We start from the raw sequence: 115,343 nt of genomic DNA on the forward strand, positions 1-115,343 counted from the left end.
AGACACTTCATATCGAAATTCCAAATGAGTATAGATAACTGCAAATAACAGTTTGTAGGGGAGTTCTGATACTCCCCTATAAAAATGGCTATTTATCAACTGTTTGTTGTGACATAGCCAAATATATAAATACCATTTCGATTCAATTACACGATACGATAGTACACCAAGTCGTGCGACATTAAATCCTGCAATCAACCATACAATTCCTGCTATTAACAAAAGAGTTCTTTTCTTTACATGAAACATAAGTATGCCCTCCTAAATCGTTTAATTTAGAACGATTATATAAATTTTCATTCTTTCGGTCAACACTTATATTGAATCATATATAAGACTTAAAAGCTCTTTACATACTTTAATGAATCAAATATTTTTCAAATGCCTTTTCGGCATCCAAATTAAAATTATGAAAGAATATTATTAACCAAACAAGAAGAGCTGTCAATGCGATATATGCACTTAGAAAATAAGATAGGATAGCCCCAATACTTAGAATCACAAAATAGATGAAGCATTGATTACGCATATCTCTAGAAATATTAGCTTTATCATATTTTTCCGGATGATTTAGTATACGAAATCCAGAAACAAATTGTGCCCCTTTTTCTTTCAGCAACGCAAACATTATTCCTAAAATAAGAAAGAATACTGCCAAAATAATACATGCCGCAAATCCAACATTCATAATAACCACCACTTTTATTATACACTTTGAAACAACTTTCTGATTTTTTACATTTATTTTCATTTTAGGGTTGCCACTTACAAAAAAATGGTGTATCCTATGCATATGAACACTTCAAGACATTATTACTTTTACTTTAAATAGCCCTGAGAAAAGCCATATGTATACGATGGTTATTTTTAAGTTTCAGGGCATTCAAAAAGCATTTCTTCTTCGAAATGCTTTTTTTAACATTTAAAGAGCTGTTCTAGAAAAGAGGAAATGATATGAAATACGGATTGATAGGTGAGCACTTGGGGCATAGTTTCTCCAAACAAATTCAGACAAGAATTGCAGAGATTGAGAACGTAAAAGATTATGACTACCAATTGGTGGAATTAGATAAAGAAGAATTCAAAGAATTTATGGAAAAGAAAGATTTCACAGGAATCAATGTGACTATTCCATATAAAAAGGATGTCATTCCTTATTTAGATGAAATGGATGAGAGTGCTAAAGCCATTGGTGCTGTCAATACAATCATCAATGTAGATGGCAAATTAAAAGGGTACAATACAGACTTTGGTGGATTCTTATATATGGTTAAAGCCCACAACGTACATATGGAAGGCAAAAAAGTCTTGATTATTGGTAACGGTGGTGCATGTGCTGCTGTTAAAGCCGTTTGCGAACATGAAAACGCAAAAGCCATTGTGATTGTTTCGAGAAGCTCAGATCGTGGTGCCATTGGATATGATGAAATGTACACATCACATTTAGATGCAGATATTGTCGTCAATACAAGTCCAGTGGGAATGTTTCCAAATATTACGAATGCACCAATTGATGTAAGCTGGTTCCATAAATTAGAATGTGTATTAGATGTTGTATACAATCCAATTCTTACGCGTTTATGTTTTGAAGCTCAAGAAGCCGACATCAAACGTGTAATTGGTTTGGAAATGTTGATTGCACAAGCCAAATATACATTTGAAATTTTCGAGAACATGTCTTTTGATGATTCAATCATTGATGAAATCAAAAAAGAAATGTTGAAAGATCGTTGTAACATCGTATTAATTGGTATGCCAAGTGCAGGGAAAACAACAATTGGTAAAATGCTTGAAGAAAAGCTTGGAAAAGAATTCTTCGACTTAGATGATATGATCATCGCCAAAGCTGGAAAAAGCATTCCAGAAATCTTCCAGGAATCTGGTGAAGCAGGATTTAGAGCCATTGAAACAGAAGTTGCGATTGAAGCAAGCAAGATGAACAATAAAATCATTGCGACTGGTGGTGGTACCATTAAACATAAAGTCAATATGGACTTCTTGCGTTTAAATGGAATCACAATTTTCATTGATCGTGATGTTGATAAATTAATCAGCTCCGATCCAAATAGACCACTATCAAGTTCTAAACTAGCCCTTCAACAAATGCATAAAGAAAGATACCCATTGTATCAAAAATATGCTGCTTATGTAGCTGTCAACAATACGAATATTGAAGAAACGGTTGATGATATTGTGAATGCCTATCACAGCATTTTGATTGATGCAGTTGCAGATTAACTTCTCATTTTCTTTTATAAAGGAGAAATCATATGGAAAATCAAGTTACTCAATTATTAAAAGCTATGGTAAAACCAGACTATACAGCTTGTAGCTATGCCTTTATGCAGGATGGAAAAATTGTCTGTGCCGATGCGATTGGTGTCATCGACAAAATCAACAATCAATCCATCACGACGGATTGTACATTTAATGTATGTTCGATATCTAAAATCTATTGTACCGTATGTGTTATGCAGTTAGTGGATGAAGGATTGCTTCAACTTGAAGATAAAGTTGCAGATATTCTTCCTCAATTTACAATGAAAGATGAAAGATACAAAGATATTACAGTACGCATGTGCCTAGATCATTCGAGTGGACTTCCAGGGACACAATGGAAACATTTTAGTGTGAGTACCACTTCTAAGTTTAACTACTATAGCGAAGTATTAAACTATTTATCAAACAGCACCCTAAAAGCGATCCAGGAACTTACAGTACCTATTGTAATGATGGATTCACATTAGCTGAAATGGTCGTTTCAAAAGTTCGTAATATGCCTTATGAAGATGTCTTAAGAAAATATATTACAGAAAAGATTGGCGCAAATAGTACCAATACGACATATACAATCAATTCAGATTATCCTTTAGTTTCTGAAGGTAAGAAACCAAAAGAATACTTCCCAATTCAAGGAGCTGGTGGCATCACCACTTCTATGATTGATTTATGTAAATTTGGACAAATATTTCTAGAGCCTAATTCTATTATTAGTGAAAAGTCAAAAGCTTTAATGGCTAAATCTTGGGGCACTACATTTCTAGAATCGGATCTAGGCGCCATTGATTTTGGCTTAGGTTGGGACTTAGTCAGACACCATGATCCAGACTATGATTTTGGTGACGGCGTTTTAGCCAAAGGTGGAAACAGTATGTTCTTTAGTTCAAGACTGATCATTGTTCCTAAATACAATGCCGTATTAGCATTAAGTGAAACACATGATTGCGGACTCGATGTTCCTACAACTTTAATGCGCTTATTCAATACCTATTTAGAACCAAATACATATCCAGATTATTCAGGAATTTATGCCCATGCCTTTGGCTTACAAAAAATCACAACCATAAAATCAAGTATGGTTGTGCAAGATAAAACGGAAAAAGGCTGGGTCATGAGTGATTTGTTGGATTATGCAGATGGTAAATGGACAAATGAAAAAGGAAATCAAATCTTCTTTGAAGAAGACTATCTTTTAAAGACAACAAGAAATCGTACGGTTGCGTTTGCACAAAAAGCAAAAAAACAAGAACTAAACTCAGTCTGGAAATCCAGATTAAACAAAAAATATATTGTGTGTGATACAACTTACTATGATATTGTCACAAACCAAATGTTATGCAGTGTTGAATTTAACAGAACAGAAGATACAATGTCATTGATTGTACATGGCAATAAATCCGAATCCGTCGTATCTGAATTTCCAATTGAAGTAATCGATGATACGCATGCACAAAGTTATTTACATACGCCTTGTAACGGTTCTAGAGATCGTATTGAGCCTTACTTTGAAGATGGTAAATTATATTGTGCAAGCTACACCTATATTTGTGAAGATGATATCGAACCATATAATTCTCAATTGTTTGAAAAAGAAAATAAAGTCTACAAAATCAACAACACTTTAGAAGTCTTACCAACTATTTGTGAAAATCATCGAATTCTAGTATTAGACTCAAATGGAGATCTATACTATGATTCAATGGATGTCGAAGAATATAAATCTATTGAATCTGGATTTATCATCTTGGTTTAACCTTAATGTGGATGGAGGTAATATACTCCTCCACTTTTTTTGTTTCATGAATATCAATCAATAAAAATTCTAAGAATGGACCATCAACTGTATAATTGTGTTCTTTAATCCAATCTTGCATTTTATTAAACAATTGATTCGTTCGATCATATTCCCCTGAATAAGTATATGTACAATACATACCTTCATCTAGAATAAAGTCATGTTTTTCTTCTTGAGTTAAAATAAATACACTTGTATACACATACTCATTATTTTTATATTCAACAACACTGCCTGAATCCATATTTCCTAATACAGAAATATCTTCTTCCATCGATTCACTTAGTTTCGTCAATAAAAAGTCAATTTTTTCATCTTGATCAATTTTTTCTTTTAAATACCGACAATATCTTTTTGGATATACTTCAATCTTACATGTATCAAATTCAATATACTGGGTACGATTCAAATCTTCAATTCGCGTTTGAATGGAACTTAGGGTTGTATTCAATTCTTGAATCTGTCTTTGAATCAATCTTTCTTCTTCTTTTAAAAACACAATTGTATTATTCACACTACGATTATCTAAGTATTCTTTGATTTGATGCGTATCATACCCTAATTTTAAACAATCTCGAATAATATTTAAAATATAGATATCATTCAGTGTGTATAATCGATAATTTGATTTTGATCGCATTGGACAAATTAAACCTACTTCTTCATAATATCTTAAAGAGTCTGTTTTAATATTGTATAATTTTGCGATTTCATTGATTTTATAATATTTTTTCATGTAGCCACCCTTGACCTTAGTATTATACTAAGGTTTACACTTAACTTGGTGATTTTATGTTGAAACAATATCTTAAATTTGTCATACCATCCATATGTTCGATGGTTATCTTTAATCTATATACCTTAGTTGACGGTATATTCGTTGCCCACTATGAAGGCGATACGGCATTAGCCTCCATAAACGTGGCAAGTCCATATGTCACAACCATTTTCTCCATTGGAGTCTTATTTGCGATTGGATCAAGTACAGTGATGTCCATTTATCGAGGTGCGAATGAAGAAAGAAAAATGCATGAAGTATTCACAATGAATACCATCACAATTTCATGTATAGCTTTATGTATTGCAATTTTATCTTTTATAAACTCACATCACATTACAGAATTTTTAGGTGCAAACGAAGATGTGTTTTTTTATGCAGATACATACATCAAAGTATTATCCTGCTTCTCCTTCTTTTACATTGTATCCTATTGTTTCGAAGTCCTTTTAAAGGCCGATGGCTTCCCCCAAAAATCCATAATGGGTATTTGTCTAGGAGCTGGCACAAACTTAATTCTTGACCCTTTATTTATGGGAACTTTTAACATGGGGATTGGTGGTGCTGCCTTAGCTACAGGTTTATCTCAACTTGTGACTTTCTGCTTCTTCTTTTATCATTTTGCGTTTAGTCATAAATCACATTTCCATTTTGTGAAGGCAAACTATCCTTGGCATGAATATTCTAGAATTTTATCTTTAGGCCTTCCCGATTGTATTTCTGAAATTTCTCCAGGCATAATGATTACAGTATTTAATTATCGCATCAACCAATTACTTGGTACGGATGGATTAGTTACTTTTACTGTCTTGATGTATATTTATAATCTTGTATTGATGGTGATGGTTGGAACCAGTCAAGGAACACAGCCTTTAGTTAGTTATTACTATGGTCGAAACGATAAAAAATCCGTTTCAACTTTTCATAAATATGCACGTATTTTAGTCTCTTGTGCTGGAGTTTTATTATTCTTAATTGTAGAAGTGTTTGCACCAAATATCTCGGCTGCTTTTATTCCAGTAAATACAGAAAACTACTTTAATACCATTTTAGCATTACGTCAATTTAGCTATGTCTTCTTGATTATGGGACATGTCGTGATCACAAGCGGCTACATGGTCGCTTTAGAAGAGCCAAGAAAAGCCTTTGTGCTTTCGATTTCTCGTGGCATTCTCTTTGTCTTATTATCCCTATTTATTTGTACAACATTATTTAAGGAAAATGGAATTTGGATCAGTTGTACAGTCTCTGAAATCTTCTGTTTAGGTATTGCCCTATATGATTTAAAATCACAAAGAAAAATATAAAAGAAGACAGATATTCATTTTGATTTTGAATATCTGTCTTTTCTAATATTAGATACCTAAAAACAAATGGCAGAACAAAGCAGCAAGTAATGCACCTACAAAAGGAGCAATTCCTGGAACTAATAGTCCATATTGCCAATCATTATTGGCTTTATTTTTAATTGGTAATAATTGGAATGCCAAACGAGGTCCTAAATCACGAGCTTGATTCATCGCAAATCCAGTTGTTCCTCCAAGACCCATACCTACTGCCCATACAATAAGGCCTACGCCAATTGGTAGTTGTGTTTCATATTTGGTAGCAACAGCTAAAATGGCACTCAAGAAAATAGTTGTAGCGATTGTTTCGACAAAGAAGTTTCGAGGTAGATTTCTGCAGTTTGGATTGGTAGAGAAAATATTACGAATGGCGATTGGGTTCACATTTCCTTCGCTTTCTGTAAAATGATCTTTATACATCACAAAACAAATTAAAGCTCCAACAAGAGCACCTAAAAATTCGGCAACAACGTATGGAATAAAACTAGTCCATGGAAGCATACCTAAAGCACATTGTGCAAGTACCATGGCAGGATTCATACAAACGCCACCAAAAATATATAGACAAACACTGATGCCAAAGGCCCATGTTGTGATCGCAAAGATGTGTCCACTTCCGTGATATTTTGTGTTTGTCAAAACTTCATCGCAGTGTACTCCGACACCAAATAAAATCATAAGTCCTGTTGATAAAAATTCCGCAATTAAATTATGTAACATAAATTCAAATTTCCTTCCTTAAATATTTACAACGACACCCAAGCCATCAGGAATGACGGCAACCTTGGCATCTTTTCCTTTTATTTCAAACGCTTTTTGTAGCGCTTCATCTACGCTTGTAGCTAAATCCATATGCATATCTTTCACAAGTTGTGGATCTACTAAATCGGAAACCAAGATCACTTTGTGATGTGCTAAAATACGCGCACAGATTTGTGATGTCCATTGATCTGGAACGGTTTCTAAACGTGGAGTATGAATGGCTTTTTGTTCAAATTCTTCTGGATCTTTCACATCTGCAATATTATGATAGAATCCAATACCTCCATGTCCATCACGACATCCTGCAATCATGATGATAATGCCATCTGGATTTAATGTAGCTTCAGCAGCTGTCATTCCTTTGATTGCCTGATAAATATTTTGATCCAAAGGATATCCACCATTCGTACTGATTGCGATATCACAATCTACTTTATTTACACTTGCCAAAGAACGAACAAAATCACAACCTTTTTCATGAGCTTTTTCCATATCTCCCGCAAAAGAACCAATAATTTCATGATTTCCATTTAATACAACATTGACAATAAAGGCTAGTTTGGCCGTTCTTGCCGCATACACCATATCTTCATGAATCAAATTGTGCTGCAAATTACCTGGACGTGACATTTTATCATTGATAAATTCACCACTGTGATTTGCCATGATTGTTTTATAAGATGCAATGCCTGGCAACACAGATTTTCTTCCTCCAGAGAATCCTGCAAAGAAGTGTGCTTCAATAAAGCCTTCAGAAATCAATAAATCAGCTTCCGCTGCAACCTTGTTGATAATGCAGTCTCCTCCACTTGGTAACTGTCCAATTTTTACCATCGAAGAATCATCTGTAGATACGTGCATAACAATTTCTTCATTTTTTACAATGTCTTCTCCATATTTAGCCACAAGCTCTTCATGCGTACTTTCTCTATGGAATCCTGTCGCAACTAAAATACGAATACGTGCATCGGGTGACACACTACGAATTCTTCTTAAAAGAATAGGGGTAATAATTCTTGAAGGCACTGGACGCGTGTGATCTGAACTAATAATGACCACATTTTTCTTGCCTTTCGCAAGTTCTTCTAAGCTTTTTGAACCAATGGGATGATTCAAAGATTGCTCTACAATTTCATTTTCTGAAAGTGTAGTTTTATAATCACTTTGTCTTCCCTCTAAAACACCAGCTAAATTCTTATCTTCTAATTTGATTTTCATTTGACCTTTATCATAAGGCACATTCATTTCAAACATTTTTATCTCTCCTTTTTTTTCAGGGATTAATATAATCCGAAACATTCAATCGCGAAACACCATCCGTTGTTAACGTTTGTTGTTTCGCGAAATTTAGAGTATTGTTATAATTCAAAACCGGTAAAGGAGTGCGAATATGGACAATGAGTACTTATTAAACTTTTTAAAAGAAAAAAATGTAGCAACCATCAAGAAAAAGAAACATACCTATTTAACGTATTATGGACTTGAACAACAAGATACTTATGTATTAAAAGATGGTGTCGTCAAGACAAGTGTCATTTTACCAGATGGTCGTGAATTCAACATTTCTTACATCAATACCCCAGACATACTATCTTTATTAAGAGATCAAGTAAGTCAATATACATCCGCACCATTCAATGTTCGTATTGAAAGTAATGTGGCAACATTTTATCGTATTCCTAGAGTTTTATTTTGGGATTATGTGAGTCAAGATAAAGAGCTACAGGATTATGTCAATTCTTATTATAGAGAAAAATTGTCTGAAGCTATTTTTCGCCAACAAATCATGATGATGAATGGAAAAACAGGTGCAATATGCTCCTTCTTATATCAATTGATTGATTTATTTGGTCGAAAAGTAGAGGCAGGTACTCTTATTGATTTTCAAATCACAAATGATGATATTGCAGGATTTTGTGGAATCTCCACTCGTAATAGCGTGAGTCGAATTATCTGTAAATTAAAAGAGGAAGGCATCATTAAAATTGTGAATCAAAAAATATTAATTTTAGATGTAGATTTCTTAAAACAATATGTACAATGTTAAGTATTGATATGTCCATACATCCTTACCAAGTATTTTTAGAAGAAGAGGTATTTAACGATGAATAGTATCACAAGAAAACTAGTATCATGCGCTTTATGCATCGCTTTAGGTGTATTGCTTCCTATGGCATTTCATGTTATCCCAAATGCTGGAAGCATATTCTTACCAATGCACATTCCAGTATTGGTTTGCGGACTATTTTGTGGATGTCCATATGGTTTGGCATGTGGAATTTTAACACCTTTCATTTCAAGCGTAACAACAGGTATGCCACCTGCAATGATTTTGCCACAAATGATGGTTGAATTAGCTGTATATGGTTTAGTTACTGGTTTGTGTGCAAGTTATATTCCTGTTAAAAATGAAATGACAAAATTATATATGAGTTTGATTATTGCGATGCTTGCAGGAAGAATCATGAACGGTTTAGTCAATACATGTATTCTTAGTACACAAGGCTATACATTATCTGTATTTATGAGTGCTAGTTTTATTACTTGTCTTCCAGGTATCGTCATTCAACTGATTGTCATTCCTGTTTTGGTTCGTATTTTAAATAAAAGAATTCCTGCATAAAATCATATAAAAGGACCGAATTTTCAGATTATAGATCTGATATTCGGTCCTTTCTTATTGTCGATCAAAATATTTCTTACCAGAATCTGGATTAAAATTATTTCGAATATACCTATCCGTGGATACAATCACAAATTCGTTGGTATCCTCTTTATAGTACACATCATCCCCATCTTCCTTTTCGGTTTTATGTAAGGACTCTGGATTATTGACTGCATCACTTGCAGCCATTTCATATTCTTCACTGGATACAAATCCCATTTCTTTACCATGTTTTTCATAGTGAGACTCTAACAAATCTTCATTACGAAAATGGTATTCTTGATAATCAACGACAACTTGTTTTTGTTCCTTAACTTCACATCCTATTGGAAGTACAAGTGAGAATATACAAAGAAATAAGAGTAAATATTTGGCTTAACAGATATATTGGTGACTTGTTAATATAACTGACATTAATGATCTCTATTTAAGACTTATTGTATAGGTGTAAACGAAAGAGAGACTACACTTATGACAAGAACTTCAAAATATTTAAACCAAGATACTATCGCTGCTTTACATTCTTTTCAAATAGAAAAGATTGATCGTGAAATCACTGATTTCCTAGATACAAACAATAAAATGAATACGTATCATTTTGAATACTGTCCTAAATGCGGATGTTATCATCCTCGTTTAATTAAAAGCGGTTTTGCTAACTCTGGTAAACAAATGCTTCGTTGTAAAGAATGCGGAAAACGTTTTGTTGTGGACCGCGGTCAGCTTACTTTTTATTCTCATCAAGACCAATCCAAATGGAATGAACTTATCCTGGATACATTAAATGGTGTATCTCTTAAAGAAACAGCTGCTAAAATCAACGTGAATGAACGTAATGTTTTTAATATGCGCCATAAACTATTGGTTAGTCTAGGAACTGAGGAACGTCCCATACACTGAGTATTCCACTCACTGAGAACCATCCATTCCATCATTTAGAGCCACCTAATCCATTAATCAGAGCCATTTATACACCTAATTGCAAGACTAGATAAATATACTTACTTATCTGTTAATATCTTGCAACTGGAGGATAATATTTTATATCTACAATGTAGCGTGGACTTATACAACGGATTCAATGGACTTCGTCACCGTATCGACTGGACTTTTTTCCCTATTAGATGGGCTTGCCCATACGTAGTATTCAGCCAGGCTCGTTTCAAGAAATTGAAGAAGCAAAGATTCAAGGGCATTACAAAAATATATGAAGAAACTTTCCAAAGTTGATTTATTAATTCTAGGTGAATTCTTATTAACAAACATCAGTGAAGGTGAACGAAACGATTTATTTGAAGTGATACAATCAAGAACTGATAATAAATCAACAATCTACTGCAGTCAATGGGCTCCTGAAGGATGGCTAGGCAAATTAGGTAATGGTCCACTCGCTGACGCCATTCTAGATCGTATTAGAAACTCATCATATACAATTCTTTTAAAAGGCAGATCTCTTCGAGAGGATTATTCAAAAATCAAATAATATAAAAGAGAGTCATTTCATGATTTGAAGTGGCTCTCTTCGTGGATTTAGTGGCTCTGAGCAATGGATTGCATGGCTCTGTACAAATGGATAGGGTGGCTCTATTTTCATGGATTGGGTGGCTCCGCCACCATGGAATACTCACATACACGGTAGGTAATGAAGTTGAGATGGATGAAAAATATACTCCTTACAATCATAAAGGAACTAAAATTGATGGAGTAGAACCTAAACATCGTGGAACACCTGCTACAAAAAGAGGCTTGTCTAATCAGCAGATATGTATCATCACTGCAATACAGAGATTCACTCATACAATTGCCATAAAAAAAGCCCATCAAATCATATAAAATGATTTGTATGGGCGCTTTTCATTTGCTAAGTCTTGTTTACATCTCTATTTAATTCCATACTTCAATTATGGACACCACTTATCATTCAAACATTCCAATTGAAACTCTATCATTATTAGATTGTGATGTTAAAAACTTCAATTTTATTCATCCCATCAAGAATATCTTCTTCAGAAGGCCTTCGTGAACTTAAGGAAGAATATATTCAATTCAATCATACAGAATACGATAACGAATTCGATGTTCTTCTTGATTTAAACGCATTGATTGATAAATATGACAAATCTGATCAGTCTATCTTTCGTGATTTTGCAGGTTTCTTAAGAAGGAATCTTAGACCTATAGTTAATTCCTTCACCCGTATAAAAGTGTATAGAAAAAGCGCACGTACAGAAAAAGAATATTACGCGCGCCTTTCCAATGGACCAATGGAATCCTTTAATCGAAAGCCAAAAGATTTAAAAAGAGATTCCAGAGGTTTCTCCGATTTCAATTATACACACAATCGCATCCTATGGGCTACAAGGAAAAATCCAAGCATAAAAGGAGTTCCTAAATCTATGGATCAGATTCTTTCAAAAAAAGGAAAGAAACGTGGATCATACAAAAAGAAAAATCAAAAGTAATAAATAGAAAATTATAATAATGTTGAACAATGAACATAACAAAAAAGGATCTCAATTTTATAACCATAACTGAAATCCTTTTAATCATTAAAAACAAATCTAGGGGTCTATAGGTTCATGACGATATGACATCAGTCCCCTAAATTGACCCCTAGATTATTTGGTTACCCAAGCTATCATTGAGGCCGTACCTGATGAAAATGATAGCATGATGATTGGGTTAGGTGATTTCAATTTTCCGCAAGAAGAGATTGAGGAAATAAAAAATGAAATAACAATCATTTGAGTGTTTATTATTATCTTTCTAAAGAATCCATTGCTAGAGAAACTTCATTTAAAATTGTTTTAATTAAACTTTTTTCATATTGACTTAACGCTTTGTTGCTAATCATATCTATTCCTATAACACCATATATTTTATCCTTTCGCCGAATAGATAAATACAAAGCCTTTGCTTCTTGCAATGTGCTAGTGGTTGGACCCGCATTTTTATTGTTTATATAAACCCATTTTGCCACTGTTCTTTCTTTTTCTGTCAAAAATATATTGCTATCATCCAAAAGATTATTCGGATTATAAATATATGGTTTATCTAACATTTTTCTATTTACAGGATAAAAAATAATAATTCGTTTTAACCATTTATTTAATTGAACACATGTTTCTTTCATAACATCATTGTAAGTTTTTGCTTGTTGTAGTTTTTGGCTTGTTTCTAACAAAACCTCCATGCTATAAGCACGTAAAGATGCGCTATTTTTTTCCTTCTTTAATTTAAAATTTAAAACATTTATAATAAAGGAAACGACAATCATTACAATTAATACCATAACATATTCTGATGAAATCATTTCCAAAGAATATTTTGGATTAATAAATAAATAATTTATTAAACATACATTTATAAACGGTATTATAAAACTATAAATAGGAAGTAATGTTAAACTACCTATAATACATGATGATAATACATATAATAATATAATCGTAGTAATATCAAATCCCGCAATTTGTGCGAAATATGCTAAGATGGTTATAATCAATAATGTACTTATTGAAATAGAGCTATCCCGAGTAGAAAAGCGAAAAAAATTTTGATATTGATATTTTACACTGTTTAGATTTTGATTGCTCGAATTGTTATCTGGAATAATATATATATCTAAATTAGGAGATAATTTTGTTAATTTATCTACTATCGTTGGTTTATTAAAAATTGATTTTTTTTGATATGAACGTCCTAAAACTAATTTAGATACTCCTGCTGTTTTAGCATACTGACTAATTTGATAGGCTATATCATCACCAGATGTAGATACAATGTTTGCTTGTAACTCCTTTGCAAGAGAAATGTTTTTTTTGAGTTGTTGGAAAGCTTTTAAATCTAATTCTTGTGAATCAGAATTTTCAACGTACAAAGCTGTAAACTCTCCATGAAATGCTTGAGCCATTTTAGAAGCGGTTCGAATTACTTTTTGATTCGTTGGTGATGTTCCTAAACAAACCAATATTTTTTCTTTAAGAAATTGCTTATTTTCATCTTTTGCATATAAATTTATACGATCAGCGCATTTCCTTAATGAAATTTCTCGTAATGCTATTAAATTATCTTTTATAAAAAAATTCTCTAACGCCCTTTTTGCTTGTGTCTTACTATAAATTTTACCCTGTTTTAACCTTTCTATTAAATCATTTATATCAACATCTATTAGCTTAACATCATCTGCATCATTAAATATATAATCAGGAATCCTCTCATTTACCTTTACTTTTGTAATACTTTCTACAACATCGTGTAAACTTTCTATGTGTTGTACATTTACCGTAGTATAAACATCTATACCTGCTCGCAATAATTCTTCAATATCACTATATCTTTTTTTATGTCTAGAAGTAGGCGCATTTGTATGAGCTAATTCATCAACTAGTATTAGTTGAGGGTGTCTATCTAATGCTTTATCTAAATCGAACTCAGAAAAATGATGCCCCTTATAAAGTACCTCTTTAGTCGGTATTTTTTCTAATCCATATGTTAGGTTCTGTGTATCTGGTCTATCATGACTTTCTATATATCCAATTACTACATCTACACCTTCAACAGATTTTTGCTGAGCTGTATTTAACATAGAAAAGGTTTTTCCAACTCCTGCACAATATCCAAAAAAAATTGTTAATTTTCCATTTTTCGCCTCTTCCAATACTAACATCTCCTTATATTATTTAACAATTAACCATGTTCTTATTTATAGTTATCTTTGTAGCCGGTAAACTAAATGTAAAAATAGCCCCTGTTGGTTGATTATCTTTTACAGATATAACACCTCCGTGTGCTTCAACAATTGATTTACATAATGACAAACCTAGTCCCATACTCTTCTTACTATCGACAACAGAATGATTTACAGTATAGAATTTTTCAAAAATTTTATTTTTATCAATATCTTTTATTCCACTTCCATTGTCACACACTTCAATATACACATTATTTTTTATTTGATAAGCGTTTATAGAAATTGTTGATTCATCTTCTGTATATTTTATCGCATTATTAATTAAATTTATTAAGACCTGTACAATTAATCTCGCATCCATATCCGCCATTAAAAAATCATCAGAAATATTCACTTTAATTTTACGATTATCTTTGATTCTACTAACATGACTTAATGATTCATCAATTACATCTTCTATAACTTCTGGTTCTATTCTTAATTTCACGCTACTATCTTCTATACGAGTTATTGATAATAGATTTTCTACTAAATTGATCAACCACAAAGAATCGTCATATATATTTTTGTATAAAGCATTTTTTTTATCATTCTTCAAATTACCATTATCATTTAACAACACATCAGCATTACCATATATCGAAGTCAACGGCGTTCTGAGATCATGAGATATAGACCTAAGTAAATCAGATCTAAATTGCTCTTTTTTTACTTTTATAATAGCCTCATTCTTTTCTTCATTACTTTTTATATTTTCCAAGCACATAGCCATTTCACTTAATATAGCCAATAAAATACGTTTATCAAATGATTCTAAAACATCGTTACCTAAATAAATACCAATAACTCCATATATTTTATCATCCGTTAATACAGCATAATAGATACTCTTTGATCCTGATAAATAACGAGTTGTCGCTCCTGCATGCTTTCCATTGATTGCTACCCATTTTGCAACGCCTATCTCATTAGCATTCAAAAACTCTTTACAACAAGAATTTTCCTTTTTGGGAAACAGAATAGGATTTTGTATAGAAGACTTCTCAATTGGAAAATACGCAATATCTCTATTAAATAAATTTGATAATTGTTTGCATCCACAATTAAATATATCTTCCACAGATTGTTGTTTTTGCAAAAGCTGGTTTTTTTCTAATAAAATACGAGAAACATTAGCCATATTAGCATAACTTGTAGCTGTTAATTGAATTTTATTCATTAGTGTACTTATTAAAAAAGCAACTATAATCATAATTACAAATGTCATTAAATAAGCTGAATCATAAAAAGATAAACTTAATATAGGCAGTGTAAAATAAAAGTTAAATAAAATAACACTAGCAATCGATGAAACGACACTGCATATGATATTTGATGTAGTTAAGGCAATCAATAAAACACCAATTAAGTAAATCATAATAATATTAGAATCATGAAATCCCATATCAAAAAACACAAAACCAACTACTGTACAGATAAACAATATAAGAATACTAGTAACAATCGATTTTAGTGTCAATTTACTTTTATTGTTTAATCTCTTGAATATTCTATTTTCTTTTACTGGCACGATAATTAAATTAATGTCTTCAATATTCTCTAATAAATATTGATAAATTGGTTTTTGAAAGAGATGAAATCTCATATTCATGTTTTTTCCGATGACAAGTTTATTTACTTTATATATATTAGCAAATTTAAAAATTTCACCCGCTATATCCTCAGAAGAAACAATTTCCACCTCTGCTCCTAATTGTTTTGCACAAGCAATATTTTTATCTAGCTGTTCCTGATTTGAATCACTTAATGTCCTTTTTGTATCAGATATATACAATGCATAAAAATGGTCTTTTTTATTTCGCAGCATACTACTAGCAACACGAATTACATGAATATTGGATGGTGAAGGAGAAAGACATACCATGATAGAATCAGTATTTTGGTTACTCATTATTTTTATCCTCAACATCAGAATTATCTATTTTTATCATTTTATAACCTACCCCAACATGTGTTTGTATGTATTTTTCATTTGATATTTTCTCTATTTTTTTTCTTAAAGAAGTTACATAAACTCTTAATGAAGATAAATCAGATTCAATAGAGTTAACCCATACTTTATCTAATATATACTGATGTGTTAATACTCTTCCTATATTTTTAGATAATAAGCACAATAGATTGTATTCAATAGGCATTAAATGAATTTCTTTATCATCTACATATACAGATTGAGCAATATAATCTATTTTTAAATGTCCATTCACAAAATAATTATCATTATTTAATGTATTTTCTTTGTACTGAATTCTTCTCAAAGTTGAGCGAATTCGAGCTAACAATTCTTCTACACTAAATGGTTTAGTTATATAGTCATCCGCTCCAATATCTAAGGCTGTAATTTTGTCATCATCGTTGCTTCTGGCACTAATTACAATAATTGGAGTAAATGAAAATGTACGTAATTTTTTTATGATATCTATTCCATCTAAATCTGGCAAACCTAAATCAAGCAAAATAATATCAAATTGATGTTTAACTAGTAATGACAACGCCATACTACCATTCGTAGCCATTTCGAAATTATAACCATTTGTTTCTAATGCAGTTGATATTAAATTTCGTATAGCGGACTCATCTTCAACTATTAATACATTCATTAAATTATTCACAGTGTTCATCTCCGTTCGTGTAAATTTCTATATATTATAACATTTCCAAAAAATCAAATAAAGAATTATTTAGACTATCATTTGTATAGCAATAAGATACTATTTTTGCTTTATTAGTAATTATAGAAAAATCGATTTTAACTTTGTTTGATTTCTCTTATTAAAGATAGATTTAATTGCAACACATTAACTTTTTCTTCGCCAAAGATACCAAGTAATTTATTTTCAGTATTATCCTTTATTAATTTTTTCAATACCTCCTTAGAAATATGCGTATTTTTTGACACTCTATCAATTTGAACATTAGCAGCATCAACAGAAATATGTGGATCTAATCCTGATCCAGATGCAGTTATTATATCTGCAGGAATATCTTCTCTTTTTATCGTAGGATTTTCTTGTAGAAATTTTTCAATATCATCATTAATTCTTTTTTCTAATTTAGGATTACTTGATGCTAAATTTTCACTTCCAGATGATGGTAAAACTTGTCCTTTGCTTTCTTTTTCGTTTTGTGTGAAAGTATTATAATTTACAGCAGAAGGTCTACAATGAAACAATCTCTCATCCGTAAAATCTTGTCCAACCAGTTCAGAACCTATAACTTTTCCGTCAATTTCAATTAGACTTCCATTTGCTTGATGTGGGAAGATAGCTTGAGATAACCCTGTCATTAACATAGGATAAATCAATCCACAAATTACGAACATTACTAATGATAATTTAAATGGTGTTTTTAATTTATTAAATAAACATTTCATAAACATCCTCCTATAATCCTAAAAAAACCAGTAATGGTGAAATGAGAATATCAATTAATTTAATACCAATAAATGGACAAATTACGCCTCCTAAACCATAAATCATCATGTTTCTTCCCAATAGTTTAGATGCACTCATAGGTTTATATTTGACACCTTTCATAGCTAACGGTATTAGGAAGGGAATAATAATCGCATTAAAGATTAATGCCGATAAAATTGCACTTGATGGAGAGCTAAGTCCCATAATATTTAAGACGTTCATTTGTGGAATTGCAATTGTAAAAATTGCTGGAATAATTGCAAAATATTTTGCAATATCATTTGCTATAGAAAATGTTGTTAACGATCCTCTTGTAATCAATAATTGCTTACCAATTTCTACTACCTCTAATATTTTCGTTGGATCCGAATCTAAATCTACCATGTTAGCTGCTTCTTTGGCAGCAGTAGTTCCGCTATTCATTGCTATTCCTACATTAGCTTGGGCTAAGGCTGGTGCATCATTTGTTCCATCACCAGTCATAGCTACAATTTTTCCTAATGATTGTTCTTTTTTTATTGCTTCTATTTTATCTTCGGGTTTACATTCAGCAATATAGCCATCAACACCAGCTTCAGCAGCAATAGTTGCAGCTGTTAAAGGATTATCCCCTGTGCACATAATCGTTTTAATACCAATCTTACGTAAACGATCAAATCTTTCTGTCAATCCTGGTTTTACTGTATCTTTTAAATAAATAACACCTAAAATCTTGTCATTAGCACAAACTACCAACGGAGTCCCTCCTAATTTTGAAATATTTTCCACTTTTTCATTTAAATCAGAAGGAATTAATCCATTTAAATTTTTTACATAATTAATAATGGCTTCACCAGAGCCTTTTCTTATTTTAGTACCATCTTCAAGATCAATCCCACTCATTTTGCTACTAGCTGTAAATTCAATGAATGTTGCATTCTTGTAATCATCAATATTTAATGTAACTCCCATCTTTTCAGCTAATTCTACTGTTGATTTCCCTTCAGGTGTCGTATCTTTTAACGATGCAATACATGCATATTTCACAAGATCCGTTTCATCTACACCGTCAACATTAATAAAATCACTCGCCAATCTATTTCCGAATGTAATAGTACCTGTTTTATCTAAAATCATTGTATCAACATCACCACATGCTTCTACTGCCTTTCCAGATAGTGCAATAACATTAAATCTAGTAACACGATCCATACCTGCAATACCAATTGCACTAAGTAATGCCCCAATTGTGGTTGGGATTAAGCATACTGTTAATGCTACTAACGTTGAAATTGGAATTTTAACATTTAGGTATGTAGCGAGAGGATATAATGTGACGATTACTATTAAAAATATAATAGTTAAAGATACTAACAAAGTATTCAAGGCAATTTCATTTGGAGTTTTCTTTCTAGAAGCGCCTTCGACCATAGAAATCATTTTATCCAAGAACGAATGACCTGGATCTGTTGATATTTCAATTTTAATCCAATCAGAAACAACAGTAGTACCCCCGGTAACTGAAGCAAAATCTCCTCCTGCTTCTTTTGTGACAGGAGCCGATTCACCAGTTATCGCTGATTCATCAACACTAGCAATACCATCTATAATTTCACCATCACTAGGAATTAATTCACCAGTTTTAACAAGTACAATATCACCTTTTTTTAGTTCACTACTAGATACTTCCTTTTCAGATCCATCATCTAAAATCAAACGTGCTTTCGTATCTTTTTTTGTCTTTTTTAAAGTATCTGCTTGTGCTTTGCCACGTCCTTCAGCAACGGACTCAGCAAAATTTGCAAACAATAATGTGACAAACAAAATAATCGCAACTATTGCATTATATAGGCTTAAATTACTTCCTTCATCATGAAACAAATGAGGAAAAAAAACTAATATTGTACATAAAATAAATCCAACTTCTACAACAAACATAACCGGATTTTTTATCATATATTTTGGAGATAACTTTGTAAAAGCACCTTTAATTGAAGAATAGAAGATATCTTTCGTAATAAATTGCTTCTTTTCTTTTTTACTCATTTTTATTCCTCCTATAATGTCAACATCTCTGCAACTGGTCCTAATGCAATTGCAGGTAAAAATGTTAGTGCTGCAAAAATATAAACAACAATTACTAATATAATTGCAAATGTTAGAGTATTAGTTTTTAAAGTTCCTGTAGATTCGTTAATATCTATTTTATTCATCAAACTACCAGCAATACCTAGTTGAATGATTATTGGCAAATATCGAGCTAAAAACATGACTATACCACAACTCATATTCCAAAATAATGAATTATCTAATAAACCTTCAAAACCTGAACCATTATTAGCTGCTGATGAAGCAAACTCATATAAAACTTGCGATAAACCATGAAAACTAGGATTCGTAATACCGTTAACACCTTCTGGAATAGATACAGCTAAAGCACTAAAACCTAAAATCAATAATGGATGAATAATAATACATAAAGCTGCAAGTTTCATTTCTTTTCCTTCAATTTTTTTACCAAGATATTCGGGTGTTCTACCAATCATCAAGCCACAAATAAACACGGCAATAATGGCATAGATTAACATATTCATAAGCCCAACACCAGCTCCACCAAAAACAACATTCAACATCATATGCATTAATGGAACTAATCCACCTAATGGCGTTAATGTATCATGCATGTTATTGACGGATCCAGTTGTAAAAGATGTTGTCGCAGTAGTAAATAATGCGGATTGTGCAACACCAAATCTTACTTCTTTTCCTTCCATATTACCAAAAGTTTCTGTGATACCTGCTTGTGCTACTGCATGGTTTCCTAGCGATTCACTCCAAAAACAAACTCCTAAACCAATAACAAATAATATTGACATAGCAACGAAAATTGTTCTTCCTTCCTTGCCCATCCACACTTTGTTTGCTCTATTGCAATTTTTAGTTGACAAAGTATAAACTCTGTTATTTGCTTTTGATTCTTCATGCTTATCATATGCCATTCTACCAAAAACAAAAATACAAGAAACCGGCAAAATCATCATTGAAAATAATTCGATAATATTTGTAATAATTGTTGGATTTTCTAAAGGTGTAGCTGAATTGGCACCTAAAAATCCCCCACCATTTGTTCCTAAATGTTTAATAGATTCTAATGCTGCTATAGGACCAGATGCAATTTCTTGAATTTTTCCTTCTATTGTTGTTAATTCAATATTTGAATTCAAATTTTGTGGAACACCTTGCCATACAAGAAATAATCCAATAATCATTGATAAAGGTAATAAAAATCGGTTAATGATTCGGATAAAATCAACATAGAAATTACCCATTTTTTTACCTAACAAACCTCTAATCATAGCAATACATGCAGAAAAACCCGTTGCAGCAGAAGTAAACATCATCATAATAATCACAAGCATTTGAGATAAATATGATAATCCAGATTCTCCAGCATAATGTTGTAAATTCGTATTTGTCATAAAAGATATAATGGTATTAAAAGACAATGATTCTTCCATACCACTAATACCATTTGGATTTAAAAATCCAATTGATTGAATTCTTAAAATCAAATACCCAATGAAAACTAGGCATAAATTGACCATCAACAATGACATAGCATATTTTTTCCAAGTCATCGTTGATGTATCTATTTTTAGTATCCTAAACACAAAATTATCCATTTTATCAAATACTGGATCTGCAAATGTTCTCTTACCAACAGACACATGGTAAACATAATTTCCAATCGGAAAGATGATAACCATAAACAATAATAATGTACAAACTATCTGTACCATAAATGACCCTCCATTTACATAAATTTATTTTTTTCAACGACATGTGCGATATGTCTACTATCATATTTAATCTCATATTTTTGCTCGCTTTTAGAACAGTCTGACTCTTCATAAAAAAATCTATGCATCGTTTCAAAACTACTAAAATTAGACATATTTTCTCGAGCAGGTAAATAAGTTGGATCTAAACACCACGCCGCTCTAAAATGTTTCATTGCTAGAATATGATTGCGTTTTTTTTCATATATAATCCCTAATAAATTATGAGGTATAGCAGAATTTGGATGTTTTGACATAAAATTGCAAATAATTTGAATAGCTTCTTGTAATTTACCAGAACAAATAAGCTTTTTCATTTCTAAACAAAAGTATTTTTCATTTTCCTCATCGCCGTTGAGTATAGTATTCATATTACCTTCCTCTTTCTATAATATAAGTTAAAATTTATCTGGGTTTACCAAAGCATACAAAAGATAACAAGAAAGTAATATAATAATTACTATCATAATAAACATTTATCATCACCTCTATCTTTTTAATTCTTTATCAATCCAATTTACAAACCCTGTCATAAGAAAAAACGAAATAACTAAAATAGATAACATGATTACATCAATCATAAATTTCCTCCTCACCATTAAATTCACAATCTCTTTATCCTTAGGACAGAAGTATTTTAATACTTTCAGAATTAAAATAGGTTTAAAAAAAAGAACTTAAAATTAAAATTAAATTAAAATTAAATACTAGCTTAACGCTATACTATACAAACTATACTTTTGTAGCAAGCACAGTAAGTGTGTACCCACTTACCGAAAATTGATGAAGCAGCCCCTTATGGAACTGCTTCTTTTTTTAGCAATTTTAACTTGTTAGGGAGAACTCTAAGGCCCCATTTTTTAGGCAAAGGAAGTGATTGTCGTGACACATAGAACTAGAAATGTTCAGCTCAAAATTAATTTAACTGAAGAAGAAAAAGCATTATTTCAAAAGAAAATGAAGATGGCTAATTGTAAGACCATGAACCATTTTATAATACCATTCGCTTAATTTTCTGTAGTTTTTATGAAAACAATGCCTTTTATAATACCAATCAAACGAATTTAGAGCAATTTATAAAGAATATAGCAACTTTTTTAATGTCAACCGTCTATTTTTCGACGTCTTTTTTTGAAAACAGCGACTTTTATAATAACAATATGTAATATTTTACTGCGTTTAACCTCAATAACACATAATTCCTATATTCAAAACACATGTATAGCGTATTTTTCACTTATATTTTGAAAGACACATTAAAAAAGGTGTCATTTAAAATCAAACGTTAAAAGTTCAATGATATCAGTAACCCATCAACATTAAAAAGGGCGTCATATTAACTATGTGGTATTAAATTAGTTGCTATATTTTCTTCATGAATTTAATAACAAAAATGAGCAACCCCCGTTAATCAGAGAGTTGCTCTTTTATTAAATCTATATACTACGCTTTACTATTTGTAGTTATCTTGCCATTTTGAATTGGCGTAAGTGTGGCGTAAATGTGTAAATTTACAACCAAAAATTACTAATTTGTTTAATCCTAGTAAAGCTTAGCTCCTGCAGGAATCTTGTCATCAACCATCAATAAGTTTAGTCCTTCATGACCATTTTCTTCATGAACAGCTGAGATCAACATACCTTCAGAATTAATACCCATCATTTTTCTTGGTGGTAAGTTTACAATCGCAATTGCAGTCTTTCCAACCAATTCTTCTGGTTCATAATATTCGTGAATTCCGCTTAAAATAACGCGATCTTTACGTTGGCCATCATCCAAAGTGAACTTTAATAGCTTCTTAGATTTTTCTACAGCTTCACAAGCTAAGATCTTAACAGCACGGAAATCCGACTTACTGAATGTTTCAAAATCTACCATATCTGTGAAGATTGGTTCGATTTTTACATTCGAGAAATCAACCTTTACAGGTGCAGCTTCCACTAGTTTTTTAGCTTTTGCTTTCTTGTTTGAATCCCCCAAGTTCTTCATGTGAGGGAATAACCAACAAGTGTAGCAAGTGTTATTTTCACTTTATTTAAAGCAATTTTAATTCAACTCATATATCTTTTATCCAGAATTGGGTCTTTTTCGCGTCTCACCAAAGTATTTTTACTGTTAAATGTGTCCTGAATAGCATCAATTTTATTTTGTTCAGATACCTGAGTATAGATCTGTAATGTCGTTCTTATATCTGAATGTCTAGCTAATTCGGCTGTTGTTTTAACATCTACACCATTATGAATTAAATTCGTTACAAACGAATGTCTTAACATATGACATCTAAACTTAATTCCTAAATTCTTTGAATGATTATGAAATACAATATCTAGATCACCAGGACTTAAAAAGTTACCATCTTCTTTACAACATATCAAATCGTATGGATTATATTGAAACCACTGCAATAGAATTTCTTTCAATGGTAAACATAAGGGGATTTTTGATTTACTTCCTTTAGTTTTCATTCGTTCAGTTAAATGATATTCTGATCGTTTTAATCCATGATATTCCAATCGCTTCGATATATAGATATAGTTGTTTTCAAAATCTACATCATCTTTGGTAAGTGCCAACGTTTCGCTTTTCCTGGTTCCTAAAAAGTAGCCCAGGTACAAAAAGACACACATTGAATAAGTTGAAAATGTTGCTTTTCTTCCCTGCTTCGTCTCTAACATAGAATCTATGATTTGTTCTATTTGTTCAAGTGTAACAACTTCATATTCTTGTTTGTTTTCAATTCCACGTATTTCAATCATTGGCATTGGATTTTCTCGAATATATCCTACTTTTTGAGCATATTTGAAAGTTACACAAAATACTTTCTTAATATTCTTATTTGTTGCTTTACCAAACTGATCTAAACTGTTAAAATATTTCTGTATTGATAAGTAATGTAGGTCAGCGATTTTCGCTTGGCCTATCTTTTTTTTAACATGATTATTATAAGTGTTCCTATAATACATTTCTGTAGACTTCGCATATTTATACTTTCCTTCAACTTCCATATATTCTTCAAACACTTCATCAAATGTTAGGTTAATGGCATCCATCTTCCCATCATTTTCTAATAATTCTTGTTGTTTTTTTATACCAAATTTTTCAGCATCAGCTTTTGAAGCAAACCCACTCTTCGCAAAACGTTTTTTTATACCATATTCATCTTTGTAATAAAACTTTACAGTCCAGGTATATCCTTTTTTATTCTTCTTTGATTCTCTTTTTTGAAAATACATAATTCCTCCATTATCTTTTTCATCTTAAGATTCTCAAAAAAGACCAATAGTATTATAGTTCATGAGAACTATAATACTAAAGCATTTTTATCTAAATCATGTACTTTTTTAAAAGATTCAATGGCTTTTGTTCGATTTGAAACATCTAAACCTTCATAATCATGTTGAAATTGTTTGATGGCTTCATACGAAAACATATAACGTCTTCCAATTCGAATTGCTTTTAAACAACCAACTTCACTAAGCATAACAACATTATCTTTATGACATCCAATCATATCTGCAACTTCTTCGCGAGTGTACATGCGAATATCAGCCGGCACCAAACTATTTTCTTTTCCCATCTTCTATACCTCCTTATCACTTATGTACATCCATTTTTAGAATTGATAAACTAGAATATTTTCTCAAACGTAAATCTAGTGTCATATCACACTGAACTCCACGTTTATAACATTCTTTATTTTCTACATCACGATCCAATAATTCATACGCTTTACCGGTTTCATCTTCAACACGCACAATTAAATATTCATTATTCGTTTTTGAAGATGTTTTTATTTCAACCCCTCTAATCTCTAAATTATTCGCCACAACTTTCATCGTCTTCTTCCTCCTGGTTTTTATTTACTGTTCCTGCAACTTGCTCTTTAATCATTTTCATTCTTTTTTCGACAGCCTCTTTATTATGATGTAACGATTTGATCAATGAATTAAAATAATATGTGCTATTCGTAGCTACTTCATAATAATCATCTTGATACATCATACGGACTATCAAATCAAATTCTGTAATTTCACTAATATTCTCTTTTAAAATCAAATTTGCCAATTCTTTCTTTATTCTCAAAAATTCTTTACTAGAAAGTTCCATTGTAAAACCATTAAATTCTTTTATATCTAATGGATTGTATTGGTACTTATCCGGATCATTCTTATGTGTAAAATATTCATAAGCACCACGAACATTTCCACACGCTGTTGGATATGGTCCTTTAGTAACTTCACAATATGTTGATGCTGTATTAAATGTTGTTGGACCATCAAAACTAACAATAATATGCCAATGTGGCTTTTTTTTGTTTCCAGCAACATCTAAATCCTGATCATGTAATGGTGAAACTGCAAACTGCAATCCAGATTGTTTTAACATCTCCATCCAATCACTTGGAGCTGATTCTGGGTACACAATATATAGCCAATGTCTTTTCTTCAATTTTTTCAATTCATTTGAATCGAATGTATCTAAACTATAAAATGTGAATGGATCAATTGTAGTTAATGACTTTGTAGCATTCACTTTGTCTTTTAAATCTTTATTTTTCATGTTAAAATTTCCTCGGTTAATTAATGGCATACAGCTACGTCTGTATGTTTTTTTATTTATGAGCAAAATGTTATTTTATTCGTTTTCACATTTCACTCATAGGGGGATGTCGTAGACATGGAATTAAAAGGACGTATCAGAGAAGCACTTATCAAAATGATTTTGGACTTTGATATTCCTTTAGAAACCGAAGAATAACAAGCAGTAACCGCAGAGCATGATTTGTTCAATCCCCTCTTTCCTGCTCTGCACCTGCTTTTACATGAAAGCAACACGCTTTCGCCACAGCTCTTTGACAACTGAATAAAGCAGACAGATACGTTTGTGAGATAGCGAGCCACGGGGACTGTACGCCACGACCTTTTCAAAAGAAAGCGAGCGACCCACGCAGTGATCCGAGAGCGACTGTTGGAAAAGTCGTTTTGCCACGACCTATCCTCACAGAATAATGATACGTCCGCATGGTGCGGTTCTGCCCACAAGAATGGGAATAGTTGAGATACTAACGGAGCTTTCCAAAGCCGTCTGCCTGCTTGTAAAAAATGACACACAGTAAAGGGGGGTGCATAGATTATGAACAATACTGATGTACCTATCTGGGAAAAATATACGCTGACGATTGAAGAAGCGTCTAAATACTTCCGCATTGGCGAAAAGAAATTGCGTAAATTAGCCGAAGAAAATATTGACGCTGGCTGGGTTATCGTGAACGGTAATCGTATTCAGATTAAGCGAAAACAATTTGAAAAAATCATAGATACATTGGACGAAATCTAATGTCATTGAGCCGTAGATATGGTATAATAAGGTATAGCGTATCACGGCTCATTCCATAACGGAAAGGAGCTTTACACTATGTCTAATGTAAAACGAAAAGACAGTAAAAATCGCAATTTGCGTAATGGAGAGAGCCAGCGAAAAGACGGAAGATACGTTTATAAATATACCGATATATACGGAAAGCCACAATTTATCTATTCTTGGAAACTTGTACCGACAGACAAGACACCTGCTGGAAAGCGTGATGATATATCGTTGAGGGAAAAAGAAGCACAGATTAAAAAAGACCTTAACGACGGTATCGACACAGCAGGCGGTAAAATGACAGTCTGCCAGCTCTACGACAAGAAAAACAGCCAAAGAAAGAACATCAAAAGGGCTACTGAAAAGGGACGACAGTATCTTATGAACGCTCTAAAAAATGACCCGTTGGGTATGATGGCGATTGATACCGTCAAACAGTCGGACGCTAAAGAATGGGCTATCAGAATGAGTGAAAAAGGATATGCCTATAAAACGATTGATAACTATAAGCGTTCCTTGAAAGCGTCATTTTACATGGCAATACAAGACGACTGTATCAGAAAGAACCCGTTTGAATTTAAGCTAAGTGATGTTCTGGAAGATGATACGGAGCAGAAAGTTATCCTTACACCAGAGCAGGAAGAACGCCTGCTTGCCTTTATGGAAACAGATAAAATTTACAGTAAGTATTATGATGAGGTTGTGCTTCTGCTGGAAACGGGACTTCGTATTTCTGAATTTTGCGGACTGACGACACATATTGATATGCAGAACAGAATACTCAATATAGACCACCAGCTATTGAAAGACAGCGAAATAGGCTACTATATTGAAACACCAAAGACCAAAAACGGAAAACGGGAACTTCCATTGACAGAACGGGCTTATCAAGCAATCCAAAGGATACTAAAGAACAGAGGAAAAGCACAACCGTTGATTGTAGGTGGTTACAGCAATTTCCTATTCTTAAACCGTGAGGGCTTGCCTAAAGTTGCAGGAAACTATGAGGGCATGGTGCGAGGACTGATTAAGAAGTATAACAAGTATCACACAGATAAGTTACCAAACATTACGCCACATTCATTCCGACATACTTATTGTACGAATATGGCAAACAAAGGAATGAACCCAAACACTCTGCAATATCTCATGGGACACGCTAACATAACCATGACACTTGGTTATTACGCACACGGTACATTTCAATCTGCAAAAGCGGAACTGGAAAGACTGGCTTGTTAATATCGGAGCTTATATTTACTACTCATTTACTACTTTTGGTTGCATTTTCATGCTGGTAAATGCCAGCTTATGCAAGGTATCTTCCAAAAAGAAAATACCGATAAAGCCCTAAAATACGGGATATATCGGCATTTACCAACTTATGAAAAGATAATCAGAAATTTATTAAGTTTTTATAGAAAAAAACTTTAAAAATATTACAAAAAACAGTTGACAAGTAAGCCAATCCGGAGTGATATCCATAAAATCAGATATTTCTTTTGCCATTTTTACAACACATTCATGAAAAGATCAACATCATGCTCTGTTTCGTAAGAAAGAACTCTTGCTCTAAACCTGCTGAGGGTTCTGTCACTAATTGGCTGCTCTTCAAAACTGGTTGTGTGCAGTGCATACTGATAGCGGATATCAAATGCCATAGCTTCAACGATCTCATCGTCAGTAACATTAAGAGCTTCTTTAAGAATCAGTGCCCCAACAATCACATTGACCGGAGTATTAGGTCTGGATGCTTTTTTACTGTAAAGAACAGAAAAAATATTTTCATTAATAGCAGGAAAAACTTTGTCTGCAAAAATTTTTGCCCATGATTTTTCTAACATTCGTTTTTCACGTTCTGTAAGATTAAAAGTACTGTCTAAAACAGTAAGCTGTTGATTATCATTTTTAACAAAAGACATATAGATCACCTCATAAAATGCTACCTACATTTTACCAAAGAATCCAATGTTTTTACATATCGTGTTAAGTTTTCAAGGTACAAATTTATATCAAAGGCTATAAACCTTTTGACACCCTAATCTTTTATTTTATCTTCTCCGGAGCAGTTTTTTACACTGGCTTACAGGTGCATCCGATTCCCAGTCCATCCGGACCGATATGACAGGACAAACCGAAGGAAAGTTTATCACACATGACTTCCATTCCCGGGAAACTTTCTTTAATCTGGTTTACCCATTCTTCTGTCACTTCATCGGTACTGCTGGACGCCGCCATCAGGTACACTTTACCAGCAGCATATTCTTCTCGGAAATTCGTTTCCAGCTCATGCTTCATTGCATCGATCATAACTTTACGTGATTTCTTCATACCACGGCATTTCTGGTAGATATCAAGCTTTCCTGTGCTGAAATGCATAACAGGTTTGATATTCAGGACATCTGCTGCCAAAGCTGTCACAGAGCTGACTCTTCCTCCTTTTTTGAGATATTTCAGTGTGCTGAGCCCGATATAAATTGTCATTTTTTCTCTGGTTTCTTCAAGAATTTTCTTGATTTCGACTACACTGTATCCTTCTTTTGCCATTTCTACTGCATCAAGAACAGAACGATGCATCGGGGTTGCCACACGACCGTTATCTACGACAAACACCTTACCGGCAAATTCATCTTCATTTGCCATGGCTTCTGCTGTCATACAGGACCCGCTTAAAGCACTGCTAAGAGGAATATAAACAATCTCCTCATATTCTTTCAGCATCTCTTTCCACATATCCATAACTTCTGTTGGTGACGGCTGAGATGTAGAGACATCTACGCCCTTTCGAAGCATATCATAAAATTCATCTCTGGAAAGATCTACTCCTTCACGATACACTTTCTCTCCGATATAAAAAGGCATCGGTAGTACCTTAATTCCGAGTCTCTGCGCTTCTTCACTCAAAATTCCACTGTGGCTGTCTGTCATGATTCCTATTTTCTTCATAATATCTTCTTCCTTCGTAATCTATTTTTATAACGTCTTAATAATCGGCATTACACTTCATTTATATTTGTATCATATCATTATTTTTCATTCGGCAAAATAAAGGATGACGCAATTTCCTCCTCCGCATACTCTTCCACATCCGTTCTCGTTACTCGTTTTATATGTTGTTTTTTTAGGCGCAGATATACGAACTCCCGGAATATAGTATAAAATACCGATACAAATGGAATGAAAATCAGCATACCTATAATTCCCATAAGATTTCCGCCGATTGTAACTGCCGCCAGTACCCAAATTGATGGAAGTCCTACTGATCCGCCAACCACATGAGGATAGATCAGATTACCTTCTATCTGCTGCAAAAGCAGAAAAACTATAATAAATAAAACTGCCTGTTTTGGATTTACCATAAAGATCAGAAAACTTCCCACGGCACAGCCAATAAAGGCTCCAAAGATAGGAACCAATGCGGTAAACGCGATCAAAATTCCAATTAAAAGTGCATATGGCATTTTTAAAATACTTAGCGTGATAACAAACATCATTCCGAGAATTACTGCTTCCAGACACTGCCCTGCAAGAAAATTTGCAAATGTCCGATATGTCAGCGAACATATGTTAAGAATTGCATCTGCTTTTTGTTTTGGAATAAAAGCGAAAATCACTTTTCTTACCTGTAAATGTAATTTTTCCTTCTGAAAAAGAATATAGCATGCAAAGGAAAACGAAATAAAAAAGGTCGCTAATCCACTGGCAATGGAACCTACTGCTGACATCGTCGTATTCATCATATTTCCGACTCCGTTTCCAAGAAGACTTATTCCCCATTTAATTGCCTGATCAGGCTGAAACTGCAGCTGATCTACCAATTTCATAATATCCTGATTATCATGTGAAAATTCTCGAATCCAGTTTTGCATCTGTGGAATAAAATCTGAAATACTCGTCATCAGATTTCCCATGGTCTGTGTAAGCTGTGGAATCACACCAAACATTACCAATATAATGACACCTGCTACCAATATAATTGTAAGAAGCAGGCTTATCGGTCTCGCAGCTTTTTTTCCTATTTTATTATTTTCTTTTATCTTTCCGAGCATTTTCTTTTCTAGGAAACTCATTGGTACATTAATCACAAAGGCAATTGCACCACCAAGCGCAAAAGGAAACACAATTTTCCATATTGACTTCAGCACTTCAATCACCACATCGAATTTCCACAAAGCAACTACAAGAAATGCCGTAAACACAATCAGTTCTCGAATTTTTTTCATAGAACATCTACTTAAATCCACTATCTTTCCCCCCTTTTTCTTAGTTTCATACGTATACACTTAAGTAATTGAATAATCAGAAGGCTTGCAAAAGCATATAAATATACACATCCAAGCTGCATCAGATTCAACGTTTCCACTTTGAATAAGTTATGGAAACCAGGAACCGTCAGTACTGTTGTAATGAGTACTGCACCTAACACAAATGCTCCCTGAAGCCACTTGTTATGAAAGAGACCTTTTGTAAAAATGACCGGATGATCTGATTTGCAATTATATCCATGAAACAAACGTGCCAGACAAAGAGTTCCAAAAGCATACGTGCTTCCAAGCAATGTACCATTCTGGTTGTATCCTGTCAAAAAACTGATCATTGTCATTGCTCCAATTACCAAACCTTCCAGACCGATTTTGCTAAGAAAATCTTTTGTCAATATCGACTCATCTGCCAATCTCGGTTTTTCACTCATCACTTCACTTCTATCCGGCTCTAAGCCTAACGCAATTGCCGGAAGACTATCCGTCAAAAGATTAATGAAGAGTAAATGTACTGGTGCAAATGGCACCGGAAGTCCTGCAACCGATGAACAAAGAACGGTTAAAATTGCTCCGAAATTTCCTGACAAAAGAAACTGTATCGCATATAAAATTGCTTATACAGTCTCTTCCTTAAGAGTCCTGGTATTCTGGATAATATACAGAGCGACCGATATGACCATCATTATAGCACACAAACCAATCAACAGATCTGATACCATCGGTGTAATGTGGAACCATATAATATGCACCGCTGTAGTTCCATATAATAAAAAGGTTACTATCTTTCCATGCCAGTCTGCACCATGTACTTTTCCTGTCTTTTGTATCACAAGACATCCACTGACTACCATATACAGCTCCTTACCTGCCATTATTACGATTAAAAGAAGCACATGCGGAAAACGAGTAAACAGACAGATTAACATCGCTGCCTGTGTCAGCTTATCAGCCACCGGATCAAGTATTTTTCCTAAATTACTAATCCTATGGAATCTTCTTGCGATATATCCATCAGCAAGATCCGTAAGACCAGACAGCAATAAGATTTCACCAGCTAACAGAGGATTTTTCTTTACACAATAACTCCATATAATTACCGGAATCAGACAAAGCCGAAAAAAGAAAGAAGATTAGGAACCGTAATAATTCTATTCAAATTTTCTTCCTTATTCACTTCACTCTGCATGTACGGTCACCTCACTTTCCTTTTTTTTAGGCATAAACCAATAAAATATAACACAAAATGCTAAAGCAAACACAACACCAAAAACATTTTGACTCACTCTAAGACTAACCGCTCCTTGTAGTCCATATGTCTCTGCAGCAATGGCTAAAGCACCAAATGTGTTAAATACTGCCTGCCAGCCATATTGTGCTGAAAATCCTACACCGATTCCACCAAGAATTCCTATATATGCATAGATTGACGAAGGAAGCAGAAAATATAATACTGTAAAACATATAACACCTGCAATATTTCCGACAATCCTTTTACGGACTCTGTAGTGCATATCTTCCATGGACGGCAAAATCACGGACATGGCCGCAATACCAGCCCACATTGCACGTGGCATATTACAAAGTTCTGCAATGCAAAGGACAATCGGTACGCATAAAATCTGACATATCTGCCATTTTGTTCTGGAAGAAGTGATATCAAATTCTTGTATCAGATCTTTCAGATTTCTTTTATAAGTTCTGTTTTTATGATTTCGATAAAATACGAAGCAGGTAAGTGCTGCACCTAAAGCCATACCGACTAATCGCATCTGATAGCTTTTTCCCGTAACATCATAACCATATAGCAGCAGATACCCAAGAACCAATGTAGATTGATTAAACATGGATGGATTATGGCATCCGAACAGAATCAACACAGCCAGTGCCGCAATATTTAACAGCATTCCCAATACCGGTGAAAACTGATTTGCTAAATGCGGACATACAGTCATAATTACAAAGAACAAAGCCAAAAGCATCGTAGATTGTCCGGTGTGGATCCCCAGATCCGCATTCCTAAACACCATGAGACATAATAAGACTACTACACCTACAATGCTGTTCTCATTTCCAAATAGGATGCTGAAAATACTAACAAAGAAAAAACAAAATGCCATTGTAGCAGCTATCTTCACCAGATATACCCACATATGATATAGTTTTTCTTTTAGTGTTTCACTCTTTTTCAACAGGTTTTTAGAACCTGCCTGATTTAACTGCAACTCCTGATAAAATGTCATATAAATCCTCTCATCTTCTAATTTATCTTAAAACTAGATAATCTCATCTTTCTGCTTTGGCAGCTCTATAACAAATCTGCATCCACCATATTCACGGTTTTCTGCTTTGATTGTTCCTCCGGCACTATCTACAATCCGTTTTACAAGTGCAAGACCTAGGCCATTTCCTTCTGCTTTATGAGATCCATCTACCTGATAGAACTTGTCAAATATTCTGGATTTTACATCATCCTCTATTCCTGGTCCTTCATCTTCCAGAATGAACTTAACAGAATCCTGTTCTTGTTTCAGAAACATCGTAATTGTCCCCTTTGAAGGGCTGAACTTAATCGCATTATCTAAAAGATTTATCCAGATATGCATAAAAAGTCCTTCATTCGCAGTATATTTAACTTCCTCCAATTCTACCTGAAAACCAATTTCTTTTTCTGTCCATTTTGTTTCCAATGAAAGAACTGCCTGGCGGATCTGTTCATCCAGACGATATTCTGTTTTTTTCATTGGTATATTCTGATTCTCTAACTTGGATAACAGCAAAATATTACCAACCAATCCGGAAAGTCTTTGGGTGTTAAATAAGATTTTTTCTACATATTCCTCTTGATCCGGAGACAGTTCTTCTCCCTGAAGCAGCATTGTATATCCTTCAATGGCATTAATCGGGGTCTTAAACTCATGAGAAACATCAGATACAAAATCCATCTGCAGCACCTCTGTTGCACGAAGTTCTTTTGTCATAACGTTAAAACTTTGATAAGATTCTCCAACTTCTGCTATACGGCTATTCGTTTCCAAATGCTGTTCAAAATCTCCCCGAGAAACTTCCTTCATTGCTTTACTAAGTCTTGTAATTGGTTCCAGTAACTTTGCATTAATAAAGGAAGTGATCAGCCCTGCAATCAATGTATTGAAAATCAAAAGCCAGCCAAGCACAGGTATGCTGCCCGGCAGATTAAAAAAATGATTCAAAAAAGCAAATAATAACGCAGATATGACTGTTGAAAATACAAGTGCCAGCCAGATTGCACCAGTCAGACAGGATCGGATCCGCAATCCTTTTTCTTTCTTTTGTTCCATTATTTTTTCACCACCTTGTATCCAATTCCACGCATTGTTACGATTTCAAAATCAGGGTTATCTTTCAAACGCTCCCTGATTCTTCCTATATGTACCTCTATCGTATGTGAGTCTGCCTCCGTCTCGTATCCCCATACTTCATCCATCAACTGTTGTTTTGTAAATATTCTGCCTGGCGAAGCTGCAAGCTTATATAAAAGCAGGAATTCTTTTTTAGGCAAAACAAGACTTTCCTTATCAGTTGTAACCGTCATTGCATCATAATCAAACTCTGTTGAACCGATCACAATTTTGTGTTCATTCAGTATCTGTGCACGGCGAAGCAGTGCTCCGACTCTTAAAACCATTTCATTCACATTTACCGGTTTTACCATATAATCGTCACTTCCCGAAAGAAATCCCTGGCGCATATCATCAAAGGAACCTTTCGCAGTGATCATAAGCACTGGTATCTGATATCCTGCTGAGCGAAGTTCTGACACCAGTTCATAGCCATCCATAACCGGCATCATAATATCAGAAATGATCAGATCAATATATTCCTTAACCAATACTTCTAATGCCTGTGCTCCATCCGATGCACTTTTGACTTGATATCCATTCTTCTCAAGCACTTTTTGGAATAGCTGGCTTAATTCTTTATCATCTTCTACAATCAATATTTGAAACACGTTTTCCTTCCTCCTTATTAAAACAGATACCTTGCCCATCCAAGCAGATGCTGTACCAAAAATATTTTTCTCTGACGTTTCTTTGTTAATTCGATTGGCTCTACATGATATGGATCACGATAGGTTCCATCTTCCAATACCTGTCGGGACACTCTTTCATATTCCATCATGCCCTCTTCCAACTGTTTATTAATATCTTTACTGCGAATTACGAGCATCAGTTCCGTATCCAGATATGCACTTCTCATGTCCATATTAAAGGAACCGATTACAGACAGATCGTCGTCAATCAGAATACTTTTTCCGTGGTATGAATAACCGCCTTCATATTCCCAGATATTAATTCCTGTACTTAAGATTCTATTTCTGTTTTTCGCATAATCGGCAGCCCCAAATGGATTCCCATTATTCGCAACTGAATTTGTCATGATAGAAAAATCTGAAACGTTCTCTGCAATCTCCTCCCATGTATTAGACATCATATCATTGCAGATAATATATGGTGTATGAATTTTCACACGCTCTTTTGCATTTTTCATTAGTTCTCCCAGTTGATACCAGACTACTGGTTCCTTGGGACCTGTGTGGATAGGATTTGACACTAATGCAATCTTTTCTGTCTCAAAAGTTTCGTCCGTGTAATCGGTATCGCAGATTCTTTCCTTATTCTCTTCAAAATATTTCTGATAGCCGTTCTGCAGCTCTAAAACTGCGTTCTTTACAGATTTTCTATTTGCCAGTTTTTTATTGTCATGAAAATAATCACTGTCTTCTTGTTCCCATATCGTTTCAAAATACTCTAACAACTGGTTAACTGAATTTTCTTTCTCAGGTTCATCGCAAACCACTAACACGTCTCTGTCATAGTTCTTATGTCCCGGAAAATCACCCAGGAAATAATTGTATGTATTTCTTCCCCCAAGAATATATCTCTTTCCATCTGCAATCAAATATTTATCATGCATTCTACCCATCATTTTCCACGGTTTCAACGGATTGGCCTTATTATACAGTTTAATTTCAACATTCTCATGGGAAGATAATCCATAGAAATACGGATTTCCTTCCATATCAATCCAGCTCTCCATTCCATCTACTAACAGACGAATATGTACACCTCTGTCTGCCGCATCATGCAGTGCTCCTAAGATCAATTTTCCACTTTCATCGGATTTAAATGCAAAAGTAGAAAGAATAATTTCCTTTTTTGCATTCTTGATCAAACGCACTCTTTGTAAAAGCGCTTCTGGATTCTTTTCTATGATTACTGCCCGTTCTGTATTTTCACTGCATTCGTTCCATGACCCATTTTTTGTTTCTTTTTTGGTTGTATTGGACACTTCCGGCTGCTTTTTATATGCAACGCAGATTCCGAGCAATTCATAAAAAGCCACACATAAAAAAATTGCCAGTATAACAAGAAGGATTTTACATATTTTATGCTTTTTCATTGTACATCACCTGATTCCTTTTTATTTCTTATTCTTATTCATTAGCAATACAATACAATGGAAAACTCAATTTAACCTCAACAAGGTTTGTTTTTTCATCCATGCAAAATCTTCTTTGTACAACAGACTGTTAGATATAGCAAAAACGGCCTTTCAAAAACAGTTAACTTCTAAATCAACTGTTTTTTGAAAGGTCGTTTCATCAGATTCTTATAGCAATCCAGCAAATAATCTCATAAATAATTGTCCCAGTCGCAAATATGCACTTCGTCCGGTTTGATATTGGTCTGTCACATCACGACATTCTCCCATCGTTCTTATCAGATCATTTTTTATTTCCACAACTGCCTGACAATCTGCCATAAAACAGCCGTTTTCAAAATGGTGATATAAACTTCGATAATCCAAATTAATTGTTCCACAAGTTGCCATACAGTCATCTGCCACACTCATTTTTGCATGACAGAAACCAGGAGTCCACTCATAAACACGAACACCATGTTTAACTAATCCATGATAAAAAGAACGAGTTACATTATAAATGAATTTTTTATCAGGGATACCAGGTGTGATAATTCTTACGTCTACCCCTCGCTTAGCAGCCAGACATAACGCATGCGTCATTTCATCTGTTATGATTAGATATGGAGTCATAAACCAACAATATTTTTCAGCTTTATTTATCATACTGATATAAACTTCTTCTCCGACCTGCTCATTATCCATAGGACTGTCTGCATAAGGCTTAAAAAAAACTGTTATAAAATAACAGTTTTTTGATCTTTTTCGGGTCCTTTTTGAGTCCTAAAATGAATTTTCCGGGTCCTGATTCGGGTCTTTTTTAGACATGTCTATAACAATCTGTATCAACCTATATCAGTCATTTTCCTTTTATTTAAAGCTTTATCTTGAGTTAACAAGATTGATAAAAGCCTTATATTAATTCATTACTTTATTCTATTTTAGTAAAGCTTAGCTCCTGCAGGAATCTTGTCATCAACCATCAATAAGTTCAAGCATTCATGACCATCTTCTTCATGAACAGCTGAGATCAACATACCTTCAGAATTAATACCCATCATTTTTCTTGGTGGTAAGTTTACAATCGCAATTGCAGTCTTTCCAACCAATTCTTCTGGTTCATAATATTCGTGAATTCCGCTTAAAATAACGCGATCTTTACGTTGGCCATCATCCAAAGTGAACTTTAATAGCTTCTTAGATTTTTCTACAGCTTCACAAGCTAAGATCTTAACAGCACGGAAATCCGACTTACTGAATGTTTCAAAATCTACCATATCTGTGAAGATTGGTTCGATTTTTACATTCGAGAAATCAACCTTTACAGGTGCAGCTTCCACTAGTTTTTTAGCTTTTGCTTTCTTGTTTGAATCCCCCAAGTTCTTCATGTGAGGGAATAATAATACTTCACGAATTGTTCTTTGATCTGTCAATAACATTACGAAACGATCAATTCCAAGTCCTACACCACCAGTTGGAGGAAGACCATATTCCAATGCTTCTACATAATCTGTATCCACTTCGTTGGCTTCATCATCACCTAATTCACGAAGTTCTAATTGTTTTTCGAAACGTTCTCTTTGATCAATTGGATCATTTAATTCAGAGAATGCGTTCGCATATTCATGTCCACAAATGAACAATTCATAACGATCCGCAAATCTAGGATCCTTCGTATTCTTCTTAGCTAATGGAGAAATGGATGTTGGGTGACCATATACAAATGTTGGTTGTACAATAGTTTCTTCAACATATTTTTCGAAGAATAAGTTGATAATGTGTCCAACTGTATTTTGAATCTTTTCAACTTCGATATCATGTTCCTCAGCTAATTTCAAAGCTTCTTCATAACTCATATCTTGCCAGAAGTCTACACCACAAGCTTCTTTGATCGCATCCACCATGTGAATACGTTTAAAAGGAGCCTTTAATGATAATTTTGTTCCTTGATATGTAATATCTGTAGTACCCAATACTTCATTTGCAACAGAATCAAATAAACCTTCAATCAAGTCCATCATTCCGTGTAAATCACTATAGGCAACATACGCTTCTACTGTAGTAAATTCAGGGTTATGCATCGCATCCATACCTTCATTACGGAATAAACGTCCAATTTCATAAACACCTTCTAAACCACCAACGATCAAGCGCTTTAATGGTAATTCAGTCGCAATACGCAAATAGAAGTCCATATTTAATGTGTTGTGGTGCGTTACGAAAGGTCTAGCACTTGCACCACCTAAGATTGGTTGCATAACTGGAGTTTCAACTTCCACTAAACCTTGACCATCCAAATAATGTTGGATTGCACGAATAATTTTTGGTCGAGTTAAGGCAATTCTTTTTGCCTCTGGATTCATGATCAAGTCTACATAACGACGACGGAAACGCTCTTCAACATCTGTCAAACCATGGAATTTTTCTGGTAAAGGACGAAGTGATTTTGAAAGGTGTGTATAGTTTTTAGCACGAACAGACAATTGTCCATGATCTGTCTTCATGACAGTACCTTCAATACCTACGATATCTCCAATGTCATTTTTCTTGAAGATTTCATATTGATCATCACCAATTTCATCTTTACGAACATAAATCTGAATTTGACCTTCACGATCCTGGATGTTCATAAAACCAGCCTTACCCTGACGACGCTTCGTCATGATACGACCTGCAATCTTAACTGTTACTTGTAATTCATCTAATTCTTCTTTTGTCTTGTCTCCATAAGATGAAGTAATAATACCCGAATTTGAAGTACGATCATAGCGAGATCCAAATGGATCAATACCCATGTCAATCAAATCTTGCATCTTTTGACGACGAACTTGTTCTTGTTGCGTTAACTTTTCCATTGTTTTCTCCTTTTTCTTTTATCCATAAAAAAAGGCACTTGCCACAAAGGGACGAAGTGCTCGTGTTACCACCCTAATTTACCAAACAAATCACTTTGCCCAGCCTTAGTCACTGTCTATAAACAGCTCTTCCTTTAATGCAGGAAATACAAATAGCTCCAAGTCTTTATTCCCAATTAGTCCTACACTTTTTTTCACCAACCAAAAGCTCTCTAAAGTATTTCTAAAAGGTACTCGCCCTCTTCATTGCCTTTTTATACGCTCTTATCCTACTAGACAATACACAATTTGTCAATTTAAGATTTATCCATATATCGAATATTTAATTCTTTAATACAGTTTTTAAATAAAACATCGATCTTGGCATAATATGTTTCTACATCCGGTTCGAAATCATGAGAAATCCAATACTTTAAAAAGTATAATAAATCATTCGCATAATAATCCACTAAAAAATCTACTGTGAACCTTGAATCCATACCAGTCACATCTAAATAAGAAAATACATTTCTAAATATTTCTTTAAACACATTACTCATTAAATCTTCAAAACCATTCTGTCCTGTGATTCTGTAACAAGACTTAAAAAAATCACGATTATCACTTACAGTCTGAAAGATGTGTTTTATAATTTGAGGATTTGATTCATGCTCCATTCCTTTATAAAACATACGATGAATCAAGTATTCTAAAGCCTCATACTTATCCATAAAATGATTATAGAAAGTTCCACGAATAACACCTGTTTTATCGCAAATCTGTTTGATTGTGATCTTTTCGAAAGGCTTTTGTTGCATCAAAATATACAATCCCTCACTCAGAAGATCTTTCATCGTCACCTTTTCATTAAATGTCATGAAATCACCTCTACAATCGAATTAATCTAAAAATTAACGATAAACTCATAAATAAGTATACGATTCCGCAAAGAAAATAATAAGCCTTTTGATATCCGGCCCCATTATAATATCCAATATAAAAATGAATCATATAGCCAGCAAGTACAATTAAAAATAAGACTAAAGACTCCATCAAATAAGGAAGATTCATATAATAACAGCCAACTCCAACAAAGAAACAGTCCAGTCCTCCAATAAGAGCCAATTTAATAATTTTTTTTGTATCAAACTCTTGTAGTCTTTCCACAAACTTTCCACGCTTAAAACTATAGATGACCATTCCATTTCCAAGAATCAAAAAGACAAATATCGCAACATATTTATTCAATATTGCCCAAGGACGTCCAAAAATATATGTGGACATTCCATGTCCTAATAAAAATATACCCGAACTGCATAGCGCAAAAATCAATCCATAAACTAATACTTTTGAGAAGCGAATATTACGAATTGAAGCCCCCTGTTCTAGTGCACATACAAATACGTCTAAACTCAGACAAATACTCAAAATTCCAAATATCAACATAACAATCCACCTTCACTAACCTTATTGTATACGAACTTGGATTATTTTAAAAATCACGATGAACATATTTCATTAAATGTATTTATGCACTACAATAAACTTATGAAAAACATCATTGACCACATCAAAGAATACGGAAATTTAACCCTTGAAGAATACCCATTTAATAATGTGGACTCTTTGATTCTCTCACAAATCTCCTATATTAAATTTGAAAACTCCACTATTGATGTTGAATCCGAAGTCCATTTATTAAATGAATTTGAAAATGAGATTGATACTTTATGCATTGATACCCGAGTACCCGAATTAAATGAAGAATTATTTGTTCAATGCATACACTCCCTTCGTTATGAATCCATTACCATTTCTCATCTACAAACCAATTTTGACAAAGACAACGAAAAACAATTCTGTGCTATGACTTTTCATTTGCCCAACCAAACAGACTACATTGCCTTTCGCGGTACAGACGCAAGTTTTGTGGGATGGAAAGAAGATTTTAATCTATGTTTTCAAGAAAATATTCCCAGTCAAATTTCTGCATTAAACTATGTAAACAACTATAAGACAAAACACAAACTCATCTTAGGAGGACACTCCAAAGGAGCTAACTTAGCACTTTATGCCACTATCCATACACACAATCCAATTTATTGTACATACAACCATGATGGGCCTGGATTTCTTACACCTTATCAAACTGATAAGAAAGTATTCAAGACCATACCACAATCGAGTGTTATTGGACTCTTACTTGAAGAAACAAATAATTATCAAATCATCCAAAGTGATGCCATATCCATCCTTCAACATGATCCATTTACGTGGTGCGTTGAAAATGGTGACTTTATTTATCTAGAACAAAATGATCAACTATCCAAACATACACAATCCACACTATCAAAATGGCTTAAATCCATTGATATCAATACTCGCAAACAAGTTATTGATACCATTTACTCTATCTTTTCAGATTATGAAAACCCAAAAGATTTAAGGAAGAATATCGATATGGTTGAGATGGTCAAATCCATTCAAAATATGGATAGTCAAACGAAGAAAATGATTAGTGGAACCATTCAAGTCTTATTCAAATGCATTCAAAACGAAGTCAAGCGAGGAAACTAAATTCCTCGCTTAAATAATATATAACTATAGATACACGGAATAATAGTCGCTACAAGAATCACAACAATGCCCATTGTCACATAACCAAGTAATCCAAGTACTATATATAAGATTCCAGCAATGACCATACAATAGCCACCTACACGATTTGACAACACCCAGTTTTCATCGCTATTCAAAGACCACGAAGTTTTAATTCCAACCGCATAATTTCGCTTTACCTTTGGCAAATAATTACCGAGTATAATCAATAAAATGCCAACTAAAATATTCATCACAAAACTAACATCAAAAGAATACCCCAAGCCAAAATAAATAATTGTCATACTTGTCACAATACAAACAACTGGACAAATCATAAATAGAATATTCATCATAAAATCTGGAATATTATTTCGCTTTGGATCTTTTACCGTCACAAAACAAGAAAATACATGAATTGCCAAGCACAAAAACAACATACCAAATAAACCCATAAACTTAGGCATTGTACCATCAACTTGTCCATTTACATCAAAATGGGTTGGCACAACATCTGGTAATTGATTATAGAAAACTAGATTCAATACGAATGGAACCACAAACAAAGCTAAACTAAATTGAAACCATTTATTTTTCAACATCTTCATTCCCTCCTAAAAAAGACTTAAAATAACACAACATCTCCTCAAAAACAGATGCGTTGATTTGATAAAAGATAAAATTTTTATCCTTCTCTTCACAAATCAAACCTGCATCCTTTAATAAGGATAAATGATAAGAAACAGTTGCCTGAGACATATCAAAATGACTTGCGATATCTCCAGCTGACATCTTGCCTTTTTTTAATAAACTCAAAATGTCTCTTCTGACTGGAGCACCTAAAGCTTTAAACGTTTTTTCAAACAAAACACCACCTCCTATTTAGAAATATTTCTAAATAGATTATACATCGTTTCTTGATAATTTCAACTATATTTAGAAAATTTTCTAAATAGATAATAAAAAGAATCAGGAAGATTATTCTCCCTGATACGTTGTATATTTTTGATATTCCTTTGTCGTTTCTTCATCAAAACAATACAAACTGATTTTCATTGTATAATCACTATTTGCATCCAACCAATCCGCAATTGTCTTTAATGCTAATGGCACTGCCTTTTCTACAGGATAGCCATAGACTCCACATGAAATACATGGAAATGCGATTGTATGAATATCATACTTACGAGCTAAACTCAAACTATTCCAATAACAATCCCTCAACATATGCTCATCTTCATGTTTTGCCGAATACATCGGACCCACAGTATGAATCACATACTTTACCTTTAAATCATACCCTTTAGTAATCTTGGCCTGTCCTGTATGACAACCATTTAATAGCTTACACTCTTCAAGTAACATGGGGCCGGCCGCTCTATGAATAGCGCCATCTACACCGCCGCCACCTAAAAGCGATTCATTGGCTGCATTGACAATACAATCTCCATCAAAAGTAGTGATATCTCCTTTTACTACTTTGATTTCACTCTCTAGATTCTTATTGTCTAAAATCATTTCAATTAAAACTTTTGGTAAAAAATACGAATCTTTCCAAGGATTTAATACAACTCCACTTACACCTTGTGTATCATGCACCATATTTAAAACAACCATCACACTTTGATTTAATGTTTCTGTATCCTGCCCCAAATCCACTTGAGCCTGTGTAGTAAAAGCTACAAATACATCTTGACCATCATCTAAAGATAATCTTCGATAGACTTTTTCACCCTCGACATCGCCGACAGGAATAATAAATTGTTTTTGTTCTTTTGCCAGTTTACGAATATGCGAAAGAACCTCCATATTTTTTTCACGAGTCCCCTCTTGATATAATTCTTGAATCAATGTTTCTAATCTTTCCATACCTATTTCCTTACTACAAATGTCAAACTAAAAGGAAAAGCCCCAATCACATCTTGATAAATAGAGTCATCAATAAAGAATCCCTCTTTCATTGCACTTTCCTTTAATAGCGAATCTAACGAAATAAATTCTTCTTCGCTAATTTTAAAATCATTAAAACAATACCCATCATTAAAGCGTTGATAGTTAAATACTTCATCCATTAAATCCCAAGTACTTACTTCACTACCATCTTCTAATGTATCCATATAGTTTAATAATTCATTTACGATTTCTTGTTGTCTTTCTTGTACCATAAAAATCACCTACACTTATTCTAACACAAAATGAAAAAGAGGCATGGCCTCTTAATCAATTTCTAAATATTCTTTGATTCTTTGAATCTGATTTAAACCATCCAAATATCCCATGTAGTAAAGATCAGCGAGTTTATCCACATCCCTCTCTACACGCGATACATTCACTGGCTTGCTTGGGGCAACCGTAAAGATTCTTCCCTCATTTTCAAGTCTTGATAATTCATCACACTGGCTATTGTATTCACTATTCATCGATTCCAACTTCTGTTCTAAAACTGGATATTCAGCATACAATCTTTTTGTCATTTTTTGAACGAAAGGATTCGCTTCACTCTTTCGATACTCTCTTTGACGTGTACGAACCACAATGATTTTCTCATAATCATGATCCAACGCCCATTGATACGCTATCTTATCGCTGCAGCCACCATCTAAATATAAACCATCTTCAATTTCAACCATCTTTGAAACATAAGGCATGGTTGCACTGGCTTGTACAGCTTTAAAAATATCCTGCGTTTTATTCTTACTAAAATATTCGGGCCTTCCCGTTTTACAATTTGTACATACCGCAATAAAATCACGCGTTGGATTCATAAAACGAGGTGTATTTAATGGATCAAAATATTGAGTTCCTTTCATCAAAAAATCAAATCCAATAATTCCTTTGTTGTTTTTAAAAGCTTCTAAACCAACATATCGAGAATCATGACGATACCCTAAATTAATTCTAGCACTACGACCAATTTGACCAGCCACATAGTTAAATCCATTCAAAGCCCCTGCACTTGTACCAACTGTACACTGCATATTGATTTCAAACTGCATTAAAGCATCTAATACCCCTGATGTATATAATCCTCGAAAAGCTCCGCCTTCAAGGACGATACATCCAGGTACAATTTTATTTGAAGTATTTCCATTTGGAAGTTTGGATATTCCCGAAAAACGCTTATTATTCTTCTTCATAACATCCCTCCTTCTTAGCTGAAAATTCTATACTCATTTTTTTAATTTGTCTACTTTTTTTGTTCATTCCAAAGTTTGTCAGCCATTGGCTTCCAGTTTTTTGCATATGGAACCGTCTTTTCCAATAAGTGATCCACATCTTCTGGGGATTCATAATCTGTATTGACTGCTTTACTTTGTTTCACCAATTCTTGAATACGACCAGCGTTTTCTAACATTGGACAAGGTCTTAACATATTTTCATTAAATGGTTGATTATCATGATAAGCCTGGAATAATGGAGATCTAAGTGCATCGAGTAATGTTGTATTGTGAATGTTACAGTTCGAATAATGAATGAATACACATGGTTCTACATCGCCCTTGGCATTGATATGAAGATATCTTCTACCTCCAGCAATACATCCACCCACATATTGCGCATCATTTTGAAAATCCATAGTGAAAATTGGTTTTTCACTTCTGAACTTACGAATCTGATGATAAACATACGCTCTTTGTTCTGGTGTTGGAAGCAATTCTTTCACAGCCTCATTTCCTACTGGCATATAGTGGAAGAACCAGCAGAATAAAGCACCTGAATCAATCATTAAATCAAAGAATTCATCACTTGCGATATCTTTATAGTTTACACTTGTATAACAAGTACTAATTCCAAAAGGCAATTTGTGTTTCTTTAATAATTCCATGGAACGTTTTACATTTTCATAACAGCCTTCACCACGTCTAGAATCATTCGCTGTTTCGAAACCTTCCAAACTAATGGCTGGAACAAAGTTTTTAACTCGCAACATATCCTGACAGAATTCTTCATCAATCAATGTTCCGTTTGTGAAAGATAAGAAAGCACAATCTGGATGCATTTCACAAATCTTAATCACATCCTTTTTACGTGTTAAAGGTTCTCCACCCGTATAAATGTACATGTAAGTACCTAATTCTTTTCCTTGACGAATAATCGAATCAATATCATCTAAAGATAAATTTAATTGATGTCCATATTCAGCAGCCCAACATCCTGTACAATGTAAGTTACATGCAGATGTTGGATCTAATAATACAGCCCAAGGGATATTACAATTATATTTTTGTGCCAACTCCTCTTGTTTTGTACTACCATTTAGTGATGCATTAAAAATAAAGTTTTTAAATACAGCCTGACGAACGCCTGCATTCAAATCATAAAGCTTCATGATATAGTCATACCAAACACCTTTTTCATCGATTTGTTCACGAATCACTTTACGCTGTGAACCATACCAACCTTCAGGCATAACCTTATCTACTAAATTCATTAATTTAGGAATATTTGTTTCTGGATCCTTATCCAAATACTTCAAAGCTTGACTCATTCCAAACTTTTGAACACTACTCTGTAAAGAACTAAAATTCATAACTCTTCCTCCGGTTTCATTTATAATTTTATTCTAGTTCTTTAAAAATGGGTTTTTAATAGACAAATTTTCAAATGTGTAAATATTTATGAGCTATGGTCATTATTTTTATACCATTTTGAGATATATGCCATATATGGTTTATATATTTATGAACCACGGTCATTTGTTGTAAAAAAGAAGATGTTTTCACACCTTCTTAGATTTCATTGGCAGCCTTATATCCTGTACGAATAGCACTTGCGATATCTGCTGTTCTTTCACCACTGCAGTCACCTACATAAGTAAATGGAACAGTTAACTTACTATCATCAAATACATTCCTTTTAGAACCTAATGCATTTACAATTGTATCCGCTGTAATTTCAACATTTATTTCAGCTTTTGTATTCACTACATAGATGACATTATCTTTAATTTCACTAACACGTGTATTCACAAATTTTTGAACATTGTGTTCTTTAAAATCAGCTTCCATCAATGGTAATACAGTTTCAGATTCTTGTGCTGCAATCTTATCCATCATTTCAACGATTGAAACTTCTATCCCTTTACTTGCCAAATATTCAGCCGTTTAAGCACCTACTAAACCTCCACCTAAGACAACACATTTACCAGATACTTCTTGACCATTCAAGATATCCCAGCTGGATACAACATTTGAATTTTCTACCGACATAAGAAGATCCATATTGTGAGCACCAATGGCCAAGATCACATGATCAAATCCATTCAATTCATCCATTGTTGGTTCATGGTTTAATTGAATATCTACTTTATCGGACAAGAATTTTTCATAGTATTGAACAGAACGTAAGATTTCATCTTTCTTGGTGGAACTGAAGCAATATTGATTTGTCCACCTAAACGATTTGATTTTTCAATACAGTCACTGTATGTCCTCGTTTATAAGCTACACGAGCCGCTTCTAATCCGGCAAGACTAGCACCTACGATTGCGATATTCTTAGTTTCTGTACATGGTTGAATGAAGATTGTTTCTTCATCTCCATTTTCGGCATTTAAAACACAACTTAAGTAACGACGAGATTGGATGGCATCTACACAACCTTTATTACAGTTCAAGCATTCACGAATGCATTCACCATTTTCCACTTTATTGGCAATATCTGGATCTGTTAATAAACTTCTTCCATATCCAATGATATCTGCCGTACCATCTTCAAGAATCTTTTCACCAGCTTCAACACTGACAACACGACCCACCGTTGCAACAGGACAAGAAACAACGGATTTCACTTTTTCACAAGCACCTAAAATCCAGTTATAAGGAACAGCACCCATAGGAGGGATTGTATCGCCCCTGTTTTCCTGTGTGGTTAGCTTGAGCCACTTGAATCATATCAATTCCTGCTGCATCTAACATTTTTGCGAATTCAACCGCTTCATCTTCCAATAAATCACCTTTACCACGTAAAGATCCATCTGGATTAACTGTAATAATTGGAAGTTTATATTCGACCATCATTGATGGAGCCGCTTCTTTAATTGCTCGTAAAACTTCTAATGCAAACGCGTACGATTTTCTAAGCTACCACCATAATTATCTGTACGATTATTTAATAATGTTGAACATAATGAACCTATAAACGGTCACCATGAATTTCAATCGCATCAATACCTGCTTTTTGCGCTTTTCTAGCACATTGGGCAATACTATTTTTAATAGCTATTAATTGTTCAGCAATTGCTTCCGTCACAAAGTGCTGCATATCATGATGTAATTTTGCGTATGCACCCTTTGTCAATTCGTCACAGATTTTTTGTTGCTTTTAGCCTCTTCTAAATTATTGGCAGCCTTCGCTTTTACAGCCAATTAACCAGCAATACCAGCTTCCACAATCATTTTTCCTACGCCTTGAACATCATATTCTGGATGGAACAATTGTAAAGCTACTTTACAATCGTGTTCATGTAAGGCATCAGCTAATTTTTTATACATTTCAATTTGCGATTCATCATATAGTTTTGGTGTAGGATTTGCAGTACGAACAGGAGCCACATCGCCAATAACGATATAAAAATATCCCCCTTGTGCAAGTCTTGTATGGAAAGCTAATGAACGAGGCTCAATCAATCCGACTCTTTCTTCACATCCTGTTGTCAAAGGGGGAAACATAATTCTATTTTTAAAAGTTAAGTTACCAACTTGAATTGGTTATAATAATTCACTTATCATAATTTCTGCTAGATATTTTTAGCAATTTCATGCGCATTTGTGATCGCATCTTTTAAAGTTCCCACTTTTTCACAATCCCCAATATAGTGTACATTTTCAGCTTCCACTTCCACTTTCTTAGGTGCATATCCTACAGCAAAAATTAAAGTATCCGCTTCTGTAATTTTGTGTTCAACACCCTCTTTTACGTAAGTAATAGATTCTTCATCCACATTTGTTACTTGTGCATTCAATTCGATGCGAACACCTTTCTGCATCAATCTTTGAGTCAATCTAGATTTTGCAGCTCCACCTTCACCAGGCATTAAGTTATTTGTCATTTCTAATAATGTAATTTTACGATTCATTGGGAATAAGTCATTGATTAATGGTGCTAAATAATCCGCTGTTTCACATCCAACACTTCCACCACCTAATACAACAATATTACGTCCTGGATATTTCTTTCCAGATAATACATCGTCTGCAGTCATACAATTTTTGAATACTTTGAATGGTGGAATTTCTTTGGGTGTAGCTCCACTTGAACATACGATTTCGTAATCTTTAAATTCATTTTCAAGCCTTTCTTTTGTGACTTCTGTATTTAAACGAATTTCAATACCTTCATGATCTAATCGACGAATCATAAATTTAATAACTTTACACAATTCTTGTTTCGCGATTGGAACAGCCGCAAGTCTTAATTGACCGCCAAGTTCATTCGATTTTTCACAAAGAACAACTTCGTGTCCACGTTTTTTGGCAACATATGCTGCTTCCATACCAGCAGGACCACCACCAATAACTAAAACTTTTTTCTTAGTTTCTGCAGGTGCAATCGTATCATCTTCCACGCTTGGATTTACTGTACATCCAATACGTTTACCCATCATGATTCCTGTTAAACAACGTCCACATCCAATACATGGACGAATATCGTCTACTTTACCTTCGAATGCTTTATTTGCGAATTCACTGTCACATAAGTTTGGACGTCCAATCATACACATATCACATTTTCCGTTTGCGATTAGTTCTTCAGCCATCCAAGGTTCGTTAATACGAGCAACTGTAGCGACTGGGATATTTACATGCTTTTTAATTTCTTCACTTGAGTGAGCGTGAGGTGCAGCACTTGTACCAGGAGCTGGCATACTTGATCCACGTTTGATTGTATTACCACCAGATACGTGAATAAAGTCAACTCCAGCTTTTTCTAATTGTTTACAAACATAGATCTGATCATTTAATGTCAATCCACCTTCACTATATTCATCACCACTAATACGAACATCGATAATGAAGTCATCTCCACAATACTTGCGAACAGATGCAATAACTTCTAAACATAAGCGTAAACGTCCATCAAGACTTCCACCATATTCGTCCGCACGTTTATTATATAAAGGTGTTAAGAAACCACCTAATAATCCATGAGCATGCGCACATTGAATTTCAACACCATCACCACCGGCAATCTGTACACGGTGAGCCGCTTGACCAAATTGATCAACAATTGTGTGTAATTCTTCAATGGTTGCTGGTCTTGGTGCACTTTGTGCATAATAAGGTCCTACACAACTTGGTGCAATTAATTGAGGTGTTCCTGGTACTGGGAATGCCATATAAGCTGGGTGGAACAATTGTGCTAAGATTTTAGTTCCATATTGGTGTACGCCATCCACCAATTTTTTCCATCCTGGAATAAAACTGTCATCATAAATTGACATATCTCCTGGAAGATATACATAAGTTGGTTCTACAGTTACAACTTCAGTAACGATAAGTCCAACTCCACCTTTTGCACGTGCAGAATAGTGTGCTACTAAATCATCTGTAACATATCCTTTATCGGCCATATTTGTTGAAATAGGTGGCATAAAAATACGGTTTTTTACTGTTGTCTTTCCAATTTCAATTGGTTCAAATAAATGTGGAAAATTATTCATTTTATAAACTCCTCCTCATAGATTCTTGTTATTTTACTCACAAATAGACGCAAAAAGCCTATCTCTTTTTTTGTATATTATTATGAATTAAAAAATAAAAAGAATGCGCTACCATCATTATAACGCATTTATTCTCTTAAAATTATCTATTTAATTAATTTGTAAACTTTTTTATTAGGGATACTTAACTAAATCCAATAAGAAAAAGGAACCCATATTTGAGTTCCTAAGTAAGACAAGATTTTAAACAAATCTTGTTACGATTTGTGTTAAAAATGCAAGAAGGACTCCACAAGACGCATAGATTCTTGTTTGAGGTAAATCCTTTTTCAATGCATAGCCAAGAATAAAGAATCCTACAACCGGCATACAATAAGAGAATACAAATGCCAAAACGTTTAAGATATAGCTCTTTAGAGAATTCAGTTTGTGACTCATAGTTTCATCGCCATTTCTTTATTTAATAAGAATGGTCTTAAATAGGCAACGGTTGAACACATTGGTAAAACATCATCATTTAATGAAATATTCAATTCATTAATAATATACTCTCTTCTCTTTTGAATTCGATTCCACAATTCTGGTTCTTCTTGTGCGATCTGTTTTCGTAGATTTTCATCTGCTAATAAAACTGTACTTTCTGCACTTGTTCCTGCATAGCCTGATTTTGATGGAATAATATCAATTTGATACAACATACCGCTTCGTACTAATTCTTTACTATTCTCATAAATATTTGATGACATCCACTCTTCATCAGCTGTTAAATGTCCAGGACATAAGCTCCAGTTGTATTCAGCCTTTGGCATTGTTTCTTCAATTAAATCATAAACTTCGCCACCAAGCATTCCACAATGAATTTTTTCTAGCCATACTGCTACGGATGAGAAATATGGTTTTACTAGTGCATCTAGATAATCTTGAACAGATTCATCCAATTCACTACTGTTATGCACTGCATATCCAGCTCTAGATGAGAAACCACCTTTATATCCAATCGACAAACTAATTGGATCTTTTAATTTCACTGTGTTCGTTGTTGGATAAATATTTGCCTTGATAAATCTAGGTCCAGATGCTGCAATTGTAACTACACTATTTCTTTGTCCATATGCATTTAAGATATTTCCCAATTCCATTTCTGAAACACCTTCATCCAAGTGATTCATAGCTTTCAAAATGCAGTCACTCGCAAGGGAAGCTCCAAATTCATAGTGAACAATTTCATTTACATTGTTTATACAACGAGCTCCATCTTCTCCAATAAATAATCTTGTTGCGTTAAACACATTACTTCCAACAAGTTCCATAATTGTATCTACAACATAATATGGAACATCGAACAATTGGGCATTATCCTCATACTTACTAGTGAAGTTTTTCCATCCAACAATGCCCACTTTAGCACCATCTTTTAATTCACAGCGCTTTAAGATATCTTTGATTCCTTCTTTAACATCCATGGGTTGATTAGGTAATGAAAAATGTGGGCAGTGAATAGGCGTATTTTTAATTCTCGCCTTTGAAGCTTTATTTAAATTTTCATTTCCTAGAACCATACAGTGATTTCCATTTGAATTCAAAACTAATAATGCTTCTTCAAATCTAGGCAAGAATCCTGTCAAGTACTCAAAATTATTACCGTGTTCTAAATCTGCATAAATCACTAATGAATCAAAGTTTTCACGATTCATTCTATCTAACACTTTATTTAATCGTTCCTGCATTGTTTCATCAGTTAACTGCACGGGAACATTTGTGCAATCGCACTCCGGTAATTTTACATTTTCATATTTTACTTCCATAAATCTAATCTCCTTAACTAAACAACTATCTATAAGAATACACTTATAGATAGTTTGTTATTATTTATATGTTTCGGCTGCTTGTTTTAAAGCATGTGTTGCTTCTTCTACTTTAGGACCATATACAACCTGAATATTGTTTTCATTAATACGAATAATACCTAATGATCCAGTTGTTTTTAATGCAGCTTCATCAACTACTGAAGTATCATTTAAGATTAATCTTAATCTTGAAATACAGTTATCGATTTCACGAATATTTTCTTTACCACCGATAGCCTTTAAAATTGTTGTTCCCAATTCACTAGCTTCAACTTGTACTACATCATCGCTAGCATCTTCTACATCACGACCAGGAGTCTTCAAATTCATCTTTTCGATTACATATTTGAATACAAAGAAGTAAGCGAAGAAGTAAACAATTCCTAAAATCACGCAGAAGTACCATTTAGTATATGTACCTTGAAGGATTCCGAAGATGAACAAGTCTACGAAACCACCACCAGCATTACCAACACCAACTTGTAATAAAGACATAATCAAGAAAGACATACCAGCCATAAATGCGTGGAACACCCATAAGATTGGTGAAATAAAGATAAATGCGAATTCGATTGGTTCAGTAATTCCTGTTGCGAATGAAGTTAATGCAGAAGCCAATAACATACCTTTAACTTTTAGTTGTTCTTTTGCATAAGCTGTCTTATACATTGCATAACAAGCACCTGGTAAACCAAACATCATGAATGGATGAGTTCCTTGAGTTAAGAAACGTGTTGCTTGATGAAAGATGTTCATATCCATATTCTTTGCGACTAATTCAGCTTGGAAAATATTTAATGCACCAGAAATAACTTGACCATCGATCATTGCAGTTCCACCAACTGGAGTGAAACGAATCAATTGGTTTAATACGTGGTGTAATCCAGTAGGAATCAATAAACGTTCTGCAAATCCATATAGGAATAATCCAAATGGTCCAGATTTACTAATAACATTTCCTAATCCATCAATTAACATACTGAAGAATGGCCATACGAAGTAAGAAACGATTGCTACGAATGGTACTGTTAAGATAATCATAATTGGCACGAAACGGTTACCAGCAAAGAAACTAAATGCTACAGGTAATTTTTGTGTATGAAATTTATTGTGAATAAATGCTGTCCATAAACCAGTTACAATACCTCCAAAGATCCCCATACGATAAGTGAAAATCCCTAATTGTGTGTCATAAGCCGCATTTATTTGATATGCCTCTAATGTACTTGATCCATGACTCGTTAAATAATCGATAGCTGTGTTTTCAGCTGTGATTCCATTTAATCCTAACATATAATTAAGCATTACGTGGAATAAAACGAAACAGATAACAACTGCAAATCCGGATATTTCCTTATCTTCTTTTACCATACCCGTGGCAACAGAAATCGCAAATAAAATTGGTAATAATCCAAACACCTTTCCGACTAATGCAGATCCTGCTCCTACAACAGCTTGTACACCTGCTGCATTCGCAAATCCCTCTCCAACTAAACTAGCATTGGTTAAAATAGATACGATACCTAACAACAAACCAGCTGCTACAATTATAGATAACGGTCCCATCATGGACTTACCTAACTTTTGTATAAAAGTTCTCATGTAATCTTCTCTCCTTTATAATTCCAAAATGTGTAATAATTACTTGCAAGCTCTTACATTTGATATGCTACATTAAAACGATTTTCAATTCAATAAAACAATGGCCTTTAAAAATGTTAATCAAAGTCTGTTTTTCCATCCATTTCTTGAATTTTCATCCAACGGTATAAATACGTAAAAACATGCATTTAAAGGAACAAATTAAGGTTTATTTTTTTTAAAAGTTGACATATGATAGATGTATAAAGCAAAGGACTTAGATATATATGACACTTGAAGAATTAGTAAATCAACATCATACTCAATTAAACGAAAACGATTTATATATATTAAATTTTATTTTCCAAAATATGGAATTATGTCAAGGAAAAACAGTATCCGAAATAGCACAGTTATCAAATGCGAGTGCATCCAGTATCATTCGAATTGTTCAAAAATTAGGATTCAAAGGCTATAGCGAATTCAGATATTTTTTAAGAAATGAACTCGATCGAAAGGATCGTGCAAGCGTTATTAACACGAATAAGATTGGTTCTTCAGTTGTGTTAGAAGATGTGACATCCACAATTCGTTTATTTGAACAAAATAAATTTATTGAAGATATATATAAACTAATGGCAACTTCAAATCGAATCTATGCTTATGCAACTGGATACGGTCAATCCTTGATGTTAAAGGAATTCTCTAGATGCTTAATCAATGTAGGAATTCACCTGATTATTATTCCTGGTCAAATCGAGCTTAATTTAATTTCAAACACATTAAAGCCGGATGATTTATTATTCATCGTTTCTCTATCTGGCAATATTTCAAAACTTAAAACAGATATACAAACCGTTCAATTAAAAGGAACTCCAATTATATCGATCACGCTATTTTCACAGAACGAATTATCTCATATGGCCAAATACTCATTGTACTATCAAGTATCAAACATTAACCAAGAGACTAGATTGAATAATTCTTCATTCTGTACATTAATGCTTATATTTACACTATTGTATGAAGGTTACATAAATTATAAAAAGAATGCCATATCGTAAAGCATTCTTTTTCTGTATACAATAAAAGCAATTTAAAGAAGTTCTCTCTAAATTGCTCATGTGTTTATTTATTTTATTGATAAATCTTTAACTAATTCAAGTAATACGTTAGCGCCCTTTTCAATGTCTGTATATTCTGTCCATTCTTCAGGGCAGTGAGATACGCCACCATTTCTACTAGGTACATAAATCATGTTTGTATCCACAAAATCAGCCATAATCATAGAATCATGTCCCGTTCCTTGGTTCATTTGTTTGTGACTATAACCTAATCCATCACAAATTTTCTCCATTTTTTCAACGTTCTCATAATCCATAATACTTGGACCTGTTGGATTTGGATAATTTACTCTTCGAATTTCTTCTAACTCTGTCTGAATACCATATTTTTCAGTTACTTCATTTAATAAATCTATAATGATTTTATTAAAATCATTATTATCAACTACTTCTTTAGTGAAAGTACGAATTTCAATTTTACCCTCAACATATTCTGGTACAAACTGATTCGAGTTAGGAACAATATTCAATTGTCCTACCATTCCAGTCGCATCATCTCCAAATGTACGCATAACCGCATTAAACTTTTCAATGAAGTATGCTGCACCAACTAGAGCATCTTTTCTTTTACTCATCAATTCTGTTGAATCCGCTGTTTTTCCATGGAATTTAATTGTGTATCTTCCAATACCAGCAAGATATTTAATTAATCCAACTTCAATGTTCTCTCTGTCTAAAACAGGACCTTGTTCAACATGAAGTTCTAAGAAGTTTTTAATTGTTTTTGGATCCCTTTTTGCCTTTTCCAAATTTGGTTCAACACCATAGGCTCTTAAAGCCTCTAATTTAGTTTGCCCAAAACGGTTTTTACGAGTCTCTAGCTCATGATAAGTAAGAGTTCCCATCATGGCTCTTGAGTTTGTAACACCCGTACTTGGCCCAAAAGTAAAGCCCTCTTCAGCATTCATTAAAATTAATTCAAGAGGATAGTCGTTTTCAAAATTATTTTCATGTAATACACGCATAACCTCTAATGCTGCAACAGAACCAGCAACTCCATCAAAAGCTCCTGCTTGATAAACTGTGTCATAATGAGATCCCAACATAACACATGGTGCATCTTTTAATTTACCTTCACGACGTCCAAATAATGTTGACATGCCATCTTCATAAACAGTCAATCCAATTTTTTCCATTTCAGATATTAAATATTCCTTAGCCATTTTATCTTCTTTTGTGTATGAAGATCTAGTTACACCACAACCAGGAGTTTCATTAAATGTGGCTAAAGTCTCAATATCATTTTGAATTCTTTTTACATCTACTTTCATATCCCATACTCCTTTAAACACCCAAATCATAGCACTGATAATTTAATGCAACAATGCATCTCAATCATTATGGTTGTATATTCAAATTCTGAATATTTATTTAAAAAAGTAGGAAAAATTACAAATAATCTCCTACTCTTTTTGATTTTGTCTATTTATTAAACTCAATAATATTATCTTGGCCAGCTACTACATTGCTGTGAGGTTTAACAATTGAAAATTTCTCTTTATTAGGGAATATAATCATACAAGATGGATCTTTCCCTTCATTTTTCAATGCATCAAAATCAACCTCTACTAAAGCATCCCCTGCTTTAACAACATCGCCCTGTTTTACTAAAGGTTTAAAGCCTTTTCCATTTAATTCAACCGTATCAATACCGATATGAATAATCATCTCAATACCGTTCTTTGACTTAATCCCAAAGGCATGTGAAGTAGGGAATACTGTTACAACATCTCCATCCATTGGTGCAACAACAACTTTTGATGTCGGAACCACCGCAAATCCTGGACCCATCATTTCTTGTGAAAACACTGGATCATTCACTTCACTAATTGGTAAAATTTTTCCGTCTACCGGACATAAGAATACTTCTTTTTTCTTTAAAAAACCAAACATATTTATTCCTCCGTTTTTACTAATTATAATATGGATTCTTTCGATTAATCATTCATTTTATGAATATCCATTCTTTAATTTTAATATCCTATAAAATTGAACAAGTGTAAATTGTTATAAAACTGCATTTATAAAAATTCTCTTCTTCTACTAAATCAGTCACACGACTTGTTACACTTATATATAAAACAGTCTAATAGAAATTAGCTCAAGGCCAAAAAAAGGAGCCCATATTTGAGTTCCTTAGTAGCAATATAGCATTACGTTTTCAGACATTACGACATTATATATAGGGACATATCATGATGATATATCCCTATTTGTTATGATATAATTGTTCTGCCGAATCAAAATTGATAATGAATACTTTCCTTATACTCTTCATACAATTTTTGATTTAATGCATCACCGCCATCATAGTTAGCGCTATAAAAAATTGGCGGTTTTTTCATGCCTGAATCTACTAATTTGTGTACTACAGCAGCAACAATCGAATTAAGCATCATTGTTCCAATTACTGTTGAAGTTGGAGAAACCTTTTGTTCTAAACCATCAATTTTTATGCAAGCATCACCAACATCTCCATGATTATCCAAAATAATATCTGCCAATTCATACAGTTTCTTTTTTGACGGATGACGAGAAGTCAAACTTTTAGAATAAGATAAATTTGTGATAGCTGTTACTTTGGTGCCCTTTTTTTCGTTTCTGCTGCAATTTCAATGGCTACTGGATTTCTTCCAGAAACAGAATGAACAATTAATCCAGTTGTTTTATATTTTCAAACTATTTCATAAAAACCAACCATTCCTTTCAGCTTCGCTTCAAGGCACACATTGGAATTAAAATGTGCAATGAGCTTTGCTTTTATTTTTTATCTTTTATTTGCTACCATGTTCTTGAAGTTAGAAGTGCACTACAGAGCACGGTCAAGTGAGTTGCAGACTTCTGCATCTCGTTCAGATTAACTACTTGAATTTTATATAGTTAGCTTTTTAAAAGATTTTCCAATAACCTGATACACATATCCGATACCATTTCTTTTCTGAATTTTAGTCATTTTATAACGAAGAACCTTCACATTTTTTGAGTAACATAATAGCCTCCAAAATTAGTTATACTGTATACTCTGTTATATCATAGATTCTGCCAATAAAAAAAGTAGAAATCCCCCATAAATACAGGAAATTTCAACTATTCATTCAAAAATTCAATTGTAGTTATACATTTTTTACAAAGTTAAGGATATATAAGAAAAAGACTTTAGTTTCATTTTCCTGAAATCCTTGCATGTTTTATTTACCATATCTACGATTTGGTTTGTCATCTGTAAAACGTTTCGATCTACGATCATCATCAAATCTTCGTCTAGGTTTGAAGTCGCCATCTTTTCGATCATCAAAACGTCTTCTTGGTTTATCATCCTCAAAACGGCGTTTCGGCTTGAAGTCTCCATCTTTTTTATCATCAAAACGACGTCTAGGTTTGAAATCTCCATCTCTTCTTGGTTTATAGTCACGATTTTTTCGATTATCAAAACGACGTCTAGGTTTATAGTCATCATTACGAACAAGTAGTGTAACACTTTCTACATGTGGAGTTTGACTAAACATATCGAGTGGTTGAATCTTGACAATACGATATTCTTTCTTTAATACGCCTAAATCTTTAGCCAAAGTAGCTGGGTTACAAGATACATAGATCATCGTTTTGATTTTTGATTTTAAAATAGTTTCCTTCATTGTATCATCCAAACCAGAACGAGGCGGATCCACAATCAATGTATCCACTTCTTTTTCTTGTACTAAATGTGCTAAGGCACTACCCGCATCTTCACAAATGAAAGATACATTGTCTGCATGATTTAACATCGCATTTTCATTGGCATTATCAACCGCATCCTGAATGGATTCAACACCAATGATTTCTTCAGCTTTATCTTTCACAAATAAACTGATAGCACCAATACCACTATAGGCTTCAACCGTAGTCTTTGATCTTGGCATCCAATCTTTAACCACATTATAAAGATTCACGGATTGTTTCGTGTTTAACTGGAAGAAAGATCTAGGAAGTAAAGATAATTGAATATCTTCTAATTGAAGATGCATCTTTTCTTCTCCCCAAATAAACCGCATATCCCCAAATACTTCACGCTTTGTTTCTGTTTTTACACTTTGCCAGATTGATACAACACCCTCTAGTTGAGTCACATCACGAATAAATTCTTCACTGATATCTTCTTTTCCCGTCACAAATATAATTTGAATCTTAGAATCAAATTCTTTCATCACCAATGTACGATAACCCGTTTTCTTTTTATCATCATACATCTTTAAATGATGCTCATTCATAATTTTTAAAACTTCCTGACGCGTTTGTTCCAACAATTTTGAATGCACATAACATCTTTTCATCTTTTGGAAATGGTTTGTATCACGCTCATACATTCCTGTATATAACTCCCCATATTCTTCACCAAAAGGAAGTTTGCAGCTATTACGATATGACAATGGCTCATGATTCTTTAAAATTGGTAAAATGCGACCATTATAATCCGCATACTTAATCAGCGTTTCTTTTAAATTACCCTCTTTCATCTTGCATTGTGCTGGATACTTTACGTGCATCAAAGCACATCCACCACACTCTTTCCAAATTGGACAAAGTGGGTAGCGACGCTTTGAACTCTGTTCAACTAAACGAGTTAATTCTCCAACTAAATAAGTACCTTCATCACTTTTAATATCAAATTCAATAACTTCATCCGGAATGGCATTTTCAATAAATACTGGCTTTCCCTCATGGAACGCAATTCCCTCACCATTAATTCCCCATTTTTTTACTGTTGTTTTCATGTTTTTTATACACAGTTACGACAAACTCAAACGTAACCTCTAACCTTTCTAATTGTTTTACACGATCAAGTCCAGCTTGACTCGTTTTATATCGATATGGTGTCATTTCTAGTAAAGACCATACATCATCTACCATCTTATTTTTCTGAATAATTTCCTGGTTTACCAATTCATATTGTTCTAGTATTTCAGGCATTTCATTTTCGTATGGTGTGTCATACAATACTTCTTTTAATTCAAAACAATGCTTAGGACCCGGACCTACTACGATCCAATATCCATTTTCTTTTAGTATACGATAGATTTCATCTTGGCCTAAAGGCACAAAAATACTTGTAACACAATCTATACTCTCATCTAAAAAAGGCATATCAAATAAACTCCCCACAATATATTGCGTATGTTTATCTTGTTTAGACGCATGAAGAATCGCTTCCTTACTCAAATCAATCCCATAACTATGTTCAAAGTTCGCCCCTATCTCTTTTGTATAGTAACCCTGACCACAACCAGCATCCAAATAAATAGATCCATTAGCCTTTCCCTTTACATATTGACGCATAAAATCATAATAATCTTTTTTTAAAAAATCGGTACGCGCTTTGACCATCAAAGCATTGTCCCCATGATTCTTTGTCTGTTTACGCGATAAGTTCACATAACCTTGTTTGGCACAATCAAAAGAATGATTATTTTCGCATCGAAATGTTTTATTTTCTTTTATTAGTTTCTTTTTACACACCGGACATATCAACATAAAAAGATTATAACATAAAAGAAAAAGAGAAGCGCTATATTTCACTTCTCTTAGAATAAATCTTCTTCAACCTTAACTGGATGTACCCAAATATCTTCTGTATTATCTATACAATCTTGTACCATCTTGTCAAAATCCCATTTTGCCTCATATTTTTCACACTTATCCACACGAGGTTTAGTGACCGGATTCTTTGGTGTAAAAATCGTACAACAATCTTCATAAGGAAGAATACTTGTTTCATATGTTCCAATCTTTTTAGAAAGATCAATAATTTCAACTTTATCCATACAAACAACTGGACGAATAATCGGCATATTTGTGACATCATTGATTGCTAGCATACTCTCTAAAGTTTGACTTGCGACCTGTCCAATCGATTCACCTGTTGCGATAGCTTGAGCATGTCTTTTCTTAGCTAGGCCTGTCGCAATACGCATCATCATACGACGCATCAATGTGATTGCATAACTTTCATCCGCATTTTGATAGATTGCCAATTGTAGATCTGTAAATGGAACAACATGAACTAAAACATCACCTTGATAACCAGATACAAGTCTAGCTAGTTCCATTACTTTTTCTTGGGCATTTTGTGAAGTATATGGAGGTGAAGCATAGTGAATACATTCAATGTGTACACCACGTTTCATCATTAAATAGCAGGCAACTGGAGAATCAATTCCACCACTTAATAAAACCATGGCCTTTCCGCCAACACCAACTGGATATCCACCAGCACCTTGAATACGATCTGTCATAATGTAAGCTGCATCTTGATGTACTTCAACAACAATTTTTACATCCGGATTATGAACATCAACTTTCCAGTCACTGTTCTTTAAAATCTTAGTTGCAACCCTACGATTAATATCGTCTGAAATATATGGGAATAGTTTATCACTACGACGTGCAGCCACCTTAAATGTTTTTGGTGTTGTTAAATCTAAAGATTCATAACAAGCATCAATGATTTGATCTAAATCTGGTTCCACTTTAATAGCCAATGAAAATGAAGATATTCCAAAAACTTTAGCTAAAATATCACTAACCTGCTTAGAATCTTCATCATGAAGATAAATATACATACGGTCGTGCTGTTTCTCAAATTCTAATGTTGGGAATGCTTTTAAAGCTTTACGAACATTGTCATAAAGCGCCTTAATAAAGTTGTTACGGTTTTTTCCTTTTAAACTCAATTCGCCATAACGAATTAAGATATGATTATAACGATAAGCCATAATTCTCTATAATCTCCTTACATGTTTCTATAAAATATTTTGCCTCTTCCAAAGTATTCTCATTAGAAAAAGATAAACGAATTCCATGTGTCGCATCAAATTCTGACTTGTGCATAGCCAATAACACTTCAGAAGCATTCGTATTTTGTGATGAACAAGTACTTTTTGCGGATACACAAATTCCCTTTTGATCCAAAGCGTTCAATAAGACTTCACTTGTTATTTGATCAAATGAAATATTGAGAATATAAGGAATCGCATCTTTTGGCGAATGTACATGCGCACCATTGATTTTAGTTAATTCTTCACGCAAATATTGGTTGATTTTTAAAACATGATCATAAGCCTTTGATTGTTCCTCTAAAGCTAAACGAATTGTCTTTGCCAAAACAATATTCGCCGGTGCATTCTCTGTTCCACCACGAAGTCCTTGTTCCTGTTGTCCACCTTGAATAATTGGAACAAGTTGAATCTTCTTTTTCTTCATTAAAATGGCACTACCCTTTAGACCATGAATCTTATGTGCAGAGATCGTAGCCATATCTAGTTTTTCAAAAGGAATATCAATTTTTGAAAAACTCTGTACACAATCCACATGAAATACACACGTTGGATTTTGGTGTACAATTTTTTCTAGTTCTAAAATAGGATTGATAGCTCCCATTTCATTATTCACATGCATAACCGATACTAAAATTGTATCTTTACGCATATGAGATTTTAAGCATTCTGGTGTAACAATTCCATCTTCATTAATTGGAAGAAATTCAACTTCAAATCCAAAACGCTTCAAAAACTCCATCGCATGACGAACACTCGAATGCTCAACATTGCTTGTGAGTACATGATGACCTCGATGTTCATTGGCCAAGGCATATCCTACAATAGCTAAAGTGTTTGATTCACTAGCAGCTGATGTAAAGATAATTTCACTTGGATCTACATGAAGCATAGAAGCAATATTTGATCGACTTTTTTCCATGAGCGAACTTGCCTGGCGACCAGCCGCATGCAAACTATCTGGGTTGCCATAACAAGTTTCTAACACTTGCCCATAAACACGACGAACCTCTGTACGTACAGAGGTTGTCGAAGCATTATCAAAATAAATCATTACTGCACCTGGTTCATGACAGCAGGATCTTTTTGAGCTACTAACTTCTCATAAATTCCTGGGTGCATGTTTTCGATTGCTTGAATCGCAATCTTAAGTGCACGAGTATATTCTCCATTTTGGAAACATAACTCAGCACGAGTTAAATCCGAATCCATTTGTGCATGCGTACTACGGAAACGGTTACCAAACACAATCGCATTTTCTACCATAACGGCAACACCGACTAAATTGTTTGCGTTATTGTATAACTTATATACAAAGTCGATGGCATCCTGCAAATCTGCATTTAATGTTTGTACATCTAATGGTGAGTGATCCAACACTACACGAACACGTTGAATCAAGCGTTCGCCTTCTTTTAAATCTGCAGAAAATTGAGATGAGATACTAGGCAAATGACGTGTTACTGTATTTAAACGTACTTCATTTAAAATCAATTGTAATTTTGTCAATTGTTTTTTAGCACGTGATTCATCACTGCTTGCTCCCACTAACATCTCTTTCATATCCTTGACTTGATCGTGGAATTCATTAACATCTTCTGAAAATTTACGATAACCATGAACTACATCTACGCTAGGACGTTGATTTTGTTTCAATTCTTTTTGAATTTCATCACGACGATTTGATAAATCTTCCATTTGGATTTGTGCCAAAGAGAAGCGGTGTGTCCAATCTTCTAGACCAAAACGATCTTTAATATTGGCATAAAGCGCCATAATTTCCTCAAGTTCCTGACCAATGACATTAACTAGATCTAAATTAGATTGAAGACTTACATGGATTTCATCATAAGCTTCTTTTTCATTCGTTACATCATCTTGTAATGCTAGAATGTGATCTCCAATGATTTCCAAGTTTTCTTGTGCCATTTCAAATTCACCTGCATCCAATTGATCAATTGAACTAGACAAAGCACTTTGAATGGTTGTTAATTTTTCTTCTGGTTCTAAATAAGATAAGTCGATATCTTTTTCCTGTAATTCCTTAATGTGCAAACGAACTTCGTTGATTGCACGAGGCAATACATTTTTGGCCTTTTCATATAGTCCAGGGAAGGCTGCAATTTTAGAGCTAATCTCATCCACCATTTTTGAGATTTTTTCTTGTTCTTCCTTTGCCTTGTTAAATTCTGAAGCAAACATCCACTCTTCAAAATTAGAGAATTCATTTTCAATTTCCTCTAAGCATGAATCTACATAATTAACAGATCCATAAAATGAAGAACGATTATCTTGGTAAACAGTTTTCACATTGCGAAAACGCTCTTTTAAAGCATTTGCCGATTCACGAACCTCTGTTTCACGAGCCAAGACATGATCTAATGACTGAGTAACAATACGAATTCTTTCTTTTGTCTCATCCATCATTGTTTCTAAATCGTCCATAGCTCGCATAGATTTACGAAGACGATGTCTAGAAACATAATCATCTGCTTCATTAAACAAATCATCACAAGCACTTAAGTTTTTTTGACAAGTATCATATTTTGGAGTCAAGCTTTTCACTTTATCCATGATATCATCATTCACTCTTGCGAATGCCGATGCTTTGTTGAACTTGTAGGCCAAGGAATTGTTACGAATTTCATTCATTTCGATCTCAAGATCTGAAAGTCGTTTCGACGCCTTTTTACGTTTGATCATACGCATAATGATCCAAATCAAAATCAAGACTAGAATTGCTATACAAAGATAGATAATTACAGTCACAGAAAGTTGATTTCGAATGAACGCGTATACTGATCGAAAGAAATTCAAAACACTATCCATAGTGGTACCTCCTTGCAAACCATTCTTATTATAGCAAAACTTCAAAATCATTGCATCATTTTCTTGATTTTATTAATATTCTTTGATATGATACATAAGCATAAATTGATAGCAGCATACAAAGTTAAAGGATATGCGTTGCAGCCTTATTAAGCGATATGAGTAAGCTAATAGCTGATAGCGGAAAGTATCATTGTCAACACAGCCTTTAAAGATTTGTACTGTTATTGTTTTGTGAATGATATAAAACAATAGGAGGAAAAATTATGTCAAGAAACACAGGAAGCGTTTGGAAGAAGTCACGCCGCCTTGGATTCTCAGTATTAGAAACTGGTGAAGAATTAACTCGTCGTAACACAATTCCAGGACAACACGGAAATGCTCGTCGTCCAAAATTAACAAACTACGGTATCCAATTACAGGAAAAACAAAGAATTCGTCACACTTACCAATTAAGTGAAAAACAATTCTACAACACTTACTTAAAAGCAAGTAAAAAAGCTGGTTCTGCTGGTGAAAACTTCTTAGTAATGTTGGAATCTCGTTTAGATAACATCGTTTATCGTATGGGATTTGCACGTACTCGTCGTGCTAGCCGTCAGTTAGTAAACCACGGACACGTATTAGTAGATGGTAAGAAAGTAGATATCCCTAGTTTCCAAGTAAAACCAGGACAAGTTATCGAAATTCGTGAACGCGCTAAAAACTTAAGCGTAATCAACGAAGCTTTAGAAGCTGCAACAGCAACTGTTGATTTTGTTGAAGTAAACAAAGATGCTAAGAAAGGTACTTATGTTCGTTACCCAGAACGTAAAGAACTATTCACAGCTCAAGAAATCAACGAATTGTTAGTAGTAGAATTCTACAACCGTTAATCTTAGGCATAGAACAAGAAAGAAGCGAATTGATCGCTTCTTTTTTTGTGGATGTGTTTTCTTAATTCATGTATTTTATCTGTTGATCAACGTAGAAAATCAACTTTTTCAGCTACAAAGCCATAGTTTAGATATACCCTGTCATCCTTCTGGTATTTACGCGAATGAATACGACCATTAATTCCCACATAGTCTCCAATCTTACACGAAGCACTTACAGTTTCTGCGAGACCTCGCCATACTTCAACGATTACATCATCACTTTCATAAACACCTTCTGAATTTGGAAAATTACGCTGCACTCGAATTGGAAGCTCACAAGTTTTTAATCCATTGCTTGTCTCCTTTAACATTGGCATGTCCGTAATTTTTCCCACGATACTAAACGCATTCATAATTGATTATCCTCCTTCAACTCTGACCACCATATTTATCACCATCCTTCTTCAATGATATTCTACAAATATGTCACATATAAAACAAACGACCTATCTTATCTATAGGTCGTCTTTTTATGCGTTTTACATGCGTTTTTCCCCTCTAATTTGCTAAAAAAAACACAAATTAGATCAGATAGAGTCATTCGGAAGAATTTTTGTCACACAAGAATGTGAGAAATCCAAATTCTTAATATAGGCATGTACTTGCTCAATTTCCATATTTTGAATGCTATTTAAATTTTCAATATAGTCATACTCCTCAAAGTGACTTCGAAGTAAATCATTGGCCAAGCCATCAAAATGATCTAAGCCACGCAAATTATTCGCGATTGCCTGTGCATGCAACGACTGATAGTCTTCATTAGAAATCGACTTATTCTGTACAAGCTCATTTACAAGTTCAATAAAGGCATTTGGATTTACTGTTTGAGCATAAAACAAGATATAACTATGATCCAAAGTAAAGTCCGCTTCTGCGCCTACAAACTGTGTAAAGATTCTTTGATCTAGCCATTCCTGAAAATTAGGATTTAAAGGACCCATGATAGAATCTAACCACATATTCACCGCAAAGTCTTTTTCGAATGCTTCTTCCTTTGTCTTGCAAGCATCCATCTTATAACCAACACATACAAATGGCTGATGAATATCCATATGATCGACATACTCTTTGCGATTTACTTCCTTTGGCTCTTCCTTAAAGACACGCTCAATCTTTTTATTTAACTTACTCAAAACATCTTTTTGACATTCCTTGATCCAATCCATGATTTCATTTGTATCTTTTCCAGTTACACCCACAAGACACAATTTACTAGGATCATAATTTAATGCATAAAATTGTTTTAAATCCTCCATGCTCATATCTTGAATATCTTCTTTTGAACCGAGTACATCAACTTTCATTGGATGATATTGAAATAAAGAAATCAAAGTTTCCTTAAAAAGACGTTGTTCAGGCGATTGTTGATACATATCATATTCACTAAGAATAATCCCCTTTTCTTTTTCAATCGTTTCATTTGTCACATCTAAATTTTCGACAAAATCCAATAAAAGTTTTAATGACTTTTTCACATCCGCCGTAGTCGAAAAATAAAATGCCGTTTCTGTATAAGAAGTATATGCATTTGTAGAACACTGTAGGTTCGCAAATAAATCACTTACATCTTCTCCATCCAAATAAAACATTTGATGCTCTAAATAGTGCGCAATTCCACTCTTATGTCTAACCACTTGCCCATCTACGCTTTGATCAATATCAAACCCTCCTACTTTAGCTCCTAAAAGAAATAGTGATTTTTGATAATCCGGTTTATGTACAAGAATCACCTGTAAACCATTTGACAATGTTTCCTTTTTAATATCCAAATTATAATTCATTTTCTTTCTCCGCAACAATGGCCACTGAAGCCAAATTCAATCGTAAGGCAACACGTGAAATATCTTCCTTTGTCACCTTCATAATTCTCTCAATTCTTTGCTCAGGCGTGAGCTGGCGATGTAAAAGATCATCTAAAAAAGCTTGCGCAATCAAAGATTGAGCATGATCTAATCCACTAATAATACGGTCCTTATAGTCCATCTTTGCGATTTCTAAATATCGATCATCATAATCCATGTTCAATAATCGATCTATTTGTGTTTCTATCAAATTTAATACTTTTGTGACATCCTTACGATTCACACCCGTATGAATTAACAAAGCTCCATCAAAGCGAATAATAGAAGAGCTTATAGAATAACAAAGACTATTCTTTTCACGAATTTCATCAAACATTAAATTCTTCTGGCTTTGCCCCAAAATACTATTTAAAATTAGTTCAGCCTCATAATCCGAACTTGAAATATCAACACCTGTCGAATAGACTTGCGAAATACAAGTTTGCGCAATATCCTTTTCAAAGGTTTTATAGCTTGTTTCTACGCGAGGAAGCAATGTTCTTTCCGATATAAAAGCACAATGCGAATCTAAACTATCAATATAATCATACAATTCATCCGTTACATAACCACAGATATAGAAGTGTTTTGCCATATCCATATATAATGTATAGGCTTTTTTCACATCCTCTAAAGTAAGTGTCGCTAAATCTTTTAAACTTCCCTGCACAGGAATTGAAATAGAATGTTTAGCATGTGCCATCTCAAAGGCACACATACAAGACAAGCTGGCCGGATCATCCATTTGTGCCAACAATCTATTTTTTAACAAATACACTGACTCCTTAAAGTTTTCCTCATCCAATACAGAATGAAACAGAACTTCATCCATAATATCTTTAATTTTATCTAAATAGCTTCTATCTTCAATCCAGTCTGGACGGACAAACTGAAAACGAACATCGAGTTGAACAAGATCTCCATAAGATGTTAAACCATAAGACACCTTTGTTCCATAAGCACGATTTAAGGTAGAAGCTAATTTTTGTTTCGAATTCATTTTCTGCGTTTTCGCCTTCATCATATACACAAGCACGTTTAAAGCACTAATTGTATTTCGATGAAAAGGCATCATGGTTTTACAAGAAACATAAACATCACTAAATTTTTGCGTTTGTATATAGTTCATAAGTAAACCTCCTTGAAAATATATTAATAATTCTACCACAAAAACAAAAAAAAAGGCTAGAATTCAATCTAGCCTACGTGAACGTATCCAATTAATGCCTTGTCACAAGAAACGCTTGATACAACAGTCTGGCTTCCATACCATCCACCATGAACTGCTTGTCCGTTTCCAATGTAAATAGCAACATGTCCTGAATAAACAATAATGTCACCTGCAACTGGACTTGATGTGATTGTACCAAGACTCAAATAGTCTTCTGGCCAACCGTGGAAATTAATTCCAACAGCTCTCAAAGCATTAGTAACTAACATTGTACAATCTTGTGTAGTTCCTACTTGTGCTAATGCAGCAGCAGCAATTGCTGAACTGTTCACACTTGGGGTTGGAGCTACATAATCTTTAGCTGGAGCATCAGGAGTCGATGGCTGTGCTGGCGCTTGTGTTGTAGTTGTTGTTGTGCTTTGAGCTGGAGCACTTTGAGTAGTTGATTGTGCTGGAGCCTGAGATTGAGTCGTTGTATCTTGAGTTGGAGTTGTTTCCTCAGAAGGGGTTACTTCAGTCGCAACACCATTTTCATCAATCTTATATCCATCTTTTTCGGCATTTTTAATCAAATCACCATTTTCATCGAACGCATATTTAGTACCTTCGATTTCAACGATTTGATTCTTAGTTACTTCACCGTTTTCTGCATAATACAATTTTTGACCGTTGATCTCTTGCCATCCTGTACGGAAAGTACCGTCTTCTTGAGTGAAATATGTTTTTCCGTCTACATCAAATTGACCTATAGCCATCTTTCCATCTTCACCAAAGAAATACTTCTGGCCATCGATTTCCTGCCATCCTGTTACACAATTTCCATCGGCATCAAAATAATATTTCGAACCATTTTCTTCAACCCAGTTTGTTGAAGTTTTGTTTCCTTTTTCATCGTAGTATGATTTACCATCATTACTCCAACCATGAAGAAGAACACCTTCTTTTTGGAAATTATACTCACTACCCTGAATTGTCACAGAACCTCTTGCAGCAGTTCCGTCTTGTTGGAAATAGTAAGTTTCATCTGAAACAGTCTGCCATCCAAACTGCATTTCTCCTTTATTATTGAAATAATAAAGTTCCTTATCGATTTTTGTTAAACCAGTAGCTGTCTGACGATTTGATTTTAAAACATAATAACGATCTGCGCCTTCACCATGCCATCCTGGTTGAACTTCTTTGGCATACATTGTCGAAACAATTGGTCCAGAAGTCAATAGACATAGGCTTACGGCTAAAATTTTACTGTGCTTTTCGATAAAATTCATCATATCACCTCTTCGTTACAACACCTGAAGTTTAACAAGATTTAAATTTTGTTGCAAATTTTCGCAAAAAAATTATTTACACTTTTTAGTAATTAATTTCTTAAATATTTCTTAATACACTTTATATAAAGTATCTAAATATAAATTATGGTAAATTATGTGATTTTGTAAAAAATTGTACATAATTTATAAAATGTATAACATTGTCTACAAATCGTGAACAAATCTATCCTGTTCTAAGATTATTCGTATCAATCCTAAAAGCCATAAAAGAATCACTATACCGACAAGAATTAAGCCGCCTATTGAAAGCCATTTTAAGCAATTTATTACCAAATATACACTTGCAGAATTCATACCTTTTACAAGCCAAATAGAACACCAAACGTATTTAAATCCATTTAAAATTATAATAATTCGATATTTTTGAGCCAAAATCAACAATCCTACAATCCCCATTATGTCTATCAGTTTTATACAACTAACAACACCAGCAATATTCAATGATGGATTTGAAATCACATAATATATGATACGTATCAAAACACTCGATTCATAGTTGGATAAGTGGGCCTGCAAATTGAACAAACTTTCATAATCAGTTATAAAAAATAATTTAGAAAATAATATTAACTGCCAAATATTCTGCCATAACCAGTATATGGTTATAAATACAATAAAAATAAAGATTCGCTTTTCAAACGAATCTACATAACGATCAATCAACTTTAAGATTTTCAAGCCAATCCTCTCCCTTAAGTTCTTCATGTGTACTTAGTCCTGGATAATCAAGTTGGCGTAGTACTTCATAAACGATAATGGCAGCACAATTGGACAAATTCAAACTTCTCGCATTTGCGACCATAGGCAAGCGCATGCAAGTATCTAAATGATGTTGAAGGATTTTTTTATCAACTCCCGTACTTTCTTTTCCAAGCACAAGATATACATCGCCTTCTTCTTTCGTAAAATCAAATTCACTTGGTGCTTTTTTACCATAACGAGTCATAAAATAATAGTGTTCACTTGGATTTTCAGCCACAAACGCATCCCAATCTTTATGAATGTGGATATCCGCATCCTTAATATAATCCATTCCTGAACGACGCAAATGCTTTTCATCCAAAGAAAAACCCAATGGTTCAATTAAATGTAAACGCGAACCCGTAGCCATACAAGTTCGAATGATATTTCCTGTATTCTGAGGAATCTCAGGTTCATACAATACTACATGCAACATATTATTTACTCCAATCCTTTAAAAATTTCTCAAGTGCTACTCCTCTATGAGATACACTATTTTTCTTTTCTTCACTCACATTGGCAAGTGTTGTCTTAAATTCAGGATAATAGAAGATTGGATCATATCCAAAACCATTTGTTCCAACCATTTCATCATGAATCAAACCTTCACACTCTCCACGATATACATATTCTTTTCCATTTTCATTAATATAGGCAATGACACACACATAGCGAGCCGTACGCGTTTTTCCCTTTACCTGATCTATAATATATTGATTCTTGATATCATAGCTTGTGTCTTCACCTAAAAAACGAGCTGAATACACACCTGGCTTCTTATCCATCGCATCTACTTCCAAACCAGAATCATCGCTGATTACAGGTTCATGAAGTTCATTAAATAAAGTACGAGCTTTAATTAGCGCATTCTCTTCAAATGTTGTACCATCTTCTACAATATCAATTTTATGATCCAGATCTTTTAAGCATTTAACTTGGCAATCCTTCAACATCGTCTGAAACTCTTCAACTTTATGAGCATTGCTCGTTGCTATCCAAATTGTTTTTTTCATTTTTTATCACCGATATATATTATAGAAAGAAAAAATGGGGTTTTCAACAAGAGTTGTGCTAAATTGAACCTCTCCGCATCGAAGTGACGACTGTTCTTAGATTGCATTAAAAAAACAAGTACAGTATCCATATGTGTATTGTGTGGTGTATATGTTCTAATCTTGCCAATCAGAAACGATATTGGCAACCAATGAAAACACAAGTTCTGTTGCGATGTCGATTTTCTCAGGTATTTTTAATCTAGATATTGGATTAAGAATTTTTATTGGAGGATAAACCATTAACCTTCTCAACATTCAATCCATCGGATATATTGCAGGTGCAATCACATAATCTTTTATATATGCCGACGCTAATATATGATAGAATAAATGGGTTGGAGGAATTTATGGAATACAAGAACGACAATAAATTTTATTTTGAAATTGAAAAAAGAATTCCTGGTCATTTAGGAAGAGCCGGAATTATACATACACCCCATGGAGACATCAAGACCCCTGCATTCATGTGTGTTGGAACACATGGTGAAGTTCGCTTTGTTTCTATGGAAGAATTAAAAAGTATTAATGCCCAAGCCATGTTGAGTAATGGATATCATTTACGAAACATTTCCCCAGAAATTGCTGAAAATGGAGGTTTATCCGCATGGTCAAAATGGAACGGTCCAACTTTAACGGATTCCGGTGGCTTTCAAGTGATGTCTTTAGGTTCTGGCTGCGGAAAAGTTGTCAGCATGAAACGTGAAGACAATATGAAGAATACCGAAGAAGAAAAACGTTTGGCCCACGTAACCGAAGATGGAGTACACTTTCACGATCCATTTACAGGGCAAGAAGATTTTATTGGTCCAGAAGAAAGTATGCAAATTCAATGTCGCATTGGAGCCGATATTCATATGGCTTATGATGAATTAACTTCTTTAGCCGATACATACGAATATAACGTTGAATCCTTGGCAAGAACTGAACGTTGGGCAAAGAGAAGTCTTGATGAACATAAGAAACATTGTGATGATTTAGGCTACCACCAATCTTTATATGGTGTCATTCAAGGTGGGCGTTGGGAAGATCTAAGAAGATCAACTTGTAAAAAGTACGCTCAAATGGATTTTGATGGTTATGGATTAGGTGGTGCTTTCCTTAAAGAAACGCTAGGTGATATCTTAACTTGGTGTAACGAAGAACTCCCTGAAAATAAACCAAGACACTTATTAGGATTGTCTCATCCAGATGATATCTTGATTGGTACAGAAAATGGTGCCGACACATTCGATTGTGTAGCTCCTACTAGAGAGGCAAGACATGGAAGATTGTATACAATGCATGGTCCTATCAATTTATCAAAATATAGAGATAGCGATGAAATCATTGATGAAGGTTGCGATTGTCCTACTTGTCTTTCTCATATCACACTTGGTGAATTAAGAAGACTATGGAAATCGCAAGACCGCACGGAATCCGCAAAGTATTTCGAACTTGCTTCTATACATAATCTTCGCTTTATCATCCGTTTAACTGAACAAGCTCGACAAGCTATTTTAGATGGAACATTTAAAGAATTCAAAGAATCTTTCTTAAATTCATACTACAAGAACAAGTAAATGCTTGTTCTTTTTTTGAAAAAAGAGAAATCAAACGATTCCTCTTAAATAAAATCTTGGCAAGATACCAATAAATCAATTTTCTTCCATTGTGTTTCCTCATCAATGCAGTTACCTTCTTCAACAGAGGCAAATCCACATTGTGGAGAAAGTGCAATATTATCACCGACTACAGCTTTAGCTTGTTCATAACGTGCCTTAATCGCATCATGCTCTTCTAATTCTTTACGCTTTGTAGAAATCAAGCCAGCTACAAATGTACGGCCAGTACCTTTTAAAACAGCCCATGGATCAAAGGTTCCACTACGAGCATCATCATATTCTACAAAATATCCATCGTATGGAATGCTCGCAACAGACTTGGCAATCGTATCATAGAATCCATGGAACAATGGATTTCCTTTGAAGTTTCCTTTACAGAAGTGTGTTGCGATCTGCATGTCTTCTGGACGATTTTCTAAAGCCTTAGTACTTACACGTACAAACCAATCTAACACTTGTGCTTTTGTATAACCCAATCCCTCTACTTTTGATACAAATGTATCATCAATCATATAGGTCCATGAAGTATCATCAATTTGAATATAGCGACATCCATGATTGTAGAAATCACGAATAGCTGCCTGATATGCCAATCCAATATCATCAATGACTGCTTCAATATCTGTTCCATAGTATGGCGTATCTTTGATACCTAACTGTAAAAAATGATCAATCAAAATCATGTTTGGTCCAGAAATACACTTCTTAGCTTCTACACCATATTTACTTGCCTCATTCTTCAAGAAATCCCATGCGTACATTTCTTTATGTGCTTTATTTGGATCATAAGAAATCTTACCTTCAATCATACCTAATTCAATATGATTGTTTCTTCCATTAATAAATTTATCCAAATGTTTTGTCGTAAAACCACCAAATTCTTTTAACCAATCTAAATGCCACCAGCGACGACGGAATTCTCCATCTGTCACAAACTTCAATCCATGTTGTACTTCCTTCGCAACTAATTTTGCGATTTGTTCATCCTCTACATCACGCAATTGTTCATATGTGATTTCATTATTATTAAATTTAGCACGGGCCTCTTTAATTTCCTGTGGTCTTAAAAAAGATCCTACAATATCATATTTAATATTCAACATAAGTAATTTTCCTCCAACGTCATCATTTTATCATTTCTAGTTAATTATTGATAATATTTAATAATATACGCCCGTTATAACTTTTATCTATAATAAAAAAGAAAAGAATGTGATAAAATAATTTCTATGAACACAAAATCATATATACTCAACCAATTTCAAACATACCCACAACTAGAACTACAGGATTTAATGAAATTTTTATACCAAAGCAGTTTTGGTTGTGAACACTTACTTTCAAATCCTGATACAGTTAAAAAACAGATCCAACAAGAACTCGACACAAAACTAGATACATGTAATTCCATTGAATATCTAGATGGAAATTATGTTCGTCTTCATTTAAATTATGGATTGAGCGTAAATACACTGAGTACTTTATTTATTTTATCAAGTCAACAAGAAAAAAACGGCAAGGAACAGCTCGAAGAAAAGCTTCAAATCCTTATCGATATGATTTCCAATCAAGAACTTCCATTTTCTTTAAACAACGCTAAGCTAACTCTTTTAAAATGGAAAGAAGATGGATATCCTGCCATTCATCATTCCAATACATTCAATCAATTGTACCATCCATCTTATCGCTTAATACATAAAAAGTACGTTCCTTTCTTAAAACTATTTAAGCATATCGACAACAAGCATCCTTCTATTATTTCAATCGACGGACGTTGTGCTTCGGGTAAGACTACACTTTCAAATCTTTTAAAACAAATATATGACTGTAACGTATTTAAAATGGATGACTTTTTCTTACAACCCCATCAAAGGACAAAGGAAAGGCTTGAAAGTCCTGGAGAAAATGTAGACCATGAGCGCTTTGAACAAGAGGTCTTGATTCCACTATCAAAACATGAAGATATAAAGCTGCATAAATTCAATTGTTCAACTTTGTCAATACAATCTGCTCACTTAATTCCATATAAATCATTTAATGTCATTGAAGGTTCTTATTCGATGCACTCAGATCTTCAAAAATATTATTCGTATTCTGTTTTCTTAACCGTGAGTAAAGAAGAACAACTTTCAAGACTTGAAAAAAGGAACCCAAATATGTTGAACAATTTTATTCAACGATGGATTCCTTTAGAAGAACTTTATTTTAAAACTTTTTCAATCCAAGACATATGTGACATAAAAATAGATACATCAAAGGCCTAAATCATCAGGCCTTATTTACATTATTCAACTTGTTCATCTTCCATACTAACAATACGACCTTCTCTTTGTCCAAGATCATATTTTTCACGGTACTCAGCCAATGTTGTTTTATAATCGTCACCTTCAATCGCATATACTCTGGAATCGTGAATATGAATATCTGTATCTTTTTCACGAATCTTAATCAAAGCCACCATACTACTTGCACAGTGTGTGGCAATACGGTTTAAACTATTTAATAAATCATTGAATACTGTACCTTCTTCAAGACCACAGTTTCCTTGTGATAAACGTTCAACGTGACGCAATTTCATTTCATCACAAAGTCCACGAATGACAATTCCTAATGGAGATACGCGTCGAGCCAAAGCTAAATCATCTTCTAAATAAGCATGATATGTCATATTCATTGATTCACGAACGGCCTCCACAACAAGGTTTAACTCATCCATAGCGACATTTGACATTTCCATACGATTTTCATTGATACTCTTTGACATCTCGGCAATATATGCAGCGTGATCCCCAATTCTTTCAAAGTCACTAATTGTATGAAGATATAAAGAAGCTTGTCGAGTTTGCTCTGTATTTAATGCTTGTTTTGTCAGCTGCATTAAATAAGAGCCTAAACGTGCTTCATATTTATCAATCAAATTTTCTTTACGATGTACTTTATCATATTTTTCTGGTTTAAACTCATTTATCAAGTTCATTGAACGATTCACGTTATTACGCACCTTTTTAGCCATACCATTCATGACACGATGACATTGTGCAATCGCCAAAGCAGGATACGGAATCAAACGTTCTTCTAGTAAATCAAAGTCAGCTTGTTCTTCTAGATCTTCTGGACTGTCTTTGACAATACGCATCAATAATTTTTCAATTTGAGGAATAAACCAGAATAAAACTAATACATTTCCACAACGAATAGCTGTATTCATTAATGCGATATTTACTGGAGACATAACTTCATTCACAAAGCTATACTGCATAAATATATTTGAACCATAGAATAGAATTGACCAGATAATCATACCAAATAAGTCGTTGATCAAATATTCTAATGCGGTACGTTTACCATTTTTATTTGCGCTTAAGGCAGAAATCAACACAGGACATGCAGCACCAATACCAATTCCTAAGTTAATTGGAAAGGCTGTCGCAAATGTCAATGAGCCTGTCATAGATAGTGCTTGTAAGATACCAACCGCTGCACTAGCACTTTGTAAAACAGCAGTAAACAAAATACCTACTAGAATACCCATTACTGGATTTGAGAACATTGTAAGCATACTAATGAATGTTTCGTTTGTTCTTAAAGGCGAAACGGCTCCGCTCATTTGTTGCATACCTGTCATTAAAATCGCAAAACCAAGCATGATATTTCCAACATTTTTATGTGTAGTACGTTTTCCAAATGTCTTTAAACAAATACCAATAAACGCAAACAACGTTGTGATCGTAACTGTTGAAAATAAGCTTGCGATCCCACTAGAACCACCTACATAAGATAAACACAATATCCAACCGGTAATACTTGTACCAATATTAGCACCCATGATAATACCGATAGCTTGTCTTAGTTTCATCATACCTGAGTTAACAAAACCAATGACCATTACTGTCGTAGCACTACTAGACTGAATAACAGAAGTAACACCTGCACCTAAGGCAACACCTTTTAAGCTTGTGTTTGTCATCTTGTACAAGAATGCTTCTAACTTGTTACCGGCTACGCTTTTTAGCCCATCGCCCATTAATGACATACCGAACAAAAATAACGCAATGCCTCCTAATAGGGATAAGACCATTGTAACTATTCCCATCTTGAACTCCTTTATAAAATGAATATTTAATTTTCAATTTTTACGCAAATTGCAACGTCTTTATTATGCAATAAAAACAATGTCAAAACAATATTAAATTTGTGTTAATTTTGTGTAAAATGTAGTTTTTTTTCTGAAAACGCTAAAAAAAAAGATGACTTTAGAAGCCTAAAATCATCTTTGCGATCATCTCAAAAAATTGAATCATATTTGAACGTAACATACCCAACGGATAATCTAATAAACCTGAAAAAATCAGTGAGATAAATAATAGATTCATCCATGGTGCACCATCAATAAATTTATAGTATTTATCATCGGGTAAAAACGAAAACAATACTTTTGAGCCATCTAATGGTGGTACTGGAATCAAGTTAAAAATGCCAAATCCAGTTGAAATCAATCCTGTATATGTCAATGTATTCGATATCAAATATCCTACACTAGACATCATAAAATATGGAGCAAATTTATAGAGTGCATAAAATAAGAATACACAAATAAAACTTAATAGAAAGTTTGCGATTGGACCCGCAAAACTTGTCCATATGATTCCTGTCTTCGCATCTTTGTAGTAACGTGCATCCACGGGTACTGGTTTTGCCCAGCCAAATCCACATACTAATAGACAGACAAGTCCAATCCAGTCAACGTGTTTAAAAGGATTTAAGCTCAATCTACCTTCCATCTTAGCCGTAGGATCTCCCATCCAATAGGACACAAGTCCATGTGCCATTTCATGAATCGACATGGAAAGAACAACGGCAATGACAAGATAAATAATATTTGATAAATTAAACATTAAATCTAAAGTGCATTACATCGCCATCTTGAACGACATAATCCTTTCCTTCTAGGCGTAAGCGTCCTGCTTCTTTAATAGCTAATTCGCTACCCAATTCATCGATATCTTCAAAACGATATACTTCAGCACGAATAAATCCCTTCTTGAAATCTGTGTGGATAACACCTGCACAATCCGGTGCTTTCATGCCTTTTTTAAATGTCCATGCACGACATTCATCTTCTCCAGCCGTTAAGAATGTACATAGATCCAATACGGCATAAGCCTTTTGAATCAATTGATCCAAACCAGATGTTTCAACACCTAATTCTTCTAAGAAAGCATCTTTTTCTTCTTTATCTAAACCAGACAATTCTTCTTCCATTTGCGCACATAAGGCAACAACCTGGTTATTCTGGCTTTGTGCATATTCTTTTACTTGATTATAGTAAGCACATGAATCTGGATCCATGATACCTTCATCATCTAAGTTGGCAACATAGATCATAGGTTTAGCTGTCAATAAGTTATAGCCTTTCATCAAGATTTGTTCATCTTCATTCAATTCTAATGAACGGGCTGGTTTTCCTTCTTCTAAGATTGGTTGTAAACGATCTAATAAAGCCAATTCATCCAATGATTCTTTATCCTTGTTTGTCTTAGCCTTACGTTCGATCTTACTTCTACGATTTTCAATTGTCTGAAGATCCGCTAAAGTTAATTCTAGATTAATAATTTCAATATCACGAATTGGATCTACACTATTTTCAACGTGTGTTATATCTGGATTATCAAAACAACGAACTACGTGACAAATCGCATCTGTTAAACGAATGTTTGATAAGAATTGGTTACCAAGTCCTTCACCTTGACTTGCTCCCTTAACTAATCCCGCAATATCTGTAAATTCAAATGTTGTATAGATTGTTTTTTTTGGATTGAAGATTTCAACTAAGCGATCAATACGATAGTCTGGTACTTCTACAACGCCTACATTGGGCTGAATTGTCGCAAATGGATAGTTTGCGGCTTCTACCTGTGATTTCGTGATAGCGTTAAATAAAGTTGACTTTCCTACGTTTGGAAGACCAACGATTCCTGCAGTTAATGGCATAAATTCAATACATCCTCTCTATTCTTCTTCATGTCGAATTACTTTTTTTAATTTCTTTTCAAATTTTTGTCTAGGCATTAAAACACTGGCTCCACAACCTAAACATTTAATGCGAATATCAGCACCCATACGAATAATTTTCCATTCATTGGACTTATGACAAGGATGCTCTTTTTTCATTTCTACAATATCATTTAATCCATATTCCATAATTATTCTCCTTGCACATGCATATGATATGCATCCAGCGTATTCGATAATAACATACAAACCGTCATTGGACCAACACCTTTTGGCACTGGACTTACATAACTTGCCTTTTTCGCAACCGATTCAAAGTCACAATCCCCTACAAGTTTTCCATTGACACGATTGATACCTACATCAATAACGACAGCTCCTTCTTTTACCCAATTTTCATTGACCATTTGAGCAACACCCATCGCAACAATTAAAATGTCGGCTTGTGAAGCAATCTTTTCAATATCCCGTGTCTTTGAATGAACGATTGTCACTGTCGCATTCCGATTTTGAAGCAACAGCGCAATTGGTTTGCCTACAAGGTTACTTCTTCCACAGACCACAGCACGTTTACCAGATAAATCTTTACATCCAATGGAATCTAACATAGCCATAACACCTTGTGGCGTACAAGGAATAAATCCTGGACGATTCGTAAGTAAACAACCAGCATTCATGGGGTGTAAGCCATCTACATCTTTTTGTGGATCAATCAATTCTAAGGCTGCTGTTTCATCCAAATGCGAAGGTAAAGGCATTTGCACTAAAATACCATCGACTTCAGAATCTAGGTTCAAACTCATAATCACATCATTTAATTCTTTTTGCGATACATTTTCGTCTAGACGAATTGTTCTTTGAAGCATCCCAATAGAAGAACAAGCCTTTTCTTTACCACGAACATAAGACATACTTGCGGGATTATTTCCAACAAGTACAACACTTAATAATGGTAGCCTTGCCCCTTCTGCACGGATATCATCAATTTTTTGTTTCATATCCGCCTTGATTCGATCCGCAAGTGTATTTCCAAATATAATTTCCATTAAAATAACTCCTTTGAATCCAATACAATTGTTACTGGACCATCATTCAATAATTCAATCTTCATATCAGCACCAAAAATACCTGTTTCAACGTGCATACCTTGTTCTTGTAGTTTCTGATTGAATTGATCATACAATGTTGTAGCTAAATCTGGCTTACCTGCATTTGTAAAACTTGGGCGATTCCCCTTTTTACAATCCGCATATAAGGTAAATTGAGAAATAGAAAGAATACTTCCTTCTACGTCTTGAATGGATTTATTCATCTTCCCGTTTTCATCTTCAAAAATTCGCAAGAATAAAATCTTATGAATCATTTTATCAATAATTTCATTTGTATCTTCATTATTGAATCCTACAAAAATACAATATCCATAATCAATTTGACCTGTTATTTGACCATCTATAGTACATTTTGCGTTCTTTGCCCTTTGAATTACTACTCTCATCCTTTTTTCTCCAATATACAAACACTAAAGCTTACAATGCCCTCTTCATTTCCTACAAAGCCAAGTTTTTCTCCACGCGTAGCCTTAATTGAAACATCTTCTATATCACAATGCAATACATTTGAAATATTCGTTCGCATAGAAATAATGTGTGGTACCATTTTAGGTCTTTCGGCCAAAATAGTCGCATCTACATTACCAATCTGATATCCCATTTCATCCATCATATCATAGATATGTCCTAATAAAACAAGACTGTTCGCATCTTTATATTTAGGATCTGTATCCGGAAAATGTTTTCCTAAATCACCTAGTGCAAGAGCTCCTAAAATACTTTCGCCAATCGCATGTGTTAAAACATCGGCATCCGAATGTCCTAAAAGTCCTTTAGAATGTTCAATTTCAACACCGCCCAAAATAAGTTTACGACCCTCTACAAGCTGATGAATATCTACCGCCTGTCCAATACGTATATTATGCATAAACCACCTTAGACGTTCTTTCAGCGCGATTTTTAAGCTCTTCGTTTCTATAGCCTAAAATACAATGTCCAATACCTTCATAAGATTCTGGTATTCCCCATTTGTCTTTTAATTCTTTACCATATTCAGTTTCAAACACTTCTTTAGCACGGTGGATCCAACATGAATCAACACCTAAGGCATTTGCAGCATTCATTAAATTCCCCATAGCCAAAGCTCCATCGTATAAATATGTAGGTGCATGAGTATCCGCGAAGACAATAATCAAACTTTTTGCGCCATAAAACGGGTCTGCCGATGAATTCATAACCTCTGCATTCTTTTTAGATAATTCTTTTACTAATTCTTCATCCTCAACAGCGACAAAGGCAAAGATTTGACGATTCATGCCACTAGGTGCACATTGCCCGGCATAAATAATTTTTTCAACCAAATCATGACTCACCTTTTTGTTATTATATTTTCTTACACTTCTTCTCTCTACAAGATTTTTATATGCTTCATTCATAATATTTTGCCTCCAAAACCACCTCATATTATACAATACAAAATCTTATTATACAAAAAAAGCCTGGCTAAAAGCCAAGCTAAAAGTTTAAAATTATCTAACAACACGAATAAATTGTGGAGATGCTGCTGTGCTTAAATATGCACTAGCAATTACAGTCTTACCTTCGTAGTTTCCATGAACAGCTTGTCCATTTCCAATATAGATAGCGATGTGGTCAACACCACGTCCACCATTGTTATAGTACAATAAGTCACCTACTTGAGGATCGTTAGTGTAGTATCCATATTGACCTGCGTATTGATCTGGCCATAATTGATAAGCATCGCTTACACCGGCATTTGCCAAAGCTTGTTGTACAACTTGTGTACACCATAATCCATCAGTTACACCTACTAATTTTTGTGCTTCAGCAGCAATTCTTTGCCCTAAAGTACTAGTTGCTGGTGTTTCTGCAGGAGCTTGTACTTCTGGTGCTGGAGTTGTCTGTTCTGGAGCAGGTGTTACATTTTGCTCTGGAGCTGGAGTCTCAGTCTGTTCTGGAGCAGGTGCTACATTTTGCTCTGGAGCTGGAGTCTCAGTCTGTTCTGGAGCAGGTGCTACATTTTGCTCTGGAGCTGGAGTCTCAGTTTGTTCTGGTGCAGGTGTTACATTTTGCTCAGGAGCTGGAGTCTCAGTTTGTTCTGGAGCAGGTGTTACATTTTGCTCTGGAGCTGGAGTCTCAGTCTGTTCTGGAGCAGGTGTTACATTTTGCTCAGGAGCTGGAGTCTCAGTCTGTTCAGGAGCAGGTGTTTCTGCTGGAGTTTCAGTTGTAGTTACCGGAGTTTCAACTACTTCTGCGGCTTTTTGTTCTGTTTCTTCTTTTACAGCTTCTTGACTAGCTGTTGCCACTGTTTCTTTCACTTCCCCTGTAATGTTACTTGAAACGCTAGCTGTTGTTGCTTCTTCAGTCTTTGAAGAATTTACTGTTCCATCTTCTGAAAAATAGTAAGATTTTCCTTCGATTTCTTGCCATCCTTTTGCTACAGTTTTATCTTCATTGACATAGCGGTCACCATGCCATCCTGGTTCTTCCTTAGCTGCAACTACTGTTGCCACAACAGGGAAAGCAGATGCTACACATAAAATCGCTGCAACTTTTTTACCATTATTTTCTACAAAGTTCATTTTATTCTACCCCCTATTTAAAATAGTTCATGACTAGTTTACCACGAAACCACCTCACAAACAACCCTAAATTATTTTTTTGGTTAGCATCTGTCAAAAGAAAAGGCCTCGTTTGAGGCCTAAATTATCATTAATTATTTTGTTTTTTCAATGATTTCTGTGAAGCTATCTTCTTTCAAACTAGCACCACCAATTAATGCACCATCAATATCTGGTTGAGCCATATATTCAACGATGTTGTTAGGTTTAACACTTCCACCATATTGGATACGTACTTTTTCAGCAGCTTCTTCACCATACATAACCTTAACTTGGTCACGTACGATTTTACAGCAGTTTTCAGCAATTTCAACTGAAGCAGATTTTCCAGTTCCGATAGCCCAGATTGGTTCGTAAGCAATTACCATTTCACCAACACATTTTGGACATAAGTCAGCTAAAGAACCAGCTAATTCTTCACGAATTACTTTTTCTGAGTTTCCAGCATCGTAATCAGCTTCTGTTTCACCAACACATAAGATTGGAGTGATTCCAGCTTTAATTAAACGTTTTGCTTTTTTGTTTACTGTTTCATCAGTATCACCGAACATTTCACGACGTTCTGAGTGACCGATAATGCAGTATTTAACTCCCATTTCTTCTAACATAGGAACACTAACTTCACCAGTGAAAGCTCCACTATCTTCAAAGTGGCAGTTTTCAGCAGCTACAACTAAGTTTTTAGCGTGATCCAATGCAGTTCTTAAATCAGTAAATGGACATCCAATTCCATAAGTAGCATTTTCGCTAGCAGCAACACCATCAACAGCTTCGAAGAAAGCTTTTGTTTCAGCGTTGTTTTTGTTCATTTTCCAGTTTCCAACGATAATAGGTTTTCTCATCTTAAGTACATCTCCTTATTACTTTTCGCTGATAATAGCGATACCAGGTAATGTTTTACCTTCCATATATTCCAAACTAGCTCCACCACCAGTTGAAACGTGAGAGAATTTGTCTGCATATCCTAATTGTTTTGCAGCAGCAGCAGAGTCTCCACCACCGATTACTGTAATAGCTTCTGGTAATTCAGAGATAGCTTTACATACTTCTTCAGTACCTTTAGCGAATTTAGGCATTTCGAATACACCCATAGGTCCATTCCATACTACAGTTTTAGCACCAGCTAAAGTTTCTTTGAACAATTCAACAGATTTAGGACCAATATCTAATCCCATCCATCCATCAGGAATTTGTCCAGCATCAGCAACACTAGTGTTAGCTTCTTCACTGAATGCATCAGCGATTACATTATCTACAGGAAGAACTAATTTGTCTCCAGCTTTTTCTAAATATTCTTTTGCCAAATCCAATTTGTCATCTTCAACTAATGAAGTACCGATTGAACCACCAACAGCTTTAGAGAATGTATAAGCCATTCCACCACCGATGATAACTTTGTCAGCTTTTTTCAATAAGTTGTCAACAACATCGATCTTACTAGATACTTTAGATCCACCAATGATAGCTACAAATGGGTGAGCTGGTTCATCAACAGCTTTTCCTAACATTGTAACTTCTTTTTCAACTAAGAATCCTAATCCGTTTTCTTTAATGTTTGTAGGGATACCTACAGTAGAAGCGTGAGCACGGTGAACAGATCCGAATGCATCTTCAACGAATACTTCACCTAAACTAGCCCAATATGCACCTAATTCAGGATCGTTTTTACTTTCGCCTTTTTCATAACGAGTATTTTGCATTAATACGATTTCACCATCAGCTAATGCATTTACAGCGTTTTCTAATTCTTCACCACGAGTTACTGGGCAGAAAGTTACTTTTACATCTGGTAACAATTCTTGTAAACGCACGGCTACGCATTCCAAGTTGTTTTTAGCTTTGTCTTCTTCAGTCTTAACTTTTCCTAAGTGAGACATCAAAATAACTCTAGCTTTGTTTTCTACTAAATATTTAATTGTAGGTAAAGCCATTACGATACGGTTATCATCAGTGATAACACCATCTTTTCTTGGCACGTTAAAATCACAACGTACGATGACCTTTTTTCCAGCTACATCAAGGTCTTTAACAGTTCTCTTTGTCATGTATATTCCTCCTACTGTCATTTTTGCACATCCATTATACCACTACATAAATTGATTGACTAGTTTTTCACAAGTAAAATATTTCACAAAAAGCGCTTACATCACTTACTTGTGGTAATTACGACCATTATTGATCATAAAACCACGATAAATCTGTTCCAACATCAAGACACGGGTCATTAAATGCGTAAAAGTTAGATCCGATAATTTCCAACGATAATTCGCTCTAGAAACTAATTTTTCACTTGGTCCAAGACTTCCCGCAATCACAAAGACAATATTTGAATACTTCATTTGCCACATATCCAAATTTTTCGCAAACGACTCAGAATCAATCATCTTTCCATGAAGATCAAGCAATACCACAAAATCTTGATCTGATAATTTTTCTAGAACACGATTTCCCTCTTTTTCTTTCACCAATAAGACTTCAGCTTCTCTAGAAACATGTTCATTTGCTTCATCCTTGACTTCGATTTCGCTAAACTTACAAAATGCCGACAAACGCTTCATATATTCTTTCTCTAAAGACTGTAAAGCCTTATCTTTATTCTTACCAATCGCAATTAATTTAATCACAATACCCCTCCATCATTATTCTCTTGAATATCTTTCACAAAATAATCATACCGATCCAAAAATAATTTCATTGTTTGATAGCTAGACGTAGATTTATAATCTACTTCTTCTACCTTATCTTCATCAAATGATAAGATTTGTGCATTGGGAAAACCCAATAATATAGGTGAATGTGTCGCAATGATAAATTGACAATTTTGTTTCACACATTCCTCAATCAAGTATAATAATGCCAATTGATTCTGACAAGATAAAGCCGCTTCCTGTTCATCCAAAAAGTAAAGTCCATTTTTATTCGTTTGTTTCATCAATACAGAAAAGAAACTTTGACCATGCGATTGATCATGATATCTTTCAGACAAAACACCACTATACTCCATTTCTTTTGTCGCGACATTATAGAAGCTTTCTGCACGCAAGAAATACATCCAATCCGGTTTTCTAGAACGCCACAAACGCATATGTTCATGCAATCTAGAATACGAATCATACGTAGAAAAATTATAGTTTCTTGTTCCACCTTCTGGATTCAATCCATTTTTAATTGCAAGAGCCTCTAATAAAGTGGATTTACCACTTCCGTTTTCTCCACAAAAGAAAGTGACCGGCTTATTAAACATGAATTGATCAATACTTCGAATACTTTTAATATCGGCCACATAATCATCAATTTCATCCCACAAGATGTCAAATCCATTTATAAACATATATATCACCTAAGAAAAATAGTACTCTATTCGAGTACTAAATTCCATGATGATTTACATAATAAATATAGATACATAATCCAATCAAGATAAATCCCAATATCCAATTAAGCATTTCTTTTTACAATTCCATAATAGACTTTTGAAGTTAATACATAAATCACAATGTAGACTAGGGCAAAAGCCACAAAACACATAGATGTTGTTCGAACATAAAGCCATGAATCGCTCACAAACAACAAATGAAGTAACTTTTCAATCATTGGATACGCAAAACAAACATGAAGTCCTGCAACAAGTAATGGCATAAAGAATACCGTCAGTACTTGCGAATGAATAGCCTTCTTTACATCACTTTGTTCTAGACCTACTTTTTGCATAATTTCAAAACGATCCTTATCTTCATAGCCTTCAGTAATCTGTTTGTAGTACATAATCAGAATGGTTGCCATGATAAATAAGAAGCTTAAGAAGATTCCAATAAATAAGATGCCTGCATATAATTCAATCAAAACTTGTTTCTGATCCGATTTATTTGTCCAAATAAAATTATTTATATTTCCATTTTGAGTTAATTTTTCAATAACCCTACGATCATTCGCATCACAATCAAATGAATAACTAGCATATATTGTACTCGCGTCGTCGCCATACACATTTGTCTGATCTTCTTGCATCGTTTCTAAAGTCTTTTCTGAATCCACAATAATATAATAATGCTCTGTCACATTGGGATTTCTTTCATCCATCTTCAAGTGGTCCAATTGTTTCTTCACAACATATTCTTTTCCAAATAAAGATAAAGTTTTCTCTTTAGCCTTTTCTACATTGGAATACACATAGATTTCATTTGGCTTTAAAGAACCCTTAATATTTTCATAATCTTGAATATCTTTTAATGGAAGACAATAAAATTCTTGAATTTCATTTACGGCATTAATTCCCTCATCACGATAATCTGTAATCAAAGTGCCATTCTTTAAATATCCTGCATAACCCAACTCTTTATACGCAAGAAGATTCTTTGGAACAATGCCCATACGAATCAATTCTTCACTCATTTCATCAAAATCAATATTGGCAGCTTCCCCATATCCTGTTCCAATAAAATCTCTTGGATATTGTGAATCCACAACACGATCAATACTTGACCACATGCTAAGGGTTGACGACAACATGACTAAAACCATTGTTGAAAGAATACAAATATTCGCAAGTCCTACGGCATTTTGTTTCATACGATACATCATGCCAGAAATACTAATAAAGTGATTCGTCTTATAATAGTAATTCTTGTTTTTCTTCATTAATTTTAAGAAAGTGACCGAAATCGATGTAAATAATAAATACGTTCCAATAATGACAAGTACTACAGCCACAAAAAAGACGTAGAGTGCGCTTAAAGGATTTTTAGTAGTAATTGATAAATAGTATCCAATACCTAGACAAAGAATACCAATAATGGAAAGAAACCATTTGGCCTTAGGCTCTTTTTCACCCATATGATCGGAATGAAGCAATTCAATCGGACTTGAAATATGAATACGAATCATAGAATAGAAATAGATCAATACATAAATCAATCCAATCACAAGAACACATTGTCTCATACCTATAAAAGAAAAGTAGAAGCCGAGTATAATATCTGCACCAATCATTTTTGCGATAACCAAAAACATCGCTTTATCCAGTAAAACACCTAATCCAATTCCTAAAATTAATGAAACAAGTAGAGTTATTAATGTTTCATAAAACAAAACTCGAGCTAAGTGTTTCTTTTCCATTCCCAATATAGAGAATAATGCGAATTCTTTTTGTCTTCTTTTAATCAAGAAACTATGTGTATAGAACAAGAAAATAAACGCAAAGATTTCAATAATCACAGTGCCAAAACCTAATAACTGATTTATAGATGACCCTCCTACAATTTCATTTAAATGTGGATTATTTGCCAAAGAAACAACCATATACAACATCATTGTCGTTAAGACACTCGTTAATATATAAGGAATGATGGTACGCGCATTCTTCTTCAAATTATCTACAGCTAAATTTAAATAGAAAGCTCTACTCATGATGCACACCACCTGTAGCTAATAATGTCAACGTATCACTAATACATTGGTACATCTGATCTAAATTCTTGTTTCCCTTATAAATTTCATGGAAAATTTTTCCATCCTTAATAAACAGAACGCGAGAAGCGTGACTTGCTGCCTTTGTCGAATGAGTAACCATTACGATTGTTTGTTGATTCGCATTGATTGTTCCAAATAAATGTAAAAGTTCCTCTGTACTCTTTGAATCCAAAGCTCCCGTTGGCTCATCGGCCAAAATTAGATCTGGATTTGTGATGATAGCACGAGCTACAGCTACACGCTGCTTTTGTCCACCACTAATTTCATATGGAAACTTATCTAAAATACCCTCAATCCCTAATTGTTTTGCGATAGGATCCAATCTTTTTTTCATTTCTGGATATTTTTTCTTACTTAAAACCAAAGGCAAGAAAATATTATCGCGATTATTAAAATTATCTAATAAGTTAAAATCTTGGAATACAAAGCCCAAGTGTTCTCTTCGAAAGTTCGCAATTTCCTTTTCTGAAATATGCGTAATATCCTTACCATGTAATAAGACTTGTCCACTTGTTGGTTTATCTAAAGCTGCCAAGATATTTAATAGTGTTGTCTTACCAGATCCAGACTCACCCATAATAGCGACATATTCGCCTTTATTCACACTAAAGTTTACGTTGGCCAATGCCTGTACTTGATTCTGTGTAAATCTTGTTGTATATACTTTTTTTAAATTTTTTACTTCCAATAATGCCATATTCATTACCTCCATGTACACCAAAATTCTACAAAGAATTCAAGAATGCAGCCATCGATTCAGCTAACACTATTCTTACAAGATTGTAAGATTACTCAATTCTTCCTTCAAAATGCGTAAGGTCTAATATCACTCGAGTGCCCTTACCTACATTAGATTCAATCGTTATTTTATGATTCAGCATATCTAAAATATTTTTACATAAATATAGACCTAAACCACTTGCCGTTTTATCACTACGTCCATTCATACCTGTATATCCTTTTTCAAACACACGACTTAGATCACTTGCACTAATACCAATACCCGTATCTTCAATAACTAAAACATGTTTAGACTTCATATATATAGATATCAAACCATTTTCATTGGTATATTTAAGACTATTCGAAAGAATTTGTTCCAACACAAACACAAGCCACTTTTCATCACTCAAAATAACATCCCCGGTTTCTTTAAAACTCAACTGAATGTGTTTACGAATAAATTCTGTAGAAAAGCGACGAATCGATTGTCGAATCAAATCATCCAACTCCAATTCTTTAAATAAGAAATCAGTATGCGTACTATGTAAGCGTAAATAGGCTAAAACCATATCTGTATATTGATCCATACGTAAGAGTTGTAACTTAATTTCACTACGACTCAATTCCTCATCTTCAAGTAGTAATTTCATAGCGGCAATGGGAAGCTTAGCCTGATGTACCCACATCGTAAAATAATCTTCTAGATCATGCATTTTGTTTTCTGAAGAAATAACATACTCATCATGATTGTCTTTCATAGCCACTAAGATTTTATGATAATCTTCTCCCATCAATGAAAAATCTTGAAGATCACAAGACAAAGAAACATTACTATTGGATTGAAGTGTTACTAAGGTTTGGTGTTTCTTATAATATTTGTAGTAATCCCAAAAGAAACAAACCACCAACAATACACATAAAATCATAAAGGCATATGTAAAAGCTTCAAGTTCTAAATTATAGAGTTTAAATACAACATAACATGTAAAAAGACTAAAAGTATATATAACTATAAACAAACGTCGATCTTTTAAATAATGACTAAACAACTTCATATCTTATATCCCAATCCTTTTTTTGTTTGAATAAAATCCACAATGCCAATACTCTCTAACTTTTTACGCAAACGATTCACATTCACACTTAGTGCATTTTCATCCACATAAAAGTCCGTCTTCCACAAATATTCCATTAAACTATCTCGAGATACAATCGTCCCCTTCTTTTCCATAAGTAAACGTAGGATCTTAGCCTCATTCTTACTCAGTTCAATTTGAGAAGATTGAAAACATACCGTATTATCATCTAAATTAAAGCGTACACCTTGATATTCAAGGATATTATGATTAGATACAAAGTCATAACTACGTCTTAATATTGCCGTAATTTTAGCAGCTAGAACATTTAAATCAAACGGTTTACATACAAAATCATCCGCACCCTTAGAGATAGCCATCACAATACTCATATTGTCTGTAGCACTTGAAATAAAGATAATTGGAACTTTGGATCCTTCACGAATCTTTTCCGTCCACAAATATCCATTCAAATAAGGCAGTGTTATATCCATTAATACTAAGTCTGGATTGAAAGATTGAAATACATCCATCACATTATAAAAATCAACAACTCGATTAACATCATAGTTCCAAGATTTAAGAAACGATTCTAACTTTTTTGAGATGAGTTCATCATCTTCTACAATCATTATTTTATACATAGTCTCACCCACTTTATTATACTGCATAAACTAATAAATCTTTCTAACAATGCTGTAAGATAAAACAAAGAGGAAGCGATAGTATGATCTATCTTCAAATGTGAATTCTCATTCTAGAAATCGGATTATGTTATTTAATTAACAACGTATTAAAGGATACATTAAACAAAAAATACGATACGCCATTTGTATCGCATTACTATTAAATTGTTGAAATATGCGTACATATAAAGCTATGTGAGCTATACATAATTTGTATTATTAATCGTATTCAAGAAAAGAAAACCAATATTCTGCATAATAGTATCAGCTACCATATCCACATCCATCGTTACTTTTGGCTCTGTGAATATGTATACCATCCATAAAACCACCTACAACATCACAACCACAAAAGAAATCACAAACACCAAATTTCTATCTACTTGGCAAAGACTTCGTAGATGAATACACATACAAATATGATATGGAAATCCTATTTAAGAAACTCAGAAGACTTACTAAAGTAGCCCCCCTATTTATTTTGTATATGGCAATCATAAAAGCAAGACAAAATTCACAAGAAATAAACTCAATCACAAAATCACTAAAAACAATATTATCATTCTAAATGATCAAGAAGTACATTTAAACAACATAACTCTAATCGGCAGAAAAGACTACACAAACAAAAATCATTAGCTCAGGCCTTGTTGGTTGGGGTTTTACAATGAGAACAGAGGGTATATGTGAGTATGCGGTAGTCAATGTCACACAAGAGAAATAAACGATATTCTAGCAAAAATCTTTATGGTAACAAAACTCTTTCCATATTGCATGACACCTTCAGTTGGTTCTGTTCTAGCAAAAATTCATATGGTAACAAAACAATCTTCATGACTTTAACTTTCTCTCCTTTGTTCTGTTCTAGCAAAAATTCATATGGTAACAAAACTTCGTCCACTGTTTGACCGGATTCGTTTTTGTTCTGTTCTAGCAAAAATTCATATGGTAACAAAACAATAAGCAATCGTGTACTTCGGCATCTGAAGTTCTGTTCTAGCAAAAATTCATATGGTAACAAAACGTTCAAAATATCAATCAATGTTTTGTCTTGGTTCTGTTCTAGCAAAAATTCATATGGTAACAAAACGTGCAGATGATGTATCCGTTCCTGCTATCAGTTCTGTTCTAGCAAAAATTCATATGGTAACAAAACTCAAGTAACGGAGCTATTCAAAGAAATCAAGTTCTGTTCTAGCAAAAATTCATATGGTAACAAAACTAGACAAGACAGACTTTGCAAAGAGGTTATGTTCTGTTCTAGCAAAAATTCATATGGTAACAAAACTCAAGTTACTGAGCTATTCAAAGAAATTAAGTTCTGTTCTAGCAAAAATTCATATGGTAACAAAACTGATTTAGGCACTCAAACCATGAAATCAATGTTCTGTTCTAGCAAAAATTCATATGGTAACAAAACTGCCATTAAATAATTGTTTACCGTGCTTGTGTTCTGTTCTAGCAAAAATTCATATGGTAACAAAACATCCTTTCAATTTGTTTTTTGGCTTGTGTAGTTCTGTTCTAGCAAAAATTCATATGGTAACAAAACGCGCAGATTCGGGATATACCACAAACGCCCGTTCTGTTCTAGCAAAAATTCATATGGTAACAAAACTAGGTTTAACTGTCATATTTTTCTCCTTTCGTTCTGTTCTAGCAAAAATTCATATGGTAACAAAACCCGCATCCGTAGGCACTTCCCCACCACTTAGTTCTGTTCTAGCAAAAATTCATATGGTAACAAAACCTAATTTGAAGCTTGTATTAGCATATTCTAGTTCTGTTCTAGCAAAAATTCATATGGTAACAAAACTCATAAGTATATATTCTCCTTTCAATATTGGTTCTGTTCTAGCAAAAATTCATATGGTAACAAAACCTCAAAAATATGGTAGCACATTTTTGAATGTAATAGAATACTAATTATTTAATTGATAAATGATCTAGTTCTTGATAAATATCATGTGTTTTATGAGTGTATATTTGTTGTAAATAATTAATTGTCATTTGTTCTACCTCCTGTAATGTATATGTTTGAAGTGATTTTTGTGATAGATCGTAATAAATTTGTTCCATGTCTGCTAAATCTATTATTTTATCTTGCAATAAAGCTGTATTTTGTACATTCATTAAATCGTTGTAATAATTTGTAAAAATCATTAATATGACATTCTCAATTTTATTGATTTTCTGAAGAATTTTATCACTTAAATTATCTAGTTTGCCAAAAACAAAGATATTATCATATTTTGAATTATGATTGGAAATATATTCAACTAAATCCAATTGAAACAAAATCAATTCATCTCTCGTTAGATCAAATTCATCTTTTTGTAATTCGTCTTCATAATATGGTGACAACATTTTTATCAATTGCTTATAATTAGCTCCATTAAACATAATTTTAAGCGTTGATTCATCATTGACTTCTTCTGATAATGAATTCAACAATATGTCAATTGTACTGATAGTATCAAAATAATCTTGATTCTGAAGTTTAATTTCCAAATACTTTAACATCAATGACTTTGTAGTGAGCTTTTTATCCTCATTAAGAGAGTACATTTCTGATATTTCTATAAACATATTATTTTTAAGTTCTATCTCTTTTTCGTTTATAAGCATTTTCGTACTAATATTATTTTCTGTTCTATTTTCACTTTTATCTTTTGAAGTAAACAATCGAATTGCTTGTAGCAATGTATAATTCGTACTTGAATCTGAAATTATATATTTCACATGATTCATTTGAAGATTCCATTTATTTGTTCCATTTTTTATAGTCAATAGATTCATAATTTTATAAATGCATCGCTATTCACAACTTGTTCTTGATTTGATTTACCACCAACTATTATTTCAATCTTTGCGTATTGTTTTTCTGTAACCAATAGAATTCGTATTTGTCCCTTTTGAGGAACGTTTCTTTGCAAAATACTCACATGTTTTACTGCTGCTTCACGATTTGCAAATATTTTACAATACACCGAATACTGCATCATAATATATCCATTTTTAATTAGATATTTTCTAAATGTTGCATAAATTCTTCTATCTTCTTTAGATACCACGGGTAAATCAAAAAATAATATTAATCGCATAAAATCATATATCATATATTACTGGTAATGGATACAAAATGGAATCTGCTTCACCATCTAAATAATTAAATATAGAATCTAGATAAAAACTAATTGCATTTGCTATTGTTTGTTTTCTTCCATCAATCATAATTTTCTTGTTTGTCAATTGTATTAAAGCTTCTCTATGAGATTGTTTAAAAATAATATCATCCGTCATATTGTTATAAACATAATGATCCACTATTGGTCTAAATACTTCTATAATATCATCACTCAAGTTAAACATATTTTGTTTTCCCTTATGAAAAATACCTATGTTAGCAATATAGCCCTTTGCTACAATAATTGATGTAATCAGTGATCTAAATATAGCATAACCATAATTTAATCCAGCATTTATCACATCTTCTTCAAATCGAACAAAATCATGACCAAAAAGTTCTCTAAAATACATCTTCGCAGCCAAGCCTTCTCTGTTTGTTTTATCACCAGAAACAACACTATCTACAAATTCATACAGCTTCTTTTCCACTTCAAAATCTTTATTATTGACCTTCAATATTTCTATTTGATTTAAAATCTTCATTTTCACAATCATTGCATGTAAATCTTCTTTACGTTTTGAATCCCAACAAATCTGTTTTGAAATATTTCCACTACTTGAAAAATGTCCATTCATCGGCAATATATAACTTTTTGGTAAATGATCCACTCCACAAATAATGGTACACACATTATTATCTGTTAATTTATTAATTAAAGGTACACTCAAATTAGACTGATAATTATCAATCACTAGAATTTGAATATCTGAAACCGGAATCAATAAAGTGTCATTTTTAATTTCCACTTTCAAATTATCTAAATACAGTCTCAAATACTCACATTTTTCAATATATATAACTCTATAGCCCATAAAAAGGGTAAAAGAAAAGGCTCCGAAGAGCCGAATCCGGGATAAACCCTTGTTTTGTTAGGTCATAAAAATTTTTGCTAGAATATAACCGCCTTCAGTATACTCTATTTAAATTCCAATTTCAACTTATTATCCTTCACTTCGTATAGATTTCCCAATACATCTGTAGCATATTTTCTTATATCTTTTGCTGTAGTTAGTACTTTTTGTTGTCTTTTTTTATATGCAAAAATCGGATATAAATTAACTACATTTGTTTTATCGTTACCAGTTAATGCAAACAACAAAATTTCTGGATTTACTCCGTCGTGAAGTATTTTTTTATCCGGTACCTCATCATACACATCGTAAAAATATGGTTGTCCTTGCTCTTTCACAACACCTAAAAGCTCATCCCTATGCATAGAAAATAGGAATTTATCTGTACTTTTAATTCTCTTCTTTTCTTTTTCACCATCGTACCATTTTCTATCAATTACATATGTACCTTTTGTTCTATTGAAAGATACATCTTTGAAATATATTGTTACAAATCTAAACTTTCCGTCTGCACACTTATAAAAATCTGTTCTATATGTCTTAATTTGTTTTAGAATAACTTTTTTATTATTTGTATGATAATTTGAAGAAATATCTAAATGATTACCAAGAACTTCACTTTCAAATTTCATTGTCACAATTTCAGGACCATTTCCCTTCTTAGAATATTTACGTATAGACCCATTTTCTTCTTTATATTTAGTTAATGGATTTTCCCCAACTAAAGTAATAATTTCTTTATCTTTTTTCTTAGTTACTTTATACATTTTTGAATCCGATTTAAACTGTTCGTAATGATATTTCACAATGTCTCTAATTAAATCGAATGTCTGTGGATCATGCTTTGACATTAAATATTTTGTGTCATTTCCATTTAAAATATCTTCTACAAGCCGTTTATCTTTTGAATCGTAAATATTAGGAATTCTTTCAATAAAGTAATCCGTTCCATCTACGTTTCTTGTACTATAGATAGTTTCATCTGCAATCTGACGATTTGGTTTTGTATTCACCTTGTGAGAAATTTTAATTGGATTAAAATGCATATTTTCTTTGTCAATCACACGATTGTAATACTGATTACTTTCTTGATATAACGTTTTCAAATTCACAATATATTGAATATATCTTTCATCAAAGAATACCTTATCATCAGGAATTGTAATAATTTCTCCCGTTTCTTCATTATATAAATCATTGAAATCATGTTCTTGTTTTGCAAGGTATCCATTTAATAGATTCATTTTCTTTACAGAAGCCACAATCAGTGCATCCACTGCATGGTGCAAATAATCTTCATCACGATCTTTTTCTAAATGGATTTTCTTTCTAAACAAATCCGTAACTCGGCCATTGATAGTATGAACTTTTGTATTAATCTCATTATCTTTAAAATAGTCTGATAACGTATTTAAAACAACACGGCAAGCATAACTTGTATCTACTAGATTTCGATTAATAAATTTTTTAGCCACTTCTTCCTTAGTGATATTTTCTTCATTTAATAAATTCAACTTCTTTTTGTATGGAATGTTATCGTTAGAAAGAACATTTTTCTTAAATTCTGAATAACTACATCCCATTCCATTAAATTTATTAGCTGCATATGCCATAAAAGGAGTCAAATTACCTTTCACTTGATTTTCTGAATGTAATGCTAAAACTTTATTATTTTGAGAATCATCTAATGATATAGAGATTGGGATAATATGATCAATTTCAGTATACTTTGAATCTTTAATGACTCGATTTAAATCTAAAGGTTCAAAAGTATATGCACTCTTGCCTCCTTGTTGCAAATATAAACTAATTTTCATTCTTGTTTTTCCATTAATTTTTGTTGGATCATACCCCTTTTCATTCAAAAGTTTATCCATTTCTTTAGATCCATTCTCTCGATTTTTTTGGTAGTTACTAATTCTCTTTTTCTTTTCATCTGAATTCTTATCACGAGTCATCTCAACAACAATGGAATCGAATTCTCCATATTTCTTTCTCAATGCATTTACAACTTTAAAAGTTTCATTCTGCGCTCTTTTTGCCACTGGAGATAAAATAGCTTCTGGGTCTGATTCAATGTTCTTTTTTCCTTTATGAGAAACACGATTCTTGTCAAACAACTTCAATTCATGTAACAGCTGCATTTGATTCATTTCAGATTCAAACAATTCTTTATTTAATAATTTCAATGCTTTAAAAGATAATGAATGATAGCCTGTTATTCCTGTTGTATTTGCTAAAGTATCTACCACTGAATCAGAAAGTCTATACTCCAAATGATACAAGTAATCTTTTCTTTCTTGTATACCCTTTTTATTCGTAAGAATTTCAATAATTCTATCTAGCATTTCATAATCATTTAATGAAATTGAATATCCTTCTTTTTCTAAAATTGATTTAATTTTCTTATATCCCTTGAACTCAGTAAAAATAGCCTTCTGATTTTTGTCTATACGATAGCCTTTAATATCAACTTCATCCACATTTAATTCTTTTGCCAATTGACGTAAAGTAATATTCCCTTTCTGACTAACTATAGTTAAAATTCCCTTCTTCTCCTCTGGACATAACTTATTACCATCTACTGTTAAATTATTCATATCATTTAAGAAATTAAACAAGTCTGCTGTTACCGCCATTTTAGGAGCTCTTAGTTCATCTGGAAATACGCTACATTTCCCACGCATTTTTTCAATCAAATCTATTTCTTTAATTTGCCCATCAACTTCTATAAATCGTCCATATGGTGTCGGTGATTTTTCACTTCCAGGCCCCTCATAATAAGCTCTTCTACGCGCAACTATATCAATAATCTTATTAATAAATTGTTCATCCAATTCTTGATGATGTAATATCTCATTCAATTCGTTTACATAATCCTTTGTAGAAAAATTATTTTCATGCCCACGAATATGATTCTTATCATTTAAATTATCCAATTGAATTTGGCAAATAAATTTTCCTTGTTTAATTAACTGCTCATTATGTTGCAAAGTAGCCTTTAAACTCAATTCGTCGTCACTCTTTTTTGCATCTTCTTCTACAGTTTCAATAACACTACCTCTATGTTTTGTTATATGTAAAATAGCTGCCGTTAATTCATCATTTGTTAGTTTTTCACTTAAACCTTTACAACGCAATTCATATACATTCTGCAAAGGATGATAGTCATTTGACATTATACCGTTTTCCTTCAACAATTTTTGCATGTCCATAACTCGAGTATGACGTCTTGAAGTCAAACGTCTACGACTTCTAGCGTCTCTACGTTTCCCATTATCTTCTGCTGTGCCTTCTTTAAACAAACGCACTCCATAGTCTACAAATTTACCTGTTTCAAGATCTATAATTCCATACCCGCAGCTACTAATTCCTATGTCTAAACCTAATACATACTTATTATCCATTGTAACGCCCTCCATAAAGTAATTATGTTATATGCATTATACCACTTGTGTAAGCCGTTTCCTATAAATTTCTATATAAAAACAAAAATGTATGCTCTCAGCATACACTTTATATAAAGTAGATTTTATATATGTAAGTTATATTTTGACTTTACATCACAAAAGACATTATTCGACATCTTCATAGGTTAATTTTAATTTTTTTCAAGAAGTTTTGAGAGTTAATGTCTTTTTCAGATTGGACCTTTAGAATAGATATTGCTACTAGATATGGCAGGTGGTTTCCTCTGGATAAATCCTTGAGACTTTCGATCCCCGGGATGGAGGAATAGGCGTATGCAAATTCAAGTTAATATTGATATAACTATTGTCTTAATAGCTATTTTACAACTCATACGAGTCATCATTATTATTCATGAAGAAAATAAAAAGCGCTAACCACCTCTCACAAAGGATTTAGCGCTCTTGCAATATCCAGAGTGACCACCATATCTAGTAGTCTTTTCTGTATTTGTATTATAACGAGAAAGATGTTAAATATCAACTTACCGATTTACACATGTATTTTAAAAAAATTTTGAGGTTTAATGTCTTTTTCACATTGGACCTTTATAATTGAAATTGCTACTAGATATGGCAGGTGGTTTCCTCTGGATAAATCCTTGAGACTTTCGATCCCCGGGATGAAGGAATAAGCGTATGCAAATTCAAGTTAATATTGATATAACTATTGTTTTAATAGCTATTTTACAACTCATACGAGTGATCATTATTATTCATGAAGAAAACAAAAAGCGCTAACCACCCACTCACAACGGGATTAGCGCTTCTACCTAATCCAGAGTGACCACCATATCTAGTAGTCTTTTCTGTATTTGTATTATAACGAGAAAGATGTTAAATATCAACTTACTGATTTACACCTCGATATAAAGATGTCATTTCTGAATTCCCCTTTAATTCTGAAGCCATATATTTAACTAAGAATAAGTCTTTATCAAAATTAGAAGCCAATTCTTTCTGGTAAATCATCATGTCTTTATCTTTATAATAAGCACCTTTTTTATCGGTAATTAATACAACTCTAAGATTTGGATATTTATTTAACAATAATTCCAGAAGTCTTTGTTCATCCTGAATTCCATTTTCTAATTTACTCGCATACTCTTTATTCACAAATATTGTATTTACTTTACTCAAATCAAGATGTCTTACTTCATAATCCACCATATGTAAATATACCGTATTTGATTCATTTAAATAGTTTTCTAAATGTTCATCATTATTATCAATAAATACTGTCTCACAATTCTCATTATGTTCCACTTGAAACTGTTTAAATAAATTCCTTAATTTTTCTTCTCTTACATTTAATTCCATACAATTAGCCTCCTTTTCTAGTACAATATCACAATTTTCAAAAAAAGGATGAATACATTGTCTTGAATTTGTATAAAAGCGTATAATACATACAGGAGGAGTTTTAAAATATGCAACCATTTGATAAAGAATATGTCTGTGACATCGCCAAACAAATTTTGAATATTGATTCACCAACAGGCTACACAAAAAGAGCCATCGATTTCATGGACGAAGAAGCTAAAAAATTAGGCTACACAACAGGTCGTAACCAAAAAGGAAATTTATTGATCTATGTAGACGGAAAAGATTCTGAACACACATTAGGATTGAGTGCTCACCTAGATACATTAGGACTTATGGTTCGTTCCATCAAAGACAATGGAAAACTTGCCATTACTAAAGTCGGAGGCCCATGCTTACCAACATTAGACGGAGAATATTGTAAGATCTATACTCGTGATGGAAAGGTATATACAGGAACAATTCTTTCTTGTTCACCAAGCGTACACGTATATCCAGATGCTTCAACATTAGAAAGAAAAGAAGATACAATGGAAGTTCGTATCGACGAAGTTGTACACTCAAAAGCAGATGTTGAAAAATTAGGTATCTGCAACGGAGACTTTATTTGTATTGACACAAAAACACAAATCACAGAAAGTGGATTCATTAAATCTAGATTCTTAGACGATAAGATTTCAGCTACAGCTTTAATGGGCGTACTAAAATACTTAAAAGACAACAACGTCACACCTCAAAGAGACTTAGTCATTATGTTCAGTACATATGAAGAAGTTGGTCATGGAGCAAGTTGTCTTCCAGAAGAAGTCGAAGAATTATTAGCCGTAGATATGGGATGCATCGGTACAGATCTTGCTTGTACGGAACAAGACGTTTCAATCTGTGCAAAAGATTCAAGCGGACCATACGACTACGAAATGATTACTCGTCTAGTTGAACTATCAAAAGAAAACAAGCTTAATTATGCCGTTGATATCTACCCACAATATGGTTCAGATGTCAGTGCCGCATTACGCGGTGGTAACGACATCAAAGGAGCCTTGATTGGCCCTGGTGTTCATGCTAGCCACGGAATGGAAAGAACACACTATGATGGTGTAGAAAACACAATGAAGCTTGTCGTTAGCTATATCACAAAATATTAAAATCCTTTAAAGCAGCTACAATACCCTGTTCTACATTGGACTTGGTCACATGAGCTGCTTTTTCTTTTACATAATCCATAGCCTGGCCCATCGCAAAACTATGAGTTACAACACCAAACATACTCACATCATTTTCACCATCACCAAATGTGAAGACTTTATCCTTATCCCAACCAAACATATCCATCATGCGAACTAAAGTAGCTCCCTTACTATATCCCTTAGGCAAAATCTCTAATTCTCTAGGACAAGTACGGAACACTTCATATTGATCTTTAAATTCATTTTTAATATCCAAAGCCAACTGTGTAGTTACCTCTTCATCCTCAATTGTCTGAATCTTATTTACAGGATATTGAATTTCACTAAGATCCTTAATATACGTAATCTTAGGATATCCATCACGCATATCTGCAAGCCAAGACCAAGGACCACCCGTCCAAGGAAAATCCTCTGGATATTCTTTTGAATTTCTTAATATTTTTTTCTTTTCCATTATATGATCTGGAATATAATCAAATAATCCATCATTAAATACAGCCATTGTCTCACAATTTTTATGCATCAAATACGCAAAAACAGGTTCAACATCTTCCTTATACATCTGTTTTAAAACATGACGCTCATCCTTTTGAACATCATAATATGCAATACCGTCTACCTCTAACAAATAGCCACCATATACATCCATCTCTAATTCTTTAGCATATGAAAGTAATCTTGTATAACTTCTACCACTCGCAAGCACAAGCTTTGTTCCCTGCTTTTGACAAGCAATCAATGCTGCCTTCGTTTCCGGTAAAATTTTATTATTTGGATCCAATAAGGTACCATCCATATCCATTACAATCGCGTCTAACATAGTACATCCCTCCATTTAAAAAATAATATATCATAATTTTATAAAAAGTACTTGCATAACACAACATCTTTTGGTATTATATACAGGCAGTCAAGTGAAAAGCAAATGCCTGAATAGCTCAGTCGGTAGAGCATCCGGCTGTTAACCGGCAGGTCACAAGTTCGAGTCTTGTTTCAGGCGCCACTTGATTATAAAACCAGCTTAGCTGGTTTTTTTATTTCTGAATTGAAATTTGTCTAAAAAATCAAAAAAAGTGCTTGCATAACTCTAATTCTTTTGGTATTATATTTAGGCAGTCAAGTGAAAAACAAATGCCTGAATAGCTCAGTCGGTAGAGCATCCGGCTGTTAACCGGCAGGTCACAAGTTCGAGTCTTGTTTCAGGCGCCACTTGATTATAAAACCAGCTTAGCTGGTTTTTTTTATTATATATGTAAGGAGAAACTATGACAGAATCCGAATGGTTTGAACAACTTTTTAATCGCTTATTCCACTCCAAATTTAGAAGCAGCTTTCATCTGAAACAAAAAGATAAGGAGTATATACAAGCCAAAGGAATAGACACCATCGAAAAACATGCCATAGATTTTGTCGAAAAAAGATTAGCTCCAGCCTATATCCCCAACGATGGGAAACAAACACCTTTCAAAGGACACCCTGTATTCATTGCTCAACATGCTACTGGCTGTTGTTGCAGACAATGTTTATATAAATGGCATAAGATCAAACCCAATCAGCCACTAGGCCCCAAACAAAAAGCATATATTGTTAAAGTATTAATGACATGGATTCATAAAGAAGTCGATTAATTTGACTTCTTTTTTTAGTTGACTATACTATTCATGGAATTAAATATCGAATATATATTTATACTATGCGTATTATATATAAATGATATAGGAGATGATCTTATGAACAACCATATGGAAATTCCGTGGCACGAATATACGAACAAAGATTCAAAAGTTAAGATTGAAAATGCAAGTCTTACAGAAAAATCCTCCATTATAGGAAGAATTGGATTGATGCTTTTAGCCTGTGGTACAGGTGCCTGGCGAGTAAGAAGTTCAATGAACACCATTGCTAGTGAATTAAATATTACATGTATTGCCGACATTGGACTTACAAATATTTCCTACACATGCATTGATGGAATTGAGTCTCACGCACAATCCTTGTCTTTGCATAATACAAGTGTTAACACATCTAAACTTGCTCGTATGGAAGACTTTGTCTATCACTTTAAAGATGAATGTAAAACATGCACATGCAATGAAATTCACAATCAATTAGACCAAATCGAAAGCATTCACTCTAGTTACTCCCCCATTATTCTAGGATTAGCTGCAGCCCTTGCCTGTAGCTGTTTTACCTTTCTACTTGGTGGAGGCCCCATTGAAATGCTTTGTGCCTTTGTGGGGGCAGGACTTGGCAATGCACTTCGAATGAAACTCATCAAACATAATTACACCCTATTTTTAAATGTCGCTGCCAGTGTTTCTTTGGCCTGTCTTGTATATGCCTTATTATTTAATTTTTTAGAAACCTATTTTGGCATATCCACACAACACGAAGCTGGATACATCTGCTCTATGCTTTTCATTATTCCAGGCTTTCCCTTCATCACAAGCGGTATTGACTTAGCTAAATTAGATTTACGATCCGGTCTAGAAAGACTAGCCTATGCCATTATTATTATTTTAGCTGCCACACTTACTGCATGGATCTGTGCTTTAGTCTTACATCTTCAACCCGTTGATTTTGTAAAATTACACATTCCAACATCAACTAAGTTACTTTTAAGACTATTAACCAGTTTTGGAGGTGTCTTTGGATTCTCCATTATGTTTAATAGTTCAAAAAAAATAGCCGCCAGTGCCGGATGCATTGGAGCCATCGCAAACACATTACGACTAACACTTGTCGATTTATCTTTACCTGCTGCAGCCGCAGCCTTTATTGGCGCATTAGCAGCCGGACTACTTGCCTCCATGATCAAAGGAAATACAGGATATCCTAGAATTGCGATAACCGTACCATCCATTGTGATTATGGTCCCAGGCCTATATATGTATCGAGCTATCTATAATCTCGAACTCACATCCACCATGTATATTGGAGCTAACTGGCTCATTCAATCTTTATTGATTGTTTTAGCTCTTCCAATGGGACTTATATTTGCCCGTATCTTAACCGATCCCTCATTTCGATATTGTACATAAAAACGCTGAACTTAATCGTTCAGCATTTTTTGTATACATTCATATAAAATACTATTTGAAACTTCAATATTCTTTTCTAAATTATGTTCGAAATGTGTAAATGGCAAGAATACACCAACACAATACTTTCCTTTAAAATCACCACAATAGAAGAATGCATTATACAACAAATCTTCAAGCTTCATCATAGAATCCCATAAGCCAGAATAAATTTGTGCATCACTTAACTTTTCATGAAGCTCTTCAGGCATTTCTTGGACAACCAAGATACCTAAATGCGATTCATTTTGAATAGTTTGAATGGACATGTCCTCTTTAAAACTATGCTGTTCTAAAAAGCCATACGCTAAGTATCGATTTTTTTCTACAAGCTTTGTAAACATATGCCTCTTTGATTCAGAAATATGAATATCACTTTCTATAATATTTCCATCCTCATCACTTAAAAGAATCGGATTCTCTTTTCCCTTATCATTAAATCGCAATGGAATCAAAAATGCATTTCTTAATAAATCAAACATACTGTTACCGCATACAGCCATTAAAAATGCCGACAGATCTTTATTTTTATATGCAGTAAATAGTGCATTGGTAAATACTTGTTTATCCACAAGTACCCTTTCTTCTTCTACGCTTGAATCCTCATCACAGGCAACACCTTCATAAAAGGCATCCATTAATCGTTTACAGGCTCTAGGATCCTTGACAATTTTATCAAACAAAGCCTCTGCCTTTTCTTCCCTAGGAAAAATTGTTGGCATGATTCTCACTTCTTTTCTAATCCTTTCGGCAAACAGATACAAGAGGTCTTCCTTTAACACACTTTTTGTATCTGTTTTGATGGCTTGCCTATTCAGACTAAAAATATTATACTAACTCCAAGAAAATATGTGAAATGTATATTTTAAATATATATTATACAAAAATTATATGGAGGTTATAACATGACACTAGACTATTACCGCATCTTTTACTATGTGGCTAAATATAAAAGCTTTTCAAAAGCCGCTCAAATCCTACATAACAACCAACCCAACATCTCTAGAACCATGAACAACATAGAAAGTGAATTTGGATGTAAGCTTTTAGTACGCTCTCATTCCGGTATTACCCTAACACCCGAAGGTGAACAACTCTATGAACATGTTGCGATAGCCATTGAACAACTTTACCAAGGAGAAAGTGAAATCCTTTCAAATAAAACCTTAGAACATGGACATATATCAATTGGTGTAAGTGAAACGGCTCTAAATATCTTTTTATTGTCCAAACTTGAACAATTCCACAAAGCCTATCCACAAGTCAAAATCAAATTATCCAACCACTCCTCTATTCAAGCTGTTGATGCCTTAGAAAAAGGTATTGTCGATATTGCGATTGTCACAAGTCCAATCAATATTAAAAAGCCATTACGTGCAACTTCACTCTATTCCTTTGAAGAAGTCTTGATTGGTGGAAAAGAATATGAAAGCTTAAACAACCAGATTCTAGACATTCAACAAATCTCGTATTATCCATTTATCACCTTAGGCAAAAATACAAGTACATATATCTATTATTCAAACTTATTTTTAAATCACAAAATCCCTTTTCATACCGATTTAGAAGTGGCTACTGCCGATCAAATACTTCCATTAGTCAAACACAACCTTGGCATTGGATTCTATCCTAAAGAATTAATTTCTAAGGATTCTGATATTTTTGAAATTCAAACAAATATAAAAAATCCTGAACGAGATATTCTTCTTGTCCAGGATGCAAGTCGTGCAACCAATATTGCCACACGAAAATTTATTGATACTCTTTCTTTATAATTGAATCCATTGCCAGGCAAGCAAGTCCTATTCCTAACATTCCGAATTCGGAACGGATATCAATTTGATTCAGTACAGAAAGAACGGCAACTCCAATTCCCATCGCAAGTGCAACTGCCTTTAAAATAAGGTGTACCATTGCGTTCATATCCATTTTTTCTACTTCATTTTGCATATTGTCATAACCCCTTTCGCAAACGAGCCTTATTGTATCATTACATACAATTTTTCTCAAGTTATGAATTTTTACCAAATATGCATTATATACTGCATGATAAGACTTACAATTGTGATACCACACCAACAGATTGCACCAACCGCAATCGGCTTACCACCCGTTTTGATCAACTGGATTACATTGCTGTTAAGTCCAATGGCCGCCATAGCCACAATGATCAAAAACTTAGATAATTCTTTAAGTGGTGCAAATACATTAGAGTCTACTCCAACATTTACACAAATCGTTGTAAAAATAGCCGCCAAAATAAAATAAAGTATAAACATTGGAAAGGCACGTTTCAAACTAAAGTTTGATGCTTGTCTTTCTTTTTTTGCACGAATAAAAGATAGTCCTAGTGTAATTGGAATAATCGCTAAAGTTCTTGTCAACTTTACAGTTACTGCCTTATTTAATGTGGCACTACCAAGATTAAACATACTATCCCAAGTCGACGCAGCAGCTGTTACACTTGATGTATCATTAATGGCCGTTCCTGCAAAAATACCAAACGCATCGCCATGCATGGTATCAAAACCCAAAGCCTTCCCTAAGATAGGAAAGAAAATAGCTGCCAATACATTAAAAAAGAAAATAACCGCAATGGATTGGGCAATCTCATCATCATCCGCATCAATCACAGGGGCTGTTGCCGCAATGGCAGAACCACCACAAATAGATGATCCAACACCGACAAGTATTGATGTATTTGTAGGTACTTTTAAAACCTTCTTCATAATCCACGCAAGTACAAGTGAAATAGTAATCGTACAAACAATGATAGGTAAAGACTGTTTCCCTGTCTCAAAAATAACACCTAAATTCATTCCGAAACCAAGCAATACAACCGCTGTTTGTAAAATCACTTTAGAAGTCCATTTAATACCAGCTTCTGCATTTTGTTTATCACTCCAAAACATCGCAATGATCATACCTGCAAGAATTGCGATGACAGCTCCACCAATGACCGGAAACATTTTTCCGATGATCCATGATGGAATGGCAATCAAAAGACAAATCAAAATGCCTTTTCCATATTTATTTATAAAATTCATTCAATAATCCCTCCATGAAGAGAATTTTATCACTATACAACAATAAGGTAAAATTATATAATTCTATCGAATAATAATATTTTCTTATCATTAGAGGTACATATGCTAGATTATCGAACTGAAACATTTCTTACTGTATGCAAAACATTAAATTTTACAACAGCTGCTAAACAATTAAATATCACACAGCCTGCTGTATCGCAACATATTCATTTTTTAGAAAAACAATACAATACAATCCTATTCAATTATAAGAATAAAGAATTAAGTCTAACTCCACCTGGTCAAATACTATATAAACATTTATTAACAATGAAGAATAATGAACAAGCTTTAATGAATGAACTCAACAATATTACATCCAACATTGAAACTCTCTCCATTGGAGTAACTATGACCATCGGTGAATATGCGATTGTAGATAAATTGGCAAACTTTATTCAAAATCATCCAGAAATCAACATCCACCTTCACTATGGCAACACATCTAAACTGCTCGAATTACTTGACCATGGACAAATCAGTATGGCTATTGTCGAAGGAAATTATCCAAAAGAAAACTATTCTCATAAAAAGTATAGCACAGAAGACTATATTGCTGTCTGTGCTACATCCCATCAATTTAATAAAGAGCCCCATACCATTCATGATCTAATATCTGAACATCTTTTAGTGCGTGAAGAAGGTTCTGGAACAAGAAACATTCTTGAACAAAGCTTAATTGCGCATGGTTTACACATTTCAAATTTTATACATTATACGCAAGTAGAAAATATGCACACCATCATGAATCTATTGAAAAAAGATTGTGGAATCTCTTTTCTATATAAGATAGCTGTAGGAAAAGAATTAAAATCAAAAGAACTCAAAGAAATTACTTTAGATGATTTTAAGTTACAACACGACTTTGACATCATCTGGGAAAAAGAAAGTATCTATGCTGATAAATATCTATCAATCAGTAAAGAATTTATTTAATAGTCGATTCGCAAGTACTACACGACCTTCTTTTATAGGACAAAAGGCATTCTTAATCCAAAAGTGTTCAGCTTGAAGATTTCCATTTATCCAACCTAAGCGAACTTCCTTATATTTAAGTGTTGTTAAATATTTAATAAGTTCATTGACTATTGCACTTACAACCCCATTCTTTTGTACACTAATATCTATCATTAAGAATCCAATGAATACAATATCCATCAATTAAATCTAAGACTGCAATTAACTTCTCATTCTTAAAATATCCAACATAATACTTATCCTTAAAATCAACATTGTCTGGAAGAGCCATCATATCCGATTCAATACTCTTTCTTGTCACATAAGGAGAGCAATATTGATAATATAAGTGATTTTTACTACAAAGATTATATATTTGATCAATATCATTCTTTTGTAGCTTTCTAACATAATATTTCCTAGAAAATAGTAACTCATCCATAATTTATTTCTTCCTTTTCGGATTTGGAAGTTCATCATACATCACTTGAAACAAACCTTCCAAAAATTTCCGGTTATCCACTTCTTCTACCAACAACATTTCTTTGGCTCCATCATATGGTAATTCATATTGAACTTTTGACATATAATGAATTGCGGATTCTACAGGCTTAACAAGTAATCGATCATCATATATACCACCAACAATTTTCCCTCGATAATAGAGGATATATTCTTTCATCATAGCTCGATACGTAATTTCTTCTAAATTTGATAATTGCTCCATTATAAAATCTAAATATTCTTTAGTTGATGCCATTTTGTCACCTCATATCCCCATTACGTAAATTTGACAAGGATTGTTTTCATCCCACAACGAATTCAGGACTTCAAATTCTTTAAACCCTAATGAAATATAAAATCTATTTGTACAATCATAATCTTCATACATTCCCATCTTCACTGTTTTTACCTGGATAAACGAATATCCACTTTCCTGTATACTTTCCTTTGCGTATTCAAATAGTGCTCTTCCAATTCCTTTACGATGATATTCTTTTAATACACCCATTACAGCTAGTTCAACTGTATCTTTACCTGTTTGTTTAAGATACAAAAATCCAACAACCTTATCCTTTTCTATGGCACAAAAGAAATCTTTTCCTACACTATCAAGAATATATTTTTCGCGTGCTTCTATAATCCCAAACCATTCAGGCAATGCTTCTAATATAGCTCTTGTGATTTTCTTTTTTTCTTCATCATCTACAACTTTAATAATCTTCATATTCATACTTCCTTTACTCTTCGTTAAACGATTGTTGTAATATTTCTATTCATCATCGACTATACAATAAATTTATTTAACTTCCTTTAAAATTTCTTCAGCAGTGACTCCAAATTGCTTAGCTAAAGCCATTCAATTCGTTGTACTTGGATCCGATGTACCACTTTCCCATTTTGATTCAGCCTGTCTTGAAACACCTAAAGACTCTGCCACAAATTCTTCGTCATTTTACGTTGCGTACGATATCTTTTAATCACTTCTCCAAGTGATTTTGCACTCTCTGCTTTCTCTTTTCTAACAGGTTCAGATTTAATATATTTCTTTAATGCCCTAACAATCAACACAAATAAGTATATAAATGCAACACCAACTACATAATTCATCAACAAGCCAACCATTAATATTAATATATTTGCCTTCATAATACATATTTCCTCCTTTTCACCATCATTATATTAATTTTATTGTGGTTGCTCTACCAACTATTTGTCAACTTTATTATTTTATCTTTTATCACTATACAAAAAGAAAACACTACAAGTGTAGTGCTATTATTTCTCATATTTATCTTTCTTACAAAAGCTTTTAAAAGGACATCTTTCACATTCTGGATTTCTTGAATGACAAAGATAACGCCCAAAAAATATAAAGTCATGATGACCTTGATTCCATCTTGAACGATCGATTTTTCGTTTCAGTTTTTCCTCAACCTTTTCAACCGAATCATTATATTTAGCTAAACCCAAACGCTTACTGACACGATTGACATGGGTATCTACCGCAAAGCTAGGAATATCAAAAGCTACACTACGAACGACATTCGCTGTCTTTCTTCCAACACCTGCTAAAGACATTAAATCCTTATATGTGTAAGGTACTTGGCCATGATATCTTTCAACTAGATCTTTACTTAAATTCGAAATCGAACGAGCCTTATTGCGATACAAACCAATTCTTTTTATGTATGGCTCTAATTCAGAAACATTGGCTTTTGCCATCTTTTCTGCCGTAGGATACGCTTTAAATAATGCAGGCGTTACCTTATTAACCATCGCATCGGTTGTTTGTGCACTAAGTACGACCGCAACAATCAATTGAAATGGGGATTCATGATACAATTCGCACTTGGCATCTGGAAAAATCTTCTCCATTTCATCCAAAATATCATTCGCATTCATCGCTTGCCATTCTCTAAATCTTCAGTTGACAAACCTTTTTGTTGCCAATTCTGAAGAATTCTTTCAATATAATTTAAATCGCAAACTTCATTACATACAGCTTCATTTAACGCACAAATCACACGACGCTCATCATACATACTGGCCATATCAATAATCCTTTGCATTTCCGTTGAAGATAGTGGACGCGCAAATTCCATTTCAAACTGCTCTAATAAAGAACGATCAATGGAAGTATCACTGGCTTTAGAAAGTTCAAAGATACCTTCAATATTAAAAATCAAAGATCCATTCGCATAGTCTAAAGTCAAATAGCCTTTATCCGATAATTCTGTAAAAATATCTTCCACTTCATCCACACCGATTTTTAATTTTTCACTAATCAATTCATGATCAATTGAAATATGCTGCTGGTTGAAAAAATCAATCAACAATACGACCAATATTTCTTTGGGTTCTAAAACCAAATTTTGTAGATGATCAATGATCCAAGTTCTACGATCTACATAAGGTGCATTAAAATCAAAATCAGCCATTATCGTATCCCCCTTTCATAAACACGTTCAAAACTATCATAATCCAATAAAATCAATTTATTCGATCCACGAATCTCATATACCGGATTGTTGTAGCCATATCCAAGTGCAATCGAATCACACTTGATGTTATAGTTCTTTTTCGCAATGCGTTTTGCCTTTTTATAATTCAAAGTTTCAATATCTCTTGAAGTAATCAATTCAGACTTCGCATTGTACCAATACAAAGTTGTATCATCATATCCCTGATATGTTATGTAATCAAAGACATGCTCACTCAAGCCTTGGATATTCTTATTTTGTTTAATTATTTTTTCAATTCTTTGCGTATAAATCTGTTCCTTAACGCGATTCGGTCCACTAATAAACTCAGACCAAATCAAAAGTAATACAAGAACAAGAATGATGACCAATGCCATTGTCGTTGTTGTTCCATGCTGTCTTTTACGCTTATGCTTTAGTCCCATTCTTACCCCTCCTTTTTACTATATACGCATCAACCAATTTTCAATCAATTTAGCCGATTGTGCACTTGCTTTAGAAACATAGGTTGAAAATTCCATTGGATTTTCATTATGATGCACAACATCACTAAGTGAACGCACAATTACAAATGGAATATTAAACTGTGTGGCAACAGCACCAATCGCTCCTGCCTCCATTTCTGAACAAATTGAGTCTGGAAAATTATTCATTAATTTTTCAAAATCTTCATCTCTAGACATAAATAAGTCTTGAGAAGCAATTGTACCTACATGATAGCGAATCTGCATAGCGTTTGCCGCTTCAATACAACTTTGGCTCAATTTTTCATGACTATTATACACCAATCCAACACCAGAAGGACCATCTAATGGACTTGTATCATAATCGGCTTGTACAACCTTATCACTAATCACAATATCCAACACTTGCTCATCCTGCGTTAATCCACCAGCTGTACCCACATTAATAATGCTGTCGATATTTCCTTGCATACACAAAATTGTACAAGACATAGCTGCATATGCCTTACCTACACCACTCTTACATAAGACTACATCTTTACCTTGCCATTTTCCATATGTTAATGTGCATCCCGCAATTGTCTTCGTATGATCTACTAAGTCCATACGCTTTTCAAATTCATGAATCTCAGCATCCATTGCCGCTACAATCCCAATCATTCTTGTACCTTCTTTCTACATACATAAAAATACTTTTCACCAGGCGCAATCCCCTCAATATCAAAATCCGTTGTGACTTTTAAAACATCAAAATATTTCGACAAAGTATCACTCAACCATATTGGATCATATACTCTTTGAATATGATGCTCCTGAACCACTTTGTCTTTCATATAAAACGCAAAATCCTGATATACATAATCATCTTCTGCCATAATTGACCATTGATATTGACAACCATCTTCAAAAGCACCTGTCTCATTATATTCCGTATCAAATTCATCTAAACGATCTAACGAATGTGTATCGAAGAAGAAAAGTCCACTTGGTTTTAAATGTTGACTCACTTCATGAAAGAACGCATCAATTTCTTCTTTCTCTAAAATATAGTTAAAACTATCACACAAACAGAAAATACCAGAATAAGATCCTAAATTACTTAAATTACGCATATCTTGACATAAGAATTGAATGGAACCCTCTAAGTTTTTACTCTTAGCCTGCTTCACCATTTCTTCACTCAAATCAAGTGCTGTCATCGTATAGCCTTTTTTTACGAGCATCTCAGTAATCTCACCACTACCACACGCAAGTTCTAAACAATCACAAGGTGCAAGTTCACTCTCAATCCAAGATACCCATTCTCTAGATGCCTCTTCATCTTTTACTAAAGCATCATAATAATGTGCCAATGTATTATAAATCATACGTTTTTACTGGAACATCCGAATATAAACGATCCAGATTATAAACCTGCCTTTCTTCATTCACAAATAAATGGACTACAACTTCTTTTAAATCAATTAAAAGCCATTTTGAACCAGAGTCACCCTCAATATGCATATCCCCCAAATATCCAGCTTCTCTTAAACGATCCTTAATGTTTTGTGCAATCGCATTATTCTGACGAATATTTGTAGTCGAACAAACAATCATTGAATCCATAAATGGAGTCAAACTCGTTACATCATATACACGTACATCTTGTGCTTTCTTTTCACAGATCGCATGAACTACAATATCTAAAATTTCCATGTTTATCCTCTCTTTAAAAACTCACGATTTTGTTGAACCACCAAATCAAATCCTTCTTTAATATCTTTGTTACAAATCTCAATCAATTTAGTAGAATCATATCCACGCAAAGGATCTAATTTATCTGCACAAAATACCATCATCGCATATGGATCTTGACTCGTTCCTAATACATGATGATAAATCGCATTATAAATAATTGGATTTTCAATTAAAAAGATATCTTTCGTGACAGCAGCCCCGACAAAACCATGCCATACAGCTACAGGATATTCCATGTTTTCAGGACACACACTCTGCATCCATTTTAACATTTCATCCTTTGGCATATATTTAGCTATATCATGAAACAAACCAATATAATATGCAATATGCATATCATACCCATTGTTCAACGCAAACTCTTCACAAAGTCGAGCAACCGATAAAGAATGTTTATATCTTTTTTTTGTCAATCTAGAAGCCACAAAATCATTCACATACAATCGATTTCGATAGATATAACGCAACACTTCTTCAGGCAAATAATTCAACTTATTTCCCATTCGAATCTCTGAACTAGAAACAGGAACTGCCGGCATTGTCATACACGCAATATCATACTTTGAATCAGAAAGCTTTCCATCCCTATCAAAACATACAAAATGAGCCATCTTCACAAGTTCATTCGGATTGTGCCACTTGTCAAACTGCATCAATTGATCATTTCCTATGATCCAATAAAATTCATGTTCCGGATATGTTTCAATCAATTTCTTTAGCGTATCATACGTGTAACTTTTACCTGCTCTTTCAAGTTCTAGTGTACAAACTTTAAATTTCGGGTTTTTCTTAACCACCAAATCAATCATAGCTAAACGCTCTTGATCCAATGTCAGATCATGATCTTTTAAAGGCGTACTAGACGTTGGCATAAACCATACTTCATCTACACCTAATCCCTGCAAAGACTGATTGGCCATTTGAATATGCCCATCATGTATAGGATCAAAAGAACCTCCTACAATGGCAATTCTCATTTTTTAAGCCCCAATTTATTTTCTTTACTTCTTCTATACAACAAGAAAGTATGTCCTACAATATGAACCACTTCACTACCTGTTGCACTTGCACACTCAATAGCTGCCTCACGAACATCGACTGGACATGTCTTTAATAAATTACATTTTACTAATTCATGTGCCTCCAATGAATCGGATAAAGTATCCATTAAATTATCACTTAAACCATCTTTTCCAATTTGGAATAACGATCTATACTCCATTCCTAATTTTCTTAAATATTTTTTATTTTGACTCGTTAACATTAAATCATCGCCTTTCTAAACGTTACCTGAATACCTTTATGTACTTTTACATATACATCTTTTACTTGTCCACTAATACAGAACCATCCAATACCATGAATACAAACATCCATCTTTTCTCCCTCAAGTTTAGGAGCATGGAACGTATGCATCGTTAATAAGGATGTATCTACGCATGGCACTAACATACCATTTAAATGTTTTTGCCACAACGCATCCGCATTACTTAATTTTCCTCTATGAATCGATAAAGAACGAGAGAAATATCCAACTACTGTTGCCTTACCACTCACTACCACATCAAGTCTTGCTAGTCCTGCAGCCGCAAAGGACTGATCCTCAAAAATTTGCGAAACAAATGGTCGAATTGGTTTTGTTGGAATGACCGTCTTTAAATCTTTAGGCTGTAAATGCGTTAATAAAGAATGCGTATTCTCAATACCGGGCGTATCAT

General features: G+C 33.7%; 122 protein-coding genes, 2 tRNA genes, 4 pseudogenes, 1 CRISPR repeat array and 1 other annotated feature (1 of these 130 running past the window's edge). Of the genes and pseudogenes, 24 read left to right on the forward strand and 104 right to left on the reverse strand.

The genetic code is table 11. From position 1 onward, the window contains the following. Both H8911_RS12305 and H8911_RS00005 read right to left on the reverse strand, forming a co-directional pair. Window positions 1-249, reverse strand: a pseudogene (locus H8911_RS12305) (hypothetical protein); the annotation flags it as partial. 109 nt (window positions 250-358) lie between these two features. Further along, on the reverse strand, window positions 359-751 hold the full coding sequence (locus tag H8911_RS00005; RefSeq protein WP_227402209.1) for a DUF3784 domain-containing protein: 393 nt from the start codon (window positions 749-751) through the stop codon (window positions 359-361). A 203-nt stretch (window positions 752-954) separates the two neighbouring features. Here H8911_RS00005 and H8911_RS00010 point away from each other — a divergent pair, with 203 nt between their 5' ends. From H8911_RS00010 to H8911_RS00020, 3 genes are read left to right on the forward strand one after another with little or no spacing between them, the layout of a single operon-like run. Further along, on the forward strand, window positions 955-2,238 hold the full coding sequence (locus H8911_RS00010) for a shikimate kinase (RefSeq protein WP_186998277.1): 1,284 nt from the start codon (window positions 955-957) through the stop codon (window positions 2,236-2,238). Window positions 2,239-2,270: 32 nt separating this feature from the next. Next, window positions 2,271-2,747 carry a serine hydrolase domain-containing protein gene (locus H8911_RS00015; RefSeq protein WP_186998278.1) on the forward strand — a complete coding sequence of 159 codons (477 nt, stop codon included), beginning with the start codon at window positions 2,271-2,273 and terminating at the stop codon, window positions 2,745-2,747. Continuing rightward, window positions 2,681-4,033 (forward strand): serine hydrolase domain-containing protein, encoded by a 1,353-nt coding sequence (locus H8911_RS00020; RefSeq protein WP_369410288.1) that lies wholly within the window; start codon window positions 2,681-2,683, stop codon window positions 4,031-4,033. The genes H8911_RS00015 and H8911_RS00020 overlap by 67 nt, the downstream gene beginning before the upstream one ends. Here the strand turns inward: H8911_RS00020 and H8911_RS00025 are convergent. After that, a complete protein-coding gene (locus H8911_RS00025; RefSeq protein ID WP_186998279.1) occupies window positions 4,020-4,811 on the reverse strand; it encodes a MerR family transcriptional regulator in 792 nt (263 codons plus the stop codon). The two genes, H8911_RS00020 and H8911_RS00025, sit on opposite strands and share 14 nt — an antisense overlap. Before the next feature lie 56 nt (window positions 4,812-4,867). Here H8911_RS00025 and H8911_RS00030 point away from each other — a divergent pair, with 56 nt between their 5' ends. Next, on the forward strand, window positions 4,868-6,160 hold the full coding sequence (locus H8911_RS00030) for an MATE family efflux transporter (RefSeq protein WP_186998280.1): 1,293 nt from the start codon (window positions 4,868-4,870) through the stop codon (window positions 6,158-6,160). 48 nt (window positions 6,161-6,208) lie between these two features. Here the strand turns inward: H8911_RS00030 and larD are convergent, their stop codons facing one another. Further along, the gene (gene larD, locus H8911_RS00035) at window positions 6,209-6,919 is read right to left on the reverse strand and encodes a D/L-lactic acid transporter LarD (protein WP_117924101.1); all 711 of its coding nucleotides are present in this window, start codon (window positions 6,917-6,919) and stop codon (window positions 6,209-6,211) included. 18 nt (window positions 6,920-6,937) lie between these two features. Continuing rightward, window positions 6,938-8,215 carry a nickel-dependent lactate racemase gene (larA, locus tag H8911_RS00040; protein WP_117924099.1) on the reverse strand — a complete coding sequence of 426 codons (1,278 nt, stop codon included), beginning with the start codon at window positions 8,213-8,215 and terminating at the stop codon, window positions 6,938-6,940. Between the two features lie 136 nt (window positions 8,216-8,351). Here larA and H8911_RS00045 point away from each other — a divergent pair, with 136 nt between their 5' ends. Together H8911_RS00045 and H8911_RS00050 are read left to right on the forward strand one after the other, a co-directional pair. Beyond that, on the forward strand, window positions 8,352-9,008 hold the full coding sequence (locus H8911_RS00045) for a Crp/Fnr family transcriptional regulator (protein WP_186998281.1): 657 nt from the start codon (window positions 8,352-8,354) through the stop codon (window positions 9,006-9,008). A 57-nt stretch (window positions 9,009-9,065) separates the two neighbouring features. Next, window positions 9,066-9,584 (forward strand): ECF transporter S component, encoded by a 519-nt coding sequence (locus tag H8911_RS00050; protein WP_186998282.1) that lies wholly within the window; start codon window positions 9,066-9,068, stop codon window positions 9,582-9,584. 54 nt (window positions 9,585-9,638) lie between these two features. Here the strand turns inward: H8911_RS00050 and H8911_RS00055 are convergent, their stop codons facing one another. Then, complete coding sequence (locus H8911_RS00055; protein WP_186998283.1) at window positions 9,639-9,881, reverse strand: hypothetical protein; 243 nt, start codon at window positions 9,879-9,881, stop codon at window positions 9,639-9,641. A 216-nt stretch (window positions 9,882-10,097) separates the two neighbouring features. Between H8911_RS00055 and H8911_RS00060 the strand changes: the two genes are divergently transcribed. From H8911_RS00060 to H8911_RS00075, 4 genes are all read left to right on the forward strand, one after another. After that, window positions 10,098-10,526, forward strand: a complete 429-nt coding sequence (locus H8911_RS00060; RefSeq protein WP_186998284.1) for an IS1/IS1595 family N-terminal zinc-binding domain-containing protein — start codon at window positions 10,098-10,100, stop codon at window positions 10,524-10,526. Window positions 10,527-10,833: 307 nt separating this feature from the next. After that, window positions 10,834-11,109, forward strand: a complete 276-nt coding sequence (locus H8911_RS00065; RefSeq protein ID WP_186998285.1) for an ATP-binding protein — start codon at window positions 10,834-10,836, stop codon at window positions 11,107-11,109. A gap of 41 nt (window positions 11,110-11,150) precedes the next feature. Continuing rightward, on the forward strand, window positions 11,151-11,459 hold the full coding sequence (locus tag H8911_RS12310; RefSeq protein ID WP_222620917.1) for a hypothetical protein: 309 nt from the start codon (window positions 11,151-11,153) through the stop codon (window positions 11,457-11,459). 128 nt (window positions 11,460-11,587) lie between these two features. Then, window positions 11,588-12,088 (forward strand): transposase, encoded by a 501-nt coding sequence (locus tag H8911_RS00075; protein WP_186998287.1) that lies wholly within the window; start codon window positions 11,588-11,590, stop codon window positions 12,086-12,088. A 296-nt stretch (window positions 12,089-12,384) separates the two neighbouring features. Here the strand turns inward: H8911_RS00075 and H8911_RS00080 are convergent, their stop codons facing one another. The 13 genes from H8911_RS00080 to H8911_RS00140 form a co-directional block, all read right to left on the reverse strand. Beyond that, window positions 12,385-14,286: a DUF4118 domain-containing protein gene (locus H8911_RS00080; RefSeq protein ID WP_255466228.1), complete on the reverse strand. Its 1,902-nt coding sequence runs from the start codon at window positions 14,284-14,286 to the stop codon at window positions 12,385-12,387. Between the two features lie 22 nt (window positions 14,287-14,308). Further along, window positions 14,309-16,270: an ATP-binding protein gene (locus tag H8911_RS00085; RefSeq protein WP_186998289.1), complete on the reverse strand. Its 1,962-nt coding sequence runs from the start codon at window positions 16,268-16,270 to the stop codon at window positions 14,309-14,311. Next, entirely contained in the window at window positions 16,263-17,000 is a 738-nt protein-coding gene (locus H8911_RS00090) for a response regulator transcription factor (protein ID WP_186998290.1), read from the reverse strand. The genes H8911_RS00085 and H8911_RS00090 overlap by 8 nt, the downstream gene beginning before the upstream one ends. A gap of 128 nt (window positions 17,001-17,128) precedes the next feature. Continuing rightward, window positions 17,129-17,752 carry a potassium-transporting ATPase subunit KdpC gene (gene kdpC / locus H8911_RS00095; RefSeq protein ID WP_117923988.1) on the reverse strand — a complete coding sequence of 208 codons (624 nt, stop codon included), beginning with the start codon at window positions 17,750-17,752 and terminating at the stop codon, window positions 17,129-17,131. Window positions 17,753-17,762: 10 nt separating this feature from the next. Further along, window positions 17,763-19,820 (reverse strand): potassium-transporting ATPase subunit KdpB, encoded by a 2,058-nt coding sequence (gene kdpB / locus H8911_RS00100; RefSeq protein WP_186998291.1) that lies wholly within the window; start codon window positions 19,818-19,820, stop codon window positions 17,763-17,765. An 11-nt stretch (window positions 19,821-19,831) separates the two neighbouring features. Beyond that, entirely contained in the window at window positions 19,832-21,574 is a 1,743-nt protein-coding gene (locus tag H8911_RS00105; RefSeq protein ID WP_186998292.1) for a potassium-transporting ATPase subunit KdpA, read from the reverse strand. Window positions 21,575-21,588: 14 nt separating this feature from the next. Further along, on the reverse strand, window positions 21,589-21,984 hold the full coding sequence (locus tag H8911_RS00110) for a hypothetical protein (protein WP_117923982.1): 396 nt from the start codon (window positions 21,982-21,984) through the stop codon (window positions 21,589-21,591). A gap of 27 nt (window positions 21,985-22,011) precedes the next feature. Next, window positions 22,012-22,089, reverse strand: a complete 78-nt coding sequence (kdpF, locus tag H8911_RS12865) for a K(+)-transporting ATPase subunit F (RefSeq protein WP_117923998.1) — start codon at window positions 22,087-22,089, stop codon at window positions 22,012-22,014. A gap of 1,066 nt (window positions 22,090-23,155) precedes the next feature. Beyond that, the gene (metG, locus tag H8911_RS00120; RefSeq protein WP_255466231.1) at window positions 23,156-23,602 is read right to left on the reverse strand and encodes a methionine--tRNA ligase subunit beta; all 447 of its coding nucleotides are present in this window, start codon (window positions 23,600-23,602) and stop codon (window positions 23,156-23,158) included. A gap of 62 nt (window positions 23,603-23,664) precedes the next feature. Then, the gene (locus H8911_RS00125; protein WP_186998293.1) at window positions 23,665-24,846 is read right to left on the reverse strand and encodes a tyrosine-type recombinase/integrase; all 1,182 of its coding nucleotides are present in this window, start codon (window positions 24,844-24,846) and stop codon (window positions 23,665-23,667) included. A 68-nt stretch (window positions 24,847-24,914) separates the two neighbouring features. Next, window positions 24,915-25,190 (reverse strand): excisionase family DNA-binding protein, encoded by a 276-nt coding sequence (locus H8911_RS00130; protein ID WP_186998294.1) that lies wholly within the window; start codon window positions 25,188-25,190, stop codon window positions 24,915-24,917. 16 nt (window positions 25,191-25,206) lie between these two features. Then, window positions 25,207-25,449, reverse strand: coding sequence for a hypothetical protein (locus H8911_RS00135; RefSeq protein WP_186998295.1), 243 nt, complete (start codon window positions 25,447-25,449; stop codon window positions 25,207-25,209). Beyond that, window positions 25,430-26,173 carry a replication protein gene (locus H8911_RS00140; RefSeq protein WP_186998296.1) on the reverse strand — a complete coding sequence of 248 codons (744 nt, stop codon included), beginning with the start codon at window positions 26,171-26,173 and terminating at the stop codon, window positions 25,430-25,432. Before H8911_RS00140 ends, H8911_RS00135 begins: the two co-directional genes overlap by 20 nt. 573 nt (window positions 26,174-26,746) lie before the next feature. Between H8911_RS00140 and H8911_RS00150 the strand changes: the two genes are divergently transcribed. Both H8911_RS00150 and H8911_RS00155 read left to right on the forward strand, forming a co-directional pair. Then, window positions 26,747-26,950: an excisionase gene (locus H8911_RS00150; protein WP_004613735.1), complete on the forward strand. Its 204-nt coding sequence runs from the start codon at window positions 26,747-26,749 to the stop codon at window positions 26,948-26,950. Between the two features lie 78 nt (window positions 26,951-27,028). Next, the gene (locus tag H8911_RS00155) at window positions 27,029-28,219 is read left to right on the forward strand and encodes a site-specific integrase (protein ID WP_186998297.1); all 1,191 of its coding nucleotides are present in this window, start codon (window positions 27,029-27,031) and stop codon (window positions 28,217-28,219) included. Window positions 28,220-28,488: 269 nt separating this feature from the next. On the opposite strand, the gene H8911_RS00160 is transcribed toward H8911_RS00155, so the two are convergent. The 13 genes and pseudogenes from H8911_RS00160 to H8911_RS00220 form a co-directional block, all read right to left on the reverse strand. Then, entirely contained in the window at window positions 28,489-28,899 is a 411-nt protein-coding gene (locus H8911_RS00160; protein ID WP_186998298.1) for a transposase, read from the reverse strand. 151 nt (window positions 28,900-29,050) lie between these two features. Continuing rightward, window positions 29,051-29,923 (reverse strand): DegV family protein, encoded by an 873-nt coding sequence (locus tag H8911_RS00165; protein WP_008396538.1) that lies wholly within the window; start codon window positions 29,921-29,923, stop codon window positions 29,051-29,053. Window positions 29,924-30,003: 80 nt separating this feature from the next. Beyond that, entirely contained in the window at window positions 30,004-31,221 is a 1,218-nt protein-coding gene (locus tag H8911_RS00170; RefSeq protein WP_222620918.1) for an AI-2E family transporter, read from the reverse strand. Continuing rightward, window positions 31,221-31,826 (reverse strand): cation transporting ATPase C-terminal domain-containing protein, encoded by a 606-nt coding sequence (locus tag H8911_RS00175; RefSeq protein WP_255466232.1) that lies wholly within the window; start codon window positions 31,824-31,826, stop codon window positions 31,221-31,223. Before H8911_RS00175 ends, H8911_RS00170 begins: the two co-directional genes overlap by 1 nt. A gap of 27 nt (window positions 31,827-31,853) precedes the next feature. Further along, window positions 31,854-32,348: pseudogene (locus H8911_RS00180) on the reverse strand (CDP-alcohol phosphatidyltransferase family protein); the annotation flags it as partial. A 66-nt stretch (window positions 32,349-32,414) separates the two neighbouring features. Next, window positions 32,415-33,479 carry an FUSC family protein gene (locus tag H8911_RS00185; RefSeq protein WP_005946426.1) on the reverse strand — a complete coding sequence of 355 codons (1,065 nt, stop codon included), beginning with the start codon at window positions 33,477-33,479 and terminating at the stop codon, window positions 32,415-32,417. Between the two features lie 33 nt (window positions 33,480-33,512). Continuing rightward, window positions 33,513-34,556, reverse strand: coding sequence for a HAMP domain-containing sensor histidine kinase (locus tag H8911_RS00190; RefSeq protein WP_005929825.1), 1,044 nt, complete (start codon window positions 34,554-34,556; stop codon window positions 33,513-33,515). Continuing rightward, on the reverse strand, window positions 34,556-35,227 hold the full coding sequence (locus H8911_RS00195; protein WP_425331019.1) for a response regulator transcription factor: 672 nt from the start codon (window positions 35,225-35,227) through the stop codon (window positions 34,556-34,558). The genes H8911_RS00190 and H8911_RS00195 overlap by 1 nt, the downstream gene beginning before the upstream one ends. Before the next feature lie 17 nt (window positions 35,228-35,244). Further along, window positions 35,245-36,678, reverse strand: coding sequence for a phospholipase D family protein (locus H8911_RS00200; protein WP_186998300.1), 1,434 nt, complete (start codon window positions 36,676-36,678; stop codon window positions 35,245-35,247). Window positions 36,679-36,888: 210 nt separating this feature from the next. Continuing rightward, a pseudogene (locus H8911_RS00205) lies at window positions 36,889-37,437 on the reverse strand (phospholipase D-like domain-containing protein); the annotation flags it as partial. Window positions 37,438-37,640: 203 nt separating this feature from the next. Continuing rightward, on the reverse strand, window positions 37,641-39,554 hold the full coding sequence (gene lysS, locus H8911_RS00210) for a lysine--tRNA ligase (protein WP_186998301.1): 1,914 nt from the start codon (window positions 39,552-39,554) through the stop codon (window positions 37,641-37,643). Between the two features lie 44 nt (window positions 39,555-39,598). Next, window positions 39,599-39,810 (reverse strand) — a binding site (T-box leader). Between the two features lie 40 nt (window positions 39,811-39,850). Further along, complete coding sequence (locus H8911_RS00215; protein ID WP_117923978.1) at window positions 39,851-40,411, reverse strand: TetR/AcrR family transcriptional regulator C-terminal domain-containing protein; 561 nt, start codon at window positions 40,409-40,411, stop codon at window positions 39,851-39,853. A gap of 10 nt (window positions 40,412-40,421) precedes the next feature. Further along, window positions 40,422-40,979, reverse strand: coding sequence for a manganese efflux pump (locus H8911_RS00220; RefSeq protein WP_186998302.1), 558 nt, complete (start codon window positions 40,977-40,979; stop codon window positions 40,422-40,424). A 102-nt stretch (window positions 40,980-41,081) separates the two neighbouring features. Between H8911_RS00220 and H8911_RS00225 the strand changes: the two genes are divergently transcribed. Beyond that, a complete protein-coding gene (locus tag H8911_RS00225; RefSeq protein WP_186998303.1) occupies window positions 41,082-42,110 on the forward strand; it encodes an Mbeg1-like protein in 1,029 nt (342 codons plus the stop codon). Here H8911_RS00225 and H8911_RS00230 read toward each other — a convergent pair. The 16 genes from H8911_RS00230 to H8911_RS00310 form a co-directional block, all read right to left on the reverse strand. Beyond that, window positions 42,107-42,733 carry an SdpI family protein gene (locus H8911_RS00230; RefSeq protein WP_244975735.1) on the reverse strand — a complete coding sequence of 209 codons (627 nt, stop codon included), beginning with the start codon at window positions 42,731-42,733 and terminating at the stop codon, window positions 42,107-42,109. The genes H8911_RS00225 and H8911_RS00230 overlap by 4 nt on opposite strands. Then, window positions 42,720-42,998: an autorepressor SdpR family transcription factor gene (locus tag H8911_RS00235; protein WP_186998305.1), complete on the reverse strand. Its 279-nt coding sequence runs from the start codon at window positions 42,996-42,998 to the stop codon at window positions 42,720-42,722. The genes H8911_RS00230 and H8911_RS00235 overlap by 14 nt, the downstream gene beginning before the upstream one ends. A 111-nt stretch (window positions 42,999-43,109) precedes the next feature. Next, window positions 43,110-44,000 (reverse strand): O-acetyl-ADP-ribose deacetylase, encoded by an 891-nt coding sequence (locus H8911_RS00240; protein ID WP_186998306.1) that lies wholly within the window; start codon window positions 43,998-44,000, stop codon window positions 43,110-43,112. Between the two features lie 2 nt (window positions 44,001-44,002). Next, entirely contained in the window at window positions 44,003-44,296 is a 294-nt protein-coding gene (locus tag H8911_RS00245) for a hypothetical protein (RefSeq protein ID WP_117923966.1), read from the reverse strand. A 51-nt stretch (window positions 44,297-44,347) separates the two neighbouring features. Further along, entirely contained in the window at window positions 44,348-45,268 is a 921-nt protein-coding gene (locus H8911_RS00250; protein ID WP_186998307.1) for a patatin-like phospholipase family protein, read from the reverse strand. Window positions 45,269-45,318: 50 nt separating this feature from the next. After that, a complete protein-coding gene (locus H8911_RS00255; protein WP_117923962.1) occupies window positions 45,319-46,662 on the reverse strand; it encodes a radical SAM/SPASM domain-containing protein in 1,344 nt (447 codons plus the stop codon). Window positions 46,663-46,861: 199 nt separating this feature from the next. Beyond that, window positions 46,862-47,224 carry an FAD-dependent oxidoreductase gene (locus tag H8911_RS00260; RefSeq protein WP_186998308.1) on the reverse strand — a complete coding sequence of 121 codons (363 nt, stop codon included), beginning with the start codon at window positions 47,222-47,224 and terminating at the stop codon, window positions 46,862-46,864. Between the two features lie 12 nt (window positions 47,225-47,236). Beyond that, the gene (locus tag H8911_RS00265) at window positions 47,237-47,449 is read right to left on the reverse strand and encodes a hypothetical protein (RefSeq protein WP_186998309.1); all 213 of its coding nucleotides are present in this window, start codon (window positions 47,447-47,449) and stop codon (window positions 47,237-47,239) included. 76 nt (window positions 47,450-47,525) lie between these two features. Continuing rightward, window positions 47,526-47,966 carry an oxidoreductase gene (locus H8911_RS00270; RefSeq protein WP_186998310.1) on the reverse strand — a complete coding sequence of 147 codons (441 nt, stop codon included), beginning with the start codon at window positions 47,964-47,966 and terminating at the stop codon, window positions 47,526-47,528. Further along, window positions 47,947-48,150, reverse strand: a complete 204-nt coding sequence (locus H8911_RS00275) for a hypothetical protein (RefSeq protein WP_186998311.1) — start codon at window positions 48,148-48,150, stop codon at window positions 47,947-47,949. The genes H8911_RS00270 and H8911_RS00275 overlap by 20 nt, the downstream gene beginning before the upstream one ends. 115 nt (window positions 48,151-48,265) lie before the next feature. Beyond that, window positions 48,266-48,430: a hypothetical protein gene (locus H8911_RS00285; protein ID WP_186998312.1), complete on the reverse strand. Its 165-nt coding sequence runs from the start codon at window positions 48,428-48,430 to the stop codon at window positions 48,266-48,268. 68 nt (window positions 48,431-48,498) lie between these two features. Continuing rightward, entirely contained in the window at window positions 48,499-48,801 is a 303-nt protein-coding gene (locus H8911_RS00290; RefSeq protein WP_255466235.1) for an oxidoreductase, read from the reverse strand. A gap of 68 nt (window positions 48,802-48,869) precedes the next feature. After that, complete coding sequence (locus H8911_RS00295; protein WP_186998313.1) at window positions 48,870-50,792, reverse strand: oxidoreductase; 1,923 nt, start codon at window positions 50,790-50,792, stop codon at window positions 48,870-48,872. 243 nt (window positions 50,793-51,035) lie between these two features. Then, window positions 51,036-51,230, reverse strand: a complete 195-nt coding sequence (locus H8911_RS00300; protein ID WP_186998314.1) for a hypothetical protein — start codon at window positions 51,228-51,230, stop codon at window positions 51,036-51,038. Then, window positions 51,227-52,597, reverse strand: a complete 1,371-nt coding sequence (locus tag H8911_RS00305; RefSeq protein WP_186998315.1) for a M24 family metallopeptidase — start codon at window positions 52,595-52,597, stop codon at window positions 51,227-51,229. Before H8911_RS00305 ends, H8911_RS00300 begins: the two co-directional genes overlap by 4 nt. A 60-nt stretch (window positions 52,598-52,657) precedes the next feature. Further along, window positions 52,658-54,241 carry a PTS transporter subunit EIIC gene (locus H8911_RS00310; RefSeq protein WP_117923954.1) on the reverse strand — a complete coding sequence of 528 codons (1,584 nt, stop codon included), beginning with the start codon at window positions 54,239-54,241 and terminating at the stop codon, window positions 52,658-52,660. A gap of 266 nt (window positions 54,242-54,507) precedes the next feature. On the opposite strand from H8911_RS00310, the gene H8911_RS00315 reads away from it, so the two are divergent. Continuing rightward, on the forward strand, window positions 54,508-55,284 hold the full coding sequence (locus H8911_RS00315; protein WP_117923952.1) for a MurR/RpiR family transcriptional regulator: 777 nt from the start codon (window positions 54,508-54,510) through the stop codon (window positions 55,282-55,284). Window positions 55,285-55,352: 68 nt separating this feature from the next. Here the strand turns inward: H8911_RS00315 and H8911_RS00320 are convergent, their stop codons facing one another. The 8 genes and pseudogenes from H8911_RS00320 to H8911_RS00355 all read right to left on the reverse strand — a co-directional run bounded on the left by H8911_RS00320 (window position 55,353) and on the right by H8911_RS00355 (window position 64,982). Further along, the gene (locus tag H8911_RS00320; RefSeq protein ID WP_186998316.1) at window positions 55,353-56,615 is read right to left on the reverse strand and encodes a M20 family metallo-hydrolase; all 1,263 of its coding nucleotides are present in this window, start codon (window positions 56,613-56,615) and stop codon (window positions 55,353-55,355) included. A gap of 151 nt (window positions 56,616-56,766) precedes the next feature. After that, window positions 56,767-57,237, reverse strand: a complete 471-nt coding sequence (locus H8911_RS00325) for a PTS sugar transporter subunit IIA (protein WP_117923948.1) — start codon at window positions 57,235-57,237, stop codon at window positions 56,767-56,769. Between the two features lie 347 nt (window positions 57,238-57,584). Beyond that, window positions 57,585-57,929 (reverse strand): annotated as a pseudogene (locus H8911_RS00330) (phosphoheptose isomerase family protein); the annotation flags it as partial. Window positions 57,930-58,532: 603 nt separating this feature from the next. After that, window positions 58,533-60,095, reverse strand: coding sequence for a 23S rRNA (uracil(1939)-C(5))-methyltransferase RlmD (gene rlmD, locus H8911_RS00335; RefSeq protein WP_244975737.1), 1,563 nt, complete (start codon window positions 60,093-60,095; stop codon window positions 58,533-58,535). Continuing rightward, the gene (locus H8911_RS00340; protein WP_186998317.1) at window positions 60,064-60,852 is read right to left on the reverse strand and encodes a putative RNA methyltransferase; all 789 of its coding nucleotides are present in this window, start codon (window positions 60,850-60,852) and stop codon (window positions 60,064-60,066) included. Before H8911_RS00340 ends, rlmD begins: the two co-directional genes overlap by 32 nt. Before the next feature lie 50 nt (window positions 60,853-60,902). After that, window positions 60,903-62,093 (reverse strand): tRNA uracil 4-sulfurtransferase ThiI, encoded by a 1,191-nt coding sequence (gene thiI / locus H8911_RS00345; RefSeq protein WP_117923944.1) that lies wholly within the window; start codon window positions 62,091-62,093, stop codon window positions 60,903-60,905. After that, entirely contained in the window at window positions 62,077-63,207 is a 1,131-nt protein-coding gene (locus H8911_RS00350) for a cysteine desulfurase family protein (RefSeq protein ID WP_117923942.1), read from the reverse strand. The genes thiI and H8911_RS00350 overlap by 17 nt, the downstream gene beginning before the upstream one ends. Then, complete coding sequence (locus H8911_RS00355) at window positions 63,207-64,982, reverse strand: septation ring formation regulator EzrA (RefSeq protein ID WP_227402247.1); 1,776 nt, start codon at window positions 64,980-64,982, stop codon at window positions 63,207-63,209. Before H8911_RS00355 ends, H8911_RS00350 begins: the two co-directional genes overlap by 1 nt. A 266-nt stretch (window positions 64,983-65,248) precedes the next feature. Between H8911_RS00355 and rpsD the strand changes: the two genes are divergently transcribed. Further along, on the forward strand, window positions 65,249-65,857 hold the full coding sequence (gene rpsD, locus H8911_RS00360; RefSeq protein WP_117570841.1) for a 30S ribosomal protein S4: 609 nt from the start codon (window positions 65,249-65,251) through the stop codon (window positions 65,855-65,857). A gap of 86 nt (window positions 65,858-65,943) precedes the next feature. Here rpsD and H8911_RS00365 read toward each other — a convergent pair whose 3' ends face one another. The 7 genes from H8911_RS00365 to rdgB form a co-directional block, all read right to left on the reverse strand. Next, window positions 65,944-66,252 (reverse strand): single-stranded DNA-binding protein, encoded by a 309-nt coding sequence (locus H8911_RS00365; RefSeq protein WP_117923939.1) that lies wholly within the window; start codon window positions 66,250-66,252, stop codon window positions 65,944-65,946. A 174-nt stretch (window positions 66,253-66,426) separates the two neighbouring features. Continuing rightward, window positions 66,427-67,680, reverse strand: a complete 1,254-nt coding sequence (gene yfmH / locus H8911_RS00370) for an EF-P 5-aminopentanol modification-associated protein YfmH (protein WP_186998319.1) — start codon at window positions 67,678-67,680, stop codon at window positions 66,427-66,429. Next, complete coding sequence (locus tag H8911_RS00375) at window positions 67,670-68,869, reverse strand: M16 family metallopeptidase (protein WP_186998320.1); 1,200 nt, start codon at window positions 68,867-68,869, stop codon at window positions 67,670-67,672. The genes yfmH and H8911_RS00375 overlap by 11 nt, the downstream gene beginning before the upstream one ends. A gap of 68 nt (window positions 68,870-68,937) precedes the next feature. After that, window positions 68,938-70,182, reverse strand: a complete 1,245-nt coding sequence (locus tag H8911_RS00380) for an NlpC/P60 family protein (RefSeq protein WP_186998321.1) — start codon at window positions 70,180-70,182, stop codon at window positions 68,938-68,940. 204 nt (window positions 70,183-70,386) lie between these two features. Beyond that, a complete protein-coding gene (locus H8911_RS00385) occupies window positions 70,387-70,920 on the reverse strand; it encodes a hypothetical protein (RefSeq protein ID WP_186998322.1) in 534 nt (177 codons plus the stop codon). Beyond that, window positions 70,898-71,419, reverse strand: coding sequence for a tRNA (cytidine(34)-2'-O)-methyltransferase (locus H8911_RS00390; protein WP_117923929.1), 522 nt, complete (start codon window positions 71,417-71,419; stop codon window positions 70,898-70,900). The genes H8911_RS00385 and H8911_RS00390 overlap by 23 nt, the downstream gene beginning before the upstream one ends. 1 nt (window position 71,420) lies before the next feature. Beyond that, complete coding sequence (rdgB, locus tag H8911_RS00395) at window positions 71,421-71,996, reverse strand: RdgB/HAM1 family non-canonical purine NTP pyrophosphatase (protein ID WP_186998323.1); 576 nt, start codon at window positions 71,994-71,996, stop codon at window positions 71,421-71,423. Window positions 71,997-72,385: 389 nt separating this feature from the next. Between rdgB and tgt the strand changes: the two genes are divergently transcribed. Continuing rightward, complete coding sequence (gene tgt, locus H8911_RS00400) at window positions 72,386-73,597, forward strand: tRNA guanosine(34) transglycosylase Tgt (RefSeq protein WP_186998324.1); 1,212 nt, start codon at window positions 72,386-72,388, stop codon at window positions 73,595-73,597. Window positions 73,598-73,641: 44 nt separating this feature from the next. On the opposite strand, the gene H8911_RS00405 is transcribed toward tgt, so the two are convergent. After that, window positions 73,642-74,742 (reverse strand): uroporphyrinogen decarboxylase/cobalamine-independent methonine synthase family protein, encoded by a 1,101-nt coding sequence (locus H8911_RS00405; protein ID WP_186998325.1) that lies wholly within the window; start codon window positions 74,740-74,742, stop codon window positions 73,642-73,644. A gap of 126 nt (window positions 74,743-74,868) precedes the next feature. Here H8911_RS00405 and H8911_RS00410 point away from each other — a divergent pair, with 126 nt between their 5' ends. Continuing rightward, window positions 74,869-75,903: a nucleoside/nucleotide kinase family protein gene (locus H8911_RS00410; RefSeq protein ID WP_186998326.1), complete on the forward strand. Its 1,035-nt coding sequence runs from the start codon at window positions 74,869-74,871 to the stop codon at window positions 75,901-75,903. Between the two features lie 20 nt (window positions 75,904-75,923). Here the strand turns inward: H8911_RS00410 and H8911_RS00415 are convergent, their stop codons facing one another. The 22 genes from H8911_RS00415 to H8911_RS00515 all read right to left on the reverse strand — a co-directional run bounded on the left by H8911_RS00415 (window position 75,924) and on the right by H8911_RS00515 (window position 100,124). Beyond that, complete coding sequence (locus H8911_RS00415) at window positions 75,924-77,732, reverse strand: Na/Pi cotransporter family protein (RefSeq protein ID WP_186998327.1); 1,809 nt, start codon at window positions 77,730-77,732, stop codon at window positions 75,924-75,926. Between the two features lie 160 nt (window positions 77,733-77,892). Next, window positions 77,893-78,534: a site-2 protease family protein gene (locus H8911_RS00420; protein ID WP_186998328.1), complete on the reverse strand. Its 642-nt coding sequence runs from the start codon at window positions 78,532-78,534 to the stop codon at window positions 77,893-77,895. Next, window positions 78,527-79,630 (reverse strand): redox-regulated ATPase YchF, encoded by a 1,104-nt coding sequence (gene ychF, locus H8911_RS00425; protein WP_117570827.1) that lies wholly within the window; start codon window positions 79,628-79,630, stop codon window positions 78,527-78,529. Before ychF ends, H8911_RS00420 begins: the two co-directional genes overlap by 8 nt. A gap of 18 nt (window positions 79,631-79,648) precedes the next feature. Beyond that, window positions 79,649-79,840 carry a DUF951 domain-containing protein gene (locus H8911_RS00430; protein WP_117570826.1) on the reverse strand — a complete coding sequence of 64 codons (192 nt, stop codon included), beginning with the start codon at window positions 79,838-79,840 and terminating at the stop codon, window positions 79,649-79,651. 2 nt (window positions 79,841-79,842) lie between these two features. Then, entirely contained in the window at window positions 79,843-80,697 is an 855-nt protein-coding gene (folD, locus tag H8911_RS00435) for a bifunctional methylenetetrahydrofolate dehydrogenase/methenyltetrahydrofolate cyclohydrolase FolD (protein ID WP_186998329.1), read from the reverse strand. Then, window positions 80,697-81,146 carry a D-aminoacyl-tRNA deacylase gene (dtd, locus tag H8911_RS00440; RefSeq protein WP_117923915.1) on the reverse strand — a complete coding sequence of 150 codons (450 nt, stop codon included), beginning with the start codon at window positions 81,144-81,146 and terminating at the stop codon, window positions 80,697-80,699. The genes folD and dtd overlap by 1 nt, the downstream gene beginning before the upstream one ends. Next, window positions 81,143-81,628 carry a 2-C-methyl-D-erythritol 2,4-cyclodiphosphate synthase gene (ispF, locus tag H8911_RS00445; RefSeq protein ID WP_186998330.1) on the reverse strand — a complete coding sequence of 162 codons (486 nt, stop codon included), beginning with the start codon at window positions 81,626-81,628 and terminating at the stop codon, window positions 81,143-81,145. Before ispF ends, dtd begins: the two co-directional genes overlap by 4 nt. Beyond that, complete coding sequence (locus H8911_RS00450) at window positions 81,621-82,136, reverse strand: nitroreductase (RefSeq protein WP_117923911.1); 516 nt, start codon at window positions 82,134-82,136, stop codon at window positions 81,621-81,623. Before H8911_RS00450 ends, ispF begins: the two co-directional genes overlap by 8 nt. 93 nt (window positions 82,137-82,229) lie before the next feature. Beyond that, window positions 82,230-83,303, reverse strand: a complete 1,074-nt coding sequence (locus H8911_RS00455) for an NlpC/P60 family protein (RefSeq protein ID WP_186998331.1) — start codon at window positions 83,301-83,303, stop codon at window positions 82,230-82,232. Window positions 83,304-83,437: 134 nt separating this feature from the next. Beyond that, window positions 83,438-84,184: a triose-phosphate isomerase gene (gene tpiA, locus H8911_RS12595; protein WP_003864374.1), complete on the reverse strand. Its 747-nt coding sequence runs from the start codon at window positions 84,182-84,184 to the stop codon at window positions 83,438-83,440. Window positions 84,185-84,202: 18 nt separating this feature from the next. Then, complete coding sequence (locus H8911_RS12600; protein WP_117926647.1) at window positions 84,203-85,387, reverse strand: phosphoglycerate kinase; 1,185 nt, start codon at window positions 85,385-85,387, stop codon at window positions 84,203-84,205. Window positions 85,388-85,492: 105 nt separating this feature from the next. Beyond that, entirely contained in the window at window positions 85,493-85,966 is a 474-nt protein-coding gene (locus tag H8911_RS00465; RefSeq protein WP_186998332.1) for a 23S rRNA (pseudouridine(1915)-N(3))-methyltransferase RlmH, read from the reverse strand. Further along, window positions 85,963-86,673 (reverse strand): AAA family ATPase, encoded by a 711-nt coding sequence (locus H8911_RS00470; protein WP_186998333.1) that lies wholly within the window; start codon window positions 86,671-86,673, stop codon window positions 85,963-85,965. The genes H8911_RS00465 and H8911_RS00470 overlap by 4 nt, the downstream gene beginning before the upstream one ends. A 107-nt stretch (window positions 86,674-86,780) precedes the next feature. Then, window positions 86,781-88,748, reverse strand: coding sequence for an FtsX-like permease family protein (locus tag H8911_RS00475; protein WP_186998334.1), 1,968 nt, complete (start codon window positions 88,746-88,748; stop codon window positions 86,781-86,783). Then, window positions 88,741-89,508 carry an ABC transporter ATP-binding protein gene (locus H8911_RS00480; protein ID WP_186998335.1) on the reverse strand — a complete coding sequence of 256 codons (768 nt, stop codon included), beginning with the start codon at window positions 89,506-89,508 and terminating at the stop codon, window positions 88,741-88,743. The genes H8911_RS00475 and H8911_RS00480 overlap by 8 nt, the downstream gene beginning before the upstream one ends. Before the next feature lie 91 nt (window positions 89,509-89,599). Further along, entirely contained in the window at window positions 89,600-90,589 is a 990-nt protein-coding gene (locus tag H8911_RS00485) for a sensor histidine kinase (RefSeq protein ID WP_186998336.1), read from the reverse strand. Then, window positions 90,586-91,254: a response regulator transcription factor gene (locus tag H8911_RS00490; protein WP_186998337.1), complete on the reverse strand. Its 669-nt coding sequence runs from the start codon at window positions 91,252-91,254 to the stop codon at window positions 90,586-90,588. Before H8911_RS00490 ends, H8911_RS00485 begins: the two co-directional genes overlap by 4 nt. An 832-nt stretch (window positions 91,255-92,086) precedes the next feature. Continuing rightward, window positions 92,087-93,178: a CRISPR direct-repeat array (repeat unit 36 nt; unit sequence GTTCTGTTCTAGCAAAAATTCATATGGTAACAAAAC). A gap of 44 nt (window positions 93,179-93,222) precedes the next feature. Further along, complete coding sequence (locus tag H8911_RS00495; RefSeq protein WP_186998338.1) at window positions 93,223-94,095, reverse strand: hypothetical protein; 873 nt, start codon at window positions 94,093-94,095, stop codon at window positions 93,223-93,225. Continuing rightward, window positions 94,092-94,400 carry a CRISPR-associated endonuclease Cas2 gene (cas2, locus tag H8911_RS00500; RefSeq protein ID WP_244975788.1) on the reverse strand — a complete coding sequence of 103 codons (309 nt, stop codon included), beginning with the start codon at window positions 94,398-94,400 and terminating at the stop codon, window positions 94,092-94,094. The genes H8911_RS00495 and cas2 overlap by 4 nt, the downstream gene beginning before the upstream one ends. A 4-nt stretch (window positions 94,401-94,404) precedes the next feature. After that, window positions 94,405-95,298, reverse strand: coding sequence for a type II CRISPR-associated endonuclease Cas1 (cas1, locus tag H8911_RS00505; protein WP_186998339.1), 894 nt, complete (start codon window positions 95,296-95,298; stop codon window positions 94,405-94,407). Between the two features lie 104 nt (window positions 95,299-95,402). Next, entirely contained in the window at window positions 95,403-98,744 is a 3,342-nt protein-coding gene (gene cas9 / locus H8911_RS00510) for a type II CRISPR RNA-guided endonuclease Cas9 (RefSeq protein ID WP_186998340.1), read from the reverse strand. A 909-nt stretch (window positions 98,745-99,653) separates the two neighbouring features. After that, window positions 99,654-100,124 carry a hypothetical protein gene (locus H8911_RS00515; RefSeq protein WP_186998341.1) on the reverse strand — a complete coding sequence of 157 codons (471 nt, stop codon included), beginning with the start codon at window positions 100,122-100,124 and terminating at the stop codon, window positions 99,654-99,656. Window positions 100,125-100,234: 110 nt separating this feature from the next. Between H8911_RS00515 and H8911_RS00520 the strand changes: the two genes are divergently transcribed. Then, the gene (locus tag H8911_RS00520) at window positions 100,235-101,272 is read left to right on the forward strand and encodes a M42 family metallopeptidase (RefSeq protein WP_186998342.1); all 1,038 of its coding nucleotides are present in this window, start codon (window positions 100,235-100,237) and stop codon (window positions 101,270-101,272) included. Here H8911_RS00520 and H8911_RS00525 read toward each other — a convergent pair. After that, window positions 101,259-102,134, reverse strand: a complete 876-nt coding sequence (locus tag H8911_RS00525) for a Cof-type HAD-IIB family hydrolase (RefSeq protein WP_186998343.1) — start codon at window positions 102,132-102,134, stop codon at window positions 101,259-101,261. The two genes, H8911_RS00520 and H8911_RS00525, sit on opposite strands and share 14 nt — an antisense overlap. Before the next feature lie 107 nt (window positions 102,135-102,241). On the opposite strand from H8911_RS00525, the gene H8911_RS00530 reads away from it, so the two are divergent. The 4 genes from H8911_RS00530 (at window position 102,242) to H8911_RS00545 (ending at window position 104,355) form a co-directional block, all read left to right on the forward strand. After that, window positions 102,242-102,317 (forward strand) — tRNA-Asn (locus tag H8911_RS00530). A gap of 130 nt (window positions 102,318-102,447) precedes the next feature. Continuing rightward, window positions 102,448-102,523, forward strand: a tRNA-Asn gene (locus H8911_RS00535). 56 nt (window positions 102,524-102,579) lie between these two features. Then, window positions 102,580-102,942 carry a DUF4186 domain-containing protein gene (locus H8911_RS00540; RefSeq protein ID WP_186998344.1) on the forward strand — a complete coding sequence of 121 codons (363 nt, stop codon included), beginning with the start codon at window positions 102,580-102,582 and terminating at the stop codon, window positions 102,940-102,942. Window positions 102,943-103,044: 102 nt separating this feature from the next. Continuing rightward, entirely contained in the window at window positions 103,045-104,355 is a 1,311-nt protein-coding gene (locus H8911_RS00545) for a threonine/serine exporter family protein (protein WP_186998345.1), read from the forward strand. Window positions 104,356-104,366: 11 nt separating this feature from the next. Here H8911_RS00545 and H8911_RS00550 read toward each other — a convergent pair whose 3' ends face one another. Then, window positions 104,367-105,116, reverse strand: coding sequence for a DUF4866 family protein (locus H8911_RS00550; RefSeq protein WP_117573763.1), 750 nt, complete (start codon window positions 105,114-105,116; stop codon window positions 104,367-104,369). Window positions 105,117-105,299: 183 nt separating this feature from the next. Here H8911_RS00550 and H8911_RS00555 point away from each other — a divergent pair, with 183 nt between their 5' ends. After that, window positions 105,300-106,169 carry a LysR family transcriptional regulator gene (locus H8911_RS00555; protein ID WP_186998346.1) on the forward strand — a complete coding sequence of 290 codons (870 nt, stop codon included), beginning with the start codon at window positions 105,300-105,302 and terminating at the stop codon, window positions 106,167-106,169. Here the strand turns inward: H8911_RS00555 and H8911_RS00560 are convergent. After that, window positions 106,147-106,344, reverse strand: a complete 198-nt coding sequence (locus H8911_RS00560; protein ID WP_186998347.1) for a hypothetical protein — start codon at window positions 106,342-106,344, stop codon at window positions 106,147-106,149. The two genes, H8911_RS00555 and H8911_RS00560, sit on opposite strands and share 23 nt — an antisense overlap. Before the next feature lie 71 nt (window positions 106,345-106,415). Beyond that, window positions 106,416-107,441 (reverse strand): YeiH family protein, encoded by a 1,026-nt coding sequence (locus H8911_RS00565; protein WP_186998348.1) that lies wholly within the window; start codon window positions 107,439-107,441, stop codon window positions 106,416-106,418. 102 nt (window positions 107,442-107,543) lie between these two features. Between H8911_RS00565 and H8911_RS00570 the strand changes: the two genes are divergently transcribed. After that, a complete protein-coding gene (locus H8911_RS00570) occupies window positions 107,544-108,419 on the forward strand; it encodes a LysR family transcriptional regulator (RefSeq protein ID WP_186998349.1) in 876 nt (291 codons plus the stop codon). On the opposite strand, the gene H8911_RS00575 is transcribed toward H8911_RS00570, so the two are convergent. The 14 genes from H8911_RS00575 to H8911_RS00640 form a co-directional block, all read right to left on the reverse strand. Next, the gene (locus H8911_RS00575) at window positions 108,396-108,614 is read right to left on the reverse strand and encodes a hypothetical protein (RefSeq protein ID WP_186998350.1); all 219 of its coding nucleotides are present in this window, start codon (window positions 108,612-108,614) and stop codon (window positions 108,396-108,398) included. The genes H8911_RS00570 and H8911_RS00575 overlap by 24 nt on opposite strands. Beyond that, complete coding sequence (locus tag H8911_RS00580) at window positions 108,601-108,882, reverse strand: hypothetical protein (RefSeq protein WP_186998351.1); 282 nt, start codon at window positions 108,880-108,882, stop codon at window positions 108,601-108,603. Before H8911_RS00580 ends, H8911_RS00575 begins: the two co-directional genes overlap by 14 nt. 3 nt (window positions 108,883-108,885) lie before the next feature. Continuing rightward, the gene (locus tag H8911_RS00585) at window positions 108,886-109,200 is read right to left on the reverse strand and encodes a TfoX/Sxy family protein (RefSeq protein ID WP_186998352.1); all 315 of its coding nucleotides are present in this window, start codon (window positions 109,198-109,200) and stop codon (window positions 108,886-108,888) included. Between the two features lie 9 nt (window positions 109,201-109,209). Further along, the gene (locus H8911_RS00590; RefSeq protein ID WP_117924349.1) at window positions 109,210-109,668 is read right to left on the reverse strand and encodes a GNAT family N-acetyltransferase; all 459 of its coding nucleotides are present in this window, start codon (window positions 109,666-109,668) and stop codon (window positions 109,210-109,212) included. A 197-nt stretch (window positions 109,669-109,865) separates the two neighbouring features. Beyond that, the gene (locus H8911_RS00595; protein WP_244975789.1) at window positions 109,866-110,090 is read right to left on the reverse strand and encodes a hypothetical protein; all 225 of its coding nucleotides are present in this window, start codon (window positions 110,088-110,090) and stop codon (window positions 109,866-109,868) included. Window positions 110,091-110,219: 129 nt separating this feature from the next. Beyond that, window positions 110,220-110,846: an endonuclease III gene (gene nth / locus H8911_RS00600; RefSeq protein ID WP_186998353.1), complete on the reverse strand. Its 627-nt coding sequence runs from the start codon at window positions 110,844-110,846 to the stop codon at window positions 110,220-110,222. Next, entirely contained in the window at window positions 110,843-111,382 is a 540-nt protein-coding gene (locus H8911_RS00605; protein WP_186998354.1) for a DnaD domain-containing protein, read from the reverse strand. The genes nth and H8911_RS00605 overlap by 4 nt, the downstream gene beginning before the upstream one ends. Next, window positions 111,382-111,849 carry a hypothetical protein gene (locus H8911_RS00610; RefSeq protein WP_186998355.1) on the reverse strand — a complete coding sequence of 156 codons (468 nt, stop codon included), beginning with the start codon at window positions 111,847-111,849 and terminating at the stop codon, window positions 111,382-111,384. Before H8911_RS00610 ends, H8911_RS00605 begins: the two co-directional genes overlap by 1 nt. Window positions 111,850-111,867: 18 nt before the next feature. Next, window positions 111,868-112,548, reverse strand: coding sequence for a 5'-methylthioadenosine/adenosylhomocysteine nucleosidase (locus H8911_RS00615; protein WP_117924341.1), 681 nt, complete (start codon window positions 112,546-112,548; stop codon window positions 111,868-111,870). Then, window positions 112,545-113,255: a class I SAM-dependent DNA methyltransferase gene (locus H8911_RS00620; RefSeq protein ID WP_186998356.1), complete on the reverse strand. Its 711-nt coding sequence runs from the start codon at window positions 113,253-113,255 to the stop codon at window positions 112,545-112,547. The genes H8911_RS00615 and H8911_RS00620 overlap by 4 nt, the downstream gene beginning before the upstream one ends. Then, window positions 113,245-113,583 carry a ribosome silencing factor gene (rsfS, locus tag H8911_RS00625; RefSeq protein ID WP_117924337.1) on the reverse strand — a complete coding sequence of 113 codons (339 nt, stop codon included), beginning with the start codon at window positions 113,581-113,583 and terminating at the stop codon, window positions 113,245-113,247. The genes H8911_RS00620 and rsfS overlap by 11 nt, the downstream gene beginning before the upstream one ends. Before the next feature lie 2 nt (window positions 113,584-113,585). Then, a complete protein-coding gene (locus tag H8911_RS00630; RefSeq protein ID WP_117924335.1) occupies window positions 113,586-114,602 on the reverse strand; it encodes a nicotinate-nucleotide adenylyltransferase in 1,017 nt (338 codons plus the stop codon). Beyond that, window positions 114,599-114,889: a YhbY family RNA-binding protein gene (locus H8911_RS00635; protein WP_117571115.1), complete on the reverse strand. Its 291-nt coding sequence runs from the start codon at window positions 114,887-114,889 to the stop codon at window positions 114,599-114,601. Before H8911_RS00635 ends, H8911_RS00630 begins: the two co-directional genes overlap by 4 nt. Then, window positions 114,889-115,343, reverse strand: partial view of a GTPase gene (locus H8911_RS00640; RefSeq protein ID WP_186998357.1) — the final stretch only. Its footprint extends 625 nt past the window's final position; the window shows 455 of its 1,080 coding nt (coding positions 626-1,080); its start codon lies beyond the right edge, outside the window; the stop codon is at window positions 114,889-114,891. Before H8911_RS00640 ends, H8911_RS00635 begins: the two co-directional genes overlap by 1 nt.

It is taken from the genome of Holdemanella hominis (assembly GCF_014306155.1).
Taxonomy (GTDB): Bacteria; Bacillota_I; Bacilli_A; order Erysipelotrichales; family Erysipelotrichaceae; genus Holdemanella; species Holdemanella hominis.

What these genes read in the sequence shown, in the direction of transcription:
- H8911_RS00005 (WP_227402209.1), bottom strand. Translation starts at nt 751, where the DNA reads ATGAAAATAAATGTAAAAAATCAGAAAGTTGTTTCAAAGTGTATAATA.
- H8911_RS00010 (WP_186998277.1), top strand. Translation starts at nt 955, where the DNA reads ATGAAATACGGATTGATAGGTGAGCACTTGGGGCATAGTTTCTCCAAA.
- H8911_RS00015 (WP_186998278.1), top strand. Translation starts at nt 2,271, where the DNA reads ATGGAAAATCAAGTTACTCAATTATTAAAAGCTATGGTAAAACCAGAC.
- H8911_RS00025 (WP_186998279.1), bottom strand. Translation starts at nt 4,811, where the DNA reads ATGAAAAAATATTATAAAATCAATGAAATCGCAAAATTATACAATATT.
- H8911_RS00030 (WP_186998280.1), top strand. Translation starts at nt 4,868, where the DNA reads ATGTTGAAACAATATCTTAAATTTGTCATACCATCCATATGTTCGATG.
- larD (WP_117924101.1), bottom strand. Translation starts at nt 6,919, where the DNA reads ATGTTACATAATTTAATTGCGGAATTTTTATCAACAGGACTTATGATT.
- larA (WP_117924099.1), bottom strand. Translation starts at nt 8,215, where the DNA reads ATGTTTGAAATGAATGTGCCTTATGATAAAGGTCAAATGAAAATCAAA.
- H8911_RS00045 (WP_186998281.1), top strand. Translation starts at nt 8,352, where the DNA reads ATGGACAATGAGTACTTATTAAACTTTTTAAAAGAAAAAAATGTAGCA.
- H8911_RS00050 (WP_186998282.1), top strand. Translation starts at nt 9,066, where the DNA reads ATGAATAGTATCACAAGAAAACTAGTATCATGCGCTTTATGCATCGCT.
- H8911_RS00060 (WP_186998284.1), top strand. Translation starts at nt 10,098, where the DNA reads ATGACAAGAACTTCAAAATATTTAAACCAAGATACTATCGCTGCTTTA.
- H8911_RS00065 (WP_186998285.1), top strand. Translation starts at nt 10,834, where the DNA reads ATGAAGAAACTTTCCAAAGTTGATTTATTAATTCTAGGTGAATTCTTA.
- H8911_RS00075 (WP_186998287.1), top strand. Translation starts at nt 11,588, where the DNA reads ATGTTAAAAACTTCAATTTTATTCATCCCATCAAGAATATCTTCTTCA.
- H8911_RS00085 (WP_186998289.1), bottom strand. Translation starts at nt 16,270, where the DNA reads ATGAGTAACCAAAATACTGATTCTATCATGGTATGTCTTTCTCCTTCA.
- H8911_RS00090 (WP_186998290.1), bottom strand. Translation starts at nt 17,000, where the DNA reads ATGAACACTGTGAATAATTTAATGAATGTATTAATAGTTGAAGATGAG.
- kdpC (WP_117923988.1), bottom strand. Translation starts at nt 17,752, where the DNA reads ATGAAATGTTTATTTAATAAATTAAAAACACCATTTAAATTATCATTA.
- kdpB (WP_186998291.1), bottom strand. Translation starts at nt 19,820, where the DNA reads ATGAGTAAAAAAGAAAAGAAGCAATTTATTACGAAAGATATCTTCTAT.
- H8911_RS00105 (WP_186998292.1), bottom strand. Translation starts at nt 21,574, where the DNA reads ATGGTACAGATAGTTTGTACATTATTATTGTTTATGGTTATCATCTTT.
- H8911_RS00110 (WP_117923982.1), bottom strand. Translation starts at nt 21,984, where the DNA reads ATGAATACTATACTCAACGGCGATGAGGAAAATGAAAAATACTTTTGT.
- kdpF (WP_117923998.1), bottom strand. Translation starts at nt 22,089, where the DNA reads ATGTTTATTATGATAGTAATTATTATATTACTTTCTTGTTATCTTTTG.
- metG (WP_255466231.1), bottom strand. Translation starts at nt 23,602, where the DNA reads ATGAAGAACTTGGGGGATTCAAACAAGAAAGCAAAAGCTAAAAAACTA.
- H8911_RS00125 (WP_186998293.1), bottom strand. Translation starts at nt 24,846, where the DNA reads ATGTATTTTCAAAAAAGAGAATCAAAGAAGAATAAAAAAGGATATACC.
- H8911_RS00130 (WP_186998294.1), bottom strand. Translation starts at nt 25,190, where the DNA reads ATGGGAAAAGAAAATAGTTTGGTGCCGGCTGATATTCGCATGTACACT.
- H8911_RS00135 (WP_186998295.1), bottom strand. Translation starts at nt 25,449, where the DNA reads ATGAAAGTTGTGGCGAATAATTTAGAGATTAGAGGGGTTGAAATAAAA.
- H8911_RS00140 (WP_186998296.1), bottom strand. Translation starts at nt 26,173, where the DNA reads ATGAAAAATAAAGATTTAAAAGACAAAGTGAATGCTACAAAGTCATTA.
- H8911_RS00150 (WP_004613735.1), top strand. Translation starts at nt 26,747, where the DNA reads ATGAACAATACTGATGTACCTATCTGGGAAAAATATACGCTGACGATT.
- H8911_RS00155 (WP_186998297.1), top strand. Translation starts at nt 27,029, where the DNA reads ATGTCTAATGTAAAACGAAAAGACAGTAAAAATCGCAATTTGCGTAAT.
- H8911_RS00160 (WP_186998298.1), bottom strand. Translation starts at nt 28,899, where the DNA reads ATGTCTTTTGTTAAAAATGATAATCAACAGCTTACTGTTTTAGACAGT.
- H8911_RS00165 (WP_008396538.1), bottom strand. Translation starts at nt 29,923, where the DNA reads ATGAAGAAAATAGGAATCATGACAGACAGCCACAGTGGAATTTTGAGT.
- H8911_RS00185 (WP_005946426.1), bottom strand. Translation starts at nt 33,479, where the DNA reads ATGACATTTTATCAGGAGTTGCAGTTAAATCAGGCAGGTTCTAAAAAC.
- H8911_RS00190 (WP_005929825.1), bottom strand. Translation starts at nt 34,556, where the DNA reads ATGGAACAAAAGAAAGAAAAAGGATTGCGGATCCGATCCTGTCTGACT.
- H8911_RS00200 (WP_186998300.1), bottom strand. Translation starts at nt 36,678, where the DNA reads ATGAAAAAGCATAAAATATGTAAAATCCTTCTTGTTATACTGGCAATT.
- lysS (WP_186998301.1), bottom strand. Translation starts at nt 39,554, where the DNA reads ATGGAAAAGTTAACGCAACAAGAACAAGTTCGTCGTCAAAAGATGCAA.
- H8911_RS00215 (WP_117923978.1), bottom strand. Translation starts at nt 40,411, where the DNA reads ATGACATTTAATGAAAAGGTGACGATGAAAGATCTTCTGAGTGAGGGA.
- H8911_RS00220 (WP_186998302.1), bottom strand. Translation starts at nt 40,979, where the DNA reads ATGTTGATATTTGGAATTTTGAGTATTTGTCTGAGTTTAGACGTATTT.
- H8911_RS00225 (WP_186998303.1), top strand. Translation starts at nt 41,082, where the DNA reads ATGAAAAACATCATTGACCACATCAAAGAATACGGAAATTTAACCCTT.
- H8911_RS00230 (WP_244975735.1), bottom strand. Translation starts at nt 42,733, where the DNA reads ATGTTGAAAAATAAATGGTTTCAATTTAGTTTAGCTTTGTTTGTGGTT.
- H8911_RS00240 (WP_186998306.1), bottom strand. Translation starts at nt 44,000, where the DNA reads ATGGAAAGATTAGAAACATTGATTCAAGAATTATATCAAGAGGGGACT.
- H8911_RS00245 (WP_117923966.1), bottom strand. Translation starts at nt 44,296, where the DNA reads ATGGTACAAGAAAGACAACAAGAAATCGTAAATGAATTATTAAACTAT.
- H8911_RS00250 (WP_186998307.1), bottom strand. Translation starts at nt 45,268, where the DNA reads ATGAAGAAGAATAATAAGCGTTTTTCGGGAATATCCAAACTTCCAAAT.
- H8911_RS00255 (WP_117923962.1), bottom strand. Translation starts at nt 46,662, where the DNA reads ATGAATTTTAGTTCTTTACAGAGTAGTGTTCAAAAGTTTGGAATGAGT.
- H8911_RS00270 (WP_186998310.1), bottom strand. Translation starts at nt 47,966, where the DNA reads ATGGGTGCTGTTCCTTATAACTGGATTTTAGGTGCTTGTGAAAAAGTG.
- H8911_RS00275 (WP_186998311.1), bottom strand. Translation starts at nt 48,150, where the DNA reads ATGATGGTCGAATATAAACTTCCAATTATTACAGTTAATCCAGATGGA.
- H8911_RS00290 (WP_255466235.1), bottom strand. Translation starts at nt 48,801, where the DNA reads ATGTTTCCCCCTTTGACAACAGGATGTGAAGAAAGAGTCGGATTGATT.
- H8911_RS00295 (WP_186998313.1), bottom strand. Translation starts at nt 50,792, where the DNA reads ATGAATAATTTTCCACATTTATTTGAACCAATTGAAATTGGAAAGACA.
- H8911_RS00300 (WP_186998314.1), bottom strand. Translation starts at nt 51,230, where the DNA reads ATGAGTCACAAACTGAATTCTCTAAAGAGCTATATCTTAAACGTTTTG.
- H8911_RS00305 (WP_186998315.1), bottom strand. Translation starts at nt 52,597, where the DNA reads ATGGAAGTAAAATATGAAAATGTAAAATTACCGGAGTGCGATTGCACA.
- H8911_RS00310 (WP_117923954.1), bottom strand. Translation starts at nt 54,241, where the DNA reads ATGAGAACTTTTATACAAAAGTTAGGTAAGTCCATGATGGGACCGTTA.
- H8911_RS00315 (WP_117923952.1), top strand. Translation starts at nt 54,508, where the DNA reads ATGACACTTGAAGAATTAGTAAATCAACATCATACTCAATTAAACGAA.
- H8911_RS00320 (WP_186998316.1), bottom strand. Translation starts at nt 56,615, where the DNA reads ATGAAAGTAGATGTAAAAAGAATTCAAAATGATATTGAGACTTTAGCC.
- H8911_RS00325 (WP_117923948.1), bottom strand. Translation starts at nt 57,237, where the DNA reads ATGTTTGGTTTTTTAAAGAAAAAAGAAGTATTCTTATGTCCGGTAGAC.
- rlmD (WP_244975737.1), bottom strand. Translation starts at nt 60,095, where the DNA reads ATGAAAACAACAGTAAAAAAATGGGGAATTAATGGTGAGGGAATTGCG.
- H8911_RS00340 (WP_186998317.1), bottom strand. Translation starts at nt 60,852, where the DNA reads ATGTTGATATGTCCGGTGTGTAAAAAGAAACTAATAAAAGAAAATAAA.
- thiI (WP_117923944.1), bottom strand. Translation starts at nt 62,093, where the DNA reads ATGGCTTATCGTTATAATCATATCTTAATTCGTTATGGCGAATTGAGT.
- H8911_RS00350 (WP_117923942.1), bottom strand. Translation starts at nt 63,207, where the DNA reads ATGATTTATTTTGATAATGCTTCGACAACCTCTGTACGTACAGAGGTT.
- H8911_RS00355 (WP_227402247.1), bottom strand. Translation starts at nt 64,982, where the DNA reads ATGGATAGTGTTTTGAATTTCTTTCGATCAGTATACGCGTTCATTCGA.
- rpsD (WP_117570841.1), top strand. Translation starts at nt 65,249, where the DNA reads ATGTCAAGAAACACAGGAAGCGTTTGGAAGAAGTCACGCCGCCTTGGA.
- H8911_RS00365 (WP_117923939.1), bottom strand. Translation starts at nt 66,252, where the DNA reads ATGAATGCGTTTAGTATCGTGGGAAAAATTACGGACATGCCAATGTTA.
- yfmH (WP_186998319.1), bottom strand. Translation starts at nt 67,680, where the DNA reads ATGAATTATAATTTGGATATTAAAAAGGAAACATTGTCAAATGGTTTA.
- H8911_RS00375 (WP_186998320.1), bottom strand. Translation starts at nt 68,869, where the DNA reads ATGAACTATATACAAACGCAAAAATTTAGTGATGTTTATGTTTCTTGT.
- H8911_RS00380 (WP_186998321.1), bottom strand. Translation starts at nt 70,182, where the DNA reads ATGATGAATTTTATCGAAAAGCACAGTAAAATTTTAGCCGTAAGCCTA.
- H8911_RS00390 (WP_117923929.1), bottom strand. Translation starts at nt 71,419, where the DNA reads ATGTTGCATGTAGTATTGTATGAACCTGAGATTCCTCAGAATACAGGA.
- rdgB (WP_186998323.1), bottom strand. Translation starts at nt 71,996, where the DNA reads ATGAAAAAAACAATTTGGATAGCAACGAGCAATGCTCATAAAGTTGAA.
- tgt (WP_186998324.1), top strand. Translation starts at nt 72,386, where the DNA reads ATGGAATACAAGAACGACAATAAATTTTATTTTGAAATTGAAAAAAGA.
- H8911_RS00405 (WP_186998325.1), bottom strand. Translation starts at nt 74,742, where the DNA reads ATGTTGAATATTAAATATGATATTGTAGGATCTTTTTTAAGACCACAG.
- H8911_RS00410 (WP_186998326.1), top strand. Translation starts at nt 74,869, where the DNA reads ATGAACACAAAATCATATATACTCAACCAATTTCAAACATACCCACAA.
- H8911_RS00415 (WP_186998327.1), bottom strand. Translation starts at nt 77,732, where the DNA reads ATGGGAATAGTTACAATGGTCTTATCCCTATTAGGAGGCATTGCGTTA.
- H8911_RS00420 (WP_186998328.1), bottom strand. Translation starts at nt 78,534, where the DNA reads ATGTTTAATTTATCAAATATTATTTATCTTGTCATTGCCGTTGTTCTT.
- ychF (WP_117570827.1), bottom strand. Translation starts at nt 79,630, where the DNA reads ATGCCATTAACTGCAGGAATCGTTGGTCTTCCAAACGTAGGAAAGTCA.
- H8911_RS00430 (WP_117570826.1), bottom strand. Translation starts at nt 79,840, where the DNA reads ATGGAATATGGATTAAATGATATTGTAGAAATGAAAAAAGAGCATCCT.
- folD (WP_186998329.1), bottom strand. Translation starts at nt 80,697, where the DNA reads ATGGAAATTATATTTGGAAATACACTTGCGGATCGAATCAAGGCGGAT.
- dtd (WP_117923915.1), bottom strand. Translation starts at nt 81,146, where the DNA reads ATGAGAGTAGTAATTCAAAGGGCAAAGAACGCAAAATGTACTATAGAT.
- ispF (WP_186998330.1), bottom strand. Translation starts at nt 81,628, where the DNA reads ATGCATAATATACGTATTGGACAGGCGGTAGATATTCATCAGCTTGTA.
- H8911_RS00450 (WP_117923911.1), bottom strand. Translation starts at nt 82,136, where the DNA reads ATGAATGAAGCATATAAAAATCTTGTAGAGAGAAGAAGTGTAAGAAAA.
- H8911_RS00455 (WP_186998331.1), bottom strand. Translation starts at nt 83,303, where the DNA reads ATGAACTTTGTAGAAAATAATGGTAAAAAAGTTGCAGCGATTTTATGT.
- tpiA (WP_003864374.1), bottom strand. Translation starts at nt 84,184, where the DNA reads ATGAGAAAACCTATTATCGTTGGAAACTGGAAAATGAACAAAAACAAC.
- H8911_RS12600 (WP_117926647.1), bottom strand. Translation starts at nt 85,387, where the DNA reads ATGACAAAGAGAACTGTTAAAGACCTTGATGTAGCTGGAAAAAAGGTC.
- H8911_RS00470 (WP_186998333.1), bottom strand. Translation starts at nt 86,673, where the DNA reads ATGTTTATAAATGGATTTGACATCTTGTGGGATGAAATTGATGATTAT.
- H8911_RS00475 (WP_186998334.1), bottom strand. Translation starts at nt 88,748, where the DNA reads ATGAGTAGAGCTTTCTATTTAAATTTAGCTGTAGATAATTTGAAGAAG.
- H8911_RS00480 (WP_186998335.1), bottom strand. Translation starts at nt 89,508, where the DNA reads ATGGCATTATTGGAAGTAAAAAATTTAAAAAAAGTATATACAACAAGA.
- H8911_RS00485 (WP_186998336.1), bottom strand. Translation starts at nt 90,589, where the DNA reads ATGAAGTTGTTTAGTCATTATTTAAAAGATCGACGTTTGTTTATAGTT.
- H8911_RS00490 (WP_186998337.1), bottom strand. Translation starts at nt 91,254, where the DNA reads ATGTATAAAATAATGATTGTAGAAGATGATGAACTCATCTCAAAAAAG.
- H8911_RS00495 (WP_186998338.1), bottom strand. Translation starts at nt 94,095, where the DNA reads ATGAATCTATTGACTATAAAAAATGGAACAAATAAATGGAATCTTCAA.
- cas2 (WP_244975788.1), bottom strand. Translation starts at nt 94,400, where the DNA reads ATGCGATTAATATTATTTTTTGATTTACCCGTGGTATCTAAAGAAGAT.
- cas1 (WP_186998339.1), bottom strand. Translation starts at nt 95,298, where the DNA reads ATGGGCTATAGAGTTATATATATTGAAAAATGTGAGTATTTGAGACTG.
- cas9 (WP_186998340.1), bottom strand. Translation starts at nt 98,744, where the DNA reads ATGGATAATAAGTATGTATTAGGTTTAGACATAGGAATTAGTAGCTGC.
- H8911_RS00515 (WP_186998341.1), bottom strand. Translation starts at nt 100,124, where the DNA reads ATGGAATTAAATGTAAGAGAAGAAAAATTAAGGAATTTATTTAAACAG.
- H8911_RS00520 (WP_186998342.1), top strand. Translation starts at nt 100,235, where the DNA reads ATGCAACCATTTGATAAAGAATATGTCTGTGACATCGCCAAACAAATT.
- H8911_RS00525 (WP_186998343.1), bottom strand. Translation starts at nt 102,134, where the DNA reads ATGTTAGACGCGATTGTAATGGATATGGATGGTACCTTATTGGATCCA.
- H8911_RS00540 (WP_186998344.1), top strand. Translation starts at nt 102,580, where the DNA reads ATGACAGAATCCGAATGGTTTGAACAACTTTTTAATCGCTTATTCCAC.
- H8911_RS00545 (WP_186998345.1), top strand. Translation starts at nt 103,045, where the DNA reads ATGAACAACCATATGGAAATTCCGTGGCACGAATATACGAACAAAGAT.
- H8911_RS00550 (WP_117573763.1), bottom strand. Translation starts at nt 105,116, where the DNA reads ATGCCAACAATTTTTCCTAGGGAAGAAAAGGCAGAGGCTTTGTTTGAT.
- H8911_RS00555 (WP_186998346.1), top strand. Translation starts at nt 105,300, where the DNA reads ATGACACTAGACTATTACCGCATCTTTTACTATGTGGCTAAATATAAA.
- H8911_RS00560 (WP_186998347.1), bottom strand. Translation starts at nt 106,344, where the DNA reads ATGCAAAATGAAGTAGAAAAAATGGATATGAACGCAATGGTACACCTT.
- H8911_RS00565 (WP_186998348.1), bottom strand. Translation starts at nt 107,441, where the DNA reads ATGAATTTTATAAATAAATATGGAAAAGGCATTTTGATTTGTCTTTTG.
- H8911_RS00570 (WP_186998349.1), top strand. Translation starts at nt 107,544, where the DNA reads ATGCTAGATTATCGAACTGAAACATTTCTTACTGTATGCAAAACATTA.
- H8911_RS00575 (WP_186998350.1), bottom strand. Translation starts at nt 108,614, where the DNA reads ATGATAGATATTAGTGTACAAAAGAATGGGGTTGTAAGTGCAATAGTC.
- H8911_RS00580 (WP_186998351.1), bottom strand. Translation starts at nt 108,882, where the DNA reads ATGGATGAGTTACTATTTTCTAGGAAATATTATGTTAGAAAGCTACAA.
- H8911_RS00585 (WP_186998352.1), bottom strand. Translation starts at nt 109,200, where the DNA reads ATGGCATCAACTAAAGAATATTTAGATTTTATAATGGAGCAATTATCA.
- H8911_RS00590 (WP_117924349.1), bottom strand. Translation starts at nt 109,668, where the DNA reads ATGAAGATTATTAAAGTTGTAGATGATGAAGAAAAAAAGAAAATCACA.
- H8911_RS00595 (WP_244975789.1), bottom strand. Translation starts at nt 110,090, where the DNA reads ATGAAGGCAAATATATTAATATTAATGGTTGGCTTGTTGATGAATTAT.
- nth (WP_186998353.1), bottom strand. Translation starts at nt 110,846, where the DNA reads ATGAATGCGAATGATATTTTGGATGAAATGGAGAAGATTTTTCCAGAT.
- H8911_RS00605 (WP_186998354.1), bottom strand. Translation starts at nt 111,382, where the DNA reads ATGGCTGATTTTGATTTTAATGCACCTTATGTAGATCGTAGAACTTGG.
- H8911_RS00610 (WP_186998355.1), bottom strand. Translation starts at nt 111,849, where the DNA reads ATGGGACTAAAGCATAAGCGTAAAAGACAGCATGGAACAACAACGACA.
- H8911_RS00615 (WP_117924341.1), bottom strand. Translation starts at nt 112,548, where the DNA reads ATGATTGGGATTGTAGCGGCAATGGATGCTGAGATTCATGAATTTGAA.
- H8911_RS00620 (WP_186998356.1), bottom strand. Translation starts at nt 113,255, where the DNA reads ATGATTTATAATACATTGGCACATTATTATGATGCTTTAGTAAAAGAT.
- rsfS (WP_117924337.1), bottom strand. Translation starts at nt 113,583, where the DNA reads ATGGAAATTTTAGATATTGTAGTTCATGCGATCTGTGAAAAGAAAGCA.
- H8911_RS00630 (WP_117924335.1), bottom strand. Translation starts at nt 114,602, where the DNA reads ATGAGAATTGCCATTGTAGGAGGTTCTTTTGATCCTATACATGATGGG.
- H8911_RS00635 (WP_117571115.1), bottom strand. Translation starts at nt 114,889, where the DNA reads ATGTTAACGAGTCAAAATAAAAAATATTTAAGAAAATTAGGAATGGAG.